At 40.5% G+C, this 115,343-nt stretch carries 80 protein-coding genes, 6 tRNA genes, 1 other RNA gene and 3 pseudogenes (2 of these 90 only partly in view); 56 read left to right on the top strand and 34 right to left on the bottom strand.

What is annotated here, in order from left to right; genetic code table 11:
- Together D0T20_RS05035 and D0T20_RS05030 are read right to left on the bottom strand one after the other, a co-directional pair.
- Positions 1–173, bottom strand: the 5' end (the start) of a protein-coding gene (locus D0T20_RS05035; RefSeq protein ID WP_162862692.1) for a DUF4125 family protein. 472 nt of this gene lie to the left of the window's left edge; only the first 173 of its 645 coding nucleotides appear in the window; it begins with the start codon at positions 171–173; the stop codon falls past the left edge of the window.
- Positions 173–2,206 (bottom strand): DUF4037 domain-containing protein, encoded by a 2,034-nt coding sequence (locus D0T20_RS05030; protein WP_116438578.1) that lies wholly within the window; start codon positions 2,204–2,206, stop codon positions 173–175. Before D0T20_RS05030 ends, D0T20_RS05035 begins: the two co-directional genes overlap by 1 nt.
- 276 nt (positions 2,207–2,482) lie before the next feature.
- On the opposite strand from D0T20_RS05030, the gene D0T20_RS05025 reads away from it, so the two are divergent.
- The gene (locus D0T20_RS05025) at positions 2,483–4,807 is read left to right on the top strand and encodes a BspA family leucine-rich repeat surface protein (RefSeq protein ID WP_116438577.1); all 2,325 of its coding nucleotides are present in this window, start codon (positions 2,483–2,485) and stop codon (positions 4,805–4,807) included.
- Between the two features lie 48 nt (positions 4,808–4,855).
- Here the strand turns inward: D0T20_RS05025 and D0T20_RS05020 are convergent.
- Positions 4,856–4,929: transfer RNA gene (locus D0T20_RS05020), tRNA-Pro, on the bottom strand.
- Positions 4,930–5,069: 140 nt separating this feature from the next.
- On the opposite strand from D0T20_RS05020, the gene lysS reads away from it, so the two are divergent.
- Both lysS and D0T20_RS05010 read left to right on the top strand, forming a co-directional pair.
- The gene (gene lysS / locus D0T20_RS05015) at positions 5,070–6,746 is read left to right on the top strand and encodes a lysine--tRNA ligase (RefSeq protein ID WP_016787416.1); all 1,677 of its coding nucleotides are present in this window, start codon (positions 5,070–5,072) and stop codon (positions 6,744–6,746) included.
- A 155-nt stretch (positions 6,747–6,901) separates the two neighbouring features.
- Positions 6,902–7,642: a phosphoglyceromutase gene (locus D0T20_RS05010; protein ID WP_004130287.1), complete on the top strand. Its 741-nt coding sequence runs from the start codon at positions 6,902–6,904 to the stop codon at positions 7,640–7,642.
- Positions 7,643–7,786: 144 nt separating this feature from the next.
- Here D0T20_RS05010 and phoU read toward each other — a convergent pair whose 3' ends face one another.
- Complete coding sequence (phoU, locus tag D0T20_RS05005; RefSeq protein ID WP_162862691.1) at positions 7,787–8,467, bottom strand: phosphate signaling complex protein PhoU; 681 nt, start codon at positions 8,465–8,467, stop codon at positions 7,787–7,789.
- A 154-nt stretch (positions 8,468–8,621) separates the two neighbouring features.
- On the opposite strand from phoU, the gene D0T20_RS05000 reads away from it, so the two are divergent.
- A complete protein-coding gene (locus D0T20_RS05000; RefSeq protein WP_162862690.1) occupies positions 8,622–10,052 on the top strand; it encodes a sensor histidine kinase in 1,431 nt (476 codons plus the stop codon).
- 35 nt (positions 10,053–10,087) lie between these two features.
- Here D0T20_RS05000 and D0T20_RS04995 read toward each other — a convergent pair whose 3' ends face one another.
- The gene (locus D0T20_RS04995) at positions 10,088–10,342 is read right to left on the bottom strand and encodes a DUF2530 domain-containing protein (protein WP_162862689.1); all 255 of its coding nucleotides are present in this window, start codon (positions 10,340–10,342) and stop codon (positions 10,088–10,090) included.
- A gap of 157 nt (positions 10,343–10,499) precedes the next feature.
- Here D0T20_RS04995 and D0T20_RS04990 point away from each other — a divergent pair, with 157 nt between their 5' ends.
- The 3 genes from D0T20_RS04990 to D0T20_RS04980 all read left to right on the top strand — a co-directional run bounded on the left by D0T20_RS04990 (position 10,500) and on the right by D0T20_RS04980 (position 13,551).
- A complete protein-coding gene (locus tag D0T20_RS04990; protein ID WP_116438573.1) occupies positions 10,500–11,489 on the top strand; it encodes a CHAP domain-containing protein in 990 nt (329 codons plus the stop codon).
- Positions 11,490–11,592: 103 nt separating this feature from the next.
- Complete coding sequence (locus tag D0T20_RS04985) at positions 11,593–12,345, top strand: C40 family peptidase (protein ID WP_116438572.1); 753 nt, start codon at positions 11,593–11,595, stop codon at positions 12,343–12,345.
- Between the two features lie 162 nt (positions 12,346–12,507).
- On the top strand, positions 12,508–13,551 hold the full coding sequence (locus D0T20_RS04980) for a universal stress protein (RefSeq protein ID WP_016635970.1): 1,044 nt from the start codon (positions 12,508–12,510) through the stop codon (positions 13,549–13,551).
- Positions 13,552–13,658: 107 nt separating this feature from the next.
- On the opposite strand, the gene D0T20_RS04975 is transcribed toward D0T20_RS04980, so the two are convergent.
- Together D0T20_RS04975 and D0T20_RS04970 are read right to left on the bottom strand one after the other, a co-directional pair.
- Positions 13,659–14,897, bottom strand: a complete 1,239-nt coding sequence (locus tag D0T20_RS04975; protein WP_004130279.1) for a glycosyltransferase — start codon at positions 14,895–14,897, stop codon at positions 13,659–13,661.
- Positions 14,898–15,061: 164 nt separating this feature from the next.
- Positions 15,062–15,481, bottom strand: coding sequence for an OsmC family protein (locus tag D0T20_RS04970; protein WP_032818188.1), 420 nt, complete (start codon positions 15,479–15,481; stop codon positions 15,062–15,064).
- Between the two features lie 116 nt (positions 15,482–15,597).
- Here D0T20_RS04970 and D0T20_RS04965 point away from each other — a divergent pair, with 116 nt between their 5' ends.
- From D0T20_RS04965 to D0T20_RS04955, 3 genes are all read left to right on the top strand, one after another.
- Positions 15,598–16,470 (top strand): thymidylate synthase, encoded by an 873-nt coding sequence (locus D0T20_RS04965; protein ID WP_116438570.1) that lies wholly within the window; start codon positions 15,598–15,600, stop codon positions 16,468–16,470.
- Between the two features lie 64 nt (positions 16,471–16,534).
- Positions 16,535–17,158 (top strand): dihydrofolate reductase, encoded by a 624-nt coding sequence (locus D0T20_RS04960; protein WP_116438569.1) that lies wholly within the window; start codon positions 16,535–16,537, stop codon positions 17,156–17,158.
- 18 nt (positions 17,159–17,176) lie between these two features.
- Positions 17,177–17,722 carry a low molecular weight protein-tyrosine-phosphatase gene (locus tag D0T20_RS04955; protein ID WP_116438567.1) on the top strand — a complete coding sequence of 182 codons (546 nt, stop codon included), beginning with the start codon at positions 17,177–17,179 and terminating at the stop codon, positions 17,720–17,722.
- Positions 17,723–17,822: 100 nt separating this feature from the next.
- Here the strand turns inward: D0T20_RS04955 and D0T20_RS04950 are convergent, their stop codons facing one another.
- On the bottom strand, positions 17,823–18,608 hold the full coding sequence (locus D0T20_RS04950) for a DUF4191 domain-containing protein (RefSeq protein ID WP_116438565.1): 786 nt from the start codon (positions 18,606–18,608) through the stop codon (positions 17,823–17,825).
- A gap of 172 nt (positions 18,609–18,780) precedes the next feature.
- Positions 18,781–19,437 carry a DUF3043 domain-containing protein gene (locus tag D0T20_RS04945; RefSeq protein ID WP_116438564.1) on the bottom strand — a complete coding sequence of 219 codons (657 nt, stop codon included), beginning with the start codon at positions 19,435–19,437 and terminating at the stop codon, positions 18,781–18,783.
- 137 nt (positions 19,438–19,574) lie between these two features.
- Here D0T20_RS04945 and D0T20_RS04940 point away from each other — a divergent pair, with 137 nt between their 5' ends.
- The gene (locus D0T20_RS04940) at positions 19,575–20,942 is read left to right on the top strand and encodes a dipeptidase (protein WP_116438563.1); all 1,368 of its coding nucleotides are present in this window, start codon (positions 19,575–19,577) and stop codon (positions 20,940–20,942) included.
- Between the two features lie 409 nt (positions 20,943–21,351).
- Entirely contained in the window at positions 21,352–24,015 is a 2,664-nt protein-coding gene (locus D0T20_RS04935) for an ATP-binding cassette domain-containing protein (protein WP_116438562.1), read from the top strand.
- A gap of 29 nt (positions 24,016–24,044) precedes the next feature.
- On the opposite strand, the gene D0T20_RS04930 is transcribed toward D0T20_RS04935, so the two are convergent.
- A tRNA-Arg gene (locus D0T20_RS04930) sits at positions 24,045–24,117 on the bottom strand.
- Positions 24,118–24,700: 583 nt separating this feature from the next.
- Here D0T20_RS04930 and D0T20_RS04920 point away from each other — a divergent pair.
- The 8 genes from D0T20_RS04920 (at position 24,701) to D0T20_RS04885 (ending at position 35,055) form a co-directional block, all read left to right on the top strand.
- The gene (locus D0T20_RS04920; protein WP_116438561.1) at positions 24,701–25,330 is read left to right on the top strand and encodes a tryptophan transporter; all 630 of its coding nucleotides are present in this window, start codon (positions 24,701–24,703) and stop codon (positions 25,328–25,330) included.
- 150 nt (positions 25,331–25,480) lie between these two features.
- The gene (locus D0T20_RS04915) at positions 25,481–26,062 is read left to right on the top strand and encodes a tryptophan transporter (protein WP_116438560.1); all 582 of its coding nucleotides are present in this window, start codon (positions 25,481–25,483) and stop codon (positions 26,060–26,062) included.
- Positions 26,063–26,187: 125 nt separating this feature from the next.
- The gene (locus D0T20_RS04910; protein WP_116438559.1) at positions 26,188–28,068 is read left to right on the top strand and encodes an ABC transporter ATP-binding protein; all 1,881 of its coding nucleotides are present in this window, start codon (positions 26,188–26,190) and stop codon (positions 28,066–28,068) included.
- Between the two features lie 14 nt (positions 28,069–28,082).
- Positions 28,083–28,856, top strand: a complete 774-nt coding sequence (locus D0T20_RS04905) for an energy-coupling factor transporter transmembrane component T family protein (RefSeq protein WP_032816908.1) — start codon at positions 28,083–28,085, stop codon at positions 28,854–28,856.
- A gap of 56 nt (positions 28,857–28,912) precedes the next feature.
- Entirely contained in the window at positions 28,913–30,013 is a 1,101-nt protein-coding gene (gene menA / locus D0T20_RS04900; protein ID WP_116438558.1) for a 1,4-dihydroxy-2-naphthoate octaprenyltransferase, read from the top strand.
- 214 nt (positions 30,014–30,227) lie between these two features.
- A complete protein-coding gene (locus D0T20_RS04895; protein ID WP_116438557.1) occupies positions 30,228–31,016 on the top strand; it encodes an ANTAR domain-containing response regulator in 789 nt (262 codons plus the stop codon).
- Between the two features lie 96 nt (positions 31,017–31,112).
- Positions 31,113–34,139: a DNA polymerase I gene (gene polA, locus D0T20_RS04890; RefSeq protein ID WP_116438556.1), complete on the top strand. Its 3,027-nt coding sequence runs from the start codon at positions 31,113–31,115 to the stop codon at positions 34,137–34,139.
- Between the two features lie 58 nt (positions 34,140–34,197).
- Positions 34,198–35,055, top strand: coding sequence for a Nif3-like dinuclear metal center hexameric protein (locus D0T20_RS04885; RefSeq protein ID WP_116438555.1), 858 nt, complete (start codon positions 34,198–34,200; stop codon positions 35,053–35,055).
- 103 nt (positions 35,056–35,158) lie between these two features.
- On the opposite strand, the gene D0T20_RS04880 is transcribed toward D0T20_RS04885, so the two are convergent.
- From D0T20_RS04880 to D0T20_RS04860, 6 genes and pseudogenes are all read right to left on the bottom strand, one after another.
- Positions 35,159–35,245, bottom strand: a tRNA-Leu gene (locus tag D0T20_RS04880).
- Positions 35,246–35,311: 66 nt separating this feature from the next.
- On the bottom strand, positions 35,312–37,273 hold the full coding sequence (locus D0T20_RS04875; RefSeq protein WP_116438554.1) for an FAD-binding protein: 1,962 nt from the start codon (positions 37,271–37,273) through the stop codon (positions 35,312–35,314).
- Positions 37,274–37,336: 63 nt separating this feature from the next.
- Positions 37,337–38,881, bottom strand: coding sequence for a DNA-processing protein DprA (locus tag D0T20_RS04870; protein WP_116438553.1), 1,545 nt, complete (start codon positions 38,879–38,881; stop codon positions 37,337–37,339).
- Positions 38,878–39,156: pseudogene (locus D0T20_RS06540) on the bottom strand (magnesium chelatase subunit ChlI family protein); the annotation flags it as partial. The gene D0T20_RS04870 and the pseudogene D0T20_RS06540, both read right to left, overlap by 4 nt.
- Before the next feature lie 68 nt (positions 39,157–39,224).
- Positions 39,225–40,563, bottom strand: a pseudogene (locus tag D0T20_RS04865) (YifB family Mg chelatase-like AAA ATPase); the annotation flags it as partial.
- Positions 40,563–41,045 (bottom strand): YraN family protein, encoded by a 483-nt coding sequence (locus tag D0T20_RS04860; RefSeq protein WP_162862688.1) that lies wholly within the window; start codon positions 41,043–41,045, stop codon positions 40,563–40,565. The pseudogene D0T20_RS04865 and the gene D0T20_RS04860, both read right to left, overlap by 1 nt.
- A gap of 224 nt (positions 41,046–41,269) precedes the next feature.
- On the opposite strand from D0T20_RS04860, the gene glgX reads away from it, so the two are divergent.
- The gene (gene glgX, locus D0T20_RS04855) at positions 41,270–43,393 is read left to right on the top strand and encodes a glycogen debranching protein GlgX (protein ID WP_016786800.1); all 2,124 of its coding nucleotides are present in this window, start codon (positions 41,270–41,272) and stop codon (positions 43,391–43,393) included.
- A 148-nt stretch (positions 43,394–43,541) separates the two neighbouring features.
- On the opposite strand, the gene D0T20_RS04850 is transcribed toward glgX, so the two are convergent.
- Positions 43,542–44,594: an ABC transporter permease gene (locus D0T20_RS04850; protein ID WP_116438551.1), complete on the bottom strand. Its 1,053-nt coding sequence runs from the start codon at positions 44,592–44,594 to the stop codon at positions 43,542–43,544.
- A 135-nt stretch (positions 44,595–44,729) separates the two neighbouring features.
- On the opposite strand from D0T20_RS04850, the gene D0T20_RS04845 reads away from it, so the two are divergent.
- The 5 genes from D0T20_RS04845 to aroA all read left to right on the top strand — a co-directional run bounded on the left by D0T20_RS04845 (position 44,730) and on the right by aroA (position 49,779).
- A tRNA-Pro gene (locus D0T20_RS04845) sits at positions 44,730–44,803 on the top strand.
- 258 nt (positions 44,804–45,061) lie between these two features.
- The gene (locus D0T20_RS04840; protein WP_016635674.1) at positions 45,062–45,664 is read left to right on the top strand and encodes an ECF transporter S component; all 603 of its coding nucleotides are present in this window, start codon (positions 45,062–45,064) and stop codon (positions 45,662–45,664) included.
- Between the two features lie 199 nt (positions 45,665–45,863).
- Positions 45,864–47,453 (top strand): ABC transporter ATP-binding protein, encoded by a 1,590-nt coding sequence (locus D0T20_RS04835; protein ID WP_116438550.1) that lies wholly within the window; start codon positions 45,864–45,866, stop codon positions 47,451–47,453.
- A 2-nt stretch (positions 47,454–47,455) separates the two neighbouring features.
- Positions 47,456–48,349, top strand: coding sequence for an energy-coupling factor transporter transmembrane component T family protein (locus tag D0T20_RS04830; protein ID WP_116438549.1), 894 nt, complete (start codon positions 47,456–47,458; stop codon positions 48,347–48,349).
- A gap of 50 nt (positions 48,350–48,399) precedes the next feature.
- Positions 48,400–49,779 carry a 3-phosphoshikimate 1-carboxyvinyltransferase gene (gene aroA, locus D0T20_RS04825; RefSeq protein WP_116438548.1) on the top strand — a complete coding sequence of 460 codons (1,380 nt, stop codon included), beginning with the start codon at positions 48,400–48,402 and terminating at the stop codon, positions 49,777–49,779.
- Between the two features lie 115 nt (positions 49,780–49,894).
- Here aroA and D0T20_RS04820 read toward each other — a convergent pair whose 3' ends face one another.
- The 3 genes from D0T20_RS04820 to D0T20_RS04805 form a co-directional block, all read right to left on the bottom strand.
- Entirely contained in the window at positions 49,895–51,124 is a 1,230-nt protein-coding gene (locus D0T20_RS04820) for an acetate/propionate family kinase (protein WP_004574964.1), read from the bottom strand.
- A 154-nt stretch (positions 51,125–51,278) separates the two neighbouring features.
- Positions 51,279–52,937, bottom strand: coding sequence for a phosphate acetyltransferase (pta, locus tag D0T20_RS04815; RefSeq protein WP_116438547.1), 1,659 nt, complete (start codon positions 52,935–52,937; stop codon positions 51,279–51,281).
- 286 nt (positions 52,938–53,223) lie between these two features.
- Complete coding sequence (locus D0T20_RS04805; RefSeq protein ID WP_116438546.1) at positions 53,224–55,701, bottom strand: phosphoketolase; 2,478 nt, start codon at positions 55,699–55,701, stop codon at positions 53,224–53,226.
- 373 nt (positions 55,702–56,074) lie between these two features.
- On the opposite strand from D0T20_RS04805, the gene guaA reads away from it, so the two are divergent.
- The 3 genes from guaA to ssrA all read left to right on the top strand — a co-directional run bounded on the left by guaA (position 56,075) and on the right by ssrA (position 59,985).
- Complete coding sequence (gene guaA, locus D0T20_RS04795; RefSeq protein ID WP_115793852.1) at positions 56,075–57,637, top strand: glutamine-hydrolyzing GMP synthase; 1,563 nt, start codon at positions 56,075–56,077, stop codon at positions 57,635–57,637.
- A 90-nt stretch (positions 57,638–57,727) separates the two neighbouring features.
- Positions 57,728–59,410: an alpha-amylase gene (locus tag D0T20_RS04790; protein ID WP_116438545.1), complete on the top strand. Its 1,683-nt coding sequence runs from the start codon at positions 57,728–57,730 to the stop codon at positions 59,408–59,410.
- A 178-nt stretch (positions 59,411–59,588) separates the two neighbouring features.
- Positions 59,589–59,985: a transfer-messenger RNA gene (ssrA, locus tag D0T20_RS04785) on the top strand.
- Between the two features lie 96 nt (positions 59,986–60,081).
- Here ssrA and D0T20_RS04780 read toward each other — a convergent pair.
- Complete coding sequence (locus D0T20_RS04780; protein ID WP_116438544.1) at positions 60,082–61,164, bottom strand: Panacea domain-containing protein; 1,083 nt, start codon at positions 61,162–61,164, stop codon at positions 60,082–60,084.
- A gap of 727 nt (positions 61,165–61,891) precedes the next feature.
- Here D0T20_RS04780 and D0T20_RS04770 point away from each other — a divergent pair.
- The 5 genes from D0T20_RS04770 (at position 61,892) to D0T20_RS04750 (ending at position 73,208) form a co-directional block, all read left to right on the top strand.
- Positions 61,892–63,100, top strand: a complete 1,209-nt coding sequence (locus D0T20_RS04770; protein ID WP_116438543.1) for a hypothetical protein — start codon at positions 61,892–61,894, stop codon at positions 63,098–63,100.
- Between the two features lie 561 nt (positions 63,101–63,661).
- Positions 63,662–64,945, top strand: a complete 1,284-nt coding sequence (locus D0T20_RS04765) for an MFS transporter (protein WP_162862687.1) — start codon at positions 63,662–63,664, stop codon at positions 64,943–64,945.
- Between the two features lie 185 nt (positions 64,946–65,130).
- A complete protein-coding gene (locus D0T20_RS04760) occupies positions 65,131–70,998 on the top strand; it encodes a MiiA motif-containing surface protein (RefSeq protein WP_116438542.1) in 5,868 nt (1,955 codons plus the stop codon).
- Between the two features lie 430 nt (positions 70,999–71,428).
- Positions 71,429–72,685, top strand: a complete 1,257-nt coding sequence (gene sstT, locus D0T20_RS04755) for a serine/threonine transporter SstT (RefSeq protein ID WP_116438541.1) — start codon at positions 71,429–71,431, stop codon at positions 72,683–72,685.
- Between the two features lie 100 nt (positions 72,686–72,785).
- The gene (locus tag D0T20_RS04750; protein WP_004122613.1) at positions 72,786–73,208 is read left to right on the top strand and encodes a GNAT family N-acetyltransferase; all 423 of its coding nucleotides are present in this window, start codon (positions 72,786–72,788) and stop codon (positions 73,206–73,208) included.
- Positions 73,209–73,215: 7 nt separating this feature from the next.
- On the opposite strand, the gene epsC is transcribed toward D0T20_RS04750, so the two are convergent.
- Positions 73,216–74,073: a serine O-acetyltransferase EpsC gene (epsC, locus tag D0T20_RS04745; protein WP_116438540.1), complete on the bottom strand. Its 858-nt coding sequence runs from the start codon at positions 74,071–74,073 to the stop codon at positions 73,216–73,218.
- Positions 74,074–74,212: 139 nt separating this feature from the next.
- Complete coding sequence (cysK, locus tag D0T20_RS04740) at positions 74,213–75,145, bottom strand: cysteine synthase A (protein ID WP_116438539.1); 933 nt, start codon at positions 75,143–75,145, stop codon at positions 74,213–74,215.
- Positions 75,146–75,920: 775 nt separating this feature from the next.
- Between cysK and D0T20_RS04735 the strand changes: the two genes are divergently transcribed.
- Both D0T20_RS04735 and D0T20_RS04730 read left to right on the top strand, forming a co-directional pair.
- Positions 75,921–76,514, top strand: a complete 594-nt coding sequence (locus D0T20_RS04735; RefSeq protein WP_230470810.1) for a type IV toxin-antitoxin system AbiEi family antitoxin domain-containing protein — start codon at positions 75,921–75,923, stop codon at positions 76,512–76,514.
- Positions 76,515–77,354: a nucleotidyl transferase AbiEii/AbiGii toxin family protein gene (locus tag D0T20_RS04730; protein WP_116285956.1), complete on the top strand. Its 840-nt coding sequence runs from the start codon at positions 76,515–76,517 to the stop codon at positions 77,352–77,354.
- Positions 77,355–77,697: 343 nt separating this feature from the next.
- On the opposite strand, the gene D0T20_RS04725 is transcribed toward D0T20_RS04730, so the two are convergent.
- The 5 genes from D0T20_RS04725 to D0T20_RS04705 all read right to left on the bottom strand — a co-directional run bounded on the left by D0T20_RS04725 (position 77,698) and on the right by D0T20_RS04705 (position 82,412).
- On the bottom strand, positions 77,698–79,146 hold the full coding sequence (locus D0T20_RS04725; protein WP_116438538.1) for a hypothetical protein: 1,449 nt from the start codon (positions 79,144–79,146) through the stop codon (positions 77,698–77,700).
- Positions 79,147–79,284: 138 nt separating this feature from the next.
- Positions 79,285–80,103 carry an energy-coupling factor ABC transporter ATP-binding protein gene (locus D0T20_RS04720; RefSeq protein WP_116438537.1) on the bottom strand — a complete coding sequence of 273 codons (819 nt, stop codon included), beginning with the start codon at positions 80,101–80,103 and terminating at the stop codon, positions 79,285–79,287.
- Complete coding sequence (locus D0T20_RS04715) at positions 80,100–80,954, bottom strand: energy-coupling factor ABC transporter ATP-binding protein (RefSeq protein ID WP_116438536.1); 855 nt, start codon at positions 80,952–80,954, stop codon at positions 80,100–80,102. Before D0T20_RS04715 ends, D0T20_RS04720 begins: the two co-directional genes overlap by 4 nt.
- On the bottom strand, positions 80,936–81,736 hold the full coding sequence (locus D0T20_RS04710; RefSeq protein WP_116438535.1) for an energy-coupling factor transporter transmembrane component T family protein: 801 nt from the start codon (positions 81,734–81,736) through the stop codon (positions 80,936–80,938). The genes D0T20_RS04715 and D0T20_RS04710 overlap by 19 nt, the downstream gene beginning before the upstream one ends.
- A 76-nt stretch (positions 81,737–81,812) precedes the next feature.
- Positions 81,813–82,412, bottom strand: a complete 600-nt coding sequence (locus tag D0T20_RS04705) for a hypothetical protein (RefSeq protein ID WP_016799393.1) — start codon at positions 82,410–82,412, stop codon at positions 81,813–81,815.
- A gap of 364 nt (positions 82,413–82,776) precedes the next feature.
- On the opposite strand from D0T20_RS04705, the gene D0T20_RS04700 reads away from it, so the two are divergent.
- The 4 genes from D0T20_RS04700 to D0T20_RS04685 all read left to right on the top strand — a co-directional run bounded on the left by D0T20_RS04700 (position 82,777) and on the right by D0T20_RS04685 (position 87,386).
- Positions 82,777–83,763: a DUF3137 domain-containing protein gene (locus D0T20_RS04700; protein WP_032816634.1), complete on the top strand. Its 987-nt coding sequence runs from the start codon at positions 82,777–82,779 to the stop codon at positions 83,761–83,763.
- 96 nt (positions 83,764–83,859) lie between these two features.
- On the top strand, positions 83,860–84,414 hold the full coding sequence (locus D0T20_RS04695) for a LemA family protein (protein ID WP_116438534.1): 555 nt from the start codon (positions 83,860–83,862) through the stop codon (positions 84,412–84,414).
- A gap of 179 nt (positions 84,415–84,593) precedes the next feature.
- The gene (locus D0T20_RS04690; protein ID WP_116438533.1) at positions 84,594–85,403 is read left to right on the top strand and encodes a nucleoside phosphorylase; all 810 of its coding nucleotides are present in this window, start codon (positions 84,594–84,596) and stop codon (positions 85,401–85,403) included.
- A gap of 216 nt (positions 85,404–85,619) precedes the next feature.
- Positions 85,620–87,386, top strand: a complete 1,767-nt coding sequence (locus D0T20_RS04685; RefSeq protein ID WP_116438532.1) for an ABC transporter ATP-binding protein — start codon at positions 85,620–85,622, stop codon at positions 87,384–87,386.
- Positions 87,387–87,628: 242 nt separating this feature from the next.
- Here the strand turns inward: D0T20_RS04685 and D0T20_RS04680 are convergent, their stop codons facing one another.
- Positions 87,629–88,960 (bottom strand): Na+/H+ antiporter NhaC family protein, encoded by a 1,332-nt coding sequence (locus D0T20_RS04680; protein ID WP_116438531.1) that lies wholly within the window; start codon positions 88,958–88,960, stop codon positions 87,629–87,631.
- A 593-nt stretch (positions 88,961–89,553) separates the two neighbouring features.
- On the opposite strand from D0T20_RS04680, the gene D0T20_RS04675 reads away from it, so the two are divergent.
- The 3 genes from D0T20_RS04675 (at position 89,554) to D0T20_RS04665 (ending at position 93,319) form a co-directional block, all read left to right on the top strand.
- On the top strand, positions 89,554–90,297 hold the full coding sequence (locus D0T20_RS04675) for an ATP-binding cassette domain-containing protein (protein ID WP_116438732.1): 744 nt from the start codon (positions 89,554–89,556) through the stop codon (positions 90,295–90,297).
- Positions 90,287–92,365 (top strand): YhgE/Pip domain-containing protein, encoded by a 2,079-nt coding sequence (locus D0T20_RS04670; protein WP_162862686.1) that lies wholly within the window; start codon positions 90,287–90,289, stop codon positions 92,363–92,365. The genes D0T20_RS04675 and D0T20_RS04670 overlap by 11 nt, the downstream gene beginning before the upstream one ends.
- A gap of 300 nt (positions 92,366–92,665) precedes the next feature.
- Positions 92,666–93,319 (top strand): TenA family protein, encoded by a 654-nt coding sequence (locus tag D0T20_RS04665; RefSeq protein WP_116438529.1) that lies wholly within the window; start codon positions 92,666–92,668, stop codon positions 93,317–93,319.
- 162 nt (positions 93,320–93,481) lie between these two features.
- Here D0T20_RS04665 and D0T20_RS04660 read toward each other — a convergent pair whose 3' ends face one another.
- Together D0T20_RS04660 and nox are read right to left on the bottom strand one after the other, a co-directional pair.
- Complete coding sequence (locus D0T20_RS04660; RefSeq protein WP_020973411.1) at positions 93,482–94,615, bottom strand: 4-hydroxybutyrate dehydrogenase; 1,134 nt, start codon at positions 94,613–94,615, stop codon at positions 93,482–93,484.
- Positions 94,616–94,811: 196 nt separating this feature from the next.
- Positions 94,812–96,152: a H2O-forming NADH oxidase gene (gene nox, locus D0T20_RS04655; RefSeq protein ID WP_020973412.1), complete on the bottom strand. Its 1,341-nt coding sequence runs from the start codon at positions 96,150–96,152 to the stop codon at positions 94,812–94,814.
- 354 nt (positions 96,153–96,506) lie between these two features.
- On the opposite strand from nox, the gene D0T20_RS04645 reads away from it, so the two are divergent.
- Positions 96,507–97,115, top strand: coding sequence for a pyroglutamyl-peptidase I (locus tag D0T20_RS04645; protein ID WP_116438527.1), 609 nt, complete (start codon positions 96,507–96,509; stop codon positions 97,113–97,115).
- A 113-nt stretch (positions 97,116–97,228) separates the two neighbouring features.
- Here the strand turns inward: D0T20_RS04645 and D0T20_RS04640 are convergent, their stop codons facing one another.
- Positions 97,229–98,299 carry a metal ABC transporter solute-binding protein, Zn/Mn family gene (locus D0T20_RS04640; RefSeq protein ID WP_162862685.1) on the bottom strand — a complete coding sequence of 357 codons (1,071 nt, stop codon included), beginning with the start codon at positions 98,297–98,299 and terminating at the stop codon, positions 97,229–97,231.
- A 265-nt stretch (positions 98,300–98,564) separates the two neighbouring features.
- Between D0T20_RS04640 and D0T20_RS04635 the strand changes: the two genes are divergently transcribed.
- The 3 genes from D0T20_RS04635 (at position 98,565) to D0T20_RS04625 (ending at position 101,620) form a co-directional block, all read left to right on the top strand.
- Positions 98,565–99,449: a bifunctional methylenetetrahydrofolate dehydrogenase/methenyltetrahydrofolate cyclohydrolase gene (locus D0T20_RS04635; protein WP_116438525.1), complete on the top strand. Its 885-nt coding sequence runs from the start codon at positions 98,565–98,567 to the stop codon at positions 99,447–99,449.
- A gap of 174 nt (positions 99,450–99,623) precedes the next feature.
- Positions 99,624–101,129 carry a 30S ribosomal protein S1 gene (rpsA, locus tag D0T20_RS04630; RefSeq protein ID WP_004130522.1) on the top strand — a complete coding sequence of 502 codons (1,506 nt, stop codon included), beginning with the start codon at positions 99,624–99,626 and terminating at the stop codon, positions 101,127–101,129.
- A gap of 161 nt (positions 101,130–101,290) precedes the next feature.
- Positions 101,291–101,620, top strand: a complete 330-nt coding sequence (locus D0T20_RS04625; protein WP_116438524.1) for a TM2 domain-containing protein — start codon at positions 101,291–101,293, stop codon at positions 101,618–101,620.
- 142 nt (positions 101,621–101,762) lie between these two features.
- On the opposite strand, the gene D0T20_RS04620 is transcribed toward D0T20_RS04625, so the two are convergent.
- On the bottom strand, positions 101,763–103,943 hold the full coding sequence (locus D0T20_RS04620) for a sialidase family protein (protein WP_116438523.1): 2,181 nt from the start codon (positions 103,941–103,943) through the stop codon (positions 101,763–101,765).
- A gap of 530 nt (positions 103,944–104,473) precedes the next feature.
- Here D0T20_RS04620 and D0T20_RS04615 point away from each other — a divergent pair.
- The 5 genes and pseudogenes from D0T20_RS04615 to pyk all read left to right on the top strand — a co-directional run bounded on the left by D0T20_RS04615 (position 104,474) and on the right by pyk (position 112,009).
- Positions 104,474–104,998, top strand: coding sequence for a GNAT family N-acetyltransferase (locus tag D0T20_RS04615; RefSeq protein ID WP_016833167.1), 525 nt, complete (start codon positions 104,474–104,476; stop codon positions 104,996–104,998).
- Positions 104,999–105,053: 55 nt separating this feature from the next.
- Entirely contained in the window at positions 105,054–105,743 is a 690-nt protein-coding gene (gene coaE / locus D0T20_RS04610; RefSeq protein ID WP_116438522.1) for a dephospho-CoA kinase, read from the top strand.
- A gap of 98 nt (positions 105,744–105,841) precedes the next feature.
- Positions 105,842–107,956 (top strand): excinuclease ABC subunit UvrB, encoded by a 2,115-nt coding sequence (gene uvrB / locus D0T20_RS04605; protein WP_116438521.1) that lies wholly within the window; start codon positions 105,842–105,844, stop codon positions 107,954–107,956.
- A gap of 558 nt (positions 107,957–108,514) precedes the next feature.
- Positions 108,515–110,128, top strand: a pseudogene (locus D0T20_RS04595) (InlB B-repeat-containing protein).
- A 441-nt stretch (positions 110,129–110,569) separates the two neighbouring features.
- Positions 110,570–112,009 (top strand): pyruvate kinase, encoded by a 1,440-nt coding sequence (gene pyk, locus D0T20_RS04590; RefSeq protein ID WP_032813212.1) that lies wholly within the window; start codon positions 110,570–110,572, stop codon positions 112,007–112,009.
- Between the two features lie 158 nt (positions 112,010–112,167).
- Here the strand turns inward: pyk and D0T20_RS04585 are convergent.
- Positions 112,168–112,241: transfer RNA gene (locus D0T20_RS04585), tRNA-Leu, on the bottom strand.
- Between the two features lie 269 nt (positions 112,242–112,510).
- Here D0T20_RS04585 and D0T20_RS04580 point away from each other — a divergent pair.
- The 4 genes from D0T20_RS04580 to D0T20_RS04565 form a co-directional block, all read left to right on the top strand.
- Positions 112,511–112,583, top strand: a tRNA-Arg gene (locus D0T20_RS04580).
- A gap of 68 nt (positions 112,584–112,651) precedes the next feature.
- The gene (gene glmU / locus D0T20_RS04575; protein WP_116438520.1) at positions 112,652–114,061 is read left to right on the top strand and encodes a bifunctional UDP-N-acetylglucosamine diphosphorylase/glucosamine-1-phosphate N-acetyltransferase GlmU; all 1,410 of its coding nucleotides are present in this window, start codon (positions 112,652–112,654) and stop codon (positions 114,059–114,061) included.
- 61 nt (positions 114,062–114,122) lie between these two features.
- Positions 114,123–114,539: a ribosome silencing factor gene (gene rsfS / locus D0T20_RS04570; RefSeq protein ID WP_116438519.1), complete on the top strand. Its 417-nt coding sequence runs from the start codon at positions 114,123–114,125 to the stop codon at positions 114,537–114,539.
- A 24-nt stretch (positions 114,540–114,563) separates the two neighbouring features.
- Positions 114,564–115,343: the 5' portion of a histidine phosphatase family protein gene (locus D0T20_RS04565; RefSeq protein ID WP_060785516.1), read on the top strand. It continues 42 nt past the right edge of the window; the window shows 780 of its 822 coding nt (coding positions 1–780); its start codon is at positions 114,564–114,566; its stop codon lies off the right edge, out of view.

Raw genomic sequence — 115,343 nt, 5'->3', positions numbered from 1 at the left:
AAAAATTGGCTCATTCGCATAATGTGGAATGTTGGCCAGTTTCCTTGACAATTCGCGCGTCCGCCTTCGTTTTGCGTGAGCTGGAATTGCTGCCATTCTAGTTTTGTAATTTCTTCTGCAAGCTTTTGCGTTTTTGGATTTTGCGATTTTGAATTTGATAATGAATTGCACATCATAAGCTCCTTAAGCACGCAGCGCGCGAATTAATATGCGCTTCAACATACGGGCGTTGCCATTCTAAAAATGTTTCATTGCAATCGCTCAATCCTTGATATTTAAGCTCTTGCACTACTTCGTTGCACACGTTTTGAATAATCTCGTTTATTTTAGATTCAGCTTCGCTGCTGCCTTTTGTGCCTTCGCCAAATCCGATTCCGCCAAAGCACGCCGCGCTACTTAGTCGCATAAGCGATTCAAGTTGATTTGCTACGCCAGAAAGCCTAGACGCCATTCGCGCGCTTAGCTTGCGAAGTGCTGCAAATTGCCACTTATAATATGGCAAATATCCTGCACTTATTGGGTTATTTAGCAAGAATACGATTGAAGCGGTTGCGCGCACAAATTCGTTTATAGAAAGCCACGCTGCAGCTCCGTCTGTTCGCGCTAGCATTCGTGGAACATTGTATTGACCTGCTTGAGCCATCATGCCAAGCCTTCTAGAGATTAGCGAGATTCTCACATCGTCTGGCATAAGCTTAAAACTTTGACGCGTTTTGCTAAATTCTCCAAGTGGGTCTGCAAAAATTTGGCCGTTCGTAGCTGCAGCAAGTGTTGGCTCGCTTAGCGAAAGCCATAAATGCGGCTCGTCTTGGCTTGGAGCAGTAGCAAATCCCGTTATGTTTTCAAAAAATTCGCTTATGCTAAATACTCCGACTCGCTTGCTGCTTTCACATGATTTAGCGCGTGGAGTTTCTTCGCGAGAGCCAAAACCAGCGTATTCTTGCGGCAAATCGTTGTAAGCGGCTTGCAAATCATCGCCAATTTTCGCATAGTCTTCATCTGTAAGCCATAAGCAGAATCCTGGGCCAAAATCGTGGTCGCGCGAAATCTCGTCGTCAAATCCGTAGCATTCCGATCCGTGACCTACTAATCCTGCAGCTATGCGGTTTTTGTAGTCTCTAAATTTTGGTAATTCCAGTAGTTGCTTTCCGTAAGTTTGCCAATATTCTTTTGCAAGTTGCATGCCGTTTTTTATTTTTGGATTATCTTCTGCTTTTTTAGTTTTATTTGACTCTGGCTGCAGATCATCGGTTGCTTGCGATTTTTCCGCAGCGCACTGAATCGCATCCGCCATGCCGCTCGCCGTAAATTTTTCTGCTGCCTTCTGCGCTTGCTGCAAATTTTCCAACGTAATCGCGTACGACTCGCTATCTTTTCCGTAGCATTGTGCAATCAAATCAAGCGCTTTACTGTATGTGTCTACAGCGTCGGAATACTCTTTTCGTGCGTATTGAACTTGCGCAAAACCTGCCAAAGCTGATGCATAATGCGGCTGATTTTGGTTGTTTCCTGCAATGTACATGCGAATACTAGTTGAAGCGTGTTCAAAAGCAGAGTTAAGAGTAGTAGATTTGCTGTTCACGCTTTCGCTAGGCTTCGAACATTCTTGCAAAATCGCAAGCGCAAGATTCGTGTGAGTTGCTGCTATATCTATGTCTGTTGAAGGATCGATACTCGATTTTTGCAATATTTCAAGCGCAATATTAAGTTCATTAATTGCTTCGCTCGTGTTGCCTGTTTCGCTGTAAAGCATTGAAAGATTGTTGTGAAGGGCAGCGAGTTTTCTATCGTTTGGTTTTAGCGTTTTCGATGATTCTTTAATAGCTTGAGAATATATTTCTGTTGCGCGCTCATAGCTGCCCGCGGCTCGTAGGCTAGTAGCAGCGTTAATCAAAGTGGTTGTTCCAGCTTCGCTGCCTACTAAATCCATCTTTTTTGCTAAATCTAGCGCATTGTCAATGATTGGCTTGTTTTTTGCGTGTTCTCCTCTAGATCTATAAAATCCCATCAACTCGTTTAACGCGGATAGTTGCAATGCTTGAGCGTTCGCTTCTTCTTGGCTTGATTCTTGGTTTGATTCTTCTTGGTTTGCTTTTGCTTGCGATTGGTTTAGAGCATTTAGCAAATATTTTTCGATTTCTTGCGCGCTTGCGTGATTAGCAAACATACTGTCTAGTTCTTTATACAATTGCGAAACGCTTAACATTTAAGCCACCTTGCTTCTTGCGATTAAATTCCGTTTTGCTCACTACTCAATCATAGCGAATTATTTGTTTATAAGAGTGTTGCAATGCATGAGATTCTTGTTTTATTTTTAATAATTTGTAATAATTTTATATTAAATTTTTTTGTTTAAGATTAGTTTTTGTATAAAGAAGAATTATCTTTTAGGGAATTTTACATTTTTTGTTCCATTTTTTTTTTCTACTGGCTAGCATGGATATTAAGAGTGTGTATTCTTGCTGATTGAATAGGAAGATAAATGAGGAATAAGAGCGGGATTTATAAAATTGTGGCCATCTGTGCGTCTGTGATTGCTGCTCTGGCAATGCTAGTTCCGACCGTTACTAGTGCTGTTGGCTTGTCTGGTAGTCAGAGATCTACGCAGAAATTAGACCAGCAATCTCCTTCGGATTCTACTCATACTTTATCTAGCAGTTCTTTTTCTGCTTCCCAATCTAGGTCATCAGATGCGGATTCGCAGCCTTTAAACTGGACTACAGATTCTGATCGCAATCTTAAATATGGATTAGGCGGAGAAAGTAATTCAGTTTTGCATTTACAAGCAAATAATTCTAATGATTCTGTTAATGCAAGTAATCTTAAAGATTTGCTTAATAATAATGATAGATACAAAAGTGTTAAAAAGGTTGTTATAGACGGAAATGATTTTAAAATAAATAATGCAGAGAGTATGTTTTTTGATTTTTCTAGTCTTGAGTCTGTAAAAGGCTTAAACAAGATACAGTTCGTCAAAAAAGATAAAAAAGCTGTAAACATTTCTAAAATGTTTTATAGTTGCGGTAATTTGCTAAGCTTAACTGGCATTGAAAACTGGAATATGGAAAATGTTGAAGACGCTAGTTTGATGTTTGCTTATTGCAAAAAATTAGAATCAATTGATTTATCCAAGTGGCAGAAAGTTAATATAAGTAATGCTAGTGGCATGTTTCAAATGTGTTCTAATTTAGAAAGTGTTAAGTTATTTGCTTCCCAAAGTGGAAAGTTAACAAAAATAAATGATATGTTCAACATGGGCTGGAGGGGTCAATCTAAGCTTTCAAGTGTAGAAGGTTTAGAAAAATTGAATACCAAAAATGTGACAACTATGGAGGAAATGTTTTACTTTACTTCAAAACTAAAAGAGATTAATGGCATAAAAGATTGGGATACCTTAAAAGCTGAAGATATGGAAGGAATGTTCCAGGGTAGCGGAGTTGAAGTTTTAGATTTAAGTAAGTGGAAGTTTCAGAATAAAAGTATTCCTGAACAGGGAACTGATGACACAGTGCATCATTCTATAGGTGCTATGTTTAATTCGGTAGGGCTTCGAGATTTATCCCTTCCTGCAAATAAAAAAGAGCAACCAAAAGTATATGATTATACTGATCCAAACACGGCTGGTAATGCTACGTATGATGTTTTAGATAGCAGAGGCAATCTTTCAAAAGCTTTTATATCTGGTCTTGTTCCTGGTATTTGGAGAATATTTGGTGGTAAATCAGGTAAAACTCCTGGTGAAAATCTTATTCAAAATGATGGAAAACAAAATGTTCTTCGCATAGTTCGAGATTATATTAAAGTTACCTTCAATACTACGTATAATAATGATTATCTTGTTTGTTCTGTTGACGCATTGCAAGGTCTTGTGCAGTTTAAAGTAGGTTCAAATACAAGATATAGACTTAAGTCTTATGAATTGCATAGTGGTGATTATGAAGCTAAATTCTTGAATTGTCATCATGAATATAGTAATGATAATTTTGATAAAACAGATACAGATGAACAAAGCGATACAAAAGATTTAAGTATAAAGAAGGAAGAATTAGCAAAGTATGCAGAAAGCATAGGCTTAAGTTATACCGCTAAGATAATTCGTAATTCTAAGAGTAGTTCTATTTCGGCATTAAAGAATCTTCTCAAAGAAGCAGAGTCTTCTAGGTCTGCTCCTATGACTTTTAATCAAGTAAAAGCTGTTCTTGGAATTGATAAGAAGGATACTGTTGTTTGGGATATTAATAAGGTTGCTCCTTATGATTTTATTGCGCAAGATTCTGAAACAGGTGTTTATAGTCCATCAAATAAGAGTAGTAGTAATTCTTTATTCGTTAGATCAAAATTTGAACAGTTTATTCCAGACGATAAAGTTGTAAAAAATACGCGTTTATACGCATGGGTTGATGCAACGTTTACTGCAACGATTAAGAACGCTAAGAAGCCAGATAAGCCTAGACCATGCATTCCGCAGATTATAAACCCTGCTCCAAACCCTGCTCCAGCGCCTCTTCCAGAGCCAAAACAAGAGTTGAAGCCTGATCCTACTCCAGATCTTGGCGGATTTAGTGGTTTTGGCGGAAAGCCTGCAATACCAAATAATACGCCAGGGCAAAGTAAGTGCATATGCCATAATGCTCAAGAAAATAAGCCTAATAAGAGCGATGATTTTTCTAGTGACGGCGCGCGTAGAGGGTATTTAATAACTACTGGAACTGCAGCAATATGTTGGGTTATTTCTTCAATTGCTGCACTGTTTGCTGGATTCTTTGCTGGTCTTGCAATTGCAACTCGTAAATTCGCTGCCAGATAGTTAGCAAGTGGTTAACTAAAACGCTTGCGCTAGTGCAAAAATCAAAAGTCGGGCTGGTGGGATTTGAACCCGCGGCCTCTTCGTCCCGAACGAAGCGCGCTACCAAACTGCGCTACAGCCCGATGTTAAACTCGTACAAAATATTTTCGTACAAAACTTTAACAACGTCCGCAATGTTACAGGCTGGCGCATACAAATATTTTGTTGCGCTTGCTTATCTTGTGTCCTTAGCTGTATTACCTAGTAGCTACAATTAGCGTCTATGAGTGACACGAATACTACAATGCTTGCCGCGCAAAACGCCGCAGCAGAAAATGACGCAACAGATAACGCCAACGAAATCGACACCGTTGAGCATGCTGAAATGCTACTCGCGCAAGACGAGGCAATCGCCAAGCGTGTAAACGAAGGCGCAAGCCTGGATGAAGCAATTGATCCAAGCAATAAAGAGTTTGGTCCTCTTGCTCACCCAGAGCAGGTGCAAATGCGCGTTGCAAAGCGTGCGATGATGCTTAAGGAAGGTGTACAACCATACCCAGTGCATCTTAACGTTACGGATACAATCGAAAAAGTGCGTGCCGATTTTGATGGCAAGCTTCAAGCTGGCGAAGAAACCGATACTGAGGTTGGTATTGCTGGCCGCGTTCTCTTCTTGCGTAACGCTGGCGGCTTGTGCTTCGTTAAGCTTGCTGCAGGAGATGGCACCACGATTCAGGCAATGGTTTCCAAGAAGGAAATCGGTGAAGAATCAATTAAGAGCTTCAAGCAGATGGTTGATTTGGGCGACCATTTGTATGTTCGCGGTCGCGTGATTTCTTCTAAGACTGGCGAGCTTTCTGTATTCGCAACTGAGTGGGCAATTGCAGCTAAGGCTTTGCAGCCACTTCCAGCTTTGCATAAGGAATTAAGCGACGATACTCGTACGCGCAAGCCATATATTGGCATGATTGCAGACGAGAAAATTCGCGATATGGTTCGTAGGCGTTCGCATGCTGTGGCTTCTCTTCGCCGCACTTTCGACAGCCACGACTTCTTGGAAGTCGAAACTCCAATGTTGCAAACGGTTCACGGCGGTGCTGCTGCTCGTCCGTTTACAACTCACATGAACGCTTTCGACATTGATCTTTACTTGCGTATTGCTCCAGAACTTTTCCTTAAGCGCTGCTTGGTTGGTGGTATTGATCGCGTGTTTGAAATCAACCGTGATTTTAGAAACGAAGGCGTGGATGCAACTCACGCTCCAGAGTTTACAATGCTCGAGGCATACCAGGCTTACGGCACTTACGATACTATTGGTGCTCTTACTAAAGAGCTGATTCAAAAGGCTGCGCTAGACGCATTCGGTTCCACTAAGGTGACTTTGCTTAACGGCGAAGAGTACGATTTTGGCGGCGAATGGAAGCAAATCACTATGTATGGCTCGCTTAGCGAGGCTTTGGGTGAGGAGATTACGCCAGAAACTTCCGTTGAGCATTTGGGCGCAATCGCAGACAAGCTTGGCGTTGAGCGCGACGAAGTAGAGAATCACGGCAAGTTGGTTGAGCACTTGTGGGAGCACTTCTACGAGGATAAGCTTTATGAGCCAACATTTGTGCGTGACTTCCCAGTGGAGACCAGCCCTCTTGTTAAGGGTCACCGCACAAAGCCAGGAATGGTTGAAAAGTGGGATTTGTATGTGCGCGGCTTTGAGCTTGCAACAGGCTACTCCGAGCTTAACGATCCTGTTGTGCAGCGCGAGCGCTTTGTTGCTCAAGCTAAGGATGCTTTGGCTGGAGACGTTGAGGCAATGGATATTGACGAGGACTTTATTGAGGCTCTCGGCGTTGGTATGCCTCCTGCTGGCGGCATGGGAATGGGAATTGATCGCTTGCTAATCGCGCTTACGGGCGCAACCATTCGCGAGACGATTACCTTCCCACTCGTAAAGCCACTTCGCTAGTTGTGATTATCGCTAGTTGTATTAGTTATAATCAGTTGAATTAATCTTAAAAGTCGTTGAATGCTATTCAAGTGTTCGGCGACTTTTTTGATTAAATTTTTCGTGTTTGTTTACTTTTTGTAAGTAGTCGTACGAAACGAATAGACTAGGTAATTATGACATATAAATTAGTATTGCTCCGACATGGTCAGAGCGCATGGAATAAGACCAATCAGTTCACTGGTTGGGTTGATGTACCGCTCACTGAGCAGGGTGTTGAGGAAGCTAAGCATGGTGGCGAGCTTCTTAAAGAGAAGAACGTTCTTCCAGACATCGTGTTCACTTCTTTGCTTCGTCGTGCTATCAACACCGCGAATTACGCGCTTGATGCAGCAGACCGCTTGTGGATTCCAGTTCGTCGCAGCTGGCGTTTGAACGAGCGTCACTATGGCGCTTTGCAAGGCAAGAACAAGTCTGAGATTCGTCAGGAATATGGCGATGAGAAGTTTATGATTTGGCGTCGTTCTTACGCAACTCCACCTCCACAGATCGATCCAAACGACGAGTATTCTCAAACGAATGATCCTCGTTACGCAGGCGACCCAGTTCCAGAAACTGAAGCTTTGGCAAACGTTGTGACTCGCGTAACTCCTTACTGGGAGTCCGATATTGTTCCAGAGCTTAAGTCTGGCAAGACTGTAATGATTGCAGCTCACGGCAACAGCTTGCGCGCAATCGTTAAGATGCTCGACAACTTGAGCGAAGAAGAGATTTCCAAGGTGAATATTCCAACGGCTATTCCTCTTCTTTACGAGTTGGACGAGAACTTTAAGCCAATCAAGCCTCGCGGCGAGTATTTGGATCCAGAAGCTGCTGCTGCTGGTGCTGCTGCCGTGGCTGCTCAAGGTCAAAAGTGAGTTTGATTAGCTTAAGTTAGCTTAATTATCTTAAATTAACTTAAATAAAAAGTAGGTTTGCAAAATTAATTGCAAGCCTACTTTTGTTTTACAAGCTACGTTTTAGGTTTCTATTCAAAAATCGTGTTCTACGCCACTTGTGTTTTATGCTACAACTGTGTCTTTGTCTGGTTCTGGCTTCTTAGTTGGGTCAAATCCCGAAACAATAAATACAACTTGCCTTGCTGCAGCAACTGAATGATCGCCTATGCGTTCCATGAATCTGCTTAGAAGCACCAAGTCAATCAACTGTTTTCTAGTGCCGTTCCAATCTTCGCCTTCTACAAGAGCAAAAATATCTTCGTGCAACTTATCCATTACGTCGTCGCCGTGAATAATTGCATCTGCTACATTAACGTCTCTATTTGAAAGCATGTCTGTTAATTGACCTGCAAGAACATGCAAAAAGTCAACCATTTTTTCAACAGTTTCTTTTGCTTGACTTGGTATTGCACAATCAGGCCATGTGCGTCTTGCGATTTGCGCAACGTGACTTGTTAAATCGCCCATGCGCTCAAAAGTTGCAGCAAGCCTCATAGTTGCAACTACTTCTCGCAAATCTGTTGCAACTGGATTTTGACGTGCAAGCAATATTAAGCATTGATCTACAACGTTTGCTTCTAGTGCGTCTAGCTTTGCGTCGTTATCTATAACCGTTTGCGCAGCTTCTAAGTCTGCGTTTACTAGAGCGCTTCCAGCATCGTTCATGGCTCTTGCAACAAACTCTGCCATGCGTTCAATGTTTAATGCAACTGCCTTCATCTCTTCGTTGAAAATCACTCGCATGGTGTGTCCTTTCTTGCGTTCAATCGCGCTAAATTGCATTGGAGCATATTCGCGTTTGTTTAGATTGCCCTAATCAAGTATAGACTACTGTGCGCACGTGCGTTAAACGTATTAGTCGCTTAAATGTGAGCGCGTTAGAGTATTCTTTAAGAGTATGCTTCAAGATTCGCCGTATTCGCCTTTAATGGTGTTTGTTGTTTTCGCTTTGATTGCACTTTGTGTTGCAATTGTTGTTGTTATGTTTGCTTTTGACTTTGTTCTATCAACATTTCGTAATGTTTTTGTTCCATTTTTTGATTCTACTTTTAGTCGTATTTTTATGACTTTTAGACGTGGTTTTAAGCGCATTTTTCGCATCATTTTTCATAAGAAAATGCAAAAAGTTTTAGGCGATTCCGACTTTGATTCCGATTCCGACTTTGATATAGACGATAGTTCCGAAGACATTAGCTCCGACGCTTGCGCTGTTTTAGCTATGCTTCCAGGAGCTACGATTGTTGTTGATAAAAATAACGACGTTTTGCGCGCAAGTTCACAAAGCTACACTCTTGGAGTTGTTTTAGACGATTCGATTGTTCAGCCGCGCGTTTTGCAAGCTGTAAATAATGTGCGTTTCTCTGGAGGCTATGAAAGTTTTGATTTAGTGACTTTTACTCCCAAACAATATGTAACTATTAGTGAAGATAGTGATTGTTATGTAGATAATGTAGATAATGTAGATAAAACTTCGTATTTGCAATCTTCGGCTGCTTTCGATTCTTCATCAACACAATCTAGCGATTCCGCGTCTAGTCCTTCTACAATTTCTAGACCTAACTGGCTTAATATTACAGTTGGAAGTGTTGGAACAGGCAAAGTCGTTGTTGTTATAAACGATTCCAGTGCTGAGCATCTTTTTGAGCAAACGCGTAACGATTTTATAAACAATGTTTCCAATCAACTTATTAGCTCAACACGCATGATTTCCAGCCTTACTAATGTTTTGCAAAGCAAAGATGTTAACGCAAGTCGCATTAAAGATATTGCTGCGTCTGCTCAAAAATCGTCTAAACACTTGGAACATATGTTAGAAGATTTGCTTCTTCTTATGCGGGCGCAAAGTCCTATTGATACTTCAAAAGCTAGTGTTGTAAACGTTTTGAAAGTGTTGGAAGATGTTAAAAATCTTGTTTCTGCTCTTTCGTCTAGTAAAAATATTCGCGTAATTATTAAAGCAGATTCTTCACTTAATGTTTTAGCGGATTCTAGTCAAATAAGCAGTGCGATTAGAAAACTTGTTGAAAATGCTATTATCTATTCTAACAAAAATAGTGTTGTTGCTCTTTGCGCTTTAAAGTCAGAAGATAATCGATTTGCTGTGATTCGCGTTGTTGATTCTGGAATTGGTATTCCGCTAAAAGATCAGCCGCGTATTTTTGAACGTTTTTATAGGTCGAGTAATCAAAATGACTTTAGTAAAGACGGCGTTGGATTGGGTCTTGCTATTGCTAAGCACGTGGCTCTTACGCATCACGGTAGCATAACATTGTGGAGCAGACCTGGGCAGGGAACTACTGTTAATTTTGCTATTCCGCTTGCAAAGTAGTGTGCAAAATAGTTCTCTTAATTGTATTAAGCGTTTTACTTTCCTAGTCTTCTATAATCCCAGCGATCAAAGTGTTCCCAGATTAAAAGCAAAATTCCAATTACAAATCCACTAAGGCAAATTGCAGCAAAGAACCACAATAAAAAGTGTAAAATCGCAAGAATAACTGTGATTAATGATGCTATGAGCCAAATAATCGTTCCAGTCATAAATGCTTTGCACAAGTCCACGCGCAATGGCTTTGGTGCTTCTTTGCGTGCATCTGGATTAATAATTGGTGCTAGCTTCATATGATTAACCATACATCTTTGCGTGTTCAATATCAATTTTAAGAATTACATTGTGTATTGTGTTGTGTATTGTGTTGCGTATCCGTACCACATTGTATCCTTTAGATTTGTAAGTGTGAATTTGTGAATACATTTAGAAGATTTTAGGAGCGATTTTATGAAGCATGCTGAGCATGGTGCTAAAGCAAAGGGGCGGTTTAATTCGCCTTTTATGCTTTTTACTTCTGTGCGCGGTTCGCATGCATCTTCTAATAATCGTGCTGCAGCCGTTTTAGAAAATAATGGTGCTGTTGTAAGTCTAAAAGATATAAATCAAGAATTTGCTGTTTCTTTGTCTCGTCGCCAGCTTCGTTTAGCACGCGTTGCTAAAGAGCGTAAGAATCGTATGATTATTTCCGCTTCTTTGTTTGCATTAGTCGGAGCTGCTTTAACTTCTATGACGTTGAACAAGCCTAATAGCATGGATTCTTTGGCTTCTAAACCTTATTCTTCTAAGTTGAGTTTTGTAGACGATTCTTCTGCTCAAGCAGCGTCTCGTTCTAGTATGCGAGAAAGCATTAATCGCGCTAATAAATATTTGAACTTTAGCAGCGCAGTTGCTGGCCTTGAATCTGATTTAAGCGCATTTTCTACTAAGTCTTCTCATAAGTCTAAGTGGGATTTGGGTTCTAATTCCGATTTTAAGGTGTCGGAAATGTCTAAGTCTGCAGCAAATAATCCGAATGTTGCTGTTTTCTTGGATTCAGATGCAAAGATTGTTCCATCTGGTTTTAATCCAAATCACGATTCTGGCGATTCGGGAAATGCTTACGAATTTAGCCAATGCACTTGGTGGGTTTATGTTCGCAGGCATCAGCTTGGACTTCCAGTTGGCTCCAATATGGGAGACGGATGGATGTGGGGCCGGACTGCTCGCAAGCTTGGCTATTGGGTAGATAATACTCCTCGTCATGCTGGAGACATAATGGTGTTTGGCCGTGGTCAGGCTGGAGTTAACCGCGCTTATGGCCACGTTGCTATTGTGGAAAAGATTAATCAAGATGGTTCTATAGAAACATCTGAATCTAGCGCCGAATATCATGGTAGAACCTATTCAAGAGTCGTTAGCGCTAAAGATGCTTCCGCTTTTGAGTTTATTCACTACTAAATCTTTTAAGCATTACTCGCATAATATTTGATTTATCAACTTTTGTTGGTTTACTACGCGTTTTTAGGTGCTTTGTATTGTTAATGTGTTAACATCGCTAGTGATGGTTGAGCAAAAGATTAATCAAAATATTAAACAAAATAAGATTTTTTCTTCTATAGTTGCGGGAGCTGTATGCACAACTCTTCTTGCTACTATGGTTCCTTTTGCTTGTGCTTATGCAGAAGAGTCTGCAGTTACTTCTACGCGTTCCTTCCCTAAAGTCACATCTGTTAAGCGTGATTTATTAACAGAATCTACTTCTACAAGCGTTGATTCTAATTCGCATTGGGGTGGGATTGAGTCTTTAAATGTTCCTCAAACTAAAAGTGCTGCAGAGTTGGCGGCTCAGGCGGCTGCAGAAAATGCTCGTAATGCTGCTCGCAATAATGATGGCGATTACGATTCTGCTGCAAGCCGTTCTGGTGTTAGAGGAACATCGCAAAGCTATTTTGTTGCTCCTCCAGATGGTTCTTCTACGTCGGCAATGCTTAATTTTGCTGCTCAATTCTTAAACAAAGTGCCGTATCGTTCTGGTGGAACAACTCCTGCTGGCTGGGATTGCTCTGGCTTTGTACAATACGTTTTTGCAAATATGGGTGTTTCTTTGCCTAGAACTTCTGGCGCGCAAGCAACAGTTGGTACAGCTGTTCCAAGTCTTGCTCAAGCAGCTCCAGGAGATATTATTGCAAATGGTACTCACGCTGCGATTTACGTAGGCAACGGAATGGTTATTAATTCGCAATACGGCGGAACAAAATATAGCCCTATTCCTTATGTTTTTACATCTGCTTATTCCATTCGCCGAGTTTTTTAGCATAAGTTTTTGGCGTAAGTCGCAAGTTTTTTAGCGCTAATTTGAAAGTTGTAAGTCATAAGTTACAAATTTTCTGTGTTGCAATAGACTCAAAACAATTAAACGGCTATTGTAGTACTTAAGTAAAGATTGCAAAATTCGCGCAATGCTAGGAGGATCTAGATGACACAGAATGTTATTACACAAGAAAAAGCTGTTCTTGTAGGCGTTGATGGTTCTCATGCAAGCTATAAGGCTGTTTGGTGGGCGTCAAACTACGCTAAGCATGCTGGATTGCAGCTTCAAATTGTTTGCGCATACTCTTTGCCAAGTTATGCTGCTGTGTCTTTTGATGCAACTTACACTGCCATCGGAGACGATAATGTTGCTCATCAAGACGCTCAGGAGATTCTTTCTAAAGCCAAAGCTGTAGCTTTAGAGCAGGGTGTGGATGCAACAACTTTGATTGTTACTGGCGACCCGTCTTCTGTATTTGTGGAGCTTTCTAGAAACTATCAACTTATTGTTATTGGAAACCGTGGTAAAGGTGGATTAGCAGAGCGTTTACTTGGCACAACAAGTTCTTCGCTTCCAGCATACGCTTATTGCCCAATTGTTGTTGTGCCATATACAGATGATGATGGTCATAGAATCCACTTGAACAATAAGATTTCTAAGATTGCTGTTGGATCCGACGAATCTAAGTGGGGATTAAAAGCGCTTGAGATTGCTGCAGATTTGGCAGATAGTTGGAATGCTCAATTAGATGTGATTTCTGCTGTTCCTAGCGTTCAAGGAGCTGAGGGAGATACTGCAGTTATGGGGTCTTATATGGAAGATCTTGACGAGCGCGTAAAGCCGATTTTGCAACGCTTGCCAAACCTAAAGATTCATCGTTCTGTAGTTCCTGGTTCTGCTGTAAACGCTTTGACTCAAGCTAGCTTAAACAACGATTTGGTTGTTGTTGGCTCTAGGGGCAGGGGTGGATTTACTGGTCTGCTTCTTGGTTCTATTAGTCAAGGTTTGCTTCAGCATTCGTCTAGACCAGTGTATGTTGTTCCTCGTAAGTATGTGGAACTAAGCGCTGCGCAAGTAGCTCAGCAGTCTATGGCGAGTAGCAATGCATCGCCTATTGACTCTATTAATGGTGTTCATAAAGTTGATGTTCCAAAGGCTGGTGTTGAAGAAGCTAAGCAAATTGAGCAAACAATCGATCCGCTTCACTAAAGTAGTAACGCTAAGTAGTAACGCTAAGCGCTAAAACATAAATCGCGTATAAGGCACTAATTGTGTTTTATACGCGATTTTTTCAAACTTGTATTGTTAATATGCTTTTAGTTTTTCTTAAGCAAGAACCGCGCGCGTCTTGCCTCTCGAGCAGCGCGTTTTTTAGCAAGTTCTTGATTGTTAATGCTAATTGCACGCTCATAAATCTTAATTAACTCTTGAGCTTGCTTTTTAAAGTCATTGTTTTTTGAATATTCAAGAACATTTGCTTTTAGCTGCTCTTGCTCTTCTTTGCTCATATTAAGAACGCGGCTAAACACTTGCTTAAAGTCTTCTTTAGAATCCCATTGGTAACCATTTTTGCCACTAATAATTTGATTTTCATTAGGAGCGTCGTGCTTAACAAGCGCAAACAAGCCAGAGGCCATTGCCTCCAGCATAGAAAGCGAGTGCATCTCCGATAGGGAAGCGGTAGTGTAGTAGTCCATTGCGTGCAAATACTTAGGAATTTGCGTGTGTTCAATAGGGCCTAGAAGGTAAATTCTATCTTCAAATCCTTTGCTTGCTACCTTATTGCGCAAGTCCTCTAAATCAGGGCCTCCGCCAATAACAACAAGTCTAGCTAAATCGCGAGGAAAATCACAATACATAAAGTTGTCAATCAACTCGCTAATGTTCTTTTCGGCTCCGATTCTTCCAACAAAAACAAACAGCTTTGTAGAATCTGCAATGCCGTATTTTTTACGGAATTCTTCTCTAAAAGCAATTCGTTCTGGTGTTGGCAAGAACTTTTTGTATTCAACAGCATTGCTAAGAACAACAACCTTTTTATCAACTTTTTGGCGGTCAATATAAGCTTGAGCCTTAGCAGACATGCTGGTAATAATTGTTGCGTTCTTAGAAAATCGCGTAAAATATTTTGCCGATATATTCCTAGAAAACTCAGTAAAATGCTTTAGACCAATGTAAAACAGGAATTTATCGTATTCGGTGTGTAGTGTGTAAACAACAGGAACATGCTCTTTTTTGGCCACTTCTAGGCCTATTTCTCCAATGCCAAATTCGTTTTGAATGTGAATAACATCTGGCTTAAAGTTAATCGGGAACTTTTTGCGCATGTTTCCAATTGGAATTGCAACCCTATACTTGTAAAGCTTTTTCAAAAGAATGCCTGGAACGTACACAACGCCGTCTACAAGCTTGGTTTTACGTTGTTTTTCGGAGCCAACTGTAACAACAAGAACCTCATGACCAAGTTCCTCGTACATTTTTTTAAGCATGTAGGATTGTGTTGCTACGCCGTTTATGTATGGTGGATACGTTTCTGTAAAAATCGCGATTTTCAAAGTTTCCTCCGATTACATAAATAGCTCTAACAACGTTAAAAGTGTAGCATTGTGTTTAGCATTGTGCCACAAATTGTTATTTTTTGCCACTTTAGTGGCGTTTTTGAATCATCGGCTAGTGGCCATTTTTCCGCGTGCTAAGAGCGCTGGTGCAAATCTTCCCATTAATGCCGAATATTTACGCTAACTTGTACAAGTGCTCCGCGCTCAAGAGTGTGCTTAACTGTGCAACCTTTGCTAATATGCTTTTCCATACGCTCTTTTAGTGCTTGTGCATCTTCGTTAGTTAGCGCAGGCTTTGTGCTTGTAGCGTCTACTGTTAAGTCTTCTTGGAATCTTAAGTAAGTTCCTTCTTCTGGGTCGTAAGTGCCATTTACAACCACGCGCGCGCCTTTTCCTTCTCCAATCGCATGCTCAACAGCGTATTGGCTGCTTAAAGCTGTGCAACCAGCTAGAGCTATTTGCATTAGTTCTACGGGAGAAAATTGTCCTTCGCCTTTGCCAAATTTTAGTGTTGCTCCGTCTTCGCTTTTTGCAATCCAAGAGCCGTCTTCTAAACGCTCAACCCATATTCTTCTAGCCATTTTTGCTCCTTTGCGTTTGTTGTGCTTAGCTAAAACAATTATATAGAGATGCACAGTATAAGTATATTTGCACATGCATTGGTAGTGTTGAATTTAGCTAATGATAGAATAAACGTATGGCTTTAACTCAACAAGAACTTGCAAATTTGCGTGCGCGTGTGCCGCAAAAACCAGTGTCTAATATTCCTACTCCTTACGAGGATTTGGTTAGAAAAATCTTTATGGAAGGCACATTAAAATCAGATCGCACTGGTACGGGAACAATATCTCTTTTTGGTCAGCAAATTCGCTTTGACTTAAGCAAGAGTTTCCCTCTTATAACAACAAAAACCGTGTTCTTTAAGGGGCTTGCGTACGAGCTTCTTTGGTTCCTTAAAGGCTCTAGCAACGTGCGCTGGTTGCAAGAAAACGGCGTGCATATTTGGGATGAGTGGGCAGACGAAAATGGCGATTTAGGCCCTGTTTACGGCGTTCAGTGGAGGAGTTGGCCAGCGCCAACTGCGGAAAATCCAAATCGCACAATCGACCAGATTACAAACGTTATGGATCTTATTAAAAATCATCCGGATTCTAGAAGAATGATTGTTAGCGCTTGGAATCCTGCAGAAGTAGAGAATATGGCTTTGCCTCCATGCCACTCGCTTTTCCAGTTCTACGTTGCCGATGGCAAGCTTTCTTGCCAGCTTTACCAGCGTTCTTGCGATATGTTCCTTGGTGTGCCATTTAACATTGCGTCTTACTCGCTTTTAACAATGATGATGGCTCAGCAAGCAGGATTAGAGCCCGGAGAGTTCGTTTGGACTGGTGGCGATTGCCATATTTACGATAATCACGTTGAGCAAGTGCTTGAGCAGCTTTCGCGCGAGCCGTACCCGTATCCGCAGCTTGAGATTCGCAAAGCTGATTCTATTTTTAGCTACGACTATAGCGATTTTAAGGTTGTTGATTATAAGCATCATCCTACGATTAAAGCTCCTGTAGCTGTGTGAGCTTTTGGTTGTTTGCTTGTTTGCTTTGTTTAGTGATTGATTAGTAGGCTTACGTAGGAGTTTTATGACTAACAATATTCCCGTTCGTTTAATTTGGGGGCAAGCATACGATTTTGAAGGCCGTACAGGCGCTATGGGCGTTAATGGCGGTATGCCTTGGCGGCTTTCCCCAGATTTGCGCTATTTTAAGGCAATGACAATCTCTTGCCCGGTAATAATGGGTAGAGGAACTTGGGATTCTATGCCAGAAAAATTTAGGCCTCTTCCTGGTCGCGAAAATATTGTTGTTTCTAGGAATCCAGACTTTAATCCAAATGGAGCAAAAAGTTTTACAAATATTGAAGACGCAATATGCTACGCAAAAAAGTGGATTGAAGATAATCCTATTGAACTTGTAGATTCTTTGGATTTGCCAAAAGATGGCAGAGCAATTTGGATTATTGGTGGCGGCGCAATCTTTCGAGAAGTGATTGAGTCGCAAATTGTTGACGCATCTTATGTAACTCAAATTGACACTAGAGTAGAAGCAGATACGTTTGCTCCAAACATTCAAAAACTTGTGGATGATGGATTGTGGAAAGTTGCGCGCGATGGCGATTGGCAGGAATCGCCTATAAAAGTTGGCGCGAATCAATTTAACGCAAAATACAAGTTTATGGTTTATGAGCCAGTTAAATCTAAAAAATAAGCTAGATTAAGGATATGTATGGAATCTTTAAACAAAATTCACGTAGATGCTAAGCATCCGTATGTTGTTATGACAGTTTGTACGGGTAATATTTGTAGGTCTCCAATGGCAGAAATCGTTTTGCGTAACGAGTTTAAGCTTAGAGGATTAAGTGATGTTGTTGCTGTAAAATCGTGCGGCGTAAGCGACGAAGAATACGGAAATCCGATTGATAGGCGTGCGCAAAAAGAGCTTAAAAGTAGGGGATATTCTTTGCCATTAAGCCATTTTGCGCATAGGATTGAGCGAGACGAAATAGAAGAGACGAATCTTTTTCTTCCAATGACGGCTTCGCATATGCAATCTTTGCTTAGGATTATTCCGCCGCAAAAGCGTAGTCTTGTACACATGTATAGGTCTTTTGATCCGTCTTTAGAAAAGCCACAAGCTGGCCGTGAAGCTGCTTTAGACTTGGCAGATCCTTGGTATGGTGGCCCTAAAGAGTTTGAGATTGCAATGGATCAAGTGGAGGAGTGTGCTCCGTACATTGTTGATTGGGTTCAGTCGCGTATAACTCGAGAATAGTATTTGCATATAAATCGCAAGTAAAATCGCGTATAAATATATTAAAACCAGACGAACCGCTTGGAACGTCTGGTTTATTTTATACGCAAAACTTAAGAATTTATTTTCCTCTTAAAGCTCTGCGGCTCACGCGTGGAGCATGAGTTGGGTCAATTCCCTTTGGAATTCCAAACCCTAGCTTTCCTTGCAAAGTGCGTAAACGGTCGTTTAGAATCGCAAGCTCTGTTTTAGTAAGGAAGAATCTGCGATTTGGATGAATTGCAGCAAGAGGAGCAAACTTGTGATTTGTAGGAATCAAAGTTTTAGACTTTAGAACTTTACTCCTTAAATCCTTAAGCTTAATTTGATTTTGGCCATTTCCAACGCAAATGCGGTAAACAGGAATATTGGATCCAGCTGTAACACTTTTAATAGCATGCTCTTGGCGTTCCATAGCATGAGTTAGGCGTTCGTAATTGCCTTCTCCAACAAGAAAGATTCCGTTAAAACCAGTTCCACGCCAAATCGCATCTTTGGTGCGAGGATCAACCCATACTGGCTGTTGTGGGAAAGTAAAACCGCCTTTATTGATTGCGCTTAAAATTCCAGCTGCAGCTCCAGGCTTACCTTCTAGTTTTGCGTATCCAACTTTATCTGCGCGCTTTGTTAAAACAACAGTAAAAAGCAAAAGACCAAGCATAAGCGCTGTTACAATCATCATAATCCACGTAAAAATGGACCAGCGTAAAATAGCGCCAGCTATAACGCATAACACTACAGGGGCTACAAAAGCCAAGCCAAGCCAAAGCGGAAGCTGCTTATCTTCTGTATACGTGTACTTGTAAATGCGCACAATTTGTGAAATCATGCCCGATTTCTTAGTGTTCTTTGACTTTTCGTTTGCCATTTTGCGTTTATCCCCTATACGATATTCGCGTTAATTTTGTTTTGTGCTTATTGCAAGGTTTTCTACAACGGGTTTACTACCACATTTGTGCAACTATTACTTAAGTAGTCTTAAGTAGCATGCTACAAACACACATTTCTATAAATCATATCTTTGTTGGTATACTAGCGTTTTACTTTGGCCAATTACCGCGTTTTGGCGTGCTTGGCTTTGGTAGCCTCCATCTGCGCATTTGTATTGCGCGACTGCAAGCATACATTGCAGACCTAGAGCTTTTAGCAACAGCAGCCTGGCCGTACCTTTTAACAAGTTCTTTTCTAAGTTTTCGCCACATTATTAAAACGTCAATAATCGCAGCAAAAAGATACACGTAAAGAATAATCGCAAGCGCAAAATAAAGAGCAATATACTTAGTAGACAAGAAGTTTTGTGTAAAGAAGATGCAAATCATAATTACGATTGCAAATGGAACGAAAAACTCGCCAATATTAAAGCGTGCGTCTACGTAATCTCGAATATAAACTCTCCAAGGAAGCTGCTCCGACTTTGGCATATGCGCTAAATCGCCATTTTTCATAGCTTCGTATTGTTCATTTTCTCTTTTGCGCAATCTTGCTCGAGCAGCCTTCGCGCTAGCTTTCCTATCTGTTGGAACTAGCGGTCTAAGATTTTGCGCTGCAGCTTCGCTTTGCTTTGGAGTTGGAGCGTTTTTTGTGCGAGTTTTTGCCTTATTTTCTACTTTATTTTCGCTATTTTCATTGGCTGCTGATTTATTGCCATTTTGCGCATTATTATCAGCATCTTTTTTTACAAATGGATTCCATGTCATGTTTGCAGATTACCCAACAGACTAGACGCGTTCCATAGATTTTGCTGGCTGTTAATGTTGTTAATAGTGTGATAGTGGTTAGATAGTAGTTAATCGCTTGACTATTTGTTTTGGCTATTTGTTTTAAGGAGATTTGTATGGCTAATCTTAATGTGGAAGATGTTAAGAATCGTGTTAGCGCTGCGTGGAATGATGTTATATCCGTTCTTAATAAAAAGATAGAGCTTGGAGCTGTTTCTGCTAAAGGCATTACTGGGGATCATATGCGCGCTTCGGCTGAATACGTTGCTGGAGTATTGCGCGAAGTGGGCGTTAATGCTCGAGTTGAACAGTCTCAAAATCCAGATGGCACTCCAGGCGCATTCGAGGTTGTTGGATCTAGGATTGTAAACCCAAGTGCTCCAACTGTTTTGCTCTACGCTCATCACGATGTTCAGCCTGTTCCAGATGCAAGCGAGTGGAACACGAATCCTTTTAAAGGAACCGAGATAGATGGGCGCTTGTATGGTCGCGGCAGCGCGGACGATGGTGGCGGAATTGCCATTCACTATGGTGCTTTGCGCGCTTTAAGTGAAGATTTAGGCGTAAACATTAAAGTGTTTATTGAAGGCGAAGAGGAGATGGGCTCTCCAAGCTTTATTCCATTTATTGAGTCTCACAAAGATGAATTTGAATCCGATGTAATTATTGTTGCAGATTCTGGAAATTGGTCTGCAGAAATTCCAAGTCTTACGACTAGCTTGCGCGGAAACACTACTGTAGACGTTAAGGTTAAGGTTCTTAATCATCAAGTTCACTCTGGTCAATTTGGTGGTCCTATTTTAGACGCATACACGCTTGCTTCAATGCTTGTTGCTTCTCTTTACAACAAAGACGGCGATTTAGATGTTCCTGGAGTTGAATCGCAAGAGCCTGTTGGCGGTTTGCAACGCGATTTAGATGAGGCTCAAGTTAGAGCCGATTCTTCGGTTGTTGATTCATACAAGCTTGCAGGAACTGGGTCGCTTGCTGCTCGTATGTGGACTAAGCCAAGCTTGACTGTTATTGGAATGGACGCTCATCCAGTAGAAGAAAGCTTTAACGTTATTGCTCACGAGACACGCTTGCGACTTTCGCTTAGAACTGCGCCTTGCCAGCGTCCAGAGGAAGCACAAAAAGCATTGAGTGACTTTTTGATTAAAAATGCACCGTTTGGCGCGCAAGTAACTGTAGATCCTTTAGATAATGGCATGGGTTGGGCTATGGATCCAGATGCTGTTGCAACTAAAGATGCGCTCGCATCTATGAAAGACGCTTTTGGTGTGGATCCTATTAACAAGGGCGAAGGTGGTTCGATTCCATTTATTCCAGAATTGCAAAGAATCTTCCCTAAAGCTCAAGTTTTGGTTACAGGTCCAGAAGATCCAAAGTCTAATGCTCATAGCCCAAACGAGTCGATTTCTCTTTCTGGCTTGAAGTCAAATATTGTAACGGAAGCTTTGCTTCTTAGCCGTTTAGCGAAGTAGTGTTGTAAGTTATAACTCGCGCATAAAAGCACGCGAACACGTTGATTTTGTGCGCGAGTCTACACAATGCCGTAAAATTTTCACTCGACACGGGTGCTTTGCGTTAATTCGTAAAGCTGAGAGAAACCGCTTGAACGTGAATCCAGGTAATACTGGCGCACGGAGATCTGTTTTTCCCGTGCCTAAAAGTAAAAAGGCACAATCATGTCAACAAGCGTCTTCTATGCATATAGCAATTAAATGCTGTATGCTGTTTAGATTTTTCTAAGCAAGTAGGCGTTTTGGGATTGTAGGATTTGCTAAGATTCTAAGATTTGTTAAGATTCTAAAAATCTATAGTAAAGTCTAATAATCCTAAAAATAATTTAATAAATAATTAAATAAAAATCATTGCCATAAAGGATTTGCTATGCCCGATGCATCTAAAACGCAGGTTTTGAACAATGCTAACCAGTACAAAGCTGAAACTTTCCTTCCATCGGCTTTTAGTGCTGCTAAGTTGCGTTTTGAGAATTGGGGTTATCGTCATGCCTCTCGCAAAGCGTTTGCTGTTCGTGGTTTGAACCTGACTATTGAAGCAGGGCAGAGAGTATTGCTATTAGGAGCATCGGGCATAGGTAAGTCCACTATTCTTGAAGGTGCTGCTGGATTAATCGGCAGCGATATTATTCTTAAAAGTGATTCAAACGATAAAAATAGTAACTCTTCTTCGCATAATGTTTTAGTTGAAGACGAAGATGGCGGAGTGAGTGAAGGCGCAGTATTTGTAGACGATGTACCAGTTCATAAGGCTCGCGGACGCGTTGGTTTAGTTTTACAAGACCCAGAATCTCAAGCGATTTTTCAACGTTTAGGAGATAACGTTGCGTTTGGTCCAGAAAACATGAATGTTCCGCGTAAAGAGATTTGGAATATTGTTGACGAAAGTCTTAAAGAGGTTGGCTTAGATGGCTTGCAACTTCATCGATCTACTGCACATTTAAGTGGTGGTCAAATGCAGCGATTGGCTCTTGCTGGCGCGCTGGCAATGAAGCCTAGTGTTCTTCTTTTAGACGAGCCTACAGCAAATCTGGATCCAGACGGCGTTGAGCAAATTGTTTCAGCAGTTGGAAAAGTGCTCGACGATACTCACGCAACAATGGTTCTTGTGGAACATCATGCTCAACCGTGGATTGATTTAATTGACCGAGTAATTGTTTTGGGGCTTGAAAATAGCGGTAATAGCGGCAATAGCAAGAATAGCGAAGATAGCGAAGATGGCAAAAACTTTGTTCACGATGATGATATTGCAAGGGGTGAGAGTGCTAAAACAGTAATCGTAGCTGACGGAACTCCAGACGAGGTGTTTAATCGCAAGGATCTTGACTTTGAAAATCTTGGAATATGGCTTCCAGATAAGTATAAGGATTCAAAAAATCGCAATATAGGTAGGATTCATGTTGAAGGAGAGCCTGATTGCGATCCTTCTGTAGGAGATGGGAAAGTAGTTTTATCTACAAAAAATCTTGCGATTAGTCATACGGATACTCCAATAGCTAAAAACATTAATCTTGAATTTAATTCTGGCCAAATAACGGCTTTGGTTGGCGCAAATGGTGCTGGAAAATCAACTTTGTCTCTAACTTTGGCAGGACTAATTCCGTCAATAGAAGGCGAAGTTGTAGCAAGCGAGGATCTTTGTAAAGATTTAGACTCAAGTGATCCTATAAAGTGGAAGTCAACTGAACTTGCTAAAAGAATATCGTATGTTTTCCAAAATCCAGAACACCAATTTGCTTGCGGAACTGTTTTAGAAGAGGTTATGTTAGGTCCTATTAGAACAGGCATGAGCGAGGAGGATGCTCGAACAAAAGCTCAAGAATTGCTAGAGCGATTCCGATTAGGCAGATATGCTAACGCAAATCCGTACACGCTTTCTGGAGGAGAAAAGCGCAGGCTTACAGTTGCTGCATCTTTGGCTGCAGCTCCAAGGGTTTTGATTTTAGATGAGCCAACTTTTGGCCAAGATCGAAAAACGTGGATGCAAATTATAAAGCTGATTGCAAGTCTTAGAGCAGACGGCGTTAGTGTTATTGTTGTTACTCACGATAAAGAGCTAGTAGACGCTCTGGGCGCGCGTTTGGTTGAACTTTTGCCAGTTAACAATGATAAGAATAGTGATTCTAGAAATTTATCAGATTTACAAGAATCGCAAGCAAAAGAAGCTTTAGAATCATCGCAAAGCTTGTCTTCTACAACTAATTCAACGAATATTTCTCGAATAAAAGTTAGCGCTGTAAATAAGCGTGATGAGAAAGAAAGAGTTGCAAGTTGCTCGCCATTTTTGGCTTCTCTAAATCCTGTTTACCGCATGCTTGGAGCTTTTATGCTTTCCATTCCTTTGCTGTTTACTCTTGATTGGCTTTCTTCGACTATTGCACTTGTTTTAGAGTTTATAATTTTATGGATTATTGGAATGAATCCTTGGCGCGTTGTTAAGCTTTCTTGGCCTGTTTGGGTTGGTGCGCCTGGATCTGCTCTAGCAGTGTGGTTGTATGGTAAATCTGGCGGTCAAACATTGTTTGATTGGGGAATTATTCACGTAAGCGAGCACTCAACAACTCTTGCAATTGCAACGTTTATTCGTATTTTAGCGATTGGTGTTCCTGCAATTGTTACTGTTATTGGTATTGATGCTACTGATTTAGCAGATGCTTTTAGTCAAGTTATGCACTTGCCAGATAAGTTTGTTTATGGTGGATTAGCGGGAATGAGGCTTTTTAGCGTTTTGCAAGACGATTGGGCAGCTCTTACTGCTTCTAGAAGATCTCGCGGTCTTGGAGACGATAGTAAGATTCGCGCATTTATGCCTCAAGCTTTTGCGCTTCTTGTTCTTTCGATTCGTAGGTCTAGTACTTTGGCAACAGCAATGCAAGCGCGCGGTTTTGGTGGAGAAAATCCAAGATCTCATGCACGCATAAGTTACGTAAATAAGCGCGATTATGTGTTTATGGTTGTGTGCTTAATTATTCCTGCAATTGCATTAATCGCAGCTGTTTACTACGGTACGTTTGCGCTTCTTGGTGGAAATTAATTTTTGTGGAAGTTAATTAACGCAAAACGTGGGCTTAATGGGATTCGAACCCACGACCTTCTGCTCCGGAGGCAGACGCTCTATCCACTGAGCTACAAGCCCGCAACTTGTGAAAGTATACACGTTGCTAGGGATTGAGATTGTTTATATAAGCTTAGACATGCGTTTTATGCGCTTACGGCGTTTTGCCTGGAATTGCGCCGATTTAAGTGTTGATATTTTTACGTGTTTTGTGTGATTTTTTGCTAATTTTATCTTTTTGTTTGCATTTGTACTTTTATAGTGTTAGCATCGAACACAACACAAACGCATATCGTAAATTTTACGGTGTTAGGTTTGTGATTGACCACATAAGCATTTAGCTTTTGCAGCTAAAGTATTTAAGGAGGCGGCTATCATGCGTAACATGAATGCTCAAGCTCGCGATACTTTTGATGCTGCTCGTATGTGGTGGTGGCAGACTTCTCTTTGGCGTAGTTTACTCTAAAGTTTTAGAAGCTGCTTGTTTAGGCTTATAAAAGACCTCTAGGGTAAACCTAGGGGTCTTTTTTATATCCTAAAACGCAAAAATCCATTTGGATTTAATCCAAATCTAAAACAATCTAAACAATCTAAAACCAATAACAATCTAAACCAAAATTGTTGAAAAACAAACAACGTAAAAATTTACGTAAAGGAGAAAATCATGAATCAAGAGTCAACTAACGTAGAAGCTACTAACACAGAGCAAACATCTACACAGTCCGAAATTAATCAAGCAGCTACTTTGCTAAAAGGCGTAAATGTTAAAAAGCACGCTTTAGATATTACATCTTTAGTCTTGGTTGCTGTTCTTTTTGCAGCAGGATGCATTCTTGACTTTACAGTTGCAAAGTCGCTTTCGATTGGAAATATTCAGCCAGAGTTTGTTATTGCATCGTTCTGCTTGTCTATTTTGCTTGTTCGACCAAATGTTATTCAAGGTGCGATTATTGGCGCATTAGCTGCTACTTTGATTCAATTTAACACTTCGATTCCTGGTCTTGAATACGCTTGCGATATTCCAGCAGCAATTATTATGACGTTAGTGCTTATGGGATACTTAAAAGCTTTCCCTAAGGATGCTGCTAGAAAGTTCAGCGTGTTCCCATTTATCTCTACGTTTGTTGCAACTGTTATTTCTGGAATGATTTTTGCAACAATCGCATCCTTATTTATTCTTCACTCTCCAAACACGATTCTTGTTATGCTTCCAATTATTTTGGGAACTGCTGTGTTTAATGCTGTTGTTGTTGAAGTTCTTTACACTCCAATTCGACTCGTTTTGCACAAGTAATCACAAATAAATCGTCATTGAAAAGAGAAATAAATTAACTTGAATCAACGTAAGCAAATATAAACAAACATAAATGAATGTAAGTAAACATAAATAAATATCAAAAGTCGATAATTAAAACTTGATTATCGCAACATAAAGGAGAAGATTATGAATCAGGGAATTAACGAACATGCAGGTAGCATGATCAATGCTGTAAGTGTTAAAAAGCACGCTTTAGATGTTACGTCTTTAGTGTTGGTTGCTGTTCTTTTTGCAGCAGGATGTATTCTTGACTTTACAGTTGCAAAAGCACTTTCAATTGGAAACATTAAACCAAACTTCTTAATCGCATCGTTCTGTCTTGCGATTTTGCTGGTTCGTCCAAATGTTATTCAGGGTGCGATTATTGGTGCTTTGGCTGCAACTTTAATGCAATTTAACGCATCTATTCCTGGTCTTAATTATGTTTGCGATATTCCAGCAGCAATTGTTATGACTTTGATGATTATGGCTTATGTTCACGTTTTCCCTAAGGATGCTGCTAGAAAGTTCAGTATTTTCCCACTTATAGCAACTTTTATAACTACAGTTGTTTCTGGTTTAATATTTGCATCTACTGCATCTTTCTTTGTTCTTCATTCTCCTAAGACGATTCTTGTTATGCTTCCAATTATTTTGGGAACTGCTGTGTTTAATGCTGTTGTTGTTGAAGTTCTTTACACTCCAATTCGACTCGTTTTGCACAAGTAGCGCAGTTTGTGTTTGCAATATGTACTACGCAATATGTGTTAGGAATGTTTGGTAAATTATATAATCGTTAGATAATAATCAATAATTAGTAATCAATTTATTGGTTTTAAGAGTTAGGAATTATTGTGCCTTTGCTTGAGTTAAAAGATGTGTCTTTTAAGTATGTGAATCGGAATAAAGATGATTCTTTAGACTCTTCAAAGGCACAAGATTCCACTTTTGCACTAAAAGATGTGAGTCTTAGCATAGAGTCTGGCGAATTCGTTGGTATTATTGGCCCTTCTGGGTCTGGAAAAACAACGCTTGCTTCGCTTTTTTCTGGCGCGATTCCGCATCATTATTCTGGCGAACTCTTAGGAAGTGTTAAGATTGCTGGTCAAGACACTAAAAATCTTGCTTTAACTAACATTGCTTGCTTAATTGGATCTGTTATTCAAGATATTGATGCGCAAATGGTTGCTGCAAACGTAGAAGATGAGATTCTTTTTGGGCTAGAAAATTTTGGTGTTGCACATAGCGAAATACCAAGTCGAATAGATGAAGCTTTGCAAATTGTTGGAATTAGTGACTTGCGTAACCGCGATTTAGACACTCTTTCTGGAGGTCAAAAGCAGAAAGTTGCGATTGCTGCTATTCTTGCGCTAAAGCCTAAAGTTATGGTGTTAGATGAGCCTACGTGCGCTTTAGACCCTGTTTCTTCTAAAATGATTTTTTCGATTCTTAAAGATTTGAATAAGAATTTTGGAATAACGGTTGTTGTAATTGAGCAAAAAGTGGCACTTTTAAGCGAGTATTGCAAGCGTTTAGTTGTGCTTTCTAATGGCACTTTGTCGCTTGATTTGCCTGTTAGCAAAGCGCTAAAAAACATGGATTTGCTTTATTCTATTGGAATAAATTATCCGCGCACTACGCATTTGGTTAATGATCTACAGCGTGAGAATGTTTGCTCTAAAAGCGATTTGCCTGTGTCTGTAGAAGATACAGTAAATACTATTGTTAATACGATTAATAGTAGAAAATCTTTGACTTCTAATAGTAATTCTCATGGTGATTCTCATGGTGAATTTGATAATAGCGAATGCGATTCAAACACATCGGCGGTTGCTGGCGATTTTTCCCACGAATCGCAAGTATCCGAACAATCTTCTGCACAATCTTCCGCGCAAAATCAATCAAAAAATACTTCTCCATGTCTTTCGCTTAAAAACGTTAGTTTTTCGTACCCAAGTGGCGTTAGTGCGTTAAAAAATGTGTCTTTTGAAGCTTATGCTGGAGAACTTGTAACTCTTGTTGGAAGAAATGGCGCTGGAAAAACAACCGTTACTAAGCTCATCAATGGTTTGCTTAAGGCGAGCGGCGGCAATATTTTTATTGATGGCAAAGACACTAGCAATATGAAGATTAGTCAGATTGCGCATTATGTTTCTACGCTTTTCCAAAATCCAGATCGTCAGCTTTGCAAAGATACTGTTTTAGAAGAAGTAGCGTTTAGTTGCATTCTTTTAGGAGAGTCGGTTAAAGATGCTAATGATCATGCTATGCAAGTTATTGAAAAGCTAAATCTAGACCCTAAAGCAAGCCCATTTATGCTTTCTAGAGGCCAGCGTCAAATGGTTGCTTTGGCTGCAACTGTTGTAACTAAACCTAAGATTCTTGTTTTAGACGAGCCAACGTGTGGCTTAGACTACATGGAATGCTTGCGTATTATGCAAGTTGTAGAAGACCTTAGAGACCACGGTTGCTGTGTGATAATGGTTTGCCACGATATGGAAGTGGTTCTTGACTTTGCAACGCGCTTAATCGTAGTAAACGATGGCAAAATTCTAGAAGACGGAAGAATAAGTTGCGTTTTTGAAAACAATGCGATTTGCAAAGAAGCTGCATTATGCGCTCCACTTTTGTGTGCTGTATCTCAAGGCTTAGTCGAAAATGGTTTTGACGCTTGTAAGGGCTTGTATAAAAGGGATATGTTGGTTAATGCTCTTAAAAAGAGTTGCAATTTGTAAAGCAAGGTGTAATTATGCAAACTAAAATCTTAACGTATAACGAAGGCTCAACTTTGCTTCACAAAGCAAATCCTATTGCAAAACTCATATTAGCTATAAGCGTTGTTGTATCTGCTTTTATAGCTCAACAATTCACTGTTCTTATTGTTATTGCAGCTCTTATTCTTGCTGGCATGGCTATGGCTGGTATTCTTAAAGCGCTATTTCCTCTTGTGCGTGCAATGCTTATTCTTGGCGTTGTAATGTTCTTTTTGCAAACAGTTATTGCTCAAGGCGGAAACTACATGTTCTTATGGTTTAGCACAAAGGGAATTTCTGTTGCATTGCGAGCATCTTTAAGACTTTTTTGCTTTGCATTGCCTCTTGTAAGCGTGCTTAGCATTACAAAGCTAAACGATTTAGCTAACGCTGTTGTTCAATACTTACACATTCCATATTGCTATGCTTTTACAATCACTACAGCTGTGCGATTTGTTCCTATTTTTGCGTACGAGATGTCTCAAATTACAGAAGCTCAAATGGCAAGAGGAGTGGAGTTCGATACTAAGAATCCTTTTAAAAAGATTAAGCTTATGATGCCTTTGATTGTGCCTCTTTTAGTTTTGTCTGTTCGTAAAGCAGATAGCTGTGCGCTGGCAGCAGAAGAGCGCGGATTCTATTTGCGCACGCGTAAGTCTTCTTTTAGAAAGTATCCTTTTGGTTGGCGTGGATTTGTTCTTTTTGTTGTGTCTGCGTTAATGATTGCTTTGCCAATACTTGTGTCTATATTTGCTCCACAAATAATCTAAAATAGTCTAAACTAATCTAGAATCAATTAAAAAATTCTAGAATTTAGGCGATTTTAATGACTAATATTAAGTTTTGGCTTAAAGGTGCAAGACTTTATACTCTTCCAATTGGAATCGTGCCAGTTGTTATGGCAATTTCGATTTTTGCAAGGTATTTATTTAGTGGTCAAATACTTGTAAAGACTTACAATGTTGAAAATTTTGCTTTGCAAGCGTTTTTGTGTTTGTGTGTTGCTGTTTTTATGCAAATTTCAGTAAACTATGCAAACGATTATTGTGACGGTTTGCGCGGATTAGATAATCAAAGGTCTAAGCGAGCTGTAAGCGCAGAAAACAAAGCGTTGTGCGATGTGTCTTGGAGGCTTGCAGACGCTGGTATTAAGCCAAAATCAGTGTTGTATGCTGCTTGCATATCTGCTCTAATATCGTGCGTTTTTGGACTAGTTATTACGATTAGAAGCGGAATTTGGATGTTTATTCCTCTTGGATTAATTTGCGTTATAGCAGCTTGGTTTTATGCAGGAGGATCACACCCATATGGATATAGGGGTTGGGGAGAGCTTAGCGCATTTTTGTTCTTTGGACCAGTAGCGTTTTTAGGAACATTGTGTGCTCTTTTTTATGCAAGTGGTTTTTCTAAAGATTTAATAACTGCATCAAGCATTGAGCAAATTGTTTTTTGCGTATTATTATCTTTTATTCCAGGCGGATTTTCTGCTTGCCTTATGATGATTAATAATTTAAGAGATATAGAAAGCGATACGCAACATAAAAAGATTACTGCAATGGCTTTGCTTGGCAAACGCAAGGGTAGTGTTGTATTTACTTGTGTTGCTGTTTTAGTGGCGATTTTACAATCATCTTATGTGCTGTTATATGTGTTCGATTCTCGATTTATAGGCGTATTTTTAAGTATTAATAACCCACATAAAACTGTTTTTGCATTAAGCAATATCTTATTTAATAAAGGTGTGTTTATTGTTTCTTGCATTCTGTTACTATTGATTACTTGCGTGTTTATTAAAAAAGCGTGCTCGCTAATATACGCAGTTATTAATGGGAATTATGTTAGTGCTTTTCCGTTGTGCGTACAGTTAGCAATGCTCGGTGCTTTGACTTTTGTATTGTCATTATTTGCATGTGCTTTACCGCATTAAAAAGCGGTTTGTAGCGTATTTTTATACACGCATGCGAGTAAAATCGTTGGCAACGCGCACAGTGTGCTTTTGGTGTTTGTGCATAAAACTTGCATGATGCTAGCCTAAAAATAAACGCAAAGATGGCGAGTATGAGTATTAAGTGTGCGAATGTATGTGTTAGTGGAATGCATAGCGCTGTTGCCTTGTGTTTTGGTAAGGAAATGAGGTTAGAATGTCGGCTGAAAACAGCGATGAAGAGATGGGGAAGGCGTCTGTTGTGCTTACGGATGATGAATTGCGTAATGCATATGAATCGTCGAATGGCGTAGAAAGCAATAATAAAAATAGCGAGCAAAAAGAAAACGGCGTTAAAACTGTTGTTGTTGCAGAAGATGAAGCAGTAAACCGTATGGATCTTGTAGCAATGCTAGAAGATAACGGATATAAGGTTGTTGGTCAAGCTTCTAATGGGCAAGAGGCTATTGATCTTACTCGTGAAAATCGTCCAGACGTTGTTTGCATGGATGTTAAAATGCCTGGCGTGGATGGAATTCAAGCAGCTGCTACTATTTGCGATGAAAATATTGCGCCTGTTGTTATGCTAACAGCTTTTTCGCAAACAGATCTTGTTAAGCGCGCTACTGGCGCTGGAGCAATGGCGTATGTTACAAAGCCTTACGAAGAGTCAAAGCTTTTGCCGGCTCTAGAAGTTGCAATGGGCAGATTTAGCGAGATTAACGATTTGCTCGATAGTGTTGAGCGCACAGAAAACAAGCTTCAAGATGCTCAAGATCAGCTTCGTAAAGCAGAAGAAAAGCTTAAGAAAGCAGAAGATACTCTCGAAGAGCGCAAGCTTGTAGATAGAGCAAAAGGCTTGCTTATGGATAAAGCTGGCTTCTCGGAGCAGGGTGCTTTCCGTTGGATTCAAAAAACTTCTATGGATCAGCGTATTCCAAAGAAGCGTCTTGCGTTGGCTATTATCGCTAAGTATGGCGAAGAAAAGCCATCTGACGAAGCGTAGTAAAGTCAAAATAATTTTGGTAATCGCGGTTTCTTGCGCGAGCTATGCATAAATAATTTCAAAAGTTTATTTTACAAAAACGCAGGTGGGTGTTAAGTGAATACCAGCATCGTTGCAAACGAGGATTCTTTGAATAATGAGGATTATAAGGGAACGTTGTTGGTGGTAGATGGCCACTCACTTGCGTTTCGTGCTTTTTACGCAATATCGGCAGACAATTTTTCTACAAAATCTGGTTTTGCAACTAATGCAATATGGGGTTTTGCTACTATGCTTTCGCAAGTCATAGAAAAAGAGAAACCAGATAAGCTTGCGGTTGCTTTCGACGTTAAAGGTGGAACTTTTAGAAACAAGCTTTTGCCGCAATATAAGGGTACTCGTGAAGCTGCTCCAGAAGAACTTATAGCTCAGCTGCCCGTTATTCAAAAAATGCTTAGTGCGTTAGGTGTTAAGTACATTACAAAGCAGGGCTACGAAGGCGACGATATTATTGCTACTTTGGCAACTATGGGCGCTAATGCTGGTTATAAAACGCTTGTGCTTTCTGGAGATCGCGATGCTTTTCAGCTAATTAATAACACTATTAACGTGCTGTACCCAGGCAGGCATTTTAAGGATCTAAAGCAAATGGATCCTAATGCGATTGTTGAAAAATACAATGTTACGCCTAGTCAGTATTCAGATTTAGCAGCATTGCGTGGAGAAACGTCTGATAATATTCCAGGAGTTCCAGGAGTTGGAGATGGTTATGCTGCTAAGTGGATTAATCAATTTGGCAGCCTAGAAGGCATTATTGAAAACGCAAGTAAAATCACAGGTAAAAAAGGCGAGTCTTTACGAGAAAGCATTGATCAGATTCGATTAAACAAAAAAGTTAATACTCTTGTTAAAGATTTAGACCTTGGAGTTAGCGTTAACGATCTTGATTTTGGCAATGTAAACGCTGCGTCTGTTGGAGAGCTGTTTGAAAGTCTTGAGTTTGGTACGCGTACTAGAAGAAAGATTCTAAAAGAATTTACTCGCGGAACCAAAGAGCTTTTAGATGAGAATATTAAAACAATGATTTCTGCTGGAAGTGCGCATGCAGAAAATGGCGGTTCTACGGAATCGAATGATTCAGATGATATAGAAGACGTTAAAACTCTGTTAGATAAAATAAACGTGCATAATATTAATTCCGAGTCTGATGCAGATAATTGGATTAGTATCGCAAAATCTTGTGTTGCGGATTCTTGCGACTTTTCTGACTCGTATATAAATAGCGCAAATCTTATAAGAAACGACTTAGAATGCGAAAAAACAATAAAAGAGAATAAAGAATTAGTAGTGTTTGCTGTAGAAGAAAAAAACAACACTAGTCAGTTTGGTATTTTTGCAAAAGCATTAATAATCCTAGCTGGTAACGATGCTGCAATTGTGTATGCGAATGTTCTTAAATCCAATAGCGCAATAGCTTATAAACTAAGAGATTTTATAAAAAAGCATGAGTCTTCAGTAGTTTTGCACGATTATAAAAAGCATATTGCTCTTTTAACGTCTCTAAAAATTGTAGAAGATAATTACTCTTTTAGCCCGCTAGTCGATACTCGCTTAGCATCTTACTTAGTTGATCCAGATTTTAAGAACGAAAATCTTTGCGATATGGCTGAGCATGTTTTGAATATTCATATAGACTCTTCGCGATTAAACGCTGAGCCAACGCAAGGCAAACTTGATTTTGATATTGATAGCAGCCAAGATTCTAAAGAGCAAGATTCTAAAGAGCAAGATTCGCAGAGTCAAGATAACAAAGAATTAGAAAAAAGCATGCTAGAAACAGCTCTGGTTATACGTTTGCTTTCTAAACAATATGCGAAAGAGTTAGATGAGCGCAAGCAAACTGGCTTAATGGTAGACGTTGAAATGCCTGTTTCTAGAGTTTTAAGGAAGATGGAAGATACGGGCGCTGCTGTAGATATGCTACGACTTACGTCTATGAGAGATAATTTTGCAAGCGAAGCTAATTTTGCTCAAAAAATGGCGCTAGACGTTGCAGCTAAGCCAATAAATTTGCAAAGTCCTAAGCAAATTCAGAAATTACTTTTTGAAGACATGGGTCTAAAGCCTACTCGTAGAACAAAAAGTGGCTCGTATACTACTAATGCCGAAGCTTTACAAGAGTTGTATTCAAAAATTGATCCAGATGAGAAGCCAAGTCAATTTTTAGGCGCTTTGCTTAAGTATCGTGAAACTAATAAATTAAAACAAATCGTTCAAAGCCTTATTGATGCTGCAAGATATAAAGATGGTAGGATTCACACAACTTTTGAGCAAACTATTGCTGCTACTGGTCGATTAAGTTCTTCGGATCCAAACTTGCAAAACATTCCTAATAGAAATGCTGCAGGAAGAGAGATTAGAGCGGCATTTGTTCCAGGAAGTGGATATGAACAGCTTATGAGTTGTGATTATTCGCAAGTGGAACTTAGAATTATGGCTCATGCTTCTGCAGATAAAACGCTTATTGATGCTTTCCAGTCTGGAGTTGATTTTCATAAGTTTGTAGCGAGCTTAGTTTATAGGATTCCAGTAGAGCAAGTTAGCGCAGATCAGCGTAGCCATGTTAAAGCAATGAGCTACGGGTTAGCGTACGGACTCAGTACGTACGGTCTTGCAAAGCAACTAGGCATTAGTCCTGCGGCTGCCGAGATGCTTAAAGAAAAGTATTTCAATACTTTTGGTGCAGTACACGACTATTTGGAGTCTTTAGTAGATAAAGCTAGAAAGCTTGGATACACTCAAACAATGTTTGGTAGAAGAAGATATTTCCCAAAGTTAAATTCTACGAACAGAGCATCTAGAGAAGCTGCAGAACGAGCTGCTCTAAACGCTCCTATTCAAGGAAGCGCTGCAGACATTATGAAGCTTGCAATGATTAGAGTAGATGATGATTTGCGAAAAGCTAATGTTAAGAGTCGCGTGATTTTGCAAATCCACGATGAACTTGTTCTTGAGATTGCTCATGGTGAGTCGGATGTTGTAGAAAACATTGTTAAAAATGCTATGGAACATACTGTTGAGCTTTCTGTTCCGCTTAGTGTTTCTACTGGAGTTGGTGCTGATTGGCAGCTTGCTGCGCATTGATGTGTTTGCGAGAATTATTGTAAAGACCACTGTAGGCTTGTTGTAAAGGATAGGAATAATGGCAACTTTAGGTGAGATTGTTAATGTTTTAGAAGACTTATATCCTTTAAGTCTTGCTGAGTCTTGGGATAATCCAGGATTAATCGTTGGGAATCCTTCTCATAAAGTTAATAAAATTATTTGCTTATCGGATCCAACTTTAGAAGCTGTTGAAGAATCATGCAAAATGGGAGCGGATTTGATTGTTTCGCACCATCCTTTGTTTTTTAAGTCGGTTCACGAAGTTTCTGGTTTTTCTGTTCGTGGAAAAATAGTTCAAACGCTTATTGAAAATCGTTGTGGATTATGGGTTGGTCACACTAATGCGGACGCGGCTTTTAGGGGAGTGGCGCATGCTGCAGCTAATGCTTTTGGTCTTAAGGATTTGCATCCTCTTGTTCCTGCAAGCAATAATGATACTTCTTTTGGGCTTGGCAGAGTTGGAGTGCTTGAGCAAAAAATAACACTTAAAGAGTTTGCTACGCGCGTTTTTAACGCTTTACCTGCTACTAAGCTAGGCGTTCAAGTGTGCGGAGATGTTGATGCAATGGTTAGTAAAATAGCTGTTCTTCCAGGTTCTGGCGATTCCTTATTCGATGAAGTTCGCGCTTGTGGCGCAGACGTGTATGTAACAAGTGATTTAAGGCATCATCCTGCAACGGACGCGTACGAGCAAGCTATTTATGAATCGCAACTAACGCACTCTAATATTATTAAGCCTATGCTTATAAACACTCCTCATAGCGCTATTGAATCTTTGTGGTTTAAGTATGCTGTTAAAGATATTCACGATTCTATATATAAGAATTTTGGTGAATCATTAGACGTTTCTTGGATTGGTAGAGCTTTTGACCCTTGGAATTACGTGATTAACTAGCGTGATTAGCTACGCGATTAGTTAGTGTGATTAGCTACGAGATTAGTGTTTGCGAATACGAAACAAAAAAGTCTTGCTGATTTCTCAACAAGACTTTATTTTGTGTCCGGAGCGGGACTTGAACCCGCACGCCTGTACAAATAGGCACTAGCACCTCAAGCTAGCGCGTCTACCATTCCGCCACCCGGACGGGTGTTTTAGACAACAGATAGAACTATAACATTTTTTTCAACTCTTTGCTTCGGCGTGTTGCAAATTAATTGATTTTTGTAATAATTTCTTTAATTTCGCTAGCATTTTGCGCGTTAATTGGATGATTTGGGTCAAAATCCACTACTGTAACTGGAATATTTTGCACTTTTCCGCTTAAATCCACTATGGAATGTTGCGGATTTTGGCTGTTGTTATGTTGTGGATAATCCAATCTTGTAAAAGATCCTCTAGATTCATGTCTTTCTAACGATGCTTGCAAAACTGCTTTTGCAAATGTAATCAAGTTTTTCAATTCCAAAATAGCTGTTAGTTCTTGATTAAAAACAAGATTTTTAGAATGCAAAATAAGCATATTGGCTTTTGGAATAATAAGCGTATCGATTTTTTGCAAAGCTTCTTTAATGCTTTTTTCGCTGCATCTTACTGCAATAGCTGTTTCCATAATCTCTTCTAGCGCATTTAAAAGCATGTATGGATTTTGCTCATCTTTTGAATCATTCTCGCTTTGCATAAGAGCGCGTATTTTTTGGATTCGCTTTTTAGCTAATTCGTCTATTTTTTGGATTTTGTTTTGCAAATTATTTTGATTTTGAGTTTCTTCTTGATTTTGAGATTCTTCTTGATTTTGCAAGTTTTTTGCAATAGATTTTCCTGCGATTTTTCCAAATAAGCAAGCGTCAAGAAGTGAGTTTCCGCCAAGGCGATTAGCGCCATGTACTCCCGAGCACGCACATTCTCCAGCAGCGTATAATCCCTTTATGCTTTGTTTTTTCCCTCTATCTAATTTATAGACTTGGCTGTTAAGAGTGATTGGTATTCCACCCATTGTGTAGTGTGCAGTAGGCTTAATAGGCACAAGATCTTTTGAAGGATCTAAATGCGCATATTTTTCAATCGTCTCAACAACTTGCGGAAGAGCCTCTAGCATATGCTGTTTTTCTATATGAGTCATGTCTAGCCAAACGCAATCTTTTTTATCAACGTTGCTAGTTGTGTCTTCCACTCCTCGCGCTGCATCGACTTCTGCTATAATCGCCCTGCTTACAACGTCTCTTGGAGCTAAATCCGCGTGCGTATTGTCGTAGTTCTTCATAAATGCTTCGTTTTTGCAATTCCTAAGCACTCCGCCTTCTCCTCGCGCAGCTTCCGAAAGTAATATTCCAGTGTGTGCTAATCCAGTTGGGTGGAATTGTATAAACTCTATGTCTTCTAATTGCAATCCAGCGTTTAGCGCTAAAGCCATTCCGTCTCCAGTTAAATCCCAGGAGTTAGAAGTTGTTGCAAATAGTCTGCCAGCGCCTCCAGTTGCAATAAGAACATTGTTTGCGCTTATTTTTTCTACGTTTCCTGTTTTTTCGTTTAGCGCTATAACTCCTTCTACGCTGTTTGTTTCGCTATTTATTGCAATGTCTGTAACGTAAATTTCTTCGCTAATTTCAATGTTTTCTTCTAAGCATTTTTGCCACAAGCTGTATAGAATTTGGTGACCGATTCTATCTGCAGCGTACGCAGCTCTCCTAACTGGCTGTTTTCCAAAGTCAGCAGTGTGGCCTCCAAAGAATCTTTGATTAATGTGACCGTCTTTTGTTCTAGAAAAAGCAACTCCAAAGTGCTCAAGTTCAATAACTGTTTCTCTAGCTTCTTTTGCTAGCATTTTTGCTGCGTCTTGATCGCTTAGCCAGTCGCCTCCGTGAACAGTGTCGTAATAGTGCCATTGCCAGCAATCTTTTTCTACGTTTCCTAATGATGCTGCAATTCCGCCTTCGGCAGAGCCTGTATGAGATCTTAACGCTTGAAGCTTGCAAATCACTAATATTTTAGGCTGTTTTCCGTGCGTTTTTAGCGTTTGGTACTCTTTAGACTTTACTAAGCCTAATGCGGCTGAAAGTCCTGCGGCTCCAGCTCCAATAATTAAAACGTTGTAAAACGAGTTATTTATTTTTATTTGCTCGCTTTTATCTTGACTTTTTGCGTTTAATTCGCTTTGCTCAAAGTTTGATTGCATAACACTTATTTTCTCATATTTTTCGCATTTTTATTTAAGACTTTAGGACTTTTTATTTAAGACTTAAGTCTTTTTTTGATTTATGCTAAAAACGCCATTTTGACTTTTGATTAATTCATCTAGCTCAAGAATCGCAAGCTCTCCTGATATTTGCGATATTGAAAAATCGCCATTTGTTTCCATTTTTGCAATAGCTTCATGAATATTGTCTATATTTGCACATACTTTGTTGTGCTTGCATTTGTGAATCGCTTTTAATATAAGCTTTTGTAAATCATTGCAAGTGTCTGGAATACTTTCGTTATTACTTAGTGAATGTGGCAAATAATGATGTGAATTAGGGTAGATGTCTTCTATATCTCTGTGTGAGCATATCATCATAGCTTTTCCGTCATGAATAAGCATGTTGCATCCAGCATTATTTGGCAAAGTTACATCTCCAGGAACAGCATACAATTCTCGGTTTAGTTCCAATGCCCAATTTGCTGTGTTTAATGCTCCCGACCTTAATCTAGCTTGAGAAACTATGACTTTGCTGGCAAGTGCTGCAATAAGGCGGTTTCTTAGCAAGAATCTGCGTGCTTCTGGAATAGTTTCGGGGCAAAGCTCGCTTATGCATGCGCCTCCGCTTGCAAGTATTGCGTTAAAAAGTTGAGCATTGCTGCTTGGACCCATATTGTTTAGTCCTCCAGCAAAAACGACTATTGTTTTACCTACAGGACTTGCGTTTATTGCGTGGCAATCCAATGCGTCTAATGTTCCCCAATGTGCTGCAGCGTCAATTCCGTAAGCTCCGCCAGAAACAATTGTGTGCCCTTTTTTAGCGCACGATTTTGCGAAAGTAAAGCTAAGTTCGTACCCGTAGTCATTGCATCCTCTAGATCCAACGATTGCAAGTGGTTGTTTGCATTGAATAAGAGCGTTTGGGTCTCCAATTCCCCATAAGCAAAGTGGGGGAGCGACCTTGCATTTTGTTGCTAAATCTTGTAATTGTTTAGGCCAATACTTGCTTTTTGGAGATATAATCCATTGCGATCCGCTTGAGCTAAACCATTTTTTGAGTTTGTTTGCATCCCAAAAAGGTAGATCTTGCATTCTTAAACACCATTTTTTAACAGATTTATGCAATACAGCAAAATTATTTACTTCATTTTTATTGTTTTCACTTTTACCGCCCCAAATTTTAAGACCTTCCAAAAAGCATTTTTCTAAAACCTTGATTTGTGGGTGATTTTTTACAATGTTTGTAAGAACATTGTCTAAATCGTTTGTGCTTGAATCAGTATTGCATTCTTGCTGTTTATTTTCGCTAGAATCTTTTTGATAGCAATTTGTTGGAAAATCAAGCTCTAATTGTTTATTGCTTATTTTGCTTGTGTTTTTAGTGATTGATTCGCAAATAGAATATAGCGCATCTACAATGCTTGTAGCATTAACAGTTCCTATAGTAAGCGTGTACATTATTGCGTCTGCTCCATCTACGCAAAACGTTAGTATTGCTCGCGCTAAAGTATCGTCATTTATTGCATAAATATCGCTTGTTTGCGGGTTTGTTATATTTGCTGCATTGGTCATATTTACAACATTTGCGTTATTTGTACTAATCATATTCTTGTCCTTAAGCTAATTGCTTGAGCCATATCGGTTAAATCTGGGCAAGTGTGACCACAAAGGTCTGCTAAAGTCCAAGCAAGTCTAAGCGCTCTATCTGCTCCGCGTAAACTCAACTTGTGGTTTTCAAGAGACTTATTTATAAGCTCAATCGCTTTTTGAGATGTGTATTTTCTAAGCCACGTTCCAGAAGCTTGAGCGTTGCAACTCCAGCCAAGTTTCTTAAAACGATCTTGCGCAACAAGTCTTGCGTTCTTTACGTTTTCACGCATCATTGCACTAGTCAAAATTTTTTCCGACATTTGATTTGCGCCGTTTTCTAACATGGCTCTTTTAGTTATGATTTTTTCTACTGGTGGAACATCCATTTGAATATCAATCCTGTCTAAAATTGGTCCAGAAAGTCTAGAAAAATAGCGTATGCGTTCCTTCTCTTTGCAAGTGCATCGCTCTCCGTTTCCGTACGCATATCCGCATGGGCACGGGTTTGCTGCTATAACGAGTTGGAATTTAGCAGGATACAGCGTTGTTCCTTTAGATCTAGAAACAGCAATATGACCAGATTCCAATGGTTCTCTAAGTGTTTGCAAAACTCGTGGCGAAAATTCTGGAGCTTCGTCCATAAATAAAACTCCACAATGCGCGCGAGTTATGATTCCAGGCTTGGCTAAACCTGCGCCGCCTCCTATAAGAGATGCTGCAGAAGAAGTGTGATGAGGTGCTTCAAAAGGCGGAACGTCCGTTATTCCGTAGTAGGGAAGTGTTCCGCAAAGCGACCTAATAGATGCCACTTCTAGCTGCTCTCGCTCGTTAAGAGGGCACATTATGCTTGGCATTCTAGAAGCTAGCATTGTTTTTCCAGACCCAGGAGGTCCTATCATCATAACATGGTGTCCTCCAGCTGCCGCCACTTGCAAAGCCCACTTTGTGTGCTCTTGGCCTAATACTTCCGACATATCACCAATTTCGTTTAATGGTTTATCGTTATTTACAGGCTCAACGCTATCTGCGATGTTTTTGCTCGGGCATTTAATTGCGTTGCTATTAGCATTGTGCAAATCGCCAGCTTTTTCTCTTTCTTCTACTCTAATGTGGTCGTACTTGTTAATAGCATTTAGTGCGCGTTCTCTGTTCTTTTCGGCAATCAGCCTAGCTTCGTCTTCTAATTTTCCATTTAGCTCGTCTACTAAATCCAAAATATGCTTAATCCCAATTGCTTCAATCCCATTTACTAGCTTTGCTTCTTCAAGATTTCCGTATGGAATAATCATTTTTGTAATATTTTTTTGCTTAGCGTATAGTGCGATTGGCAGCATTCCTTGAATTGGTAAAACGGATCCGTCTAAATTAAGCTCGCCTAAAATAATAGTGTTTTCTAGCTCGCTAAGTGGAATAATTCCTCTGGCGCTTAGTATGCTTGCTGCGATTGCAAGGTCGTAAGATGCTCCACTTTTTGGCATAGAAGCAGGAGAAAGATTTACTGTTAGCCTTGTGTCTGGCCAGTCGCATCGCAAAGACATATATGCCGATTTAACTCGTTCTCTTGCTTCGCTTAAAGAAGTATCGGGAAGGCCAATAATTGAGAATCCAGGCAGTCCGCTAGATATAAATGCTTGCAACTGTATTGTAAAGGCCTTTAACCCAAGTAGTCCTACAGATAATGCGTTGCCAATAATCATTAGAATGCTCCTAAAATGTGGTGTATTTGAATGTTTTTGTTTTTGGAAATAAGGATTGATACAACGTCGAATCGTATTCTTCTATGCTTAAACATTTTGTGATTTTCTAGCCAATTGAATGCAGCTTTATGCGTTTTTATGCGTTTTTCTTCTGTTACTGCTTCTAAAGGGGTACCAAATCTTATGCTTCGTCGTGTTTTTACTTCAATAAATACGATTATTCCTTCTGTGTTCATCATTACAACATCAAGCTCTCCAAAACGACTATGCCAATTTCTATCTAGCAAAATCCAATTTTTAAGCATTAGTTTTAGTGACGTGTATTCTTCGCCAAGGCTGCCTATTGTTTTATTTGGTATTGAAAAGTCGCATAGTTGTTCTTCGACTTTTGCTACGCAGCTTAGCAGCTCTTCTTGTTGTATATTTTCTTGTTGTATATCTTCTTGCGATATATCTAATATCATGTTTTGCTCGTTTATCATGATGCAATTTCATCAAGCTCAAAATCTTTTTTCTAGCTTTTTAGAGCAATGTGGTTAAAGGCTATACTTCGGCGTGTTGCCTTTAATCTAGGGAAAAATCATACTGTTTAATAAAGGATTTTTTTATTTTCTAAAAAAGCTTGCATTATGCAAAAGTTTAATCTTTTTTAAGAATCGCCTTATGTATTGATGAAAACTATATAAATATATGCAATACTTGAATTATGCAAATTAGACCAGGTTCTATGTATCCGCTTGGAGCTACCTACGATGGCGCGGGCGTAAACTTCGCATTGTTTTCCGAAGTAGCAAAGCATGTTGAGTTGTGCTTGTTTGATGAGCAAGACAACGAAACGCGCATCGATATGACTGAGCAGAATTCTTACGTTTGGCATACTTACATATCTGGAATACAGCCAGGCCAAAGATACGGCTATAGAGTTCACGGTCCGTATGATCCAAATCATGGATTGTGGTGTAATCCAAACAAGCTGCTTTTAGATCCATATGCTAAAGCGATTGAGGGAAATATTGACGGCGACGAGAGCCTGTTTTCTTATTGGTTTGCAAATCCAGATGATTTAGCAGCAATGAACACTTTGGATTCTGCAGATCACACTATGAAAGCTGCTGTTATAAACCCATATTTTGATTGGGGGAACGACCAGCACCCAATGATTCCGTATCACGATAGCGTGATTTACGAAGCTCATGTTAGAGGAATGACGAATCTAAATCGTAATGTTCCTCCCGAAATACGCGGAACGTATGCTGGATTAGCTCATCCAAGCGTAATATCTTACTTAAAAAAGCTTGGAATTACTGCCATTGAGCTTATGCCTATTCATCAATTTGTAAACGATTCTTTCTTGCAGAATAAAGGCTTAAGCAACTATTGGGGATATAACACGATTGGCTTCTTTGCTCCTCAAAACTCGTATTCAAGCTCTGGTCAGCGCGGCGAGCAAGTAAACGAGTTTAAGGCAATGGTTAAGGCATATCATGCCGCAGGAATGGAAGTTATTCTAGACGTTGTTTACAATCACACTGCAGAAGGAAACGATAGAGGTCCAACATTAAGCTTTAGGGGAATCGACAATCGTGCTTACTATCGCTTAGTAGACAACGATCAGCGTCATTATTTTGACACTACTGGCACAGGAAACTCGCTTCTTATGCGATCTCCTAAAGCCTTGCGATTAATCACAGATAGCTTGCGATATTGGGTAACCGAAATGCACGTAGACGGATTTAGATTCGACTTAGCTGCAACGCTTGCTCGTCAATTCCAAGAAGTAGATAAGCTTTCTGCATTCTTCGACATTATTGAGCAAGACCCTATTATCTCTAGCGTAAAGCTTATTGCAGAGCCTTGGGATATTGGCGTTGGCGGATACCAAGTTGGCGGATTCCCTCCAAGCTGGTCCGAGTGGAATGGCCGCTACCGCGATTGCGTACGCGATTTTTGGCGCTCGCAGCCTTCGACTTTGCCTGAGTTTGCAAGCCGACTTATGGGAAGCTCCGATTTATATGAGCAAAATGGTCGTAAGCCTGTAGCTTCCGTAAACTTTATTACTGCTCACGATGGTTTTACTATGAACGATTTGGTGAGCTATAACGAAAAGCATAATGAAGCAAATAAGGAAGGCAATAACGACGGTGCTAACGACAATCGTTCGTGGAATTGCGGAGTAGAAGGCCCTACAAATATTCACGATGTTAACGAACTTCGTCAGCGCCAAATGCGAAATCTTTTCTCCACTTTGCTAATGAGCCAGGGCATTCCTATGATTTGCGCTGGAGACGAGATTATGCGTACTCAAAATGGAAACAACAACGCATATTGCCAAGATAATGCTATTTCTTGGATTAATTGGGATTTTGATTCCACTCAAAAAGATATGTTTGACTTTGTTTCTAAGCTTATTCATTTAAGACTAGATCACCCTGTTTTGCATAGGCGTAGGTTCTTTATTGGTCGTATGCCTTCGGATGATGCTTCAGAGATTCCGCAAGTAGAGTGGTTTGATCACACGGGTTCCGTAATGGATATGGAAGCTTGGAGTAATACTCATGCGCTTTCGGTGATGATTTATTTGAATGGTTCAGATATTCCAGAAACCGATTGGTACGGAAGCAGAATGGTCGATAACGACTTTATTCTTATTTTCAACGCGCATTACGAGCCTATAACTTTCACTTTGCCAGATAAGCGTTATGGCGAAAAGTGGACTCTTGTTGTAGACACTCATAATCCAAAAGGTCCGCAATTGCATTACGAATCTGGTTTTAATATTGTTGCTCAATCTAGAAGCTTCCTTCTTCTTATGAGTGAGAAGCAAGAATAATAAGCAAGAAATAAGCAAATTAATTAATTGTGACCTACGATTTTGCTGATTTTAGCTGGTTGTAGGTCACATTTTTAATATCTTGATTTAATACTTTGATTTAATGCATTATTTAATACATTGTTTAATTCATTATTTAAGATTTGACTTAAGACCTTAAACGGTCGCTTTGCATAGCTGCGACTTGTCTTGAAAACACTATTATCCACCCTAAAAATAGTAAACAAGACAAAGCTTCTACATTTGTTAAAGTGTTATTACCGTGAACCCATTGATTTCCAACCCAGGCAGTAAGAATAACAGCTAAATCCGAAGCAACGTAGAATGTTTTAGAAAGCCTAGGAGCAAGCCATGGAAGGCATATAAGCATTGTGCAAATAAGACCAGTAACACCTCTAGCACATAAATCGTGTATAACTGGGTGAGGAGTGTAGCGGAACGTTCCAATTCCAATAAACGCTATTCCTCCAAGAATTAGCAAAGCTGCCATAATGGTTGTTCGAGTCTTAAAATGCTTTGTAGCGTTATTGCCCTTATTTTGCAAGATTTCGTGCTGTGTTGCAACAAACTCGGTTATAGCAAAGTAGCTTGTAATAATAATGCATATTCCAGCTAGAATTAGCGTTGCATTAAACATGCTTGCTGCAAACGTTGTTCTGTCTCCTAGTTGAGAGAAGTTATTGTTGTACCAATACGGGTCGTCGGAAGTTAATCCAGCAGTTGCAGCTCCAGAAATCACAAATAGTGGAAGAAGCGAAGCAACGGTTTTTGCTTCTAAAAGTTCTGCCTGTACAAGAGTTGAATATCCAACAATTCCGCTTAATGCGCAACAAAGAACAGGAAGATAAGTGTTTACGGCACTTCTTCCAATAATGCTGTTGATTATAGAAAGAAGAGCAAAAGACATAAGTAGCATTGTTGCGCCATAAATCGTAGAAAGAGCGATTATTTCAAAAGCGTGTTTTGCAATTTGCAACCAATTCTTTTTAAGTATTCCTTTGTGTGTTCTTAAATATCCGACTACAAAAGTGCACATGCTGCAAGCGGCCACCACTCCAGATGCCATTGTAAACAAGCGTTGTGTAACTTGCCATATTGCGGGCATTGTGTTTATGTATATAGACATTACAATCATGCCAAATAATGCGCACGCTAGAAAAGCGATTAATCCCGCTGCCTCCGCACGTTGAAAACGCCCCATATTAACCTCTAAAATCCGTTTCCTATTTTTCAATGCTTGTTCTATTCTATCGCGCGTGTTGCAAATTTGCGTTTGTCTGCAATGTGCGCTATTGTATTTGATTGTGCTTGGAGCTGGTAATCAGCTAGAAAGCATCGGGGTGTAGCGCAGTTTGGTAGCGCGCCTGCTTTGGGAGCAGGATGTCGCAGGTTCGAATCCTGTCACCCCGACTTTTTTATATCTGCTTGTTTTTTGAACATCTACTATACAAAAAAGCACTCTATGTGTATTCTTGTATAGGTGAGTTTTTGATGCATTATTTGCATTACATTCTTACACTGTGATTATAAATATTTTGACTCGGGAGCCGTTTTGGCTGAGAGGAAGCGAAAGCTTCGACCGATTGAACGTGTGCTAAGTAATGTTAGCAACGGATGTCGCTCTTTTCCCGTGCCCAAATCTTTCAATATTGAAGAAAGGCACTTATTATGACTAATGTTTCAATGGAACATTCTAATCGCTGGCGTATTCTTGATATCGTCATAGCTGCTATTATCGCTGTTGCATCTGGCGTATTATTCTGGGCTTGGGATATTGTGTGCGCAGCTCCTACTAATCTTTTTGCAAGTTTGTTGCCTGGTGCTGAAGGCTTATCTAATGGTTTTTGGCTTTTTGCTGGACCTTTAGCTGCAATAATCGTGCGTAAGCCTGGTGCTGCATTGTTTGCCGAAACTCTTGCTGCCTTTGTGGAACTTATGTTAGGAAATCAGTGGGGTGTTGGTGGATCGTTAATCGTCGGTATTATTCAAGGCGTTGGCGCTGAACTTGCATTCATTTTCTTTATGTACAAAACATGGAATTTGCTTTCCACTGCAATATCTGGATCGTTAGCAGGCGTAGCTTGCTTTATCTACAATTGGGTTAGCGGAGGTCAAGGCTGGAGTGCGCAATATATTGTTGCAAATCTCATTACTTCTATTATTTCTGGTCTTATTGTTGCAGGCGTTGTAGTGTGGTTTGTTCAAAAGGCATTAGCTGCAACGGGTGTGCTTGATCGTTTTGAATCAGGCCGTCCTCAAGCATTAGTGTGAGTTATATCTAAGTACTAATTGCAACTTGTAAACTATCGTGTTTAATGCGCAAAATGCAAAAACACGGTAGTTTACTCGTATGATGCTTATATTTCGTATTTGTTTTACTTTATATTTTTTGAAATTGTGTTATGCAATTTTTATATTTTAGATTTTGCTATGCAATGAAAATTTTGCTATGCAATGAAAGTTTGTTTGTATGCAATTTGTGAATAAGACTGAATGGACTCCAGCGAGCGTAGTTGCTAAAGACTGGGGTTGGAGACACGCTACTCGCAAAGATTTTGTGTTGAGGAATGTAAATATTGATATTAAGCCTGGTGAGCATGTGTTGCTTTTAGGCGCTTCTGGCGCTGGGAAAAGCACATTTATGGCTGGTTTAGCAGGTGTTTTAGGTGACGAAACAGAAGGTATGGAAGAAGGTAGCCTTCTAGTCGGTGGTGTTCATGCTAGAGATGCTCGCGGAAAAGTTGGACTTGTTATGCAAGACCCAGATTCTCAAATCATTCTTGAAAGAGTAGGCGACGATGTAGCTTTTGGAAGTGAGAATCTTGGAGTTAACAGCGAAGAGACTTGGAATCGCGTAAAGCTTTCAATAAAAGCTGTTGGCTTAGACAATATTACTCAAGGAAGTCAGGGTCTTAGACGCTCAACACAATCTTTATCGGGAGGTCAAAGGCAACGTCTTGCTTTAGCAGGAGTGCTTGCAATGCATCCTGGATTGCTTCTTTTAGATGAGCCTACAGCTAATCTAGATCCTAAAGGTGTTCAGCAAGTTCATGATGCTGTAGCGAATATTCTTAAAAAAACAGGCTCTACAATGATTGTAGTTGAACATCATATTGACGTGTGGCTGGATTTGATTGATAGAGTTATTGTTATTGGAAAAGATGAAAATAATAATGATTCAAATGTAGGATGCGTTATTGCAGACGGTAAGCCTGAGGATGTTTTTGAAAAGTATGGCGATATGCTTGCAAAAGGTGGTGCTTGGGTTCCAGGAAGAACAGTTAAATCTTTTGCTCCTAAACATTGCTATGACGAGATCAAAGACGAAATAAAAGACGAGATCAAAGATACGGAAGAATCTGTTGCGCTCTATACGAATGATTGCTCTTTTGGAAGAACTCTGACACTATCGGAACATGTTAATGTAGCTTTTCGTTTTGGCGAAGTAACGGCTTTAATGGGACCTAATGGTGCTGGTAAAACCACATTAGCGTTAACGCTTGCAGGCTTATTAAAGCCGATTGCTGGCAGCGTGTGCATGATGGAAAAGTATGTGCCAAAACGACGTAAAAATGATCTTTTTACTTGGAAAAGTCAAGAATTACTAGGGCGAGTTGGCATGGTGTTTCAGGAGCCAGAACATCAATTCATAACATCGTCTGTAAGAGACGAAGTTGCTGTAGGGCCTAAAAAGCAAGGAAAAAGCGAAAAGGAATCTTACGATATTGCCGATAGCATGCTTGAACGTATGGATTTGAAGCGTTTTGCTCTTGCTAATCCTTATACATTATCTGGAGGAGAAAAACGTAGACTTTCTGTAGCTACGCTTTTAGCTGCTGCTCCACGCGTTGTTATTATGGATGAGCCTACTTTTGGACAAGATTTTAAAACTTGGACAGCAATGGTGAAACTTATTGCGCAAATACGCGATAGTGGCTCAGCGGTGATTGTTGTTACTCACGATGATGAGCTTGTAAAGTCTTTAGATGCCAGAGTAATAAGAGTTGAGTCACGAAAAATCGCAGGATCCGCTCATAACTATAGTGAAGGGAATGAGTAGAAGTGAATAAAACTAGTAGTGTAGAAGAATCGTCTAGAATCCAAGTTAAAGACTTTGAAAATTTATTAAAAGTTTCGCATATTGATGTAACTGCATCTTCTAAACGTTTAGAAAGTGAACGACTAGTTTCGCCTTCTTGGTTTATTCGTAGGCTCAATCCAATAAGCCGTTTTATTGGAGCGCTGCTACTTTGCTTACCTATGTTTGTTACATTAGATATTGTTTCAGCTTCTATTGCATTCGGTTTAGATATACTGTTATTTGCAATTGCTGGAGTAACTCCTTGGTATGTTTTAAGCCATACTTGGCCAGTTTGGATTGCTGCTTCGGGTAGTTTTATATCGGTTCTTTTATATGGTCAAAGTTCTGGAGATGATATATTTAAGTTTGGCTGGATGCATATAAGCCAAGGATCATTGTATTTGGCAATTTGTACGTTTGTTCGTGTTGCATCTGTAGCAGTTCCAGGCGTTATATTAGCCATTGGATTAGATCCAACTGATTTAGCAGACGGATTAGTGCAGATTTTGCATTTTTCTCCACGATTTGTGTACGGAGCATTAGCTGGATTGAGAATGTTTAGTCTATTGCAAAATGATTGGCGTGCTTTTGGTTTAGCTCGAAGGTCTCGTGGTATATCGGATGGTAAAGCGTTGCAGCGTATGCTTTCGCAATCTTTTGGTTTGCTCGTGTTATCTATTCGCAGAGGCACTAAACTTGCTACAGCTATGGAAGCTAGGGCTTTTGGAAGTAATATTAAACGTGTTCCAGCACGAAAATCGAAGTTAACAGCATACGATTGGATATTTTATGCAATTTGCATTGCTGTTCCTACTATTGCTTTATATGCTTCAATACAAACAGGATATTGGCATAATGCGTTTATTCATATGTAAAGCATTGTGAAAATTACAATGCGTACATATTTATAGATAGTATTCATAATATGAGCGGAATAATGAATCCTTATAATCATGATGATGTTTGGCAAGCTCCATCATGCAATACTCCTTTGAATGCAACAGTGAATATTCCTGGAAGCAAATCATTATCTAATCGATACTTGATTTTGGCAGCTCTTGGTAAAAAGCCAGTTGTTCTAAAGGGATTGCTGAGATCAAGAGATACGGAACTTATGATTAACGCGCTAAGCGTATTTGGAGTTAAATGCGATTCGCTAAGCCGCGACGGCACAGCAGTTTGTGTTATTCCGCCCAAAAATGGCGTTTTTAGCGTAGATGATAATGCGGTTGTTAATTGTGGCTTGGCTGGAACAGTTATGCGTTTTGTAACAGCTTTAGCGCTGTTTGCAAATAATTGTGTGAAATTTGATGGAGATGAGCAAGCGTATGCTCGTCCAATGAAGCCTGTTCTAGATGGATTGGAACAGCTAGGCGCAAAAATCGTATATCACGGAAAAGTCGGATTCTTACCATTTAGCGTTATTCCGCCCAAAAATCTTGAATCATATGGTGTAAATAGTGCGCAAAATTCTTGCAATAATCGCGTTATTCGCATTGACTCTTCTTCATCGTCTCAATTTATATCTGCGCTTCTGCTAATTGCATCTCGAATTCCAGGAGGATTACAAATCGAGCATATTGGAAGCAAATTGCCTAGTATGCCTCATATTCAAATGACAATGGAAGATGTGCGCAAAGCTGGCGGAGTAGTAGATATGCCAGAAAGCGGAGTATGGCGTATTAAAGAGCATGATTTGACTTTGCCAGATGAAGTTGTTGTAGAGCCAGATCTTTCTAATGCAGCGCCTTTTATTGGAGCAGCGTTGATTGCTGGCGGATGCGTTAAAATCCCTAATTGGCCGCTTAAAACAACTCAGCCTGGGGGATTGTTGCCTGGGATTCTAGAGCAAATGGGCGCAGAAATTGTTTTTGAGCATTCGGCTGCGGATTCTTCAACATTGTGCGTAACTGGTAGTGGCAAAATTCACGCAATTAAGTCGCTTGATTTGGCTGCTGCTGGCGAGGTTGCGCCGAGTATTGCTGCGATTCTTGCGCTTGCAGATGGTGTAAGCGAGTTGCACGGTATTGCGCATTTAAGAGGCCACGAAACGAATCGCTTGAGTGCAATAGTTACGGAACTAAATCGCGTTGGAATAGGCGCTGATGAGCTAGATGATGGAATTCGTATTATTCCTAGCAAAAATATGCATGGGGAAGTGATGGAGACTTATGCGGATCACAGAATGGCAACTTTTGCATCAATGTTAGGTCTTCGTATATCTAATATAAGAGTAAAAAATATTGCCACTACGCGCAAAACGATCCCTGATTTTCCTGGTATGTGGAATAAGATGCTCGAATAGTGAGCTTAAATAGTGAGCCTAAATAGTTAGCTTAAATAACAAATAATCCCGAGTTTTTTTAACCCGGGATTATTTATGTGTTACGTTTTTACGTTACGTTGTTTTACACTACGATTTAGCGCTCAAACTTGTTGCCGTAAGAATCGACTCCAGCTTCTGCGATTTGTGCAGACTTTCGAGCGATTGCCAACTCTTCGTTAGTTGGGATTACAGCAATAATCACAGAGCTATCTGGAGTGGAAATAATGCGTGGCTCCTTAGAACGAACCAAGTTCTTCTCTTTATCGAGCTTAACACCGAATGGAGCAAGCTTTTCGCATACGCGAGCGCGAACAATCTCGTCGTTTTCGCCAACGCCAGCGGTGAATGTGATTACGTCCACGCCGCCCATTTGAGCCGTGTAGTTGCCAATGTAGCCAACAATGCGGTGAACGTACACGCCAAGAGCAAGCTTAGCGTCTTCGTCGCCCTCTGCGATGAGCTTATGAATATCGCGCAAATCGCCGTGGCCAGTCATGCCCATCATGCCAGAACGCTTGTTAAAGAGTGTATCAAGCTCGTCTACGTTCATGTGAGCGTTGCGAATAAGGTGGAACACTACTGCTGGGTCAATATCTCCAGTGCGGCCGCCCATCATCAAACCTTCGAGAGGCGTTAAGCCCATAGAAGTTTCAACTGGCTTGCCAGAAATCTGAGCAGAAGCAGAAGCGCCATTACCAATGTGCAAAACAATCTGCTTCAAGCCTTCTGCAGGCTTTCCAACAACGCTTGGAACTACAGAGCCAATGTACTCGTGGGAAGTGCCGTGAGCGCCATAGCGACGAATGTGGTACTGGTTTGCAATATCTTTGTTCAATGCGTAAGTCGCAGCAACCTGTGGCAAATCGTGGAAGAACGAAGAGTCAAACACCATAATCTGTGGAACATCTGGCAAAAGTTCAGTCATAACTTCAGCGCCAACAGCTTCTGGGCCGTTGTGAAGTGGAGCCAAAACAGCCAAATCCTTCACCTTATTAATGGTCTTTTTGTTAACTAATGCAGGCTTAGGGAATGTTAAGCCACCCTGAACAACGCGGTGTCCAACAGCTACGATTCCAGACTTGGAAAGATTTGGACCATATTCCTCGAAGAAGCCGAGTACGCGCTTTAAGCCTTGCTCGTGATCGTGCACTGGCTCGTCAAACTCATGCTTTTCGCCATTGAATACGTGCTTGTAGTGTCCGTCAACTGGCTCGCCAATTTTTTCTACAATACCAGATGCAATGCCTTCGCCGCTTTCCAAATCGACGAGCTGGTACTTAATAGAACTAGAACCAGAATTGATAACAAGAACGGTTTTTGCCATGAGGGCATCCTCCATAAAGTGTTGATAAGGCTAGTAAATTGCCATGTTTAAGTTTACATGCAAGTTCCTACAATGAGTGCTTTTGTATTTACTTATTATTACATTTGCAAATCATTGTAAGAACTTGCAATTATTAAATTATTGCTTGCGATTATTAGAACTGCGCTTCCAATGCTGTAAGAGCAACAGTGTTGATAATATCTTGAACCAATGCTCCTCTAGACAAGTCGTTAACAGGCTTGTTTAAGCCTTGCAGGATTGGTCCAACAGCTAAAGCGCCGCTGGAGCGCTGAACGGCCTTGTATCCAATGTTTCCAGCGCATAAGTCTGGGAACACAAACACATTTACGTGGCCCGCTACATCATTGCCTTTAGCTTTGGACGCAGCAACAGTTTCCGACCATGCAGCGTCAAATTGAATAGATCCAACAACCTTTAAGTCTGGGTCGCTTTCTTTTACAATCTTTGTTGCTTCTTCTACAAGATCAACGTCTGGGCCTTTTCCAGATCCAAGAGTGGAGTAAGATAGCATTCCAACTTTAGGATCTAAGCCAAAAGCTTTAGCAGTTTGTGCGGATTGAAGAGCAATATCTGCAAGCTGTTGTGCGTCTGGATTAAGGTTGATTGCGCAATCTGCAAACACGGCTACATGATCCTTAAAGCACATAATGAATGCGCCAGAAACAAGCTTAGATCCAGGCTTAGTTTTAATAACTTGAAGAGCAGGGCGAACGGTATTTGCAGTTGAGTTAACAGAGCCAGAAACAAGTCCGTCTGCTAATCCAAGTACCACTAGCATTGTGCCAAAGTAGCTTGCGTCTTTAAGCTGTTCTCTAGCTTGATCTTCTGTCATGCCCTTCTTTGCACGCAATTCGCAAAGCTTGCTAATCATTTTGCCAAGAATCTCTTCGTCGCTCATAGATTGGAAGCTTGCTTTGTTAAGAGACTTTAATCCAAGCTCTTGTGCTCTTGCAAGAATAGATTCGCGTTCTCCAACAATAATGAGGTTTACAATGTCTCTCTCTAGCAAGTAATCAGCTGCTTTTAGAATGCGATCTTCTTCGCCTTCTGGAAGTACTATTGTTTTCTTATTTGCTTTAGCTTTTCCAAGCAAGCTGTATTGGAAGGCATATGGGGTAGTAGGAGCGGCAAATGGCTGCTGCAAAGCGTTGATGATTTCTTCATCTGCAACATAATCGTTGAATTTATCTGATTCTGATTCGCTTATAGAAGGCAAAGTCCAAAGTGGAGTGCCATTATTGCTTTGAGCATAGTCTTCTTTTAGTTCTTTTGCTAAGTCTTCTTTGCAATCAGTTACAAATACGCCAAATACTTTTGTGTATTCTTTGCTAACGCTTGCGCATTGCGCTTCGATTGTTTGCAAGATTTGCTTGCTATCTCTGCCTTCTGCGCAAACGCTTAAGAACACTGGGGAAGCTAAGTCTGCTGCAACAGATGCGTCGAATCTAAATAAGTCTGGGTCAAATACGGAAGTGGAATCGCTTGCTACAATAACGCATCCTTGAGCGTTTGTTGCGCTAATCAGCTCGTTGTAGCTAGCTACAATGTCTCCTCTTAGTGTGTCTTTGTTTTTACGAACTGCGCATGGGCATGCTGCGATTACTTGTTCCAGCGTTGGTTTTGTGTTGCTTGCGGCTATCAATTCGCTTGTAAACGCGTCATCATGTTTTGCAGATGGTCTAAAAACAGTTGTTGAATAATGATTAGAGAGAGCTTTTGTAACTCCTAGTGCTACAACATTGCGACTTTGTGCGCAATCTGCGCTAATAATAGTTACGTTAACTAACGACACGACTTTTCTCCTTTGATGCGTCTGTGTTTATTCTATTTTGCTTTGCATTTTTATTTTGCTTTGCATTTTCGTTTTTACTATTCTTCGTATTTCAACGTTGAAAATTGCATATCGAACGAAGAATCCTTAGCTATTTTAAGGCTATTTGCAAAACAACAAGCGGAAATTTTGATTTTTTATGTGTTTTATTATTAATTTTTTTGTGCGACTAATTTTTTTAGGGAGCCAACCTTTCGATTGACTCCCTAAAAATCAGCTAAGCAATTTTAGCGTTGATAGCTTAAAACTACTCGTTATCGCCAGCAGTTGCAGCGGTAGCGGTAACCGCGCCTGGCTTGTCGGTCTTAACGCCTGGCCATACCCAATCGGTGTAGTCTGGGTGATCAAGACCCTTGTCGACTGCATACTGGAAGGCTTCGAGGCGGAAGTCCTCGAGCTTCTTGATTTCGTCGGCATACTTAGCGGCGTCAACCATGCGCAACGCTTCAGCGGTAAGCTCGTAACGATCCATGTCGTTCACGCGAACCATATCGTATGGCGTGGTGGTGGAGCCCTGCTCCTTGTAGCCATGAACGTTGAAGTTGTCGTGGTTTGGACGATCGTAAATCAAGCCGCGAACGTCATGTGCATAGGAGTGATAAGCGAAGAGGACTGGCTTATCGGCAGTGAAGAGATCAGTGAACTCTTCGTCAGTCAAAGCTTCGTTGTTTTCCTTAGCAGACTGCAACTTGAGCAAGTCAACAACGTTAACAACCTTGAACTTAACGCCAAGCTTGTTCAACTTGTCGGCAGCGGCCATCAATTCCTGCTGTGGAACATCGCCAACACCAGCAAGAACAACCTGAACTTCGTCATTGTTCTTAGCGTTGGAAGCCCACTTCCACTCAGCAGCACCCTTCTCGAGCTCTTCACGAGCTTCGTCGAGAGTCAACCAAGTAGCAGCTGGCTGCTTGCCAGCGAAGATGGCGTTAATCATGTTGGTGGACTTGTAAGCCTTTTCAGCAACAGCAAGCAACATGTTGGAATCCACTGGGAAGTAGATGCCGATTACGTGATCGTTGTTGAAGGTCTTGTTCAAGAGCACGGAGGTTACGCCTGGATCCTGGTGCGAGAAGCCGTTGTGATCCTGACGCCATACGTGAGAGGATACAAGCAAGTTCACAGAGGAGATTGGCTTACGCCATGGGATCTCGCGAACGGTAGCCTCAAGCCACTTTGCGTGCTGGTTCAACATGGAGTCGATAACGTGTACAAAGGACTCGTAAGAGCTCCAAATGCCGTGACGACCAGTGAGCAAGTAGCCCTCGAGGAAGCCTTCCATCTGGTGCTCGGAAAGCTGCTCGGTAACCTGGCCAGTAACAGCCATGTGCTCGTCGACTAAGCCAGAAAGGTAGCCTGCGTCCCACTGCTTGTTGGTTACTTCGTAAGCAGCCTGCAAACGGTTGGAAGCGGTCTCATCTGGGCCGAAGATACGGAAGGAATCTGGGTTGTTCTTAATGATGTCGCGAGTGTAAACACCAAGACGACGGGTAGCTTCGAGCTGACCCCAGCCGTGACCGAATTCCTTAACTTCCTTGACTTCGTAATCTTCAAGATTTGGAAGCTTAAGATCTTCACGAATACGACCACCGTTGGCGTTTGGATTTTCGCCAATACGGAGTTCGCCCTTTGGCATGAAGGAAAGAACGTCTTCCTTAACAGCACCCTTTTCGTCGAAGAGCTCTTCAGGCTTGTAGGACTTCATCCAGTTCTTCAAAACCTCGAAGTGAGCTTCGGTATCGCGAGCGGAAGCCAGTGGAACCTGGTGTGCACGCCAAGAACCTTCGGTCTTCTTGCCGTCGATGAACTTCGGGCAAGTCCAACCCTTTGGAGTGCGGAAGATAATCATTGGGTAGTAAGGGCGAGTTACGTCGTTAGTTTGAGCCTCGGCCTTAATATCGCAAATCTCATCGAAGATGGTTTCAAACATATCGGCAAAACGACGGTGAATGGAAAGATGATCCTCATCATCGAAGCCAGCAACGAACTCGTATGGCTCGTAGCCCATGCCGTGGAAGAACTCGTGAAGCTCTTCGTCGGAAATACGGGAAAGAATGGTTGGGTTAGCAATCTTGTAGCCGTTCAAGTGCAAGATTGGAAGCACGATACCATCGGTACGTGGGTTCACGAGCTTGTTGGACTGCCAACCAGTAGCCAAAGGACCAGTTTCAGCTTCGCCATCGCCAACGATTGCTGGAACGAACAAGCTTGGGTTGTTCATAACAGCGCCGTAAGCGTGGGAGAGAGCGTAACCAAGCTCGCCACCTTCGTGGATGGAGCCTGGGGTCTCTGGAGCAAAGTGAGAAGGAATGCCGCCTGGGTAAGAGAACTGGCGGAAGAACTTCTGCAAACCAGCTTCGTCCTTGGTAATCTTTGGATAGTACTCAGTGTAGGTACCGTCAAGATAAGACTGAGCAGTACCAGCTGGGCCGCCGTGGCCTGGACCCATGATAATCACTGTGTTCTGCTGGTGATCAGCAATAAAGCGGTTGATGTGTCCAATAAGGAAGTTAAGGCCTGGAGTTGTACCCCAGTGGCCGACTAGACGATGCTTAACATCTTCGCGAGTGAATGGCTCCTTCATTAGAGGATTGCTGCGAAGATAAATCTGACCGATAGCGAGGTAATTAGCAACGCGCCAATACTTGTCTACGCCTTCGATGGCCGCCTCGGAAACTGGAGCGTTAAGCTTCTTCCAAGGGGTGCCAATAACAGGACTCGTCATGTGTACTCCTGTACTCAAGCACTTTTCAGTGCGATTTTAATCATTACCATTTGGTTATAGAGGCCAAAAAACAAATGTATTCGCCTCTTTTTCCATCTTTTTCAGTATAGTAACAGCTTTTGACTTTTGTGCGTTTGATTACTCACTACGTGCGATTTTGTTGAAAAAATGTGTTAAAGTGTTAACAAAAATCACCTTAAAAGTATCAATTATGTTATGTTTGATGTTCACTTTCTTGTTATGTAAAGGTTGTTTATTTTTACAATTTTTATAATTTGTTAAGTTACGGCGTTTCGCACAACGCAACGTCTAAAAGCGCCATTAGTATAAATTGAATCACCTATAAATGTGTTTCTTATATATAAGGAGAATCATGGCAAACGGTCCGGTACTTGTAGTTGACTTCGGTGCCCAATATGCCCAGCTAATCGCTAGAAGAGTGAGGGAAGCAAACGTTTATTCGGAGCTTGTTCCACACTCTATGCCAGTAGAGGAGATGCTGGCAAAAGATCCAAAAGCCATAATTCTTTCTGGCGGCCCTGCCTCCGTTTATGAGCCAGGAGCGCCAAAAATTGACACAAAGATTTTTGAAGCGGGCGTTCCAGTGCTTGGAATTTGCTACGGATTCCAAGTTATGGCTCACGAGCTTGGTGGCGTTGTAGACAAAGCAGCATTGGGTGAGTACGGAAAAACGCATGCAACTATTGATGAAGCAGAAGGATTGCTGGCAAATTCGCCATTAGAGCAAAACACTTGGATGAGTCACGGAGTGGCAGTTAAGAGCGCGCCAGAAGGATTTGAGGTGCTTGCTCACACTCAAGGCGCTCCAGTTGCAGCTATGCAAGACAAAAGTCGCAAGCTTTACGGAGTGCAATGGCATCCAGAAGTCAAGCATACGCCTTTAGGTCAAAAGCTTATTTCCACATTTTTGCACGAGTGCGCAGGATTGGAAAATGATTGGAATCCTTCTAATATTATTGAAGATCAAGTTGCAAAGATTCGCGCAGAAGTTGGAGACGCGCAGGTTATTTGCGGACTTTCTGGAGGAGTCGATTCCGCTGTTGCAGCAGCCCTGGTGCATAAAGCAATCGGAGATCAGCTTACTTGCGTTTTTGTAGACCATGGTCTTCTTCGTAAAGGCGAAGTCGAGCAAGTTAAGCATGATTTTGTTGAGGCAACTGGAATCAAGCTTATTGCAGTAGATGCAGAAGATGACTTTTTAGATGCGCTTAAAGGAGTTAGTGAGCCAGAGCGCAAGCGCAAGATTATTGGCGAAAAGTTTATTCGCACATTTGAAAAAGCACAACGTCAAGTTATTGAAGAAGCTGGAAAATCTGGAGCAGAAGTTAAGTTCCTTGTACAAGGCACGCTTTACCCAGATGTTGTTGAGTCTGGCGGCGGAGACGGTGCTGCAAACATTAAGTCGCATCACAATGTTGGAGGCTTGCCAAAGGACTTAAAGTTTAAGCTTATTGAGCCTTTGCGCACTTTGTTTAAGGATGAAGTTCGCGCAATTGGTACCGAGCTTGGGCTTCCAGACGCTATTGTGTGGCGTCAGCCGTTCCCAGGGCCAGGATTGGGAATCCGCATTGTTGGAGAGATTACTCGCGAGCGTTTAGCTGTGCTTAGAGAAGCAGATGCAATTGCGCGCGAAGAGCTTTCGGCAGCTGGATTAGATCGCGATATTTGGCAATGCCCAGTTGTTCTTTTGGCAGATGTTCACTCTGTTGGAGTTCAAGGAGACGAGCGAACATACGGTTCTCCAATCGTGCTTCGACCAGTAAGTTCGGAAGACGCTATGACTGCTGATTGGTCGCGAGTTCCTTACGATGTATTGGCAAAGATTTCTACTCGAATCACAAACGAATGCCGTCAGATTAATCGCGTTGTGTTAGACGTTACATCTAAACCACCTGCCACAATCGAGTGGGAATAGATGAGCCTAATATAGTCCTAATATAGTCCTATATATAAGGAGTGAAGTAAGAACAAAGCAAAGCCGCAATTCTTGCAGAAAGGAACAACGATGATCCACGGCATAGAAGTATTTACGAGCTTCAATAAAAAGGCGCTTGTAAAGTTAAAGTTTGTGTTGGCAAGAGTTGCGGCTATAACATCTTGTGCTGCTATGATTTTGGCTGGAGCAGTAGTCGCAAGCATCCCAGCGATTGCAAATGAGAGCGCAAAATCATCTCAAAAAACTACACAAAAAGGCGTAATCGTAACAGCATTCCAACAAAATTGGAAAAGTATAGCAAAGGAATGCAAAAAAACGTACGGCCCAGAGGGCGTAAAATACGTACAAGTATCGCCTCCGCAAGATCATATTAAGGGCGATCAATGGTGGACAAGTTATCAACCTGTAAGCTATAAGTTGAATTCAAAACTGGGCACAGAAGACGAGTTTAAAAAGATGATTACAACTTGCAAAGCTTCGGGTGTTGGAATTATTGCAGATGCGGTAATAAACCATACAACTGGTTTTTCAAACAAAGACACACTTGGCGTTGGCGGAAGCAAGTATGATGCTGCAAATCAGTCGTTCCCAGATGCTGGATATACAAAAGACGATTTTCACAAGTCAACAGAAGATATAAACACGTATCGAAAAGCAGAAATCGTTTGGACGCATCGACTTGTTGGACTGTTGGATTTAGACACTTCTAATCCTCATGTGCAAAAAACTTTGGGAGAGTACTTTGCGCATATGCTAAAGCTTGGAGTGGCTGGGTTTAGAGTTGATGCAGCAAAACACATGTCTCCGCAAGATGTAAAGGCTATAAAAGCTGCGGCTGCGGATGCTGCTGGAACAACGCCAGATAAGATTTGGTGGATGCAAGAAACAATAGGGTTCCCAGAGCAAGACCCTAGAATTCAGCCAGACCAGTATCTGCAAACTGGTGAAGTGAACGAATTTGAGTACTCCTATAGGCTTAGAAACTATTTTTATGGGTCTATTGAGAATCTTAAACATATTACAGATAAGCTGATTCCAAGCAAAAAAGCTGCGATTTTTGTTACAAATTGGGATACTGAGCGAGACAATGCAAGCAGAGTTTTGACGTATAAAGATGGCAAAAAATATGAGCTTGCAAACGCGTTTATGTTGGCGTATCCGTACGGAACTCCAAATGTGTTTTCGGGTTATGAGTTTACAAAACGAGACGAGGGAGCGCCTGGATCTACGCAAACTTCGATTCCTGATGTGAGTTGTGCGAAGGATTCTAAGTGGCAATGCACGCAAAGGTTAACTTCGATTCGCGGAATGATTGGATTCTACAACGCTGTTAGAGGCACTAAGGTTACTAATTGGCAAGATGACGACGATAATAACGTTGCATTTAGCAGAGGAAACAAGGGTTTTCTTGCGATTAACAATACGGAAAAGCCGCAAAAAGTGAGCTATAAGACTGACTTGCCAGATGGCGAATATTGCAATGTTTATGAGTCTAAAGATTGCACTAAAACTGTGAGCGTTAGTGGTGGCAAAGTGGAGACCACTATTAATGCGGAATCTGCTGTTGCTCTTCATGCTAATGCTGTAAAAAGCCTTGGAAACGCTAGAGCTAGAAACGTTACAATATTTATTTGCGTGTGTGTTGCGGGAATTTGTACGTTTGTTGTTACTAGAAGATTTGTTGAAAAATCGAAGAAGCTTGCCAAAGGCAATAGTGATGGTGTTAAAACAGGTGAGACTGAAGGTAAGTGATTTATTGGCTAGTCTTTGGATGAGCTTTATCTGAGTCTGGAATAAATCTTTAGGTGAGCTTTAGCTGAGTCTGGAATAAATCAATATTCTAAAACAGGTTGACTCTGTTAAAACGTTTATTTATAATGATTATTCTGGCTTTATGCCAGTATCTAATTGATAGTTTGATAAATCAAAAGGGGTCGATCGGTTTCGACGGTGATCTGTTCGCCGCGGGGAAGCGTGCCGAGAATGCGAAAGTCCACTCGTAAACGTCCTTTCGCAAAAGAATAAGTGCTAAATCTAATCGCACTGAGTTCGCTCTTGCTGCCTGAGCTTCGCGCCAGGATTAACCAGCGAGCAGCTGCTCCGTTTACCCACTCACGTCTTCGGAGTGGTGCTAAACGTCATTAGAAGACTTGCTTGAATTGCCGAGCTGCAGGGTAGTTCAGGGACTTTTACTGTAGATATGCTCGCCATGAATTGTCTGCGATAACATGGGGGCAGAAAAACTGCCGAATGGCCAGCAGACTACGCACGTAGAAGACCGAGGGTACGGTTTCCGGACCGGGGTTCAATTCCCCGCGACTCCACAAACGCAATAACGCCACTGCTCAAACAGTGGCGTTTTTTTTTGTTGTTGTTCTATTGTTTAACATATCATGAATTGCTGTAAAGTCGCGCAAAATGCGTTAACTAGCTTCGTTTTTTGCGGACTTTTTGCTGGCTGAAGATTTTCTACTGGATGCAGATTTTTTGCTGGCTTCACTCTTTGCGCTAGTCGCAGGATTCCTGCTAGTTGTAGTGTTCGTGCTGTGCGTAGTGTTTCCGCTAGTCGTAGCCTTTGCGTTGTTTGCAGTGTTTCCACTGTTTGTAGTCGTGTTACTAGTTTTACTACTACTTTTACTAGTCGTGTTTTGAGTCGTGTTACTACTAGTGTTGTTTGTGTTGCTGTTTGTACTCGTGTTTTGAGCCGTGTTTTGTTGTTTTACTGCTTCTAGGTTATGTTGAAAGTTTTGGCGTTTAATCTCGTTTTGCTCGTATTCGCATAATTGTTTTCCTATGCTTCTAGCTATCATGCGTGCTCGAGTTTTAATATTATTATCCGACATGTTTTTGAACTCGTTTAGCGTTCTGATTTTACGCATGACCATGTTTTCAGCGTCTATGAGTTCTTTACAATGATTATTAACCGCGTGTGCTTGATTTTGTGCTTCTAGTTTTTCTTTTTCTGCTTGCTTGCATTTTTTAAGATGCGCGTCTCTTAGACGGCGTATGGCGTTTTCAACGCTTCTACTTCTTGTATTCGCGCGCCCGTCTGCAATTACAGGGTTTTTCGCGTAATAATCGTGGATGATTTTATGTGATAGTTCAGTATCGCATGCGTTGTTAGTGTTAACGCCTCTTCTAGCGTCAACCCATGGTAGCTCACTGCGTGCTCTGGCGGCTAAGTCTTGTGTAGTGTAATCTTTTAACGCGTCGCAAACAGCGTATATTACGCGTAGTTGGGAGCAGTTAAATGATTTGTATAGTTCGACTGGGCTGAAGATAATATTGTTTTCGCTTACTTCGTCTTGTGTTAGGTAGCATATGTTAAATAGTTCTAGGCATACTGGCCCGTTTTTCCATGCTTGGAATGAGTTAGGGAATAATTGTAGGCTTGTTGTAGATAAGTATTGTGCTTGACAGTAGTATGTGAGTAGTTCTAGTCTCTCGTGGCTCATTTTTCCGTAATTATGTAGTATTGCGTATGCTACGCGTTTGATTGTAGACATTTGAGTATTCCTTTCATCGTTGAAAAGACATGACTATTGGTAGGGTAATGGTTTTTAGTTTGCGAAAACGTTACCATACGAGTCGCGTATGGTACAAACTGGCGGCGTGTCGCGAATCGACTTGCATGGGCGCTTTGACTGAGCTTGAAATTGCATAGCGCATTTCAAGCTCCTTCAAAGCGTGATTTGGCTTAAGTCATAAAGTCCAGTGGACTTTATGCGCCAAATCAGCCGAACGGCTACTAATAGCCGTGAGGAATAGCGTAGCGCGCGAGTGCACTTCGATTCGCTGAGCCGCTTAAATGTAAAGTCCAGTGGACTTTACATGCGGCGAAGACGTTCGCACGGCTAATCCGTGCGAACGATATTCCTTATTTTTCCCATTATTTGTTCCACGACACACCCGAAAATCCTTTTCTTAAAAAAACCTGGGAAAATTCTTCAAAAACCTTGAAATGCGTATTTTTACGGTTTAAGTGTTGTTTATCCATAAATTTTACGGCGAGTGTGGCTTAATTGTGGATTAGTTTGTGTATAACATCATTTTTTTCGGTTTAGCATGTGTGGCTGGGGCTTGACTTTTTCAAACGGGGGGGGGGTATGTTAATAGCAACATCACACGGTGGATAACCGTTGGTGGAAATGCGCGAACGCGTGTTTGATTATTTTTCCCCGCCGCTTGCGGATTGTCCGCTGGCGCGTGGGGGAGAAGAAGAAAGGAAATAAAATGATGAATAAGAAGGCTATCGCCGCTTTCGCTGCTGGCGCAACTTTGCTTGCTGGCTTCGCAATGGCCACCCCAGCATTTGCTGCTGAGACTCCAAACAATGACGCAAAGAAGGTCTTGACTAAGAAAGAAGCTAAGAAGGTTGCTGAAGAAAAGCAGCAGGCTTATCTCAAGCTTGTTCAGGCTCCAGTTGCTGAAGCTGGTAAGGAACCAGCCGAGTCAGCTAGTGCAGATGTTAAGAAGCTTTATACAAAAGACGCTAATGGCAAGCTTACGCTGAAGGCTGATACTGATGCTGACATGAAAACTGCCACTGTAGAAAACAAGGGTACTGCTTCAAAATATGTCAATGACCACAATGCTTGGCTTAATGCTGGTGCTGCTCACAAGAAGTATGTAGATGACGTTGCTGCTGCTCTTAAGGCCTGGACTGATGCAGAAACTGCTGTTAAGACCGCTGCGGCTGATCCTGTAGAGGAGTCTGACGAACAGCAGAAGGATAATGCTATTGCTCGTGTTCGTACCGCTGCAGCTGATCTTCAGACTAAGATTGAGAAGAAGCAGAAGACTTATGCTGAGTATCTCAAGAAGAAGTCTGCTTACAATGCAGCTAAGGAAAAGGTTTCTGCCTGCAAGGAAGCTGTTAAGGCTGCTGAGGATGCTTTGAATGACTTTATGATGAGCGGTGAAACTGATTCTAAGCGTGAAGACCATCTTAATGATGTTCTTGATCGCGCTAAGGCCAAGCTTACTGCTGCTGAAACCAAGCAGACTAAGGCTGAGGGAGAGTATAAGGAAGCTAAGCAGAAGGCTACGGATGCAAAGTCTCTTTGGAAGGCTGCTGTAAAAGAGTATCACGCTGCTTACGATCATGCTGTGTCTCTTGATGTAGATCCAACCAAGCTTCCAGTTGTTTCTACTGCTGCAGATCCATTGGATAATGACTTCCTTGATCTTCCAAGCACCTCCAATGGTGTTGCTCCAGCTGGTAAGAATGGTGCTCAGGCTGGTGCTAACGGCGCTGCCGCTGGTAAGGCTGGTGCTAATGGCTCTGCTGCTGCTGGTGCTAAGACTGAGGTTGAGAACAAGAACGGCAAGGATAAGCGCGGTAACACCCACACTGGTACTGGTGTTGGCGTAACTTTGACCGCTTTGGCTGCCACCATGCTCGCTGGCATGGGTGCTGCTGTTCGCAAGGCTCGTCACTAAGCATTGCGCGCGCACTTATGCTAAGTGTGTGAGTGCGCGCTTATGCTCTTTTAGAGTTTGCACTTAACGACTGGTGTGGTGTTTTGTAGGGAAATGCCACACTGGTTTTGCTCTTGATTCTTGCACTTTTGTTTTAATTCTGGTTTGCTATTATTTTCTTTTCTTCCCAGAGTTAGGGCGTTGGTTGCGGGGTTTTGAGTGTTGAGTGTGTTGCTTTCGGTTTTGTTTGCTACTAGGGGCATTCAAAACCGAAAGCTTTTTTGTTTTTCACTTTTTGTTTTTTTACTTTTGGTCTATAACCCTCACTTTTTGTCTAAACTGTTTTTTGGTCTATAGCTAACCACTGTTTTTTGTAGCGTTTTTGTTATTTTGTATTATTATTTGTTGATTTTTCTTGAACAAGAGTATAGTGTTACTAAATTTGTAAAATAAGCTATTGGATTTGTGTAGTTTGTAGTGAATTATTTAAGTTTGATAGTGATTTGCGAGTAGTTATGCATTTGCAGAAGCTTGCATTATGATTTGCGATTTTACAAGAGCTTTAAGGGAGAGTTGGTTGCTGTGAAGTCAATATTTAGTAAGAATAATATTTTTATTCGTATGAGATCTATTAGTCCAGCATTGCGATGGGCTTTGGTTGGCTTCTGTTTTTCCATGCTAGGCAATCAAGCGTATGAAGGCTCGGTTTTGCCTTCGATTATTATTGTGGGCTTGCCGGCTTGGGTGATTGGTTTTCGTAAGACTTTTATGACGGTTGCCGATTTTCTTTCGCCATGCTCTGGTTGGATTGTTGATAAGCTTGGCGGTTTTCGCGCTCTTGCAATGACTGAAGGCGTAGAAGGCGTGCTTAGTTTACTACCGCTTCTTATGCTTGGCTCTCCTGCGTGGAAGTGGTCGCTGGTGGCTCTTTCTTGCGCATTGCTGATTACTGGTCAAGTGATTGATATTGCTAGCGAAGTTTTCGAGGTTGATGCTGCAGGCGGCGATGACGGCATGATTGTAAACTACAGCGGCATTGTGAGCGTTTTGGCAAGTATTACAGGAACCTTGCTCGGCTCTCCGCTTGGTTCGTGGATTGCAAGCTGGTCGATTCCTGCTGTTTTGATTTTCTCGTCCGTGACTTCTTTTGCGGCTTGTGCTACGCGATTTATTATGAAACAAGACATTGCGCGAGCGTCTTGCGAAGTAGCGGAAGCGCAGCAAGATGTAGAGAATGAATCGCAAGAATCACAAGTATCGCAAGAAAATGACGTTGCCAACAAATCCACAGTTAAGCAATCTGCGAATCCATTACTAAAGAGTAAAATCATGCTTCTTGCTGGATCTCTTTTGGTTGCTTTTATTCCTGCATGCTCTGTTTCTTATATTCTTCTAGGTCTTGGTAAGCAATATGGTTCTAACTCTTTGACGATATTGTATATTTTTACTGGTGTAGGAAGCGTGCTTGCATCCGTTTTGTATGCGCACTCGTCTCAAAAACTCGGTTTAAGAAAAGTTGCAATTTTAGGCATTATTGTGAGCGCATTTTCTTATTGCTTTATGTTTATTAATCTTTTGCCAATAATGTGCTTTGCGTTCTTACTTGAGGCAATTGGCGGAATGCTGCTAGTGGAGCCGATTATTGTTGCGCGTCAGATTCTGTTTAAGGGAAGTACTCTCGCTAAGTTTTCTGGTTGGGCGCGCCTTGCGTTTGCGATTGGTGCTACTACTGGTTCTTGGATTGGATTTGCATTCTCGTCTACGTTCCAATGGCAGCTTTTGCCTATACTCGCGCTGATTTTCACAGCAGGATTGCTTGTTGTTTTGCCTCAATTACCAAATACTAGTTATGCTGTGCTCGCATGATTATTTGTAATATTTAATATTCAATATAGTTGTGACTTTAATCATATAGTAGTTTTTATCTATAATACTTGAATTTCCGCATGGGGGGGGGGGTATCCTTTGCTCTATTAACAAGCTCTTTTGCAAGATGTGAGTTTATGTCTGCAGAGCGAGTTGAAGAGCAAATATATAAGTGAGGACTGTTAATGGTTAAGAAAACGCAAACTGCTAAAAATGCTTTACATGTGTCTAAGAATTACGCGTATTTGAAGCCGAGTGTACTTCGTTCAATGGCGAATGATATAAGTGGAACTCGTTTAGAAGCATGTAAGTCGTATGCGGTTTCACGTTTACCGAAAATTGCTGTGACTGCAACGTTGGCAAGCTTGCTTGCTTGTGGTGCTGGTTTGCCAACTCATCAAGCTTGGGCTAATGGTTTTAATCTTCCTGATGGTAGCTATAGGTATGCGAATCGTGATTCTTCTACAAAGGCGCAGAGGTATGTGGATATTAAACTATTGCCATGCGATGAAAAACAAAACGATAATAAGGAAACAGCAGACAGAAAAACTTACGGACAATATTATAAGGTTGAATACCAGTTTAATTCTAATGGCGATTGGTGGGGTGGTCGACCATTCTGGTGGGCGAGCGTGCCTAAGGACGTCACAATTGTAGGTGACAACATTACTTTGTATAAGCATGAACAGTTGACTGGTGGGGGTAGTTCTGAGCAAACAGGCGCAACATATACAAAGGAGTCTTGGAATCAGTCTGCAAGCCGTTTCTGGTTTGATAATAATAAAGAGCAAGGCGATGAATTTAAGAATAACTGGGCAAGAATGACTGGCGAAGCTGGCGGCTATGACATATCTGGTAATACTCTCGGTACTTCTAGGGAATATGGGGAAGCCACTAGCGCTTTGATTATTAACTGGGAGAGTAGAGGTAATAGAAAGTCTAAGATTAGCTTTGTTATTAAACTGAACGATAAAACGAAACCTTTGAAGTTTGCTGCAGGCGTGTACCAGGTGATGGGTAACTGGCATTACACTGTTGGCAAGGTTGAGCTTGCACCGACGTTGCCAGAGTATTCCAAAGAATTAGAGCTTACTTATCCTAAAGATAAAGTAGAGGTTGATTCTGCGAAATATGGCAAGAACCTTACGCAGGACGAAAAGGATAACATTCTTACAAAGCTGTGGGAAGCTAATAAGAGTAATACCGATGTGTTGAAAAAGCTTAAAGATATGCCAGAAGCTCCTACTGAAGAGGCTTTCAAGAAGGCTGTAAAAGTCAATAACGATGGTATCGCGACTATTACGTATAAAGATAACTCTACGGATACTATTTCTAAGGAGAATCTGACTAAGCGCTATGTGCCGTTAGCGGATCGCACAAAAATTACGTATCCAGATTTGACTCCTGTAAAGAAACCAACTGATCTTGATAAGTCAGAGCAGAAGAAAGTTGAAGATGCTATTAAGAATGCTAATAAAGATAAAAATATCAAGAGTGTAACTGTTGATGCTAACGGCAAAGCGACTATCACGTTTGATGATAAAATTGGCACTCCTTCCACTAAGACAATTGAAGGCAAGTATCTTGTAAAGAAGCAGCGTTCGCTTGCGGATAAGTTTACGCCATACTATCCAGTTCCAATGGCTGTTGGAAAACCAGCTCAATTGACTCAAGGTGAGCAAACAGAACTTGTGAATAAAGTTTATGAAGCGAATAAAACTAAAGCTGACTTCATGAATGCTATTGGTAACCCTAGTAGTGCTGCTGATGCTAAAACTAAAAACATTATTACTGTTGATACTCAAGGCAACGTGACTATCACTTATACTGATAAGTCTACTGATAAGCTCGATGGCAGCAAGATGGTGTATAAAAGTAAGCCACTTGCTGATTTGACGAGTATTACACTTCCAGCTCGTACAGCAGTTGATAATGCTAAGAGTTTAAAAGATGAAGACCAGAAGAAAGTTAGAAAAGCTATATTAGAAGCCAATAGTGGTCTTAAAAGCAAGTTAAAAGATAATAATGAAACTAACGCTATCACATTTGATGATAGCAAGAATACTATGACTGTTAAGTTTAATGACGGTTCAACGTCTACTTTCGACTATTCTGAGTTGGTATATACAAAGGGTAATCCAGAAAAGCCAACGCTTAAAACTGGTGTAAATAAGAGTAGTTATACATATAACATTACTAAGATTGCTATTACTGATAAGGATAAACCACAGCCTGCTGATTGGAATACTTTTGCCCGTAGGTTTATTCAAGATAACTGGAAAGCTAAAAATGGTCAATCTTCGATAACAGACGATTTTATTAATAGTGAACCTTCTCTACTTCCTATGTTTAGTTCTCCTGATACCAAGTCTTCAGGTGGAATGCAGCTTTATAAATATAAGGATAAGTGGGAAGTTAAAAATGGTTCCAAACTTAATTTGTCAAATGCTAATTTTGGTAATGGAATAGTCTCTATTTATCTAGGTAGTGGCGGAATTGAAGTTAAGAGCCTTAATGGATTTAATCTAGGAACCGTTTTTACTCTTACTAAGGACGACTGCTTTGTATCTAATGCTGCCGCTCCTAAGCCTGAAGAACTTAAGCAGGAAGCTAAGGATCTTATTGACAAAATTCTTAAGAAAAATGGCTTAAATGATGACGAAATCAATAAGTTTAAGCAAGAACATCAAGATGAAATCAGCAAGATTACTAAGCCAGAAGATGTAGACAATATTATTAAGTCTGCTGATAAGCATGGTAAAGATGAGAAGAAAAAGAAAGATGCTCAGCAGCAGATTGAGAATGCTCAGGGTAATCTTGGTTTGACTGAAGCTCAGAAGAAAGAACTCCAAAAGAAGATTGGTCATGAGACTGATCCTGAAAAGATTCGTGAAAAGATAAACGAGTTCCAAAAGGAACAAGATCAAAAGAAGCAAAAGGAAGCTGATCAAAAGCAGCAACAAGCTGATCAGCAGGCTGAGAAAGAAAAGCAACAGCAGCAGCAGAAAGATGATGCGAAGGTTGATGGCGAGGTAACGAAGCAGAATCAACAGGAGCAACAAGACACAGGCAAGGCTGAAGAAGCTAAGAAGGCTGCTGAGCTTGAGAAGCAAAAGCAGGCTGCTATTGATGAAATTCGCAATGGTGAAGATTATAAAAATCTTACGCCTGGTGATAAGAAGCAGTTTATTGAGAATATTCAGAATGCAGCTGATGAGAATGATATAAATACTATAAAGCAACAGGCTGCGGAAAAGGCTACTCAGAATCAGAATGCTTCTGATAACAGTAATAAAGAAGGTCTTGATAAGGCTAAGACTGATGCTAAGAAGAAGATTGGTGAGTTGACTAATCTCAACGCACGAGATAAGCAGAAGTATCAAGACGAAGTAGGTAAGGCCGATAGTCTTGATAAAGTTGCAGATATTCTAAATAAAGCTGAGTTTGAGGATGCTAAAGCTGCAGCTAAGAAGAAGATTGTTGAGCTGCAGAAGAATGGTGATCTTACTGATCAAGAAGCTACGAACTTCAATACGAAGTTGGATGATAAAAATACCGACTCTATACAAGACATTGATTCTATTCTTCAGGAAGCTGAGCTGGCAAAGACTAGAAAAGATGCGAATACTGCAATAGATAATTTTAAGAATCTTAATAATGCACAGAAGAAGGCTCTTAAGGAAGAAGTTGCAAATCCTGAAACTGACCCTAAGAGTGATTTAGACACTGTTGATAAGGTGAAGACTGCTATCAATAATGTTGTTACTAAGGCTAAAGATCTTGACAAGAAGATGAGTGATCTTAAGACTCTTGTTGATTTGGTCAAGAAGCAGGAAGAAGACCTTAAAAAGTCTGAGAAGTACAATGATACATCTAAGAAGACTGCTTTTGACAGTGCGTTAACAAATGCATCTAATCTTGTTGACACAGCTAAGGGTACGAATGCGGATGGTACCAAGGTTAACGAGATTAAGAAAGCATTAGAAACAGCTGTTAAGGATCTCGGTGGCAAAACTGTTGACAAGTCAAAGCTTCAGGATGAAATTGAGATAGCTTATGAATTGCAAGGCAAGAATAAGCAGGGTCAGGATGATTCTTCTAAGAAGAAGAATCCAAAGTATGAGAATGCTTCTAAAGATAAGAAGAATGATTTTGATACTGCTCTGTCTAGTGCAAAGAGAGTTTATGACCAAAAAAATGCTTCACAGCAGTCTATTAATGATGCTAAAGATAATTTAAGCAAAGCAATTGATGCTCTTGATGGTCATGATAAGTCTCAATTGGTAGCAAAACTCGCAGAAGCAAAAGGTAAGAAGAATGATGCTTCTTATAATAATGCTTCTAAGGAGAAGCAAACTGATCTTAACAATGCTATAACCTCTGCAGAAGGTATCGTAGAGAAAGCTGGTGCAACAGAGAAAGAAATTTCTGATGCTATCACTGCGCTTAATGATGCTGTTAATGGTTTAGATGGTCAAGATACCTCTACTTTGCAGAATGTTGTTAATGATGCCAATATTAAGAAGTCTAAAGTAGCTTATAAGAACGCCGATAAAGATAAGCGAGATAATTTTGATAAGGCTTTGCAAGCTGCTCAAAACATCTTGAATAATCCTCAGGGCAAGACTGAGGAAGCAATCAACGATGCTAAGACTAAGCTTGAAACTGCTTCTAGCGCTCTTAATGGAACTGTAGATACGTCTAAGTTGCAGGCTGAAGTTAACAAAGCTGATGCTTTGAAGAAGTCCGTACAGTATACGAATGCTGTTCAGGATAAGAAGTCTGCGTTTGATGCAGCTCTGCAGCAGGCTGAGTCTTCTCTTACTGAAGCGAATAACAATCAGTCTCAGAAGTCTCCTGAAGAAAAACAGAAAGCTGTTAATGATGCGCTTCAACAGCTTCAAACCGCAGCAGCTGCATTGAATGGTGTTGATATTGCTGATTTGCAAGCTGAGATTGCTCTTGAGAATAGGGTGAAAGAGTCTGTAAAGTATGTGTATGATACTGCTGAAAAGCAGCAAGCATATAATAAGGCTTTGCAAGATGCGAAGGAGCTTGTTTCTAAACTGGCTGGATCTGGTGACGAGAGTAAAGATCTTGCTGGTAAGTCTCAATCAGAGCGTCAGGCTCTTGTTGATTCTTCGTTAAAGAATCTGAAGAATGCTAAAGATGCTTTGAATGGTGTTAATAAGACGGTATTGCAAGCTGAAGTTGATGATGATTCTCGCTTTAGCAAGTCGTTAGAATACTCGCTTGGTGAGCCTAATGATTTGGATGTGTATAAGAAGGCGTTGGCGGAAGCTAAGCGTGTTCTTGCGGATTCTAATGCTACCCAGGCTCAAGTTGATTCTGCGTTGAAGGATCTTCAGGCTGCGAAGAACAGTATTGCGAATAAGTATAGCGGTGCTGGAGGCGGCAATATTGGTTCTGGTGCTGGAACTGATAATGCTGGAACTGGCTCTGAAGCTGGTTATGGTGTGAATGATAATGCACCTACTACTGTTGATAAGAGCGAGTTAGACATTCAGATTGATAGCGCTGAGTCTGATTCGCAGCCTGGAAACGCTGGTAACGGTAACGCTGGTGCAAACTTTGGAGCAAAATCGGGTAATGCCGGTAACGCTGCTAACAACAATGCTGGATTTAATGATGCTAATGGCGCAAATTCTGCTGCTGTGAATGCTTCTGTTGAGAATAACCAGGCTGTTAAGCAGGCAGATGCTCAAGTTTCTAAGGCTCAGGCGGATGTGAATACTGCTTTGGCGGAAGCTAAGCGTGTGCTTGCGGATCCTAATGCAACTCAGGCTCAGGTTGATGCTGCTGTTCGCAACCTTTCTATGGCTCGTAAAGCTTTGGCTGATGCTAAGTCTAATGCTGCCAAGGTTCGTGCTTCTGTGCGTTCTAAGGTTTTGAAGAGTGGTCGTGCTGATCAACTTAGTAATACTGGTAGTAATGTGTCTGTGTTTGGCTTGCTTGCTGCAACTATTAGTGCTGCTGGTGCTGCGCTTTTAGGCAGCAGGCGTCGCGGTGCTTATCGTCACAGCAATAAGTAGAATACTTGCTAGCTGGTCTGGCTATTGCAGATCGGCTAGCTTTAGAGCCTCTTAATGTTGGCTTAAATGCATTCAGTATGTTTGCTCAGTATTAAATAATAGAATAATTAAATTAATTAAAAACGTGCCTCACTTTGCATTTTTCTTTACTTTGCGAAGTGAGGCATTTTGTCATTTTATTTGCGATTAAATGGGAACTTGTAGATGTTTACTATATCTTAAGTTATATTAATCATAAACACTTATTGAAGCCTTTATTTACTGAGTTGCTAAGTCATTTAATTATTGAATTATTGAATAACTAAAACCTAACGATTTGCATACGTATGCATACGTGTGTATAATATGTAAAAATAGAAAATCTTGCGAGTATGAATACAAATAAAAGAGTATAAAATATTCTGCACAAACTAAATTACAGGAGACTCTCATGCACAAGATTATTCAAAAGTGGAATAGCATTGACCTTATTCTGCGTATTGTTATTGGTCTTTTTCTAGGCGCTGCACTTGGTCTTTTTGTGCCATCTCACGTTTACGTGCTAGATCTTATGGGAAAGCTGTTTGTGAGCGCACTTAAATCCGTTGCGCCGATTTTGGTATTTTGCCTTGTGATTGGTGCGCTTGCAAAAGCAAAAAGTGTTGGAAACATGAAGCTTGTAATCGTGTTGTATGCACTTTCTACGTTTATTGCAAGCCTTATAGCTGTTTGCGCAGCTATGATTTTCCCTGTTGACTTTACCTTTGCGCATGTTGAAGCAGCATCTTCGCCATCTCCTCAAGGAATCGGCGAAGTTCTTAATTCTCTTGTGTTAAATATTGTTGTAAACCCTGTAGATGCTCTTGCTAAGGGAAACTTTATTGGTATTTTATTCTGGGCAATCGCATTTGGCGTAGCACTTCGCTTGGCTGAACCTTCCACTAAAGCATTCTTTGACAACGTTTCGTCTGCTATTGGAAAAATTGTTCACTGGATTATTAACGCAGCACCTTTTGGCATTATGGGTCTTGTTTATACAACAGTGGCAAGCAATGGTCTTCGTATTTTTAGTGAATACGGTTCCGTTATTGCCTTGTTAGTATGCACTATGGCTGTTGTTGCTTTGATTGTAAATCCTATTTTGGTTTTTGCGCTTACTGGCAAGAATCCGTATCCTCTTGTATTGCGTACGTTGCGCGATTCGGGAGTTACAGCGTTCTTTATGCGTTCTTCTGCTGCAAATATTCCTGTAAACATGAATTTGTGCGAAAAACTCGGTTTTAATAAAGACAATTACTCGGTTTCTATACCACTTGGATCAACCATTAATATGAGTGGTGCTGCTATAACGATTTCGATTATGGCTTTGTGCGCTGCTCACACGCTTGGGATTTACGTTGATATTCCAACAGCTGTAATTTTGTCTGCGCTTTCTGCAGTTAGCGCTGCAGGTGCATCTGGAGTTGCTGGTGGCTCGCTTTTGCTTATACCTCTTGCGTGCTCGTCGTTTGGTATTTCAAACGATATTGCTATGCAAGTAGTTGCTATTGGTCTTATTATTGGCGTGATTCAAGATTCGTGCGAAACTGCGCTTAACTCTTCCACAGATGTTCTCTTTACGGCAGTTGGCGAATATCGCATGTGGCAGCGTGCAGGTCTTAAGTTTAAGATGGGCAAGGATCACGAGCCAGTGCAACTTAAAAAGTAGCTGTTGTAGCTGTTGTTAAGTATTATTACTAGTGCGCGTTCTTCCGTTTTTACGTTTTAGATCGCGCACTTTTGCTATATTTTGCGAGGTGTTATTGTAAATGAATCTAGCAGATGTTCAAATAAAAGAGTACGAAAAATATAATAGCAAAGATATTTTAAGACTATATGATTCTGTTGGCTGGTCTTCGTATACAGATGATTTAGTTGCTTTAGAAAATGGCTTTAATAATTCTCTCAAGGTTTTAGCTGCGTATAAAAATGATGAGCTAGTTGGAATTGCTAGAGCTGTTGGTGACGGATATACGGTTGTTCTTATTCAAGATATTCTTGTTTTGCCAGAGTATCAAAGGCAGGGAATAGGCTCTGCCTTGTTAAATGCGATTGTGGATTTTTATCCTAATGTTCGTCAAATTCAATTAACCACGGATTGTACTGAAAAAACTATTGCTTTTTATAAATCTGCTGGTTTTATTGAGTTATCAGAAATCGAGTGCTGCGGTTTTATAAAAGACAGAGCATGATTGTGTACTAGGCTTTAGGAAAGTGGTAGGTTGTGTTTGCAGGAATGCTGCGGTTTATCCACGCGTTTGCTGCGATTGTACTTCCGCTGCCGATTGTGGTTTCTCCGCCTAAGATTGTTGCGTTTGCGTAAATTACAACATTATTTCCAATATTTGGATGCCGCTTTCCGCCTTTTACAGGATTTCCATTCTCGTCTAGCGCAAAACTTTTTGCACCCAGCGTTACGCCTTGGTAAAGCTTAACATGCTCGCCAATCACAGTTGTTTCTCCAATTACAATGCCAGTTCCGTGATCAATGCAAAAATATGCGCCAATTTTTGCTCCTGGATGAATGTCGATTCCAGTTTTTCTGTGTGCATATTCGCTCATAAGTCTAGGAATTAGCGGTACGTTAAGTTCGTAGAGTGCGTGAGCTGTGCGGTGAATAAGCATTGCATAAAAACCAGGGTATGCGAGCGTTACTTCTACTTTGCTTGTGCAAGCAGGATCGCCTTCATACATGGCTTGAATATCTGTTAAAAGTAACTTTTTAATTGTAGGAAGAGTATTTATAAATTGATTGCAAGTTTCTCGAATTTTAATTGTGTTGCTTGTGTAGCATTGAAGTTCGTGAAATATAATGCGTTCTATAGTGTCTAATGCGTTTGAAGTAACGGTATTCAAACTAGCGTTATTGTTCAAACTAGCGTTGAGTTGCGTAGTATCGTTGCTTTCATTGCGCACATGCAACTCAGGCAAAAGTAGAGCCTGAGTCGCATGTATGAGTGCAATAATATTGCGGTAATTAGGTATGAATGTAGCTTGCCTTATGTCTGAATCGTTAATTGAGTTTAGTTGATTTATAAGGTCAAGGCGATCACTCATACATTTCTCCCGTTATTTTTATTATTTTCTTTATTCTACAGTTTTGATCATTATCTAATAATGTTATTTATTATCCATTTATTATCCATATATTATTTAATCAAAACTTGCGTATTTACAGTAGTGCTCCTAAATTTAGTTAGTCTTCAAATAATGCTGTAGACAAGTATCGATCTCCTGAATCGGGAAGTATTGCAACAATGGTTTTGCCAGCGTTTTCTTCTCTTTTTGCTTCTTGGATTGCTGCCCAGATTGCAGCTCCAGAAGAAATACCAACGAGAACGCCTTCTTTTTTGCTTATAAGCTTGCCGCTTTCGATTGCGTCTTCATTTGTTACGTGAACAATGCGATTATAAATGTTTTGGTTAAGCACATCTGGCACGAATCCTGCGCCGATTCCTTGAATCTTGTGCGCTCCTGGCTTTCCGCCTGCGAGCACAGGGGAGTCGGCTGGCTCTACTGCAATTACTTCAAGCTGCGGATTTTGTTCCTTTAAATATGTGCCAGTACCTGTGATTGTGCCGCCTGTTCCAACACCAGCAATGAGCATATCCACGTTTCCATCAGTGTCTTGCCAAATTTCTGGACCAGTCGTTTTGTAGTGCGCGTGCACATTTGCTTGATTGGTAAACTGCCCTGGAGTCCACGCGTTTGGCGTGTTTTCAACGATTTCCTTCGCTTTGGCAATTGCGCCTTTCATTCCATCTTTAGCTGGGGTGAGCACGAGCTCGGCGCCGTATGCTTTCATAAGTTTTCGGCGTTCAATAGACATGCTTTCTGGCATCACAATAATGCTTTTATATCCTTTTGTTTGAGCAATCATTGAAAGACCAATGCCAGTATTTCCAGAGGTTGGCTCAACAATTACTGAGCCTGGTTTAATTGTTCCTGCAGCTTCTGCTTCTTCAATCATTTGCTTTGCGATGCGGTCTTTTACGGAGCCTGCTGGGTTGAAGTATTCGAGTTTTACAAGGATTTTTGCTGCTAGATTGTACTCTTTTTCAATGTGTGTAAGCTCCATAAGTGGAGTGTTTCCTACGAGTTCTTGCACGGACTTGTAAATATTAGACATAATATTTCCCCTTACTTGTTTGTTGTTTTACTTGTTTGTTTTTGTTTTGTTTAATTTGTTTTTAATTTTTAAAAAACAATTTTTATTAATAAAGTGATTATTTATTAGTTGTTTCTAAAGATGCCATTATTCGTTTAATATTTATTCGTTTTAACATTAACACGTATTAAATTGTTATTTTTTAACGTTATATTCGATTTTTGGCATAAAAAAAGAAACAGCGCGCTGTTTCTTGAATCGTAATTTGCTGTGTTTTAACGTAAATGCTTTTTAACACAGGCTAGATGATGCATACTTAGTGTTTGCAAACATCATTTCGATTAAGAAATGCGCAACAGCATACGTTACAACAACAATTTGTCATCATATTTGTATGATACATGTGCACTCCTTTACTCGTCGAAATGGTGATAAGTGAAGACTATAGCGAATGGATTTGTGTTTGTCAAATTTGATTCGTACTACTTTTTCTGCGTTAGTGTATCTGTTTGGCGATAGTAGCCAATCGCCCGCGAATTTGCATTGATCGGCTACTTTGTGATTTGGTTAAATGTGGTTTGGCTATTTGCATTTTACGATTTGCTTGCGCATTTGATACGTTTATGCTGATATAACGTATTAAATCAGCGTAAACGTGTCATTAAGTAGGTGTGTGGCAATCGCAGAATCCTATTAGCGTAAATCGTGATAGTAATAGTGATAGTAATCGTGATAGTGAAATTTAATATAATTCATCCAATCGTGCTAATATAAGTTACAATATATGCACGAAAGGATGGTGACTATTATCGCTACATTATTAGATGCTAATGGCCGCAATATGGTTACTCTAAAAGAAGCAAAATCTTGCGGACTGTCAAAATATAAGTTTTATAAATTTGTTAAAGATAATGAACTAGAACAGTTAAGCGGTGGAATATATGCTTCTAAAGACTCGTGGGTAGATGAGTTGCTTCTTATTCATAAGCGTTCACCATCCGCTGTTTTTTCTCACGACGAAGCTTTCTTTTATCATGGATTAGTTGATATGGAGCCAATTACTCACACTATTACTGTTTATAGTGGTTTTAATGCTCACCGACTGAAAGCATCGTGCAATGTGAAAGTTTATAGCGTAAAAAAGGAATTGCTTGAAGTTGGAAAGATTTTAGTCACGGATAATCTCGGTAATAAAGTGCCAATGTATGATCTTGAAAGAAGTGTCTGTGATGCGTTTAGAAGCAGAAATTTAATTGAAATTCAAGAATTTAATACAATCTTGAAATCCTATATTGCTAGACAAGACAAAGATCTTAATTTGTTGATGGAATATGCGAAACTTTTTAGAGTAAACAATGTTGTTCGCAAGTATTTTGAGGTGTTACTGTAAGTGAATTTAACTGATGCGCAAATAAGAGGTAGAATCAAAAACCTCGCCGAACACAATAACGCAGATCCTCGTGTGCTAATGCGTCTTTACATGATGGAACGCTACTTAGAGCGTGTTTCCGTTTCAAAATATCGCAACAATTTTATTGTAAAAGGCGGTGTTCTAGTAACATCTTTGCTTGGTATTTCTATGCGATCCACTATGGATATAGATACGACTATTCAAAATTATGATTTATCGCTTGAAAATACTAAAAGAATGATTGAGGATATATCTCGTATAGACATAGACGATGGTGTTGATTTTACTATTAAAAGCGTTATGAAGATTATGGATGATATGGAATATCCAGGTATTCGTTTTGCGCTTGACTCGCGTATTGGAAGAATGATAACTCCAATAAAGATTGATGTTTCTACAGGAGCTACGATTACGCCACGTGCAATCGAATATGACTATAAGCTGATGCTGGAAAACCGTTCTATTTCTATTCTTTCTTACAATATTGAAACAGTGTTTGCAGAAAAATTGCAAACAATATTATCGCGCGGAATTCTTAATACGCGTATGAGAGATTTTTATGATGTCCACGTGCTGCTTGTTTCGCATAAAAGAGAAATCGATAGGGAAATTCTTAAGCGTGCTTTTTGTGCAACTTGCAAAAATCGTAAAACTGAAAATATTATAGATAATCTTAAATCTATTTATGAAAGTATTGCTTGTGATGAAAAGCTTTCTTTATTGTGGACGTTGTATCAGCGTAAATATTCTTATGCTAAAGATATTGATTTTGGCAGTGCACTACTGAGTTTGGATGCATTATTGAAATTGCTTGAATAGAATTTTGGGTTAAAATTCTTTAAGTGAGTGCTGGCTTTTATAAATCATTGGGAGACGTGCGCCAGTAGCCATTAAGTGCGAATTTGCATTGATTGGCTACTTTGGGTTTGGCTTATTTAGCGATTTTTTCAGTATCTTCTTTATTTTGAAGTTCGAGTTGATTATATACCCAATTCGGCATAATATTATCCTTTCACTAATATTTTGAAATAGTATGCTTTTTGAATTTCAAGCATATAATCTCAAAATACCTCCCGCAGCGGCTTGCCGCCGGTTTTTATTTGTATGGGAAAAAATATAGGAGCAAGAACTTTTTACAGTTCAAGCCCCTATATCTTATAGGTTAGTTGTCGAATCCGTCACGAACCGAACCCCTACGATGTCCCGGAAGGTTAGCTTCTGGGTCGTATGGTGGAACCTGAGCTTCGCCAATAACTTCATAGGTGAACGTATGGGTACGCATATTGATGGTGTAGTAACCATAGAGTGGGTGGTAGCAATCGTTTAGATTTGCACGAAGCATCTTTGTGATATATGGTCGCATATTATCTACGAACCACATTCTCATCGTGTTCGGCACAAATGTTACACTGTGATTACCAGCATTGATTATACCATATTTGAAAGGATCAGCTATAACATCATGTCCACGCCATTCATCTTCAACGCTATATGTGAATCGGTAGCCAATCATCACTCTTCCAGTCTTAAACACATCGTTCTGTGGCTGAGGAGCTGGTGGAACAGGATGTGGAGCGGGTGGAACCGGTGTTGGTGGCACTGGTCGTGGTGCTGGCGGAACTGGATGAGGTGCAGGTGGCACAGGGGTTGGATGAACCGGATGTGGCGTTGGATGATGGTGATGATGATGCGGCTTAGGGGTTACAGGTTTTGGTTGCGGCGGTGTTGAAGGGTTTGGCTTAGGGGTTACAGGCTTAGGCTTAGGGGTTACAGGCTTAGGCTTAGGTTGAGGAACAACTGGTTTTGGTTGCGGCTTTGGAGTTGGATTACTTTCATTATGATTTTGCGCATTACTATGAGGTTGATGCGTGGTTGCGTTTTTATGTGGATTGCTTGTATTAGTGCTACCAGTATGACCCTGAGGTGTTTTATTTACTGAGAAATTTTCAACAGGTGCTGCTACATGACGAATATCGGCAAACGTTTTAATGTTCTTATTAACAATTTCGGCAATAGCTTTACCGTTTTCGCCAGATAAAGATTCGTCACCGTTCTTTAGAGCAGTCTTAATAAGATTTGCGTAACGGTTTACACGGGATTCATCGACTATTCGAGCATCAATGTTGTCTGCAAAGAGAACTTCGATTTTATTATTGTTATTCTTATCGATGATCACTCCGCCGTCGAATCGATCGGAATCTGTTGCGAGTATACTCCCGTTAGACAACATGCAATCAGATACTTCTACCTTATAATGACCAGCCTTCATGTTGATTACGTCTTGCTTATCGTTTGCAAGAACGGCGTGATAGAAGTCAACGTCCTTATTATCTTTATCATCGCCAATGAAGTGCATAATCACAGGGGATGCAGTGGAATCCAAGCCTTCGCTAGTGCCAATAAAGAACTCAACCTTATATTCTTTTACTTTCTTTACCTTTTTGACTTCTGTTTTTGTTGCGCTGCTTTGTACACTATTTGATCCGCAAGAGCTTAGTGAGCATGCTAATCCAACTACACTTAACGAGACAATTACGCTAGATACAATTTTTTTGAATGGCAAAGACATGTTAGAGTGAATGTTCTTATCGTTACTTAAGTTTTGTAACATGGTATTCCCCTGATTCATATTGTATTTTGTTGATACAAGAAAGCTCTAACCACCTGTATCAAAGCCGTGTATAGTATACGCTTGCTTATTGCAGCGCGTCAATATAAATATGTAAAAATAAACATGTAAATATAAAGGCTAGTATCTGCGATTATTTCGTTCACGATACGAATTCACAAATTCTTCAACAGATAGGAACGTATTTTCATAACCCAACTTTTCGCACAGCTTCACAACATCTGGCTTATCTAGTTGTGCGCTAGAAAGTATGTTATCTTGCATAAATGCGTCTCGCGTAGTGCCGTCAAAAAGAACCTTGCCATTGGAAAGCACAACAACTCGATTAAATACTCTAGCTACAAAATTCATATCGTGAAGAACAGCTATAACAGTCTTTCCTTGCAAAACAAGGTGTTTAATAATTGATTCAATACAATTTTTGCCGCAATCGTCTTGAGCAATCGTAGGCTCATCTAAAATAACAACTTGCGTATCCATTGCTAAAATCGACGCAATAGAAACCATTTTCCTTTCGCAAAGACTTAAATCGTAAGGATTTACCTCGCTTTTATCTAAAAGTCCTACAAGTTTTAGACTTTCTTTTGCTTGGATCAATGCTTGACTCTTATCAATTCCAATTTTTAAAAGTCCAAACATTACTTCGCGCATAACAGTTGATTCAAAAATTTGGTCATCTGGATTCTGAAATACGAATCCAATATCTTTAGCAAGAGAGGGAACAGTACATTCTGAAATATCTTTACCATTTAATAAAACGCTTCCAGATTTCGGCGTAAGAAGTCCTCTAAGGATTTTAAGTAAAGTTGTTTTTCCAGTGCCATTTTGGCCAACAATAGCGCATGCTCCAGGCGCAAAAGACAAATTTAGATTGTTGAATATTTGTGTTGTTGGAGTATGAGAAAAAGACACATTTTGTATTTCAATAGTAGGAGTCATTGTAAGCGATTCCCTTCGTGCGAGCGTAAAATTCGTGACGTTTGCTCAAGAGTTATTGGATACAAGCCATTATTGTTTTTTAACGAAAGTTTTTTGCAAATTTGAGTATAAACAGGAGGATTTACGCCATATTCTTCCAAGTCTTCGCGAGAAAAGATTTTTTGCGGAGTATCAAAATCAATGAGTTTTCCTTCGCTTAAAAGCATTACGCGGTCGCTATATTGCGCGATTTTTTCCATTTTGTGCTCAACCATAATAATAGTTTGACCCTGATTTTTTAAGGATTCTACTGCTTTAAAAACCTCTTCGGAACCTTTAGGATCAAGCTGCGAAGTTGGCTCGTCTAAAATTATTACTTCTGGTTGCATAACTAAAATAGCGGCAATAGACATGCGTTGCATTTGGCCGCCAGATAAATCGTATGGAGAGCAATCTTTAAGATGCGCAATGTTGAGCATTTCCATAATTTTCTCTACGCGACTTTGCATCTCGCTTTTCTCAATGCCAATATTTTCCAGACCAAAAGCAATCTCCTCATACACAGTAAGCTTCGAGCCAGTAATTTGATTAAAAGGATTTTGAAAAACCAGTCCAACTTTTTTACAAAGACTGTCTATTGGCGTAGTTTTTGCGTTAAGACCGTCTACTTCGACTTTTCCGCCGTACGCTCCGTGGTAAAGATTTGGAACAAGACCTAAAATAGCTTGAGATAATGTTGATTTTCCAGCTCCATTAGCGCCTATTATTCCAATAAATTCGCCTTTATGAATATCGCAGGAAATGTCATCTAGCGCAAGAGTTTTACTATAAGGATAGCGATATTTTAAGTGCTCTATATGAATAGCTGCCATGCTACATATCCTAAATTATTAAGTAACGCATAAATAATAGATGCGATTATTACGATTAAACAAGCGCATAAAAATAACGCATTGTATTTACTTGGCTTAAATGGTTTTATGAATGTTTTTTGATTATTGCACGAAAATCCGCGAACTTCTAAAGCTATAGTTCTTTCTTTAGAACTCATAAACGAAGACATTATAATCGGGGATATTAAAGGCAAAAAAGCTTTGAAACGCGTTATTAGGGAACCTTTTGTTTGTAATCCTCTGCTTCTTTGAGCGTCAACAATAGTCGAAGTTTGCTGTGTTATTTGAGGAATGATTTGAAATAGCGAGACAAAAACATAGCCCATTTTAGGTGGTAAGCCAGCTTGTATCATCTCTTGCATCATATTAGAAGGTTTAGTTGTAAGCGTTAAAACACAAAATGCAAACGAAATATTTAATATATTTAGCACAATCTTCATTGCTACTTCAAAACCTTCTTTGCGAGCAATCAAAGGTCCTAGTTTGAATAAAATCGTGTAGTTTCCCGATCTAAAGAAAGTTTGAACTATAAAAATAGTTACAATAATAAAACCAGTAACTTGTATTACGATTTTTATTTTTGCTAGGACCCTTGATGTTGCAAGCAATATTAGGCTCAAAATAATAAAGATAGCAAAAGAACTATAGCCTCCAAGCAAACTCGGCGTGCTTGTAGCGCATATTACGTATGCAAGCTTGGTTTTTGCAGATAGTCCGTTTAGAAACGAATGCTTATCTTCAAATAGGCTGATGCTTTTCATAGTATCTCGTCTTATTGTGCTTATAAAAACTTGTAGAACTTAGAGTTTATGCGATTTATTTGCTTGCGATAAACGTTTATTTATCAAGATCTTCGTCATCGGATTGATAAATAGCTATTAAACTCTTAGGAAGAACTTTATAAATTCCAGCTGCAAGGAACAAAACAACAATCTTGTCTGGTATATCTACAACAAGCTCATCTACGAATGATGCAAAGAAGCCTTTGGAGCCCATTGCTGCAAAAACAGCGTCACCCCAAACGTTTCCAGTGGTTCCGCCCCAATAAATCATGTTTAGAGGTGTAGAGATGATTATTGCGATTGCTGCAACAATAAGGCTTGTTATAAAAATGTGTAAGCCTTTGTTCATGTACTTTAGTCGTGCAGCGATTCCAACGCTTACGCCGATTGCTGCAGCTGTAATGCTATAGACTGTAGAAATTGGATCAATTGTTAAGCCGTAGACAATATTGGTTAAAAATCCAGCAATTCCGCCCACAACAGGTCCTGCTAAGCATGCTGAAATGCAAGTGCCTAGTGTGCCAAGCCAAAGAGGTAGCTTTAACATGCTAGCGAATAGTTTTGCAACATAATTTATGCCGATTGCGGCTGGTATTAGTACGAGTGAAGCAGTAGTTAATTTAACGCTCCAAATAGTTTTTAGTTTCTTTACCATTTTTGAACTTCCTATCAGTTAAGGAATAAATTCAAGTTCATTATACGCTTTGAGAAATGTTATTAAAGTAGTTGAAAATTAATGTGTTATAAATTGTTATATTGTTTATTTTGTGTTATTTTGTTCTTTGTTATTTGTTTTGTATTAAGTCTTTATTGAAAATAATCACAGCTATATCACTTTTATATCAAAATCAAAGTTGTTATTATTTTGTTATTTGATTATTTCACTATTCCAAATTTTGCTATCACAAATTTAACTATTCCAAATAATGATTATTTATGATAAAAAATATAAGAGCCTTTTATGACTTTTATAAAGATGTTGTTATAAAAATATTGGCGATTATAAGAGGGAGATGACGATGAATGTAAAACATAGTAACGTGTTTACAAATCCCGAAGTTTTAGAAAGACTTAATAAATTAGAAAAATCTCCCCAAATGCAAGGGAAACTAAATGAGTTAAAAGAAGGCATAAAAAATAACGCTTTTGACCCAATGCGTTTAATCCCATTAATACCAGTAGTGCTGATTATTGGTGCTGTTGGCAATTATCTTCCTTCGTTTGACTACTCTACTTATAAATATCCTTTACTCATAATAGTTGCCTTTGTTGTTTGCTTTGCTGGCAAGTTTTTTGTAACAAATAAGGTTGATGTAGCTGCTCTATATGCGAATAATGTTTTAACGCCGATTCTAAATGCGATTCTGCCTGGAACGGTATTAGAAAATTCTGAAGGAATTGACAACAGTATTTTTAATAATCTTCTGCCAATATCTAGTAGGTATTATTCAAACAAACACATAATTTTTGGCGATGAATCTAAAACTGAATTTTCAAATATGCAAGCAATGCACTTTTCTAGAACTGAAAGTGGAAAAACTGTCAAAAAAACTGATTTTATTGGTCAAGTCTTATTAATAAACGCAAAAACCAATATAAATGGTCACATTAGAATTGTTCCCGTTACTGGAAAGAACTTTATGGGGCAAAAACTAAATGGATACTATGGTAAAAAAACAAAAGAGGAGAGTGAAGTTCAAACAGAATCCATTGAGTTTAATAACTCGTATTCAATCTTTTCTACAGACGATTTTTATACAAAGCTTGTATTAGATCCAAGTTTTATAGAAGCATTGAATAATTTGCAAAAAAGAATGAGAGTTTGCATATATCTAGATAGTGAGCATATTATTGCAGCTTTTGACTCTGGTCGGTACATATTAGGAAATCCTGGAAAATCTGGAATAGAAGACCTATCTTTAACAAGAGAATATGCAAGATTTAGGGATGTTTTGGCTGAGTATTACGAAATAATCAGCGTAATTAGAGAGAAATTGCAAAATTAGAAGCTATAAAATTGAAAAAGTAGAGATTGCACACTAGTGAATTGCAAAAACAGAGATAATTAAGACTAGAAAAAGGCTAAAAATAAAGGAGACATTATGGATTGTGAAACTATTTTAATAGTTATTGCAGCAGTGCTTGTAGTGGCTATTGGCTGGTTTATTGGTACGTTAAATAGACTAAGAAAATATAGAGTGATTATAGAAGAGTCGCAAAAAAACGTTGACATTGCGCTCGCTAAAAGATACGACACTATTTGCCAAATGCTTAAAGTTGCGCAGTCGTTTGCAAAATACGAAAAAACAACATTAGTGGATTTAGTGAGTTTAAGAGAAGGATTAAACTCTGCGGATTCTAGCGAAGCAATGAGAAATCAGAATCATGCAATAGGGAAGATTTTTGCTTTGGCAGAAGCTTACCCAGAATTAAAGTCTTCAGAACAATTTTTGAATTTGCAAGAAGAAGTGAACGACGAAAACGAGCAGCTGGCTGCAGCAAAAAGAATCGTAAATAGTAATATCAGCGCTCTTAATCAAAATATTGTTACTTTCCCAGTTTCGCTTATTGCAAAATTAAGCGGAATAAAGCAGATGGCTTTTCTTGATGAAGATGATCTAAGCAATAAGAAGAATATCGATAGCATACTGGGCTAGTGAAAATGTTTAGCTAGATAGCATTTTTAGCTAGATGGCATATACATATATGAAGTAGCCAATCGCCCGCGAATTTGCATCGATTGGCTACTTTGTGATTTTTGTGCGATAATGCGCATACTGGTATATAGGATTGAATGGCTTGTAGAACTAGCTGATTGTATGAAGGAGCTGATTATATGACAGAATATGATTTACCGATTTTAGAGTATGATTCCGATAAAAGTGCGGTTTTAATGCCGAATCACGATAATATTGCTGTTCAGCTTCCATCTAAAGCGGTTTTTGCTTTCTTAGGCGATGAAATCGATCAGTATGCTTTAAGCAGGAAAGCTACGATTGTAGCAAATTTTGAGTCTGCAACTAAAGTATATCCAATATATGTTTTGGAAGAGAAAGTAGAGAAAAAAGTAAGAGAAAATACAAACAGCGAAGTAGAAGAAGAAACGCAAAAAATCTGCTTAGTGCAGGCTCCAGTTGGTGCTCCTGCCGCTGTTCAGATCTTAGACTGGCTGATTTCTTACGGTGTTAGCGAAGTTGTTAGTGCTGGTTCTTGCGGATCGCTAGTTGATTATGCGGAAAACGTTTTTCTGGTTCCGTATAAAGCTTTAAGGGATGAGGGGACTTCTTATCATTATTTGCCTCCAAGTCGTTATGTTGATGTTTCAGAGCGCTCGAGACGTGCTATTTTACAAACCTTGCAAGCGCACAATTTGCCTTATCATGAAGTTAAAACGTGGACTACGGATGGGTTTTTCCGTGAGACTAAGACGAAAGTTGCTAATCGTAAGCAAGAGGGATGCGCGGTTGTTGAGATGGAGTGTTCTGCTTTAGCAGCTTGTGCGCAAATGCGTGGGATTGTTTGGGGTGAGATTCTTTACACTGCAGATACTTTGCACGATGTTGAAAATTACGATGAGCGCAACTGGGGTGGAGACTCTAAAGCGTATGCGCTTGAGCTTTGTATTGAAGCAGCGTTGCGCATTTGAGCATTACGTATAAATGCGTTTAAGCGTTTATAGGTGTTGTCAAGTAGATAATTGTGACTAATCATGATAAGTATGATAGTGTAGCTTTCAATGCTTTGTAGTGAGTGAATAAGCAAATAGCTTATGAAGTGCTGCTTACGAAAATGATATTAGAGAAGAGATAGTAGAGATGGTAGAAATAGAAGAGATGTATAAAGGAAGTGAGAGGTAGCGAGAATGAGTAAAACTGACAATACGGCGAATCAGCGATCATCGGCAAATCAGCAATCATCCACACTGCATCCCGACGTAAAAAATTACGTAAAACTATTTTTCAAAGAAAACAAACTTGTAGCTTTTCTTTCGATGATAGTTTTTATTGCCTTGTCTATGATTTACACTGCTATTTCTTGGATTTTGCAAATTATTTTCGACTATATGTCTGGCAAAGGAGACTTCTCTCTAACTACTATTTTGCTGCTTGTCACTTCCTTTATGCTGGCAATCTCCCTGATTTTCGCGTTGAAGCGCAGCGCGTATCCTCGCTTTCTTGAAAAAGCAATGAATCAGTATAAAGAGTCTGTTATTAAAAAGCTGTTAAAAAAGAGTTATAGTGATTTTTCGCTTGCAAATTCTGGCACGTATCTTTCTGTACTTACTAATGATTGCGAGCGTATTCAAGAAAAGTATTTAAAGAAGATTTTTGACTTTGTTCAAGATGTTCTTATGCTTGTAAGCTCGCTAGCTCTTATGATTTACTACAGTCCGCTGCTCACTGTTATTGCTCTTGTTATTTCTGTGCTTCCAATGGCGTGCTCGATTCTTACAGCTAACGAAATCGCCACTCGAGAGGAGCAGGTTTCTAAGTCGAATGAGTCTTATACGGCACTGACGAAGGATGTTTTGAACGGAGTTTCTGTTATTAAGAGTTTTAAGGCGGAGCAGGAGGTTATTGATCGATACAAAAATCAGTCGATGGAGCTTGAGCATACGAAGAATCTTCGCGAGAAAACAATGACTACCGTTTCTGCTCTTGGCACAATTTCAAGTCTTGGAACTCAGCTTGGAGTGATGCTTGTTGGCGCTTGGATGGTTAACGCTCACGTTGGTGTTATTACTGCTGGAATGGTTTTAGCTTTTACTAATTTGATGAATGGCGTACTTCAGCCTATTTCTAGTCTTCCGCAAATGCTTGGCGAGATGAAGGGCGCTAAGAAGCTTATTAGCAAGATGGCTGATTATATGAGTAACGCTAAGGAAGATTCTGGCGAGATTATTAACGATTCTATTAAAAGTGTTGTTTTGCGAGATGTTTCGTATTCTTATGATGCGGATCATAAAGTCTTGAAAAACGTAAATCTAACTTTGCAAGCTGGAAAATCTTACGCGATAGTGGGGCCTTCTGGTGCTGGTAAGAGTAGTTTGATTAATCTACTTATGGGCTACTACAAGGATTATAAGGGTAGCGTGCAGCTGAATAATCACGAACTTAGCAATGTGAGCAAGAGTTCGCTTTACGATAAGACGACTCTTATGCAGCAGTCTGTGTTTATGTTTGATGCTTCGATTTTAGACAATATTACGCTGTTTAAGCCGTTCCCGAACGCAGAGGTAGATCGCGTGATTCACTTGGCTGGTTTGGATGATTTGATTGCTGCTAAAGGCAAGGATTATCAGTGCGGCGAGAATGGTAGTCATCTTTCTGGAGGAGAAAAGCAGCGTATTGCTATTGCGCGAAGCTTGCTTAAAAAGTCCGAGATTCTGCTGGTTGATGAGGCGACGAGTGCGCTAGATAACGAGACGAGCGCGAACGTAACGCAGTCTATTTTGAATTTGCAAGGAATTCTTCGACTTGTTATAACTCACCGCTTGGATGCTAATTCGCTTAAGCAATATGATGAGATTCTTGTGATGAAAAGTGGCGAGCTTATTGAGCGCGGAAGTTTTGAGGACCTTATGAATCAGAAGGCTTACTTCTACTCACTTTACACTGTGTCTATGTGAGGATGTTGGCTGGCTTGGGCTTGGCTTGCGCTGGCTTGTTGAAATGTGCTGAGCAATTTTAAGCTCTGTAAAAATATTAACGCAGTACGCTTTCTGCAATAGTAGCCAATCGCCCGCGAATTTGCATTGATTGGCTACTTTGTGGGTTGGCTGCTTTGTGCAGGTGAAGAAAATTGCCGTAAATGGCAAAAATCTTCACCAGCGTTTTTAGATGTGTATTGTTTGTGACTTTCAGCTAAATGCTAAATAAACTGAGATATTACAATGCCTGCAGCCATAAGTGGAATGTTGAAGATAAGGAATGTTGGAATGCAAGTATCCCAAATGTGACTGTGTTGACCATCTGCATTTAAGCCAGAAGTAGGACCAAGCGTTGTATCGGAAGCAGGGGAGCCTGCGTCGCCAAGAGCTGCAGCGGAAGACATAAGAAGAATTGTTGCAGGAGTGCTAAAACCAATGCTTTGGCAAAGAGGCACGAACAAAACTGCAAGAATAGGAACCGTGCCAAACGAGGTACCGATGCCCATAGTCACAAGCAAGCCAATAATCGTAATAACGAATGCAGCGATTAGCTTGTTTTGACCCATACAAGCAACGCCAAGGTGTACAAGCTCATTAACTCCGCCCGTAGCTTGAATCACGTTAGCGTAGCCGCCAGCAATGAGCATAATAAATGCAATAAGACCCATAAGCTTAACGCCGCCCATAAGCTGCTTGTCGATGTCTTTCCACTTTATTGCGCCAAAAATAATCATGGTTGCAAGACCTGCAAGGGAAGAAAGTGAAAGATCCTTACTAATAACTTGCACTACTACAACAACAATAATCGCAAGAATAGTTACGTAGTGTGCTTTAGTAAGCGGGCCAACAACAGCGTCCGCAGCGCGAGTATCTGCTTCGGTTGTTTTATATTCGCGAGGCTTTCTGTATAGAACAAAAACTGCAAACAGTAAAGCTGCAAGCATTGCAGCACCCAAATACCAGTTAACAGCGCTAACGTCTGAAACGCTAACTTTCATACCATTTTTAGAAAGATTAGTTGCAATAACTGTTTGGAAAATTAAGCCAAAGCCAAATGGAATAGCAATGTATGGCACTTCTAGTCCGAACGCAGTGCAGCATGCGGCAGCGCGGCGATCTAGCTTAAGCTTGTTCATAATGGAAAGAATCGGCGGAATAAGAATAGGAATGTAAGCAATGTGAACTGGCACAATATTTTGAGACATACACGCAATTACTGTTAAAACTGCAAGAAGAATGAATTTGTTAGTGCCAATAATTTTGCTAATTTTTTTAGAAATGATTTGAGCTAGGCCAGTTGCTGTAATTGCCTCTGCAAAAGTACCAAGAAGAATGTAAGCGAGCGCAGTTTGCGCGTTTGTGGAAAAACCATCGCAAAGCAGCGCCATAATAGTGTGGCTTCCATCTCCAAAAAGAGGGAGATGGCCAGCAATGCCACCTGCAACGCATGCAACAATCATTGCGAGTAAAACATTGAGTTTTGCAAGACTTAACGCGCATAACACTACAACCGATACAATTACTGGGTTGCATAGAATGTTTAAAATTTGCATACTGTTTCACCTCTTTTTAAAGTTATCTTCATTTTGATGTTTGTAATAATATGTTTTTTAATTTTGATAATTTTAAATTTTAATAATTAAAGACAATATCATAAAGACGTACGTAATATTTTTATTGGCGGAATAAAAATATTAAGTATGCTTGAAATTTACATGATTAAATCAAAAATGTGAGATTTTGTTATATATAGCGTGTTTTTATAGCTAAAATATAGACAAATGAACAAAATGTTCAAAAATAAGTTAGTATTTGTTCACCTTGAAGAGTACCATGAAGGTGTTCGCAAGGAATTAACAAAATAATTAGTTCTTTGTTTTACGCAATTTTGTTGCAATAATGCAATATAAGTGGTTGCAAAAATCGAATTTAAGCAGCATCAAAGTGAAGATTGAGTCGAAAATCAACAATCAAAAATAAAAAATCAATAAAAATTAAAAATTGAAACAAAATTAAAAATTGAAAATTAAAAATTGAAAAATATTAGTTAAATACAAAGGAGGAATGCATAGCAATTTCGATAGCAACATTAAAAATGTATACCATTTAAAAATGTATGACATCGCTACTTTGCAGCAAACAAATTATGCAAGAGGAACAAACGCTTATAGAAGCGAAAGAATTAGGATTAAAAAGATTTACAAGAACTCCATTCTGGGATGTGTCATTAAAAGTTGAGCCTCATCAAATCGTTGCAATCTCGGGAGAACATGGCTCTGGAAAGTCTGCTCTACTACTAGCATTGTCTGGCTATATGAAGTTTACGAATGGAACGTTAAAAATCGCAGATTTAAGCCTTCCAGCAGACGCAAAAGAATCACGCCAATACGTTGGACTCGGATTATTTAGCGGAATCAACGAATTCTACAACACTCAAACAATAGAAGAAGCGCTTATGAGCGAGCTAAAACTCGCGAGTGCATCGCCGCTTTTCCGCGAACAATACAAGAATAATGTTAAAAATCGCGAAGCTCTACATCAATACGCGTATAACGTTCTAGCGTATTGGAAAGTGTTATCTCCTAGAGAAACTGCTATTGGTGATTTAACGCCATGCGAGCGCATGAGATTAGGAATTGCGCTTGCGCTACTAAAAAAGCCGTGGATTCTTTTTGTAGACGGCGTAGAAACTGAGCTTACAAGTGAGCAAAGTGAATGCTTGCTTGCAGACATTCGCGCATACGTTAGCAAACACTTTTGCTCGTGCTGCGTGGGAGTTTTGCAAAGCGAGTTAGAAAAGCAAGCGGATCAAGTTTTAAGGCTAAGTCGTGCAAGTTACAGCGAAGATTCTGAGCTTAACAAAAATGGAGATGGTAAGAATGCGCGTTAATACTATTGTTCTTGCGTTTCGTGAATTAAATAATGCTATAAAAGGTAAAGCTCGAAAGCTTGTTATTGGAACAGTAGCCTTAATACCACTTTTATATGGGTCGCTGTATTTATGGGCGTTTACAAATCCTTATAAGACTTTGGATACTGTGCCTGTGGCTGTTGTTGTGGAAGATAGCGGTGCGATTATAAATGGCAAAATGCGCAATGTTGGCAATGAAATCAAGAATCGCTTGAAGAGTCAAAAAGACGGTAGCGAAGGTTTTCAATGGAACTTTGTAGATAGCGCTAAAGCAAACAAAGGTCTTAAAAATGGCGATTATTTTATGGTAGCAACTATTCCATCGTCTTTTAGTAAGTGCATTGCTTCTGCGCAATACGATACTCCGACTAAAGCAAAGCTACACGTAAAGTATGATCAAGCAAGCAATATGCTGGCTTCACAAATCGGTAAAACTGCTTTCCGCACTATGCGAAGCGAAATTAGCGAGGCGATTGCTCAAGAATATTGGGAGCATATGTTTGAAAAAGTAAATTCTGCTTCTGATTCTCTTAATTCGGCAGTGAGTGGTTCTGGCGATTTAAGCGCTGGAATGCAATCGCTTAATGGCGGAGTAGATAAGCTTGCTGACGGATCAATCAAGCTTACTCAATCTTTGCAAAAACTACAAAACGGATTGGGAGAGCTTCAAAAAGGAGCGCAATCGCTTAAAAATGCAAATGCGCAAAGCAAAGATGGAGCGCAAACATTAGCGCAAAAAACTAACGATTTGGCAAATGGCGCAAATCAGCTAAATAGTGGAGCGCAAACGTTATATAACGCTACAGACGAACTATATAATGGTGCGCAAAAGCTTTCGGATTCTAGTGCGCAGCTTGAAGAACATGTTAAAGCAGGAAACGAGGCTACAAAAAATCAGCTTGCTCAATTGCTTGTTGAAGCGCAAAATCCGCTTGTAACTAAAGAGATTGTGTTAGAAAAATTGCAAGGTCTTGCAGGAGGCTTAAGTGAAAATTCTAAGCTCTTAGAGACGAATCTTTCGGCATTGAGCCAAGGTGCTGGAGCACTTTCTTCTGGAAGCTTAAAGATAAAAGCTGGAGTTGACGCCGTTTCTAAAGGAATATCAAGCGTTCGAGGTGGCTCATCGCAGCTTTCCGCTGGAGCAAATAAGCTGGCGGAAGGTCTTAGCGCTGTAAGCAACGGAAGTGAAAAGCTCAATAATGGTATTAATTCTGCTGCGCTTGGGTCTGCAAAAATAGTTGATGGATCAAGTCAATTGAATTCTGGAGTTCAAAAGCTTTCTGAAAATACTCCAAAGCTTGCTGATGGAGCTAAAAAGTTACATGAAGGTCTTAAAAGCGCACAAAACTCTAGCAAAATCAACAATATTAAGCAAAAAAGTAAGATGATGAGCGCACCAGTTTCCTTGGAGGAGCACGAGTATTCGCACGTTGAAAACTACGGTACCGGTTTTGCACCTTACTTTATTTCTATCGCCCTTTGGGTTGGTGCTCTTATGACAACATTCGTTTTGAGAGTTATGGATAGGCGAGCGATACTAAACGGCATGAATCCGCTTAAAAGCGCGCTTGTTAGCTTGACGCCGTTTGTGATTATGGGCGTAGTGCAAGCGATTATTCTTATGGGCGTTGTTCAAGGAGCGTTGAAGTTCCAAATCGATAATGTTGGTGCATTCTACGCGCTGGGGATTATAGCGTCAATAGTCTTTATGGCAATAATGCAAATGATTATGGTGGTGTTCCGAATGCCAGGGCGAATAGTTGCTATTGTGCTTCTTATGTTGCAAATCACAAGCTCTGCAGGAACGTTCCCAGTACAAATGACGCCATCGTTCTTTAGAGCTGTTCACCCATATTTGCCAATGACGTACTCGATTATGGGGTTGCGTCAAGCAATGTCTGGAAAGAACAGTGGTGAAATAGTCTCTGGCGTTGGAATGCTTGTGCTTTTCGGCGTTATTGCGATTGCTATAACAAGCATTGCCTTCCGCATGAAGCGTACTGTAAAAATGTTTGATTTGCATCCTGTAATTACATTGGATGCATGAGAATACGACAATGAGTAGGGAGTAATTACTGTGATTGCTGAAGTTACTGAAGTTACCATAATATAAAAATTGCAACCGAGTGCTGCTCAAATTTGTACCCAAGTTAAGTATGACTACTTATGATATTGTTCATACTAGCGTAGTTGTTCAGCTGGGTGTACGAGCAGTGCTCGGTTGTGCATAACTATACGACTATATGTGAACCGTATATGACGTAACTTGTATGGCTAACGCAACTATGCGCAATTATATTAAGCTACCTAAGGGCTTATATGAGTTACAGAGGGAAAGGACGTGTCAATGACTGCACGATTTACCGACGAATTAAAAAATGAGAATATCGAAACATGGGATGCTGCTATTCATCATCGTTTTGTTAACGAGTTAGTTGAGGGCACTATTCATGATGCTGTATTAGCTGGATATTTAATTCAAGACTACCGATTTTTAGATAGTTTCTTGGCTTTGCTTGGTGCTGCAGTTACGACAGCAGACACACTTGATTCTCGTCTCGTGTTTTCGAAATATATTGGTGAGGTAGCTGGAGATGAGAATACGTATTTTGTGGATGCGTTTAACGAATTTAATACTCCTGAATCTTTCCGCAATAAAATTCCAGACACTGAAGCAACTCGCGAATTTAAAAAGATGTTTTTAGACGCGGCTCACAGTGGACATTATGCTGCCGTGCTAGCCGTGTTAAACGTTACGGAATGGATATATCTTACGTGGGCATCAAACGCTGAAGGTAAGCGTCCTGAACGCAAGGTTCATTACCAGTGGATCGACCTGCATGATTATAAAGGATTCCACAAGTTTGTAGGGTTCTTGCGTGATGAGTTGGATCGTATTGGTCCTAAGGATGCTGATATTGCTCGAGAATATTTTGCGCGTGCAGTAAAGCTGGAGCGCATGTTCTTCGATAATTCGTATGAAACTCCTGCGGCAATCTAACGAACAGCATTCTAACGAATGGACGGAAATCTAACGGATGGAAATCTGACGAAGTAAGCAAGCTGTGAGAATAAAAATAGACCCTACAAGATTTGTAGGGTCTATTTTTGAGAAGATGAGAAATTTTCGTTAATAATTGAAAATCTCACTGTTAACTATATATTAGAAAGTAGATGCATAGACTTCGGCGATGGCATCTTCGCTCATATGCATGTATGAGTTCTTTAAAAGTCGTTGCTGCTCTTTAACAACGCTTGAAGCCCAGCTTTGAATCATATCTTCGCTCATGCCATACTCGTGAAGCTTGTGCTTAGTCAAAATTGTGTTAAGAACTTCGTCAAGCTTGTTTAATACGTCTGCTTTTTTGCATTCAAGAATATTTGCCATAAAGTCAAAAAGTTTAGAAAGCTCAGTATTTTCAGCGCTAGTGCTGTTTTCAGAGTTGTGCTTAGCATAGTAGCGCAAAACGCTTGTAAGAATAGCAGCATTTGTCTCGCCGTGAGCCACATGGAAAGTGCCGCCAAGTGGATAAGCCATAGCGTGCACGCAACCGCAGCCAGCGTTACCAAACGCAATGCCAGCGTAAAGACTTGCAGAAACCAAGTCGCCTACAACTTGGCTTTTAGCGCTGCTGCCTTCCTTAACAACTCGCATGTAGCTTTGCAAAATAAGCCCGCAAGCCTTGTAACTAAACATTTTTGTAAGCTCGGTTGCAATAGGGGAGAGCGCAGACTCAATAGAATGCGTAAGAGCATCAATAGAACTGGTTGCAAAAACGTAATCTGGAAGGCTCTTTAATAATTCTGGAATAAGAACCGCGTCTGTAGCGTAGCAAGCATCGTTTGCTAAGCCCTTTTTAGTGTTGCGCTTTGTAAGAGAGAACACGGCAACGTTGGTAACTTCGGAGCCAGTTCCGCAAGTAGTTGGAACAAGAATAAGATCCGCGCCTTTTTGTGCAGGAATCTTGCCGTCAATCAAGTCTTCGAGTGGGCTTGTTTGCTTTAACGCGCAAACTTTAGAAATATCCAAAACGGTGCCGCCGCCAATGCCAATCACGCGCTTTGGAGTAGTGTGAATATCGCGAACAATTGCATCAACCATTTCGTCGCTTGGCTCGCCCTTACCGTAGTTTTCTTGGAAAATCACATTGCAATCAAGGTTTAAGCTGCCAAAATAAGGTTCCCAAATGTATTGGTTTGTAATAACCAAATCGTCTTTGCCAAGCTTAAATTCTTGCGCAAAATCGCGCGTATTTTCAAATTTGTGAATAGTTGGCTTAATAGAGAGCTGCTTCATCCTAGACTCCTTTGTTTTAATTTGTACGTCTTACGCTATATGCGCGTTTTGGTTCGCGATTTGTGCGCGGATGATTAAAAAACCAAGCAACTGCTCCATTATAGAACAAATTGCTTGGTTTAATAAACGCGATTTAAGCTAATTACAAGCTAATCAGAAAAAAGTGATTCAGCCTAAGCTAATCAGAAAAGTCTAATCATCCCTTCAACAAAGCCGTGTAAGCTGCCATCGTAATGTAGTTGTATGGCTGGTTGAAGTGAGGCATAAAGAAGATATCGCACAAAGCAAGCTCTTTAATCGTGACTTTCTTTTGAATAGCAAGCGAGAACAGGTGGATTGCGGCAGACATATCGTAGTTAGAAGCCAATTGGCATCCAACAATCACCTTAGAATCCTTCTTGTAAACAATGCGAATCTTAACTTTTGGATTCTCAACTTCCATAAACGCAGGCTTTTGTGTATCTTCAAAATCAACGTAGTCAACGTCCATGCCCTCTTTTTGAGCAGCCGTTAAGCTCAAACCAGTGCAAACAAGCTTGTAATCGTAAATCATCATTGCGCTAGAGCCTTGTACGCCCTCGGTTTCTACAGGAGTTCCGCAAACGTTGTGGCCTGCAATCAAACCGCTTCTAACGGCATTAGTAGCGAGTGCAATGTAGTTTACGCGGCTTCGAGCGTTGTCGTAGATTGTAGCGCAATCGCCAATAGCGTACACATCTGGGTCGGAAGTTTGCTGCTTCTTGTCAACTAGGAAAGCGCCATTTTCGTATTGCTTCAAATGATCTTTTCCAAGAGCAACATTTGGGTGGAATCCAATAGCGCAAATCACCATGTCGGCATCGTAAGTGCCCTTGCTTGTTTTAACAGCCTTAACTTCAGTATCTCCAACAATCTCTTCAACAGCTTGACCAAGCTCAAAGTGAATGCCCTTATCTTCCATAATTCTCTTCAAATTATCGGAAAACTCTGGGTCAAAGTAGCCGTTAAGAATATGTTCTTCCATGTCAATGAGAGTCACGTTCTTGCCAAGGCGCTTAAAAGCTTCCGCAAGCTCCACGCCAATGTAGCCGCCGCCAAGAACCACAACGTTATTAAAATCGCGCTCTTGAAGTTTAGCAATAACAGTTTGCGCGTTTTGGAAAAGCTTTACCATTTGCACGTTTTCCAAGTCAATGCCCTTAATGCGTGGCTTGTTTGGAAGGCTGCCAGTAGCTAGAACGAGTTTATCGTAAGAATCGTGAATAACAGATCCGTCTTTAAGCTCGACTGTTACTTCTTTCTTTGCATAATCAATGTCGAGAACTTTGCTTTCAAGATTTACCTTAGCGCCTTTTTTAACGAAATCTTCTGGCTTCTGGTAGAACAGGCCATCGCTGCTTTTAATCTGCTTGCCAATCCACAAAGCCATACCGCAGCCAAGGAAGGAAATGTTGCTATTCTGATCGTAGATTGTAAGATCGTTTCCTGGGTAGCTCAAAATGGTGTTAGCGCAGGCAGTGCCAGCATGATTTGCGCCAATCTGAATAATCTTGGTCATCGGTAATCTCTTTTCGTCATTGACTTTTGATTTATCTGTATTTTCTGTATTTATATGGTTTTATGCGCGCTGTTAACAACATTGTTCGTTAAGCACGCGCTAGTAGCTAATCATATTACACTAAGACGAGTCTGGCTAATCGTGAGTCTAGGTGTGTTGTTTTGCGATTATTGTATAAGTTGTAATTACCATTTAATCTTTGCTATAAAAGTGAAATAAGTAATAGAATCATGAATGTTTTATGCAAGTACATTCGTGTATATAGTTTTCGCAATGTATTTTGATAAAGTTTTATAAAGTTTGATAAAGTTTGATAAAGCTTAATAAGTGAGAGTTGTATGAGGTGGTATTGTAATGCGTATTTTGATTACTGGTTTTACGCCGTTTGATAATGAGTCTATAAATCCGTCGTGGGAGATTGCGCAATCAGTGCATGCGCCTGAAGGCGTGGAACTTGTTCGTTTGCAGATTCCTACGGAATTTAACAAGGGTGCGCAAAAAGTTATTGAGAAAATAGAGGAAGTTCACCCTAATGCTGTGCTTTCGCTAGGGCAATTTGGCGGTTCTGCTTGTTTTAACGTTGAATATGTTGGCATTAACTGTAGAGCTGCGCGCATACCAGATAATAGTGGATATAAGCCTTGGTATGAGTCTGTTGTGCAGGATGGTGATGTGGCTTATAAAGCGACTTTGCCAGTTTTGAACATAGTTGACGCTTTAAATAAAGCGAAATTGCCTGCGGCTGTGTCTTTTTCTGCGGGCGCGTACGTATGTAATGACGTGCTTTACAGTGTTTGTAATTATTGCCAGACTAAAAAATTGCCAATTAAGAGCGGTTTCATTCACGTTCCGTATTTGCCTGAGCAGGTTCTCAATAAGCCGAGCACGAGTTCTATGAGTTTAGCTGATATGCTTCGAGGCATTGAAGTTGCGTTGCGAGTGATTGCAGATGATTGCAAGTGATTGCAGATAAATCGCCAGCAAATCTTTAATTCGTAAGTAATTGCTAATAATCGTAAGTAATTGCTAATAAATAGTATGAAGTATTTATTGTCTATACTTGCTCAAGCACGTGTCTACTTTCCAGGATCTTGCTGGCCTTCGTTAGACCTGTTTGGATCTGGCTGAGAAACAGTCGGCTTTTCGGTAATAGGCTTCTTTTGATTAGCTTCTTGCTTTGCTAAATCTTTACGCATATCGGTCGTAGTTTTGCTAGCATTGTCAATGTCTTCGCAAATCTTCATAACCCATTTTCTTAAATCTGTTGCATACGTTGGCATAAGTTCATTAACCCACATTACAGATGTGTAGCTTCTGCCAGCAGTTCCCGTCAAAATGCTAATATCGTCGCCTTTACGCTGACTATTGCTTATAAGTACGTCGAATTTTCGTTCTTCAATAAGCTTTTGGAATTCATCTATATTAGCTTTGTCTACTTCGTCGCCTTGCGCTACTTGCTGAGCATAAGCTTTAGGCGCAGAATCGCTGATTCCCATATCGGACATAAGCCAGAAAAGAACAGGATTTATTGAAGCGTACTTAAACTTTTTGTGACTTTTAGCAAAGTTTGCAAGATATTCGTCAAGCTTATTTTCTTGCGATTTAACTGCGTCAAGTCTTTTAGCAAAAACCTTCTTTTTTGAAGGAAGGACTTTAGAAAAAGCGTTGCAAATGCTAGAAGCCATCTCGTTTCTAGCATCTTTTGAGAACCAAAGATAAGGGTTATCGCCATTTAGCGCTCCGACTGTGGAGGCTGCGTTTACAATCTCGCTGCTTTTAGACGTATGCTTTGCAACCCAACTATCGTAGCCAGCGCCATTTGACACAACGACTTGCGCAGAATACAGCTTTTGCAAATCTTTGCTAGATGGCTTAAATGCAGAGATGTCGGTATCTGGATTGCTGATTATAGATTGCACTTCAACATCGTTTCCGCCGATTTCTCTAGCCAAACTTGCCCAAGATTCAAGAGTGGAAACAACCTTAATTTGTTTAACTTCTTTTTTGGGTTGTGTTGGAGTTTTGGAAGATTGCGAGCTTGCGCCACACCCAGCTATACCAATCAACATTGATGGAACAATTATGCACGCTAAAATAGCTTTGCATATTTTCTTTGCGCGAGTTAAATGAAAAATATTTTCGCACATCTTTGCGTCCCTTCCATAAGTTGTTATTAGCATTAGCACTTGTTAAAACTCGTTGTAGCTTGCTGTAAGGCTCTTTGCAAGTCTTGTTGTAGCTTTCTTATGCAATACAAATACCATTCTATTATAATATTCAGTTATTAACAGTTGTGTCGCGCACTTCGATACCTCACGATAGCCTATCCATACGAATATCCTACGCGTACGAATTGTGTTAGAAGATTTGCAAGTTGAACATAAGAATTAACATGCGAGTTGGGAGTGAATCATGGTTGTTGTATTAGATGGAAAAGCGCTAGCTGCAAGTATTAAAAGCGACTTAAAAAATAGAGTAGAAAAGCTTAAAGAAAAAGGCATTAATCCAGGGCTCGGAACGCTTTTAGTTGGAAGCGACCCTGGCTCGCTGAAGTATGTTGCTGGAAAACACAAAGATTGCGAAGAAGTGGGGATTCGCTCAATCCGCTGCGATTTGCCAGAAGACGCTAGCGAAGACGAAATTCTTAAGGCCGTAAATCAGCTTAATAATGACCCTTCTTGCACAGGTTTTATTGTGCAATTGCCTTTGCCAAAGGGAGTTGATCCCCAAAAAATTATTGAGGCAGTAGACCCTGCAAAAGATTGCGATGGAATGCATCCATACAATTTGGGCGAGCTGGTTATGCATGTTTCGGGAGATATTGTTACGCCTTTGCCATGCACGCCGCGAGGAATTTTGGCACTTTTAGACGCTTATAACATTGATCTTGAAGGCAAAAATGTGTGCGTGCTTGGGCGAGGAATCACGGTTGGTCGAACAATCGGGCTGCTTCTTACGCGCAGGGGAGTAGACGCAACTGTAACATTGTGCCACACACGCACGCGCAATTTGCACGATATTATGATGCGATCAGACGTTATTATTGCGGCAATGGGCAGCGCTGGATTTGTAAAGCCTTGCGATGTTAACCCTGGAGCCGTGCTGGTTGATGTTGGTGTATCGCGCGTTTTTGATGAAGAAGTGGGAAGGTATCGCGTAAAAGGCGATGTTGATGTTGCTTGTAGAGAAGTCGCGGGAGCGTATTCGCCAAATCCTGGTGGAGTGGGACCAATGACTCGCGCAATGCTGTTGGCTAATGTTGTTGATATGGCTGAGCGAGCAGCGAGTGGCAAGTAAGCGGCAAGTAAGTGGCAAGTAGTAAATATCAAATACTGCGACACGCCCGAAGTAAAACGGCGATTTTGGCTATGCCTATATATAACATTGACAGAGCGCGTGCATAGTGCGCGTGCATAAATTATAATTTAATATCGAGTAATATCCACCCCAAGAAGAAACCACTAATAAGTAATGGCAGAGAATAATAACGAAGTCGCCAAGGTTGCGATTAATGATATTGGCACCGAAGAAGACTTCATCAAGGCAGTCGATTCAACCATCAAGAATTTTGACGATGGTGATTTAGTTGAAGGTACAGTCGTAAAGATTGATCACGACGAAGTATTGTTGGACATCGGCTACAAAACTGAAGGTGTAATCCCTTCCCGTGAACTTTCCATCAAGAAAGACGTTGATCCAGATGATGTTGTTGAAGTTGGCGACACCATCGAAGCCCTTGTTGTAACTAAGGAAGACAAGGAAGGACGTCTTATTCTCTCCAAGAAGCGTGCACAGTATGAGCGCGCTTGGGGTGACATTGAGAAGATCAAGGATGCAGACGGCATTGTTGAAGGTACCGTTATTGAGGCTGTTAAGGGCGGCTTGATTGTAGACATCGGTTTGCGCGGCTTCTTGCCAGCTTCCCTCGTTGAAATGCGTCGCGTTCGCGATCTTTCCCCATACATTGGCCAGAAGATTAAGGCTAAGATTCTTGAGCTCGATAAGAACCGCAACAATGTTGTGCTTTCTCGTCGTCAGTTCCTCGAGGAAACCCAGTCCGAAGTTCGCGAGACCTTCCTCTCGCAGCTTAAGAAGGGTCAGATTCGCGAAGGCGTTGTGTCTTCTATCGTAAACTTCGGCGCGTTTGTTGACCTCGGCGGTGTTGACGGTCTCATTCACGTTTCCGAGCTTTCCTGGAAGCACATCGATCACCCATCCGAGGTTGTTAAGGTTGGCGATAAGGTTACCGTTGAGGTTCTCGACGTTGATCTCGATCGCGAACGCATCTCCCTCTCCCTTAAGGCAACTCAGGAAGATCCATGGCAGCGCTTCGCTCGTACCCATGTTCCTGGACAGGTTGTTAAGGGCAAGGTCACTAAGATTGTTCAGTTCGGTGTGTTCATCTCCGTTGAAGACGGCATCGAAGGCTTGGTTCACATTTCCGAGCTTGCTAACCGTCATGTAGAGAACCCAGAAACTGTTGTTAAGGGTGGCGAAGAAGTATTCGTTAAGGTTATTGACGTAGATCTCGATCGTCGTCGTATCTCGCTCTCCTTGAAGCAGGCTAACGAGGCTGTTGATCCAAATTCTGAAGATTTCGATCCAGCTCTCTACGGCATGCCAGCTGAGTATGACGAAGAAGGAAACTACAAGTACCCAGAAGGCTTCGATCCAAACACTAACGAGTGGATTGCTGGTTACGAGCAGCAGCGCGAAGAGTGGGAAGCACAGTATGCAGCAGCTCACGAATTGTGGGAGCAGCACAAGGTGTTCGCCGCTAAGGAACTCGCAGCTGCAGCAGAATCCGCAGCCGCTGATGGTCAGAGTGAAGAAGCTGAAGAAAAGAAGCCAGCTAAGGAAGAAAAGAAGGAAGAAGTTGCTTCCAACTATTCTTCTGAGGCAGCTAACGAAGGTGCTTTAGCTGATTCCGATCAGCTCGCAGCTTTGCGCGAACAGCTTTTGAGCGAAAAGAAGTAGTTTCTACTTTCTACTAGACGCTTATTAACAATTGCCCTGGTGAGTAATCATCGGGGCAATTTTGTAATTAAATATAGGTACAATTAATTCTCTTTTAAGAATCATGATTATATGATGCTTTTAAACATTAATCATAATTATTAAAAGGATTGGTGAAGATTATGAGCACGTTTGACAACAATCAGCAAAATGCTCAGTTTCCTTCGTACGATGGGAATAGTGAGGAGAACACTGGTGCGACTTTAGAAAGCTCGCGCAATAAAATTGTTGCAGGTTTGCTAGCGATTTTCTTAGGCACATTAGGAATTCACAATTTTTATCTTGGTTTTAAGACTAAGGCGATTGCACAGCTGCTTATTTCTGTTCTTTCTTTTGGTTTCCTGTTGATTATTACGGGAATATGGGCATTGGTTGAGGGTATTTTGATTCTTTGCTCAAAGCCTGGAACTAAGTGGCATCAAGATGCTGATGGTGCTGAGTTAAAAGACTAAAAATAAATATTTAGTATTAAGATTTATAAGTAATTTTACAAATAAAAGATGCGTTTTAGAATTCAATTTCCAAAACGCATCTTTTATTTTTTATGCCTGAAACATTAGAACAAATGAATAATATAGCAAATACACTTATTCTTTAATATTTCATATTTTTTAATTTCATTAATGCTGTAGAGATAGCTATTAATAGAAGCATTAAAGCATAAGGAATAGTTGTGTTGATTCCAGTTTTTTGCATCATTCCTCTATTATTTGCTAACGCATTGCCAGATTTACTATAACGCTTATCATTATTTTCATTATCAATGCTGTAATTATCCTGTTTTGCTTTTGAAGAGTAATGATAATTCGTTCTGGAATCGTCTGTATTAGAATAATCCTTTCTGTAATTTTGAGAATATTCTTTATCTATGTTAAATGTGCTGCTATTCTGTTTATTGTTATTCTTATTTATCTCCTCTTCGGATTGTGTTGTTTCAGGATCTTTTCCTGTTTGTGTATCAGTATGTGATTGATTGTTAGGTAGAGGATCTGTTTGAGTACTAGAATTTTTAGTTTCACTTGCAACATTTAAAGTTATAGTCGTTTCAAATGATAATTCTGTGCTTGAACGATCTTGATTTTTGTTTGCAGACGCAATACGAATTTTTGCAGTAAGTTTATCTCCAACTTTTGCTGTTTTAGGCACTTCAATTTTCAAAGGAATATATGTAGTTTTATTTGCTTCGATTGTTACAGAATCGCTTGATGCAGTAAAATCACTTGTGTTTATAGACGTAACTTTAATATTTTCATATTTAGTACTCGTAGGATTTACCACAGGAAGACTTATCTTTTGGGTGGATAGATTGATTTTAGTTGTGGAACCTAAGGTTATGTTAGGACGTATACTTAACCAGTCAGCAGAAATTCTCGTATACATTATGTCATTATTATCGCCCTCATATAGGAGACCATAACCGCCTCCTGCTTTTTGGCTTAAAGCTTGAATAGTGGAGTAAGCCATTGCACCATTCTTGAATCCCTTTTCTTCTGTCCAACTTTCTCCATCATTATATGAGACACGTATCAAACCATTTGCTCTTCCAGAACCAGAAGAAGATGAATATAAGAGGATTTTAGCTGCATCAGATCCAATTGGAGCATCTGGGAATGCTCTTGTTATTTGAGCGTTATTACCTGGATCTGGCAGTGTCTCATCTTTGTATGCTTTACCATACGTTTCTCCGCCATCATTAGAAAAAGCAATGATTCTATGATTATTTGCACCGCCTTCATGTGGTCTAGAGTTTAACATAATTCTTCCATCAGAAAGCTCTACAACCTTATTTTCATCCATATGGCTTTGTTCTTTACCTAGTCCAACTGGATTTCCAGCTTTCCAAGTTACTCCATGGTCATCAGAGTATACAGATACGGCTTGCCATTTCTCATTGTTTCTTTGCACACTTCCATTGGAACTGTTTACTATTGCATATTGTTGTATTAAACGACCTTTATATTTTCCGTATTTTAGTTGAATGCCATGCCCAGAAGTAGCAAATCTAGCTCGTTCATTTTTTGGATATTTAGTTATGTCTTTAGTTATAACTTTTGGCTCACTCCAAGTTAAACCGTTATCTTTTGAGCAAGTAACAGCAGCGTCTAAAATATGTCTATCACTTTTATCTGTACTAGCTGTAGAATCCCATACGCCACCATCGTATGATTTTACGAAGAATAAGAAAATATTGCCCGTTTCTTGGTCTACAACATATGAAGGGTCAGAGAATCCATATTTATTTGAGAGTCCATCTTTATTTGAGTTTTCTTTTCCTTTTGCTACGATTTGTATTTTTTCAAAAGTTTTTCCACCGTCTTTAGATATTCTTTGAACAATAGAATTTGGATTAGGGGCATCAGCTGCACCATTTGGTCGATAATCCCAAGCTGTAAGAATCCAACCATTGTTAGCTTCAGCTATTGCAGGTATTCTATAATAAGGTTTTCCAGTTAGTCCTTCTACAGTTTGACCTATTGTTGCTAATCTAATAGGATCCCCGTCTTTTCTAGGCCTTGGAACTGGATTAATATTTGTAACTTTTTCGCCAATTAATTTTGGAGTAGATATAACTTCATTACCATTTGCATCTTTGCTAATTTTCCAATCGGTTGACGGAGTGAAACCTTTTTCTTTAATGTCAGAATTCTCTGTTATATGGAATCCTTGCGTGCATGATACAGTTTTTCCTGGTTGTAGATCTCTCCATCTACAGTTACCACTATTTCCTTCAACGGCCACAGCAGTGAGATTACTTTTAGTTGGCCAAACAGTCACATTGTGATTAGTGTTATTTGTGTAAGTCAGCTTATATCTTAGAGTATCTCCAACTCGAACATCATTTTTTAAATCATCCGTACGCGTAATCGTAAATGTTACTGGTTCAGTTTGTTCGGGGGGGGGGGGTAGTTGCTGATGCTATACCTATGCTAAGTGACACAATTGTTGCAGACGTAAGAATTGCTGAGAAAATATTTTTACAAACTTTATGCGCGGTTCCAATCATTATATTCCTTTCTTCATTGAAGGCGTATAAGTAATTACCTATAAATTACATCTTTGTCTTTATAGTTTGCGAGAACAATTACCTCGTATCTGTAGATTCTAAATCATTCATATGACATGTGACGTATGTTGAATTTTATGATAAAAAGAAGAAATTATATTGATTAAGTGAATATAAGCGAAAATATTTCGAAAATAATAATTAGTACTTATATAACGATGGTTATGTAAAATCAAATATGCATATGTCGATTAAATATGTTGTGTTGTAATACGGATAGTAGCTTGTATAAAGGATTTTTATGAAGAATATTGAAATTAAAAAATTAGATTATTTAGAAGCCAAAGATAATATGAATATAATTTTAGATTTATATCTAAAAGCATTCCCTAAAGAACTGGATCGTATAGATAATGTTCGTGAGCGCATATTAGATAGTTTGAAAGATAACAATAGTGCGCTTTTACTTGTTGCTACAATGAATAATCGTATTATCGGTGTTTTATATGGCATAGAATTATTACAAGATAATTGGTATGCGAATAAAATTAAGCCATTTTTATCAGAAAATTATGATTGGTACAATCAAAGCTTAGAGCTAAATGAGTTGTTTGTAGATCCTGAGTTTCAGCATATAGGCGTTGGCAGTGCGCTTATGAAGAAAGTCGAAAATCTTAAATTATATAAAACAATAATTTTATCTACAGAAAAAGATAATAATGCTGTTGCTTTAGATTTTTATAATAAGCTTGGATACAGTTTATTAACCGATAATTGGAAATCTTATTACGGGTCTATTTACTGCGTGCTATATAAGAAGTTTTAGTTGGGTCAATTAAAACTTACGTTATTGTGAGAAATGTATCGTTTATAATCAAAATATGACAATGATGCGTATTGCTGTAACGGGCGGAATCGCGGCTGGAAAATCTACTGTAGTAAACCATTTGCGTTCGCTTGGCGCGTTTGTTATAGATTACGATGTTTTAGCGCGTAAAGTGGTGGAGCCGGGAAGCGTAGTCTTGCGGAAAATCGTAAGCATTTTTGGGGAAGATGCTGTTAAGAATGATGGCTCTTTAAATCGCGAGTTTATTGCAAAGCATGTTTTTGGAGACTCCGACGAGAGTTGTGAAAATCGTAAGAAGCTTGAGTCGCTTATTCATCCTGCTATTTATGATTGCGCAAAGACTTTAGAAGTTGAGTATATAAGCGAATATGTTAATAAAATTTCTGAAGAAAATCGCAGTACTGAAGAAAATCACAGTGCGCTAGGCAGTATGAGTTCGATTATTGTGCACGATATTCCGCTGCTTGCACAAGTAATTGACAGCATTCCATTTAGTTTTGACTATATTATTACAGTTGAAGCGCCTAAAGATGTTCGCATTGCGCGAATGATAAGCGAGCGCAAAATGAGCCAGAATCAGGCGCAGCAGCGCATAAATAATCAAGTTGAAGAGATTGAGCGCAAAAAAATCGCGGATTTTGTGGTTGATTCTACAAAGCCTATGGAAGTTATGCTTAAAAACGTTGATTCAAAAATTAAAACGTGGATGAGTAAGGAGCATTAGATACCCAAAGGAAAAATCGCCAGCAACCGCGCGATTGTTGGGTTTTAGTAAAATAAATAAAATGCTCTTGATGCTATTAATGCTCTTGGAGAAAAATAATGTCGAATAAAATTCAGCGCACAAACAAGCCTTTTGTAGTAAAAGCGCCATACAAGCCTTCGGGCGACCAGCCGCAAGCAATCGAAGAGTTAGCAAATCGCATTGAAAACGGCGAAAACGACGTTGTTTTAATGGGCGCAACTGGCACTGGTAAAACTGCTACAACCGCTTGGCTGATTGAGCGTTTGCAGCGGCCTACACTTATTATTGAGCCGAATAAAACTTTGGCAGCTCAGCTTTGCGCGGAGTTTCGCGAGCTTATGCCAGATAATGCTGTGAGCTATTTTGTGTCTTATTACGATTACTATCAGCCGGAAGCGTACATTCCGCAAACAGATACGTATATTGAAAAAGACTCGAATATTAACGACGATGTTGAGCGTCTTCGTCACGCAGCTACAGCGAATTTGCTTACGCGCAGGGATTGTGTTGTTGTAGCTACTGTTTCTTGCATTTATGGACTCGGTACCCCAGAGGAGTATGCCGAGCGAATGCTTATGCTGAGCGTTGGCCAGCAGCTTGAGCGAGACGATTTATTACGCAAGTTTGTGAGCATGCAATACAAGCGCAATGACATTGCGTTTACGCGCGGAACTTTTAGAGTGCGCGGAGATACGGTTGAGATTATTCCAGTTTACGAAGAATTAGCTGTGCGAATTGAGTTCTTTGGCGACGAAATCGACAGAATTACAATGTTGCATCCGCTTACTGGGGAAGTGATTCGCCAGGAGAGTAGTGTTCATATTTTCCCAGCATCTCACTATATTGCAGGTCCTGAGCGCATGGAGCGTGCGTTGGAGGCGATTGAGAAAGAGCGTGATGAGAGAGTTGCGCAGCTTAAAAAGCAGAACAAATTGCTGGAAGCTCAGCGTTTGGAAATGCGAACTACGTACGATTTAGAGATGCTTCGACAAGTTGGAGTATGCCCAGGAGTGGAGAATTATTCGAGGCATTTTGACGGTCGCGCGGCAGGTACGCCTCCGCATACGCTTCTTGACTTTTTCCCAGACGACTTTTTGCTTGTTTTAGATGAGTCGCATGTAACCGTGCCACAAATCGGAGCTATGTATGAGGGAGATGCTTCGCGCAAAAGAACGCTTGTAGAGCATGGCTTTAGGCTGCCTTCGGCAATGGATAATCGCCCGTTAAAGTGGAACGAATTTTTGGAGCATGTTGGTCAAACTGTGTATCTTTCTGCAACGCCTGGAGATTACGAGTTGGGGCTTTCGGATGGCGTAGTTGAGCAGATTATTCGCCCAACTGGCTTGCTGGATCCTAAAATTGAGGTTCGACCTGTGGAAGGGCAGGTTGATGATTTGCTTGCGGAAATCAAGGCGCGTGTTGCAAAAGATGAGCGCGTGCTTGTTACTACGCTTACTAAGAAAATGGCGGAAGACTTAACTGATTACTTTTTGGAACTTGGTATTAAAGTTGAGTATTTGCATTCGGACGTTGATACTTTGCGCAGAGTGGAGCTTTTGCGCGAGCTTCGCGAAGGAAAAATTGACGTGATTGTTGGCATTAATTTGCTTCGTGAGGGCTTGGATTTGCCAGAAGTTTCGCTTGTTGCAATTTTGGATGCAGATAAGGAAGGCTTCTTAAGATCTTACCGCTCGCTTATTCAGACGATTGGTCGCGCTGCTCGTAATGTTTCGGGAACTGTGCTTATGTATGCGGATGCTGTTACGGATGCCATGAGCAAGGCAATTAGCGAGACGGAGCGCCGCCGCGAAAAGCAAATCGCGTATAACAAGGCGCATGGAATTGACCCTAAGCCTTTGCGAAAGAAGATTAGTGACGTTAACGACATGCTTGCTAAAGAGGATGTTGATACTCAAACTTTGCTAGCAGGCGGTTACAGGAATGCTAATAAGGCTGGGAACTCGCATTATGGCGTGCCAAAAGAGCCGAATCTTGGGCAGCAAAACAAAGAAAAGCGTATGGCGAATATTTCTGCATTGCCACAAAGCGATATTATGTCTTTGATTAAGAATTTGAGCGAGCAAATGCATGTTGCTGCAGAACAGTTGCAGTTTGAGCTTGCAGCGCGATTGCGTGATGAAATCCGCGATCTAAAGAAAGAATTGCGGCAAATGGATGAGGCTAGCAAGTGATGGTAATGAGTGAGCTAATAAGTGAGCTGGTAAGTGAGCATTGCTAATAAATAAGCTAATGTATGCGTCAAATATTGAGTATTCTAGTTAGATGTGGTTAGTGTGGGATTTGAATATGTTAATAAAAGATTATTTATTGTCTATGATTCACGCGATGTCTTTGCATTGATAGAGAATCGGCCATGGAATATTCTAAATTTTGTTAATGTGAAAAAATAAATTTATTTTATTTTTTTGAAAAATACTTGACAAAGGGATTTAGAGAGAGCATGCTCAGACAGACAGACAGACAGACAGACAGACAGACAGACAGACAGACAGACAGACAGACAGACAGACAGACAGACAGACAGACAGACAGCGTGATTTTGTCTTTTTTGTAACATAATTTTATATTCTAACCACTTTATACATTGTTTATTTTGTATTGAAATAGGTTAGTGGTTTTGCATATTTACATGCATTTTTAGTTTTGTATTTGCGTTATATAAATTTTTGAATTTAATAAAAAATTATTATTACTATAATCATTAATTTGGTGATTTGGTTGGGAATAAAATGAATAATAAAATAATAAAAAAAGTTATTAGTTTAGCAGTTGCTTTTGTAGCTACGATTGGACTTTTTGCTGGAGAAGTGACAGCTCAGGCTGCTGAAGATAATAATGCTAATAAGCATCCTTTACGCATATCTATGAATTATGCAGCAACATTAGGCAAAGGTCATACAACGCCTGGGGCGCTTGGATAGCTTAGCTCTGAAATGGAAAATATGTGGAAAAATCTTCCCATAACAGTTATAGATGGTCAGGGGAAAGAACTTGAAGTTGCGAAACAATTAAATAATAGTTGTGAACGTACTGTTGGTAATTTTGCAAATGGCGAAAAAGTAACTATCAAAGTTGATACTTCAAAGCTTCCTGATGGCTATAATCTTTCGTGGGAGTCTGATTATACGTATCCTAAACCAACTAGGAATTATGCTGAATTTCAAGCAGTTGTTGATAGTAGTATGCCTGTGCGTATTTCGCTAGATCAAATGAGAGTTAAATTCGACTTGAAGGGCGGAAATATTGACGGTCAATCAGATGCAATCGTCAATACGGTAAAAAAGGATAATACGGTTGATTTTCCAGCTGATCCAACAAAAGATAATTTAGTATTTGGCGGATGGTTTACCGAGTTACCTGATATTGATTCGTATAGACAAAGAAATATTGTAGGCAAACGCTACTACTGGAATAGCAAATCGCCATTTTCTGATTATAGTCGTGATTGGATGCGATGGAATGATACCAATCTAGACCCATTGTATGACGGCATATTTTTACTTCGCGCGCAGTGGAATGCTTGTGCGACTTTTAACGCCAATGGAGGAGTGTTTAATAATAAGAATGAAAACACTAAAGACGAAGTAACTATAGCTGGTAAAGAAATTACGCTTTCTCAAGCGCCTACTCGCGATGATTATCAGTTCTTAAACTGGGTAGATGCTGCTGGTAATACATACAAGCCTGGTGATACGTATACTTTGAATGCTAATACCGTGTTTACTGCCAAGTGGAAGCAGATTCGCAATACGGTTACATTCAAGAACGGCGATAAGACTCAAACGGTAAAGGTGGAAACTGGTAAGGCTATTGATACGGATGCGTTTGCTGACCAGTCCATGCCGAAGAATCCAACGAAGGATGGTTATACTTTCAAAGAGTGGAATACTAAGGAAGATGGTAAGGGTGCAGCATTTACTGGCACAACGACTGTTGATAGTGATTTGACAGTATATGCCATCTTTACGAAGAATACAGGCAGCGATGATGGTGGCGATAATGACGACAGCAATGGCGGCGGAATTGTTGAACCAGATTCAAGCGATAATCCTGAATTAAATGTTGGAGGCGGCAGCGTCAATAACAATAGAACGTTAAACGGTGCTGCGAACGGCTTGGCAGACGGTGTTGAAAATGGTGCAGCTGCCAATGTAAACGGTGTTGAAAATAGAAGTGATTCTGCTAAGTCGCGGACTGCTGGCACGCGCTTTTCTGGAGTGCTGCCAAATAGTGGTGCGGATGCCTCTGGAGTAACTCTTGCATCCTTCGCCTCTATGGTGCTTGGCTTGTTTGTGGCTGCTGGAGCTGTGCTAAATCGCAAGCGTGCTAAGTATTTGCGCTAGTTTGCGCTATTGTGTAAGTCATAAATAAATTAAGGCGGGCACTGGTTAAACGGTGCTCGCCTTATCGTTTTGTGTTCCTTATTGTTTGTGCGTATTGTCGTTTGTCTTGTTCGTGCGGTTTTTTTGAGTGTGATTTTTGCGCTTTTTGTCAGTTATAACTTATAAATTATCGATTTTGCTTTTAAGTTTCACTTGTATGCGATAATCGTTGTGTGAGTGCTGTTGATTGTAAGTCGATTGTAAGTTAATCGCGTATAAATAAGTTAGCGTGACTAATCGCAAGTTAAGAGTGATTAATCAGTGAGCGCATGTAGTCATGTTTAATCGTAGTAAATAAATAAGTGTGAGTTTTGCCTATAGGTCACAATTTGCTGGTACACTATTACTCGGAAAGTGGGTATTTTCCCATTTAAAAATAAACAAAGGAAACAGGCAGGCATTATGAGAAAAGCCAAAATTGTTGATACTATTGGACCAGCTACCGAATCGTTAGAGGGCATTACCAAGCTTGTTGAAGCTGGCATGGATGTTGCTCGCTTAAACCGTTCGCATGGCACTCCTGAAGATCATTTGCGCGTTTACAACAATGTGCGCGAAGCTTCAAAGACCACTGGTCGTAATGTTGCTGCTCTTGTTGATTTGCAAGGTCCAAAGATTCGTTGCGGCTGGTTCAAGAAGAACGCTGAAGGCGAAGACAAGGTTTATTTGGAAGAGGGCCAAGAGTTCGTTATTACAACAGACGATATTGAGGGTGATGAGCATCGCACTTCCACAACCTTCAAGGGTTTGCCAGGAGATTGCCACGCAGGAGATCCAATTTTGATTGATGATGGCAAGGTTCGTCTTGAGGTTACCAAGGTAGAAGGCAACGACGTACACACTAAGGTTGTTGTTGCTGGCCCAGTTTCTAGCCACAAGGGCATTAACCTTCCAGGCGTTGCCGTTTCTCTTCCAGCATTGACCGAAAAGGATGAGTCTGATCTTCGTTGGGCTATTCGCACGGGTGCAGACATTATTGCTATGTCGTTCGTGCGTTTTGCTACCGATATTGATCGTGCTCACGAAATCATGGACGAAGAAGGCCGCCGCATTCCAATCGTTGCAAAGATTGAGAAGCCACAGGCTGTTGCAAACTTGGAAGAGATTGTTAAGACCTTCGATGGCATTATGGTTGCTCGTGGAGATATGGCAGTGGAGATGCCACTTGAGCAGGTTCCACTCGTTACCAAGCGCTGCATTGAGCTTTCTCGCCAATACGCAAAGCCAGTAATCGTTGCTACCGAAGTTCTTGGATCTATGGTTAACTCTCCAGTTCCAACTCGCGCAGAGGCTTCTGATTGCGCTAACGCTGTTCTTGACGGCGCCGATGCAACTATGACCTCTAACGAGACTGCAGTCGGCAAGTATCCAGCAGTTACCGTTCAGACCATGTCTCGTATTTCTCAATACGCTACTGAAAACGGTTACGATCGCATTCCATCTGTGGAGCTTGACATGTCTAGCACGGGTGCAGTTTCTTCTGCAGCTGTTGACTTGGCAGACAAGCTCAACGCTAAGGCGATTGTTGCTTACACGCAAACTGGTCGTACCGTTCATCGCATTTCTCGCGAGCGTCCAGCTGCTCCAATCTATGGCTTGACCAACAATGAGCACACTTATCACTGGTTGGCTTTGAGCTGGGGCACTGAAGGCTTCTTGATTAGCGAGGACTACCACGATATGAACCGTCACGATCTTATGATCTTCACCGACAAGGTTCTTCGTGAAGCTGGCAAGGTTGAAGACGGCGACAAGATTGTTGTTTTGAGCACTGCTCAGGGTGAGCGCCAGGCTGGTCGTACCGACTCTATTTACGTTCACACCGTTGGTGCTTGCGATTAATCGCTAGTTGATTGCTAGTTGATTGCTAGTTAATCGTTAGTTTTCTAAACGCGCATCCTTTCTGGGTGCGCGTTTTTTATAATCGTGTTATAGGCCAAAATCGCGTGAGAGAGAAGATAACAAAAACGCCGCTTAGAATGTAAGCGGCGTTGTGCACGTGCCCCCGGTGAGACTCGAACTCACACTGCACAGATTTTGAGGCTGTTTCCTCTACCAATTGGGATACAGGGGCATCTTAAATTATCCGCGTTTTAACGCGACTTGACGACTATACCACATTTTGTAGAGTAATCAAATATACCGCGTGTTGCGCGTAAAAAAGCGAGTTGCAAACGTGCGGAAGAATCGCAAGCAACCGCTCGCTAAAAACCCAAAGTAAAATGCAATAAATCAAAACGGAATCAAAACAGAATACAAACCCCACAAAACAGAAATATTAATTTGCAAATTATTTAAGATTGGGTGTGTTGGTGTAAGAATTTTGGTATAATTGCAACTTGCGCCTCTGTAGCTCAATGGATAGAGCAACGGCCTTCTAATCCGTTGGTTGCGCGTTCGAATCGCGTCGGGGGCACTTTGCTTTGCTCTTATGTTTGTGTTGAAAAATCTTTCGGCACGTATTATGCAAAATAAGGAGCGCGTGTGGAAAATCATAATGTAGCCGCAGCAATAATTCTGGCAGCAGGTGATGGGACGCGCATGCGTTCAACAACGCCGAAAGTGTTGCACAAGTTTGCGGGAAAAACGTTCTTAAATCGCGTAATGGACGCAATGGCAGGCGTAAACCCTAAGGAACTTGCTGTTGTAGTGCACGCTCAAGCGCAACGAGTTTCGGCCGCTGCACAAAGCTACAACAACGCTGTGCGGATTGTAAATCAAGACGATAAGCCTGGAACTGGCAGGGCTGTGCAGTGCGCAATGCAAGATCTTAACGAATCTTCAAAGCAGCAATATGGCAGTGCACTTAAAGGTTCTGTGGTAATTGCGGCAAGTGATATGCCACTTTTAGATACGCAAACATTGCAATCGTTAATCGATTTTCACAATAATCAAGGAAACGCGGCAACTGTTTTAACTGCTGTTTTAGACGATGCCACTGGCTACGGGCGAATTGTGCGCGGCGAAAATGGCGATGTTCTGCGAATTGTTGAGCACAAAGACGCTAATGCAGAAGAGCTTGCGATTAAGGAAGTTAACACATCTGTGTATGTGTTCGACGCTGCAGTGCTTAGCGATGCTATAGAAAACCTTGATTCAAAGAACGCTCAAGGCGAGTTCTACTTAACAGATGCGCTAGAGCACGCTCGCGCAATGGGGCGTGTTGGAGCAATGGCGGCCGCAGATTCGTTGATTGTAGAAGGCGTAAATACGCGCGTTCAGTTATCTGCGCTTGCAAAAGCATATAACAAGCGCGTTTGCGAAAAGTGGATGCTTGAAGGCGTGACTATTTTAGATCCAGATACTACGTGGATTGAAGACGATGTTGTTTTGCAAGAAGATGTTACGGTTCTTCCAGGCTGCTTCTTGCAAGGGCATACAACTGTTAAAAGCGGCGCTGTTGTAGGGCCGTACACTACGCTTATTGATGCGCAAGTAGATGAAGACGCGGTTGTGGAGCGCTCGCGTGTGCAAGAATCGCATATTTGCCGCGCTGCAAATATTGGTCCGTGGACGTATTTGCGACCAGGAAATGTGCTTGGCGAGGAGAGCAAAGCGGGCGCGTTTGTGGAAATGAAGAAAGCGCATATTGGAAACGGCACTAAGGTTCCGCACTTGAGCTATATGGGCGACGCTGATTTGGGTGAGCACACGAACATCGGCGGTGGAACTATTACAGCAAACTACGACGGCGTGCATAAGAATCACACGACTATTGGCTCTAACGCGCATGTTGGTGCAGGAAACCTGTTTGTAGCTCCCGTTACTGTTGGAGATGGAGTTACAACGGGTGCAGGCTCTGTTGTGCGTCACGATGTTCCAGCGGATTCCATGGTGTATTCGGAAAATACTCAGCATGTTGTAGAAGGCTGGAAGCCAGCTTGGGAGCGATAGTTCGCTGGTTTGATAGTTCGATAGTTCGCTAGTTTGATAGTTCGATAGTTAAGGAGAAACAATGGCAGCTTTAGAAAGCTCTGTTAACGCGATTAGGATTGCTGCGGCTGCAGCCGATAGGTTAAAAGCCACTAATTGCCAAGCTTTTGACGTTAGCAATCTGCTTGGAATTACAGACGCAATGCTGGTTGTTTCTGCATCTAACGAGCGTCAAGTCTTAGCTGTTAGCGAAGAAATCGAAAAAGACTTGTACTTAAAAGACAATAAGCGTAAAGCTTTATCTCGAGAAGGCTTAGAACTAGCACAGTGGATTTTGCTTGATTTTGGCGACTTTGTGGTTCATATTATGCACGAGGAAGCACGCGAGTTTTATCGCCTTGAGCGCTTGTGGAATGATTGCCCTGCAATTGATTTGCAACTTCCAGAGCATGATGATGATGTGCGTGGCGATGACGATGATGCACAAAATGGCGATTAAGAGTTTGAAAGGTAGCGCAAGATAATGGTGGATTTTGTTGAAAGCGCAACGCAAATTGCGCATAATGCAAATAAAAACAGCGCTCACGAAGGTATTGCGCGTTCTGTGATGCTTGTTCGCCACGGTCAGACACCTTATAATGCACAATTTAGACTTCAAGGCATGATTGATATTGCTTTAGATGAGTCTGGAATAGACCAGGTGACTCGCTCTGGTAAGGCTTTGCGAGTGCTTTTTGGAGCTTCCGACTTAGAAGACCCAAAGAATCCAAATAGCCAGGAGCACGTGCGCATTACGCCAGAAGAAGCCGATGCAAGTTTTGTTGCCATTGTTTCGCCGCTTATTCGCGCACAGCAAACGGCTCATGCTTTTGCAGATAAGATTGGTCTTAATGTTCACGTTGAAGATGGCGTGCGCGAGCGCTTTTTTGGCGAGTGGGAAGGCCTTAATCGCCAGCAAATTAGCGAAAAATGGCCTGAAGATTTTAATGCTTGGGTAAAAGGCGAAGGTGGAGAGCTTAATCACGGTGCAGAAACTAAGCAAGAAGTTGGCGAGCGCGCTGCGAAAGCTGTAGAAGATTGGGCGCGCAAAACTGGCTCAGACCGCGATTTACTAGTGTTTTCGCACGGATCTTGCCTTTCTCAAACTGTTCATAAGCTTCTTGGATTAGACAAGGTAGATCCTTCTTATAAGACGATTGGCGGAATGGGAAACGGCCGTTGGGCGCGTTTAATTCCAAGCCTTAATGCGGATGGCTCAATTCATTGGCGTTTGGATGCTTACGATCAAGGTCCTGCAGCAGAC

Origin of the sequence: Gardnerella piotii (assembly GCF_003397585.1) — a bacterium.
Classification (GTDB): Bacteria; Actinomycetota; Actinomycetes; order Actinomycetales; family Bifidobacteriaceae; genus Bifidobacterium; species Bifidobacterium piotii.
The sequence above is the reverse complement of the archived record's forward strand: the minus strand, read 5'-3'. Positions and strand labels throughout refer to the sequence as shown.

What these genes read in the sequence shown, in the direction of transcription:
- D0T20_RS05030 (WP_116438578.1), bottom strand. Translation starts at nt 2,206, where the DNA reads ATGTTAAGCGTTTCGCAATTGTATAAAGAACTAGACAGTATGTTTGCT.
- D0T20_RS05025 (WP_116438577.1), top strand. Translation starts at nt 2,483, where the DNA reads ATGAGGAATAAGAGCGGGATTTATAAAATTGTGGCCATCTGTGCGTCT.
- lysS (WP_016787416.1), top strand. Translation starts at nt 5,070, where the DNA reads ATGAGTGACACGAATACTACAATGCTTGCCGCGCAAAACGCCGCAGCA.
- D0T20_RS05010 (WP_004130287.1), top strand. Translation starts at nt 6,902, where the DNA reads ATGACATATAAATTAGTATTGCTCCGACATGGTCAGAGCGCATGGAAT.
- phoU (WP_162862691.1), bottom strand. Translation starts at nt 8,467, where the DNA reads ATGCGAGTGATTTTCAACGAAGAGATGAAGGCAGTTGCATTAAACATT.
- D0T20_RS05000 (WP_162862690.1), top strand. Translation starts at nt 8,622, where the DNA reads ATGCTTCAAGATTCGCCGTATTCGCCTTTAATGGTGTTTGTTGTTTTC.
- D0T20_RS04995 (WP_162862689.1), bottom strand. Translation starts at nt 10,342, where the DNA reads ATGAAGCTAGCACCAATTATTAATCCAGATGCACGCAAAGAAGCACCA.
- D0T20_RS04990 (WP_116438573.1), top strand. Translation starts at nt 10,500, where the DNA reads ATGAAGCATGCTGAGCATGGTGCTAAAGCAAAGGGGCGGTTTAATTCG.
- D0T20_RS04985 (WP_116438572.1), top strand. Translation starts at nt 11,593, where the DNA reads ATGGTTGAGCAAAAGATTAATCAAAATATTAAACAAAATAAGATTTTT.
- D0T20_RS04980 (WP_016635970.1), top strand. Translation starts at nt 12,508, where the DNA reads ATGACACAGAATGTTATTACACAAGAAAAAGCTGTTCTTGTAGGCGTT.
- D0T20_RS04970 (WP_032818188.1), bottom strand. Translation starts at nt 15,481, where the DNA reads ATGGCTAGAAGAATATGGGTTGAGCGTTTAGAAGACGGCTCTTGGATT.
- D0T20_RS04965 (WP_116438570.1), top strand. Translation starts at nt 15,598, where the DNA reads ATGGCTTTAACTCAACAAGAACTTGCAAATTTGCGTGCGCGTGTGCCG.
- D0T20_RS04960 (WP_116438569.1), top strand. Translation starts at nt 16,535, where the DNA reads ATGACTAACAATATTCCCGTTCGTTTAATTTGGGGGCAAGCATACGAT.
- D0T20_RS04955 (WP_116438567.1), top strand. Translation starts at nt 17,177, where the DNA reads ATGGAATCTTTAAACAAAATTCACGTAGATGCTAAGCATCCGTATGTT.
- D0T20_RS04950 (WP_116438565.1), bottom strand. Translation starts at nt 18,608, where the DNA reads ATGGCAAACGAAAAGTCAAAGAACACTAAGAAATCGGGCATGATTTCA.
- D0T20_RS04945 (WP_116438564.1), bottom strand. Translation starts at nt 19,437, where the DNA reads ATGACATGGAATCCATTTGTAAAAAAAGATGCTGATAATAATGCGCAA.
- D0T20_RS04940 (WP_116438563.1), top strand. Translation starts at nt 19,575, where the DNA reads ATGGCTAATCTTAATGTGGAAGATGTTAAGAATCGTGTTAGCGCTGCG.
- D0T20_RS04935 (WP_116438562.1), top strand. Translation starts at nt 21,352, where the DNA reads ATGCCCGATGCATCTAAAACGCAGGTTTTGAACAATGCTAACCAGTAC.
- D0T20_RS04920 (WP_116438561.1), top strand. Translation starts at nt 24,701, where the DNA reads ATGAATCAAGAGTCAACTAACGTAGAAGCTACTAACACAGAGCAAACA.
- D0T20_RS04915 (WP_116438560.1), top strand. Translation starts at nt 25,481, where the DNA reads ATGAATCAGGGAATTAACGAACATGCAGGTAGCATGATCAATGCTGTA.
- D0T20_RS04905 (WP_032816908.1), top strand. Translation starts at nt 28,083, where the DNA reads ATGCAAACTAAAATCTTAACGTATAACGAAGGCTCAACTTTGCTTCAC.
- menA (WP_116438558.1), top strand. Translation starts at nt 28,913, where the DNA reads ATGACTAATATTAAGTTTTGGCTTAAAGGTGCAAGACTTTATACTCTT.
- D0T20_RS04895 (WP_116438557.1), top strand. Translation starts at nt 30,228, where the DNA reads ATGTCGGCTGAAAACAGCGATGAAGAGATGGGGAAGGCGTCTGTTGTG.
- D0T20_RS04885 (WP_116438555.1), top strand. Translation starts at nt 34,198, where the DNA reads ATGGCAACTTTAGGTGAGATTGTTAATGTTTTAGAAGACTTATATCCT.
- D0T20_RS04875 (WP_116438554.1), bottom strand. Translation starts at nt 37,273, where the DNA reads ATGCAATCAAACTTTGAGCAAAGCGAATTAAACGCAAAAAGTCAAGAT.
- D0T20_RS04870 (WP_116438553.1), bottom strand. Translation starts at nt 38,881, where the DNA reads ATGATTAGTACAAATAACGCAAATGTTGTAAATATGACCAATGCAGCA.
- D0T20_RS04860 (WP_162862688.1), bottom strand. Translation starts at nt 41,045, where the DNA reads ATGATAAACGAGCAAAACATGATATTAGATATATCGCAAGAAGATATA.
- glgX (WP_016786800.1), top strand. Translation starts at nt 41,270, where the DNA reads ATGCAAATTAGACCAGGTTCTATGTATCCGCTTGGAGCTACCTACGAT.
- D0T20_RS04850 (WP_116438551.1), bottom strand. Translation starts at nt 44,594, where the DNA reads ATGGGGCGTTTTCAACGTGCGGAGGCAGCGGGATTAATCGCTTTTCTA.
- D0T20_RS04840 (WP_016635674.1), top strand. Translation starts at nt 45,062, where the DNA reads ATGACTAATGTTTCAATGGAACATTCTAATCGCTGGCGTATTCTTGAT.
- D0T20_RS04835 (WP_116438550.1), top strand. Translation starts at nt 45,864, where the DNA reads ATGCAATTTGTGAATAAGACTGAATGGACTCCAGCGAGCGTAGTTGCT.
- aroA (WP_116438548.1), top strand. Translation starts at nt 48,400, where the DNA reads ATGAGCGGAATAATGAATCCTTATAATCATGATGATGTTTGGCAAGCT.
- D0T20_RS04820 (WP_004574964.1), bottom strand. Translation starts at nt 51,124, where the DNA reads ATGGCAAAAACCGTTCTTGTTATCAATTCTGGTTCTAGTTCTATTAAG.
- D0T20_RS04805 (WP_116438546.1), bottom strand. Translation starts at nt 55,701, where the DNA reads ATGACGAGTCCTGTTATTGGCACCCCTTGGAAGAAGCTTAACGCTCCA.
- guaA (WP_115793852.1), top strand. Translation starts at nt 56,075, where the DNA reads ATGGCAAACGGTCCGGTACTTGTAGTTGACTTCGGTGCCCAATATGCC.
- D0T20_RS04790 (WP_116438545.1), top strand. Translation starts at nt 57,728, where the DNA reads ATGATCCACGGCATAGAAGTATTTACGAGCTTCAATAAAAAGGCGCTT.
- D0T20_RS04780 (WP_116438544.1), bottom strand. Translation starts at nt 61,164, where the DNA reads ATGTCTACAATCAAACGCGTAGCATACGCAATACTACATAATTACGGA.
- D0T20_RS04770 (WP_116438543.1), top strand. Translation starts at nt 61,892, where the DNA reads ATGATGAATAAGAAGGCTATCGCCGCTTTCGCTGCTGGCGCAACTTTG.
- D0T20_RS04760 (WP_116438542.1), top strand. Translation starts at nt 65,131, where the DNA reads ATGGTTAAGAAAACGCAAACTGCTAAAAATGCTTTACATGTGTCTAAG.
- sstT (WP_116438541.1), top strand. Translation starts at nt 71,429, where the DNA reads ATGCACAAGATTATTCAAAAGTGGAATAGCATTGACCTTATTCTGCGT.
- D0T20_RS04750 (WP_004122613.1), top strand. Translation starts at nt 72,786, where the DNA reads ATGAATCTAGCAGATGTTCAAATAAAAGAGTACGAAAAATATAATAGC.
- epsC (WP_116438540.1), bottom strand. Translation starts at nt 74,073, where the DNA reads ATGAGTGATCGCCTTGACCTTATAAATCAACTAAACTCAATTAACGAT.
- cysK (WP_116438539.1), bottom strand. Translation starts at nt 75,145, where the DNA reads ATGTCTAATATTTACAAGTCCGTGCAAGAACTCGTAGGAAACACTCCA.
- D0T20_RS04735 (WP_230470810.1), top strand. Translation starts at nt 75,921, where the DNA reads ATGGTGACTATTATCGCTACATTATTAGATGCTAATGGCCGCAATATG.
- D0T20_RS04725 (WP_116438538.1), bottom strand. Translation starts at nt 79,146, where the DNA reads ATGTTACAAAACTTAAGTAACGATAAGAACATTCACTCTAACATGTCT.
- D0T20_RS04720 (WP_116438537.1), bottom strand. Translation starts at nt 80,103, where the DNA reads ATGACTCCTACTATTGAAATACAAAATGTGTCTTTTTCTCATACTCCA.
- D0T20_RS04715 (WP_116438536.1), bottom strand. Translation starts at nt 80,954, where the DNA reads ATGGCAGCTATTCATATAGAGCACTTAAAATATCGCTATCCTTATAGT.
- D0T20_RS04710 (WP_116438535.1), bottom strand. Translation starts at nt 81,736, where the DNA reads ATGAAAAGCATCAGCCTATTTGAAGATAAGCATTCGTTTCTAAACGGA.
- D0T20_RS04705 (WP_016799393.1), bottom strand. Translation starts at nt 82,412, where the DNA reads ATGGTAAAGAAACTAAAAACTATTTGGAGCGTTAAATTAACTACTGCT.
- D0T20_RS04700 (WP_032816634.1), top strand. Translation starts at nt 82,777, where the DNA reads ATGAATGTAAAACATAGTAACGTGTTTACAAATCCCGAAGTTTTAGAA.
- D0T20_RS04695 (WP_116438534.1), top strand. Translation starts at nt 83,860, where the DNA reads ATGGATTGTGAAACTATTTTAATAGTTATTGCAGCAGTGCTTGTAGTG.
- D0T20_RS04690 (WP_116438533.1), top strand. Translation starts at nt 84,594, where the DNA reads ATGACAGAATATGATTTACCGATTTTAGAGTATGATTCCGATAAAAGT.
- D0T20_RS04685 (WP_116438532.1), top strand. Translation starts at nt 85,620, where the DNA reads ATGAGTAAAACTGACAATACGGCGAATCAGCGATCATCGGCAAATCAG.
- D0T20_RS04680 (WP_116438531.1), bottom strand. Translation starts at nt 88,960, where the DNA reads ATGCAAATTTTAAACATTCTATGCAACCCAGTAATTGTATCGGTTGTA.
- D0T20_RS04675 (WP_116438732.1), top strand. Translation starts at nt 89,554, where the DNA reads ATGCAAGAGGAACAAACGCTTATAGAAGCGAAAGAATTAGGATTAAAA.
- D0T20_RS04670 (WP_162862686.1), top strand. Translation starts at nt 90,287, where the DNA reads ATGCGCGTTAATACTATTGTTCTTGCGTTTCGTGAATTAAATAATGCT.
- D0T20_RS04665 (WP_116438529.1), top strand. Translation starts at nt 92,666, where the DNA reads ATGACTGCACGATTTACCGACGAATTAAAAAATGAGAATATCGAAACA.
- D0T20_RS04660 (WP_020973411.1), bottom strand. Translation starts at nt 94,615, where the DNA reads ATGAAGCAGCTCTCTATTAAGCCAACTATTCACAAATTTGAAAATACG.
- nox (WP_020973412.1), bottom strand. Translation starts at nt 96,152, where the DNA reads ATGACCAAGATTATTCAGATTGGCGCAAATCATGCTGGCACTGCCTGC.
- D0T20_RS04645 (WP_116438527.1), top strand. Translation starts at nt 96,507, where the DNA reads ATGCGTATTTTGATTACTGGTTTTACGCCGTTTGATAATGAGTCTATA.
- D0T20_RS04640 (WP_162862685.1), bottom strand. Translation starts at nt 98,299, where the DNA reads ATGTGCGAAAATATTTTTCATTTAACTCGCGCAAAGAAAATATGCAAA.
- D0T20_RS04635 (WP_116438525.1), top strand. Translation starts at nt 98,565, where the DNA reads ATGGTTGTTGTATTAGATGGAAAAGCGCTAGCTGCAAGTATTAAAAGC.
- rpsA (WP_004130522.1), top strand. Translation starts at nt 99,624, where the DNA reads ATGGCAGAGAATAATAACGAAGTCGCCAAGGTTGCGATTAATGATATT.
- D0T20_RS04625 (WP_116438524.1), top strand. Translation starts at nt 101,291, where the DNA reads ATGAGCACGTTTGACAACAATCAGCAAAATGCTCAGTTTCCTTCGTAC.
- D0T20_RS04615 (WP_016833167.1), top strand. Translation starts at nt 104,474, where the DNA reads ATGAAGAATATTGAAATTAAAAAATTAGATTATTTAGAAGCCAAAGAT.
- coaE (WP_116438522.1), top strand. Translation starts at nt 105,054, where the DNA reads ATGACAATGATGCGTATTGCTGTAACGGGCGGAATCGCGGCTGGAAAA.
- uvrB (WP_116438521.1), top strand. Translation starts at nt 105,842, where the DNA reads ATGTCGAATAAAATTCAGCGCACAAACAAGCCTTTTGTAGTAAAAGCG.
- pyk (WP_032813212.1), top strand. Translation starts at nt 110,570, where the DNA reads ATGAGAAAAGCCAAAATTGTTGATACTATTGGACCAGCTACCGAATCG.
- rsfS (WP_116438519.1), top strand. Translation starts at nt 114,123, where the DNA reads ATGGCAGCTTTAGAAAGCTCTGTTAACGCGATTAGGATTGCTGCGGCT.